Annotated in this window: 106 protein-coding genes and 1 pseudogene (1 of these 107 running past the window's edge); 53 read left to right on the forward strand and 54 right to left on the reverse strand. The window is 67.9% G+C overall.

The features are described 5' to 3' along the window. Window positions 1-42: 42 nt before the first annotated feature. Window positions 43-1,620: a pectate lyase family protein gene (locus Rhe02_RS17910; RefSeq protein WP_203909389.1), complete on the reverse strand. Its 1,578-nt coding sequence runs from the start codon at window positions 1,618-1,620 to the stop codon at window positions 43-45. A 322-nt stretch (window positions 1,621-1,942) separates the two neighbouring features. Here Rhe02_RS17910 and htpG point away from each other — a divergent pair, with 322 nt between their 5' ends. Beyond that, complete coding sequence (htpG, locus tag Rhe02_RS17915; RefSeq protein ID WP_203909390.1) at window positions 1,943-3,811, forward strand: molecular chaperone HtpG; 1,869 nt, start codon at window positions 1,943-1,945, stop codon at window positions 3,809-3,811. A gap of 21 nt (window positions 3,812-3,832) precedes the next feature. Here htpG and Rhe02_RS17920 read toward each other — a convergent pair whose 3' ends face one another. From Rhe02_RS17920 to Rhe02_RS17930, 3 genes are read right to left on the reverse strand one after another with little or no spacing between them, the layout of a single operon-like run. After that, window positions 3,833-4,741, reverse strand: coding sequence for a hypothetical protein (locus Rhe02_RS17920; RefSeq protein WP_203909391.1), 909 nt, complete (start codon window positions 4,739-4,741; stop codon window positions 3,833-3,835). Continuing rightward, a complete protein-coding gene (locus Rhe02_RS17925) occupies window positions 4,738-5,055 on the reverse strand; it encodes a PadR family transcriptional regulator (protein WP_203909392.1) in 318 nt (105 codons plus the stop codon). Before Rhe02_RS17925 ends, Rhe02_RS17920 begins: the two co-directional genes overlap by 4 nt. 50 nt (window positions 5,056-5,105) lie before the next feature. After that, on the reverse strand, window positions 5,106-5,528 hold the full coding sequence (locus Rhe02_RS17930) for a hypothetical protein (protein ID WP_203909393.1): 423 nt from the start codon (window positions 5,526-5,528) through the stop codon (window positions 5,106-5,108). 161 nt (window positions 5,529-5,689) lie between these two features. Here Rhe02_RS17930 and Rhe02_RS17935 point away from each other — a divergent pair, with 161 nt between their 5' ends. The 6 genes from Rhe02_RS17935 (at window position 5,690) to glgB (ending at window position 15,227) form a co-directional block, all read left to right on the forward strand. Then, window positions 5,690-7,150: an amidase family protein gene (locus Rhe02_RS17935; RefSeq protein WP_203909394.1), complete on the forward strand. Its 1,461-nt coding sequence runs from the start codon at window positions 5,690-5,692 to the stop codon at window positions 7,148-7,150. A gap of 13 nt (window positions 7,151-7,163) precedes the next feature. Further along, complete coding sequence (locus tag Rhe02_RS17940; RefSeq protein ID WP_203909395.1) at window positions 7,164-8,057, forward strand: J domain-containing protein; 894 nt, start codon at window positions 7,164-7,166, stop codon at window positions 8,055-8,057. Window positions 8,058-8,135: 78 nt separating this feature from the next. Continuing rightward, window positions 8,136-10,085, forward strand: a complete 1,950-nt coding sequence (locus Rhe02_RS17945) for an alpha-1,4-glucan--maltose-1-phosphate maltosyltransferase (protein ID WP_203909396.1) — start codon at window positions 8,136-8,138, stop codon at window positions 10,083-10,085. Then, the gene (gene treS, locus Rhe02_RS17950) at window positions 10,078-11,796 is read left to right on the forward strand and encodes a maltose alpha-D-glucosyltransferase (protein WP_203909397.1); all 1,719 of its coding nucleotides are present in this window, start codon (window positions 10,078-10,080) and stop codon (window positions 11,794-11,796) included. Before Rhe02_RS17945 ends, treS begins: the two co-directional genes overlap by 8 nt. Beyond that, entirely contained in the window at window positions 11,793-13,118 is a 1,326-nt protein-coding gene (locus Rhe02_RS17955) for a maltokinase N-terminal cap-like domain-containing protein (RefSeq protein ID WP_203909398.1), read from the forward strand. The genes treS and Rhe02_RS17955 overlap by 4 nt, the downstream gene beginning before the upstream one ends. Window positions 13,119-13,121: 3 nt before the next feature. Next, a complete protein-coding gene (gene glgB / locus Rhe02_RS17960; protein ID WP_203909399.1) occupies window positions 13,122-15,227 on the forward strand; it encodes a 1,4-alpha-glucan branching protein GlgB in 2,106 nt (701 codons plus the stop codon). Here the strand turns inward: glgB and Rhe02_RS17965 are convergent. Further along, a complete protein-coding gene (locus Rhe02_RS17965; protein WP_203909400.1) occupies window positions 15,224-16,216 on the reverse strand; it encodes an NADP-dependent oxidoreductase in 993 nt (330 codons plus the stop codon). The two genes, glgB and Rhe02_RS17965, sit on opposite strands and share 4 nt — an antisense overlap. An 84-nt stretch (window positions 16,217-16,300) precedes the next feature. On the opposite strand from Rhe02_RS17965, the gene Rhe02_RS17970 reads away from it, so the two are divergent. From Rhe02_RS17970 to Rhe02_RS18010, 9 genes are all read left to right on the forward strand, one after another. After that, the gene (locus Rhe02_RS17970; protein WP_203909401.1) at window positions 16,301-16,801 is read left to right on the forward strand and encodes a GNAT family N-acetyltransferase; all 501 of its coding nucleotides are present in this window, start codon (window positions 16,301-16,303) and stop codon (window positions 16,799-16,801) included. 89 nt (window positions 16,802-16,890) lie between these two features. Continuing rightward, a complete protein-coding gene (locus Rhe02_RS17975) occupies window positions 16,891-18,135 on the forward strand; it encodes an SGNH/GDSL hydrolase family protein (protein ID WP_203909402.1) in 1,245 nt (414 codons plus the stop codon). A gap of 116 nt (window positions 18,136-18,251) precedes the next feature. Continuing rightward, a complete protein-coding gene (locus tag Rhe02_RS17980) occupies window positions 18,252-18,818 on the forward strand; it encodes a SigE family RNA polymerase sigma factor (protein WP_239123891.1) in 567 nt (188 codons plus the stop codon). Next, the gene (locus Rhe02_RS17985) at window positions 18,811-19,581 is read left to right on the forward strand and encodes a hypothetical protein (RefSeq protein ID WP_203909403.1); all 771 of its coding nucleotides are present in this window, start codon (window positions 18,811-18,813) and stop codon (window positions 19,579-19,581) included. The genes Rhe02_RS17980 and Rhe02_RS17985 overlap by 8 nt, the downstream gene beginning before the upstream one ends. A gap of 40 nt (window positions 19,582-19,621) precedes the next feature. Further along, window positions 19,622-20,020 carry a DUF6234 family protein gene (locus Rhe02_RS17990; RefSeq protein ID WP_203909404.1) on the forward strand — a complete coding sequence of 133 codons (399 nt, stop codon included), beginning with the start codon at window positions 19,622-19,624 and terminating at the stop codon, window positions 20,018-20,020. 101 nt (window positions 20,021-20,121) lie between these two features. Further along, entirely contained in the window at window positions 20,122-21,108 is a 987-nt protein-coding gene (locus tag Rhe02_RS17995; RefSeq protein WP_203909405.1) for an arabinan endo-1,5-alpha-L-arabinosidase, read from the forward strand. A gap of 82 nt (window positions 21,109-21,190) precedes the next feature. Further along, the gene (locus Rhe02_RS18000) at window positions 21,191-21,913 is read left to right on the forward strand and encodes a hypothetical protein (RefSeq protein ID WP_203909406.1); all 723 of its coding nucleotides are present in this window, start codon (window positions 21,191-21,193) and stop codon (window positions 21,911-21,913) included. Between the two features lie 28 nt (window positions 21,914-21,941). Continuing rightward, a complete protein-coding gene (locus tag Rhe02_RS18005; protein ID WP_203909407.1) occupies window positions 21,942-22,448 on the forward strand; it encodes a hypothetical protein in 507 nt (168 codons plus the stop codon). Window positions 22,449-22,572: 124 nt separating this feature from the next. Further along, window positions 22,573-23,001, forward strand: a complete 429-nt coding sequence (locus tag Rhe02_RS18010; protein ID WP_203909408.1) for a hypothetical protein — start codon at window positions 22,573-22,575, stop codon at window positions 22,999-23,001. Here the strand turns inward: Rhe02_RS18010 and Rhe02_RS18015 are convergent. After that, window positions 22,973-25,741 carry an AfsR/SARP family transcriptional regulator gene (locus tag Rhe02_RS18015; protein ID WP_203909409.1) on the reverse strand — a complete coding sequence of 923 codons (2,769 nt, stop codon included), beginning with the start codon at window positions 25,739-25,741 and terminating at the stop codon, window positions 22,973-22,975. The two genes, Rhe02_RS18010 and Rhe02_RS18015, sit on opposite strands and share 29 nt — an antisense overlap. A 294-nt stretch (window positions 25,742-26,035) precedes the next feature. Continuing rightward, window positions 26,036-26,230, reverse strand: coding sequence for an AfsR/SARP family transcriptional regulator (locus Rhe02_RS18020; protein ID WP_203909410.1), 195 nt, complete (start codon window positions 26,228-26,230; stop codon window positions 26,036-26,038). Between the two features lie 189 nt (window positions 26,231-26,419). On the opposite strand from Rhe02_RS18020, the gene Rhe02_RS18025 reads away from it, so the two are divergent. Next, window positions 26,420-27,976, forward strand: a complete 1,557-nt coding sequence (locus Rhe02_RS18025; RefSeq protein ID WP_203909411.1) for a sigma-70 family RNA polymerase sigma factor — start codon at window positions 26,420-26,422, stop codon at window positions 27,974-27,976. Between the two features lie 2 nt (window positions 27,977-27,978). Here the strand turns inward: Rhe02_RS18025 and Rhe02_RS18030 are convergent, their stop codons facing one another. Beyond that, a complete protein-coding gene (locus Rhe02_RS18030) occupies window positions 27,979-28,239 on the reverse strand; it encodes a hypothetical protein (protein WP_203909412.1) in 261 nt (86 codons plus the stop codon). A gap of 172 nt (window positions 28,240-28,411) precedes the next feature. Between Rhe02_RS18030 and Rhe02_RS18035 the strand changes: the two genes are divergently transcribed. After that, a complete protein-coding gene (locus tag Rhe02_RS18035) occupies window positions 28,412-31,516 on the forward strand; it encodes an endo-1,4-beta-xylanase (protein WP_203909413.1) in 3,105 nt (1,034 codons plus the stop codon). Window positions 31,517-31,534: 18 nt separating this feature from the next. After that, a complete protein-coding gene (locus Rhe02_RS18040; protein WP_203909414.1) occupies window positions 31,535-32,530 on the forward strand; it encodes an aldo/keto reductase in 996 nt (331 codons plus the stop codon). Here Rhe02_RS18040 and Rhe02_RS18045 read toward each other — a convergent pair. Both Rhe02_RS18045 and Rhe02_RS18050 read right to left on the reverse strand, forming a co-directional pair. Beyond that, window positions 32,460-33,164 (reverse strand): cysteine hydrolase family protein, encoded by a 705-nt coding sequence (locus Rhe02_RS18045; RefSeq protein ID WP_203909415.1) that lies wholly within the window; start codon window positions 33,162-33,164, stop codon window positions 32,460-32,462. The genes Rhe02_RS18040 and Rhe02_RS18045 overlap by 71 nt on opposite strands. Before the next feature lie 52 nt (window positions 33,165-33,216). Beyond that, on the reverse strand, window positions 33,217-34,818 hold the full coding sequence (locus Rhe02_RS18050; RefSeq protein ID WP_239123892.1) for an amidase: 1,602 nt from the start codon (window positions 34,816-34,818) through the stop codon (window positions 33,217-33,219). Window positions 34,819-34,978: 160 nt separating this feature from the next. On the opposite strand from Rhe02_RS18050, the gene Rhe02_RS18055 reads away from it, so the two are divergent. Then, the gene (locus Rhe02_RS18055) at window positions 34,979-36,283 is read left to right on the forward strand and encodes a GAF domain-containing protein (RefSeq protein ID WP_203909416.1); all 1,305 of its coding nucleotides are present in this window, start codon (window positions 34,979-34,981) and stop codon (window positions 36,281-36,283) included. Window positions 36,284-36,331: 48 nt separating this feature from the next. Here the strand turns inward: Rhe02_RS18055 and Rhe02_RS18060 are convergent, their stop codons facing one another. After that, window positions 36,332-36,868 carry a hypothetical protein gene (locus Rhe02_RS18060; protein WP_203909417.1) on the reverse strand — a complete coding sequence of 179 codons (537 nt, stop codon included), beginning with the start codon at window positions 36,866-36,868 and terminating at the stop codon, window positions 36,332-36,334. Between the two features lie 206 nt (window positions 36,869-37,074). On the opposite strand from Rhe02_RS18060, the gene Rhe02_RS18065 reads away from it, so the two are divergent. Continuing rightward, on the forward strand, window positions 37,075-39,678 hold the full coding sequence (locus Rhe02_RS18065; protein ID WP_203909418.1) for a tetratricopeptide repeat protein: 2,604 nt from the start codon (window positions 37,075-37,077) through the stop codon (window positions 39,676-39,678). A 15-nt stretch (window positions 39,679-39,693) separates the two neighbouring features. Here Rhe02_RS18065 and Rhe02_RS18070 read toward each other — a convergent pair whose 3' ends face one another. Then, complete coding sequence (locus Rhe02_RS18070; protein WP_203909419.1) at window positions 39,694-41,277, reverse strand: amidohydrolase; 1,584 nt, start codon at window positions 41,275-41,277, stop codon at window positions 39,694-39,696. A gap of 38 nt (window positions 41,278-41,315) precedes the next feature. After that, window positions 41,316-41,684 carry a S26 family signal peptidase gene (locus Rhe02_RS18075; RefSeq protein ID WP_203909420.1) on the reverse strand — a complete coding sequence of 123 codons (369 nt, stop codon included), beginning with the start codon at window positions 41,682-41,684 and terminating at the stop codon, window positions 41,316-41,318. Between the two features lie 37 nt (window positions 41,685-41,721). Here Rhe02_RS18075 and Rhe02_RS18080 point away from each other — a divergent pair, with 37 nt between their 5' ends. From Rhe02_RS18080 to Rhe02_RS18095, 4 genes are all read left to right on the forward strand, one after another. Then, window positions 41,722-42,606, forward strand: coding sequence for a LuxR C-terminal-related transcriptional regulator (locus Rhe02_RS18080; protein ID WP_203909421.1), 885 nt, complete (start codon window positions 41,722-41,724; stop codon window positions 42,604-42,606). Window positions 42,607-42,691: 85 nt separating this feature from the next. Then, window positions 42,692-42,895, forward strand: coding sequence for a hypothetical protein (locus tag Rhe02_RS18085; RefSeq protein WP_203909422.1), 204 nt, complete (start codon window positions 42,692-42,694; stop codon window positions 42,893-42,895). A gap of 69 nt (window positions 42,896-42,964) precedes the next feature. After that, window positions 42,965-43,504 (forward strand): TlpA family protein disulfide reductase, encoded by a 540-nt coding sequence (locus tag Rhe02_RS18090; RefSeq protein ID WP_203909423.1) that lies wholly within the window; start codon window positions 42,965-42,967, stop codon window positions 43,502-43,504. 15 nt (window positions 43,505-43,519) lie between these two features. After that, a complete protein-coding gene (locus tag Rhe02_RS18095) occupies window positions 43,520-45,304 on the forward strand; it encodes an ABC transporter ATP-binding protein (protein WP_203909424.1) in 1,785 nt (594 codons plus the stop codon). Between the two features lie 63 nt (window positions 45,305-45,367). Here the strand turns inward: Rhe02_RS18095 and Rhe02_RS18100 are convergent, their stop codons facing one another. Then, entirely contained in the window at window positions 45,368-46,255 is an 888-nt protein-coding gene (locus tag Rhe02_RS18100; RefSeq protein ID WP_203909425.1) for a hypothetical protein, read from the reverse strand. Between the two features lie 365 nt (window positions 46,256-46,620). On the opposite strand from Rhe02_RS18100, the gene nagA reads away from it, so the two are divergent. Together nagA and Rhe02_RS18110 are read left to right on the forward strand one after the other, a co-directional pair. After that, window positions 46,621-47,730 (forward strand): N-acetylglucosamine-6-phosphate deacetylase, encoded by a 1,110-nt coding sequence (gene nagA / locus Rhe02_RS18105; protein ID WP_203909426.1) that lies wholly within the window; start codon window positions 46,621-46,623, stop codon window positions 47,728-47,730. Window positions 47,731-47,848: 118 nt separating this feature from the next. Further along, window positions 47,849-48,781 carry a MurR/RpiR family transcriptional regulator gene (locus tag Rhe02_RS18110; RefSeq protein WP_203909427.1) on the forward strand — a complete coding sequence of 311 codons (933 nt, stop codon included), beginning with the start codon at window positions 47,849-47,851 and terminating at the stop codon, window positions 48,779-48,781. Window positions 48,782-48,808: 27 nt separating this feature from the next. Here Rhe02_RS18110 and Rhe02_RS18115 read toward each other — a convergent pair whose 3' ends face one another. Then, entirely contained in the window at window positions 48,809-49,396 is a 588-nt protein-coding gene (locus Rhe02_RS18115; RefSeq protein ID WP_203909428.1) for a hypothetical protein, read from the reverse strand. A 97-nt stretch (window positions 49,397-49,493) separates the two neighbouring features. After that, window positions 49,494-50,315, reverse strand: a complete 822-nt coding sequence (locus tag Rhe02_RS18120; RefSeq protein ID WP_239123893.1) for a GNAT family N-acetyltransferase — start codon at window positions 50,313-50,315, stop codon at window positions 49,494-49,496. A 181-nt stretch (window positions 50,316-50,496) separates the two neighbouring features. Here Rhe02_RS18120 and Rhe02_RS18125 point away from each other — a divergent pair, with 181 nt between their 5' ends. Further along, the gene (locus Rhe02_RS18125; RefSeq protein ID WP_203909430.1) at window positions 50,497-51,387 is read left to right on the forward strand and encodes an acetyltransferase; all 891 of its coding nucleotides are present in this window, start codon (window positions 50,497-50,499) and stop codon (window positions 51,385-51,387) included. A gap of 226 nt (window positions 51,388-51,613) precedes the next feature. After that, window positions 51,614-52,249, forward strand: a complete 636-nt coding sequence (locus Rhe02_RS18130) for a dienelactone hydrolase family protein (RefSeq protein ID WP_203909431.1) — start codon at window positions 51,614-51,616, stop codon at window positions 52,247-52,249. A 150-nt stretch (window positions 52,250-52,399) separates the two neighbouring features. Here Rhe02_RS18130 and Rhe02_RS18135 read toward each other — a convergent pair whose 3' ends face one another. Next, on the reverse strand, window positions 52,400-53,326 hold the full coding sequence (locus tag Rhe02_RS18135; protein WP_203909432.1) for an extracellular catalytic domain type 1 short-chain-length polyhydroxyalkanoate depolymerase: 927 nt from the start codon (window positions 53,324-53,326) through the stop codon (window positions 52,400-52,402). Window positions 53,327-53,443: 117 nt separating this feature from the next. Here Rhe02_RS18135 and Rhe02_RS18140 point away from each other — a divergent pair, with 117 nt between their 5' ends. Next, window positions 53,444-54,121 carry a TetR/AcrR family transcriptional regulator gene (locus Rhe02_RS18140; protein WP_203909433.1) on the forward strand — a complete coding sequence of 226 codons (678 nt, stop codon included), beginning with the start codon at window positions 53,444-53,446 and terminating at the stop codon, window positions 54,119-54,121. 138 nt (window positions 54,122-54,259) lie between these two features. Beyond that, window positions 54,260-56,317, forward strand: coding sequence for a serine/threonine-protein kinase (locus Rhe02_RS18145; RefSeq protein WP_203909434.1), 2,058 nt, complete (start codon window positions 54,260-54,262; stop codon window positions 56,315-56,317). Between the two features lie 11 nt (window positions 56,318-56,328). Here Rhe02_RS18145 and Rhe02_RS18150 read toward each other — a convergent pair whose 3' ends face one another. The 8 genes from Rhe02_RS18150 to Rhe02_RS50540 all read right to left on the reverse strand — a co-directional run bounded on the left by Rhe02_RS18150 (window position 56,329) and on the right by Rhe02_RS50540 (window position 63,477). Next, window positions 56,329-57,465: a hypothetical protein gene (locus Rhe02_RS18150; RefSeq protein WP_203909435.1), complete on the reverse strand. Its 1,137-nt coding sequence runs from the start codon at window positions 57,463-57,465 to the stop codon at window positions 56,329-56,331. Next, window positions 57,458-57,997, reverse strand: coding sequence for a SigE family RNA polymerase sigma factor (locus Rhe02_RS18155; RefSeq protein ID WP_203909436.1), 540 nt, complete (start codon window positions 57,995-57,997; stop codon window positions 57,458-57,460). Before Rhe02_RS18155 ends, Rhe02_RS18150 begins: the two co-directional genes overlap by 8 nt. An 85-nt stretch (window positions 57,998-58,082) precedes the next feature. After that, a complete protein-coding gene (locus Rhe02_RS18160; RefSeq protein ID WP_203909437.1) occupies window positions 58,083-59,522 on the reverse strand; it encodes a BNR repeat-containing protein in 1,440 nt (479 codons plus the stop codon). A gap of 39 nt (window positions 59,523-59,561) precedes the next feature. Next, on the reverse strand, window positions 59,562-60,665 hold the full coding sequence (locus Rhe02_RS18165) for a sulfite oxidase (protein WP_239123894.1): 1,104 nt from the start codon (window positions 60,663-60,665) through the stop codon (window positions 59,562-59,564). Between the two features lie 113 nt (window positions 60,666-60,778). Then, on the reverse strand, window positions 60,779-61,195 hold the full coding sequence (locus tag Rhe02_RS18170) for a hypothetical protein (RefSeq protein WP_203909438.1): 417 nt from the start codon (window positions 61,193-61,195) through the stop codon (window positions 60,779-60,781). Window positions 61,196-61,222: 27 nt separating this feature from the next. Further along, entirely contained in the window at window positions 61,223-61,873 is a 651-nt protein-coding gene (locus Rhe02_RS18175; protein ID WP_239123895.1) for a response regulator transcription factor, read from the reverse strand. Then, window positions 61,861-63,000: a sensor histidine kinase gene (locus Rhe02_RS18180; protein WP_203909439.1), complete on the reverse strand. Its 1,140-nt coding sequence runs from the start codon at window positions 62,998-63,000 to the stop codon at window positions 61,861-61,863. The genes Rhe02_RS18175 and Rhe02_RS18180 overlap by 13 nt, the downstream gene beginning before the upstream one ends. A gap of 354 nt (window positions 63,001-63,354) precedes the next feature. After that, a complete protein-coding gene (locus Rhe02_RS50540; RefSeq protein WP_275412623.1) occupies window positions 63,355-63,477 on the reverse strand; it encodes a hypothetical protein in 123 nt (40 codons plus the stop codon). A 281-nt stretch (window positions 63,478-63,758) separates the two neighbouring features. Between Rhe02_RS50540 and Rhe02_RS18185 the strand changes: the two genes are divergently transcribed. Then, window positions 63,759-65,378 (forward strand): pectate lyase family protein, encoded by a 1,620-nt coding sequence (locus Rhe02_RS18185; RefSeq protein ID WP_239123896.1) that lies wholly within the window; start codon window positions 63,759-63,761, stop codon window positions 65,376-65,378. 297 nt (window positions 65,379-65,675) lie between these two features. Here the strand turns inward: Rhe02_RS18185 and Rhe02_RS18190 are convergent, their stop codons facing one another. The 4 genes from Rhe02_RS18190 to Rhe02_RS18205 all read right to left on the reverse strand — a co-directional run bounded on the left by Rhe02_RS18190 (window position 65,676) and on the right by Rhe02_RS18205 (window position 68,243). Further along, entirely contained in the window at window positions 65,676-66,074 is a 399-nt protein-coding gene (locus Rhe02_RS18190) for a hypothetical protein (protein ID WP_203909440.1), read from the reverse strand. Window positions 66,075-66,408: 334 nt separating this feature from the next. Further along, window positions 66,409-66,822: a hypothetical protein gene (locus Rhe02_RS18195; RefSeq protein ID WP_203909441.1), complete on the reverse strand. Its 414-nt coding sequence runs from the start codon at window positions 66,820-66,822 to the stop codon at window positions 66,409-66,411. Window positions 66,823-66,977: 155 nt separating this feature from the next. Then, window positions 66,978-67,496: a hypothetical protein gene (locus Rhe02_RS18200; protein ID WP_203909442.1), complete on the reverse strand. Its 519-nt coding sequence runs from the start codon at window positions 67,494-67,496 to the stop codon at window positions 66,978-66,980. A gap of 6 nt (window positions 67,497-67,502) precedes the next feature. Then, window positions 67,503-68,243, reverse strand: coding sequence for a polymorphic toxin-type HINT domain-containing protein (locus Rhe02_RS18205; protein WP_203909443.1), 741 nt, complete (start codon window positions 68,241-68,243; stop codon window positions 67,503-67,505). Between the two features lie 3 nt (window positions 68,244-68,246). Between Rhe02_RS18205 and Rhe02_RS18210 the strand changes: the two genes are divergently transcribed. Further along, window positions 68,247-68,855 carry a class I SAM-dependent methyltransferase gene (locus tag Rhe02_RS18210; protein WP_203909444.1) on the forward strand — a complete coding sequence of 203 codons (609 nt, stop codon included), beginning with the start codon at window positions 68,247-68,249 and terminating at the stop codon, window positions 68,853-68,855. Here Rhe02_RS18210 and Rhe02_RS18215 read toward each other — a convergent pair. From Rhe02_RS18215 to Rhe02_RS18225, 3 genes are read right to left on the reverse strand one after another with little or no spacing between them, the layout of a single operon-like run. After that, the gene (locus Rhe02_RS18215) at window positions 68,852-69,976 is read right to left on the reverse strand and encodes a metallophosphoesterase (RefSeq protein WP_239123897.1); all 1,125 of its coding nucleotides are present in this window, start codon (window positions 69,974-69,976) and stop codon (window positions 68,852-68,854) included. The genes Rhe02_RS18210 and Rhe02_RS18215 overlap by 4 nt on opposite strands. 9 nt (window positions 69,977-69,985) lie before the next feature. Then, window positions 69,986-70,945, reverse strand: coding sequence for a DUF1152 domain-containing protein (locus tag Rhe02_RS18220; RefSeq protein ID WP_203909445.1), 960 nt, complete (start codon window positions 70,943-70,945; stop codon window positions 69,986-69,988). A 23-nt stretch (window positions 70,946-70,968) separates the two neighbouring features. Beyond that, window positions 70,969-71,589, reverse strand: a complete 621-nt coding sequence (locus Rhe02_RS18225) for a pentapeptide repeat-containing protein (RefSeq protein WP_203909446.1) — start codon at window positions 71,587-71,589, stop codon at window positions 70,969-70,971. 55 nt (window positions 71,590-71,644) lie between these two features. On the opposite strand from Rhe02_RS18225, the gene Rhe02_RS18230 reads away from it, so the two are divergent. Continuing rightward, window positions 71,645-72,229, forward strand: coding sequence for a TIGR03086 family metal-binding protein (locus Rhe02_RS18230; RefSeq protein WP_203909447.1), 585 nt, complete (start codon window positions 71,645-71,647; stop codon window positions 72,227-72,229). Here the strand turns inward: Rhe02_RS18230 and Rhe02_RS18235 are convergent. From Rhe02_RS18235 to Rhe02_RS18260, 6 genes are read right to left on the reverse strand one after another with little or no spacing between them, the layout of a single operon-like run. After that, window positions 72,226-73,164: a hypothetical protein gene (locus Rhe02_RS18235; RefSeq protein ID WP_203909448.1), complete on the reverse strand. Its 939-nt coding sequence runs from the start codon at window positions 73,162-73,164 to the stop codon at window positions 72,226-72,228. The two genes, Rhe02_RS18230 and Rhe02_RS18235, sit on opposite strands and share 4 nt — an antisense overlap. Window positions 73,165-73,188: 24 nt before the next feature. Then, window positions 73,189-74,445, reverse strand: a complete 1,257-nt coding sequence (locus Rhe02_RS18240) for a phenylacetate--CoA ligase family protein (RefSeq protein WP_203909449.1) — start codon at window positions 74,443-74,445, stop codon at window positions 73,189-73,191. 12 nt (window positions 74,446-74,457) lie between these two features. Beyond that, on the reverse strand, window positions 74,458-75,309 hold the full coding sequence (locus Rhe02_RS18245; RefSeq protein ID WP_203909450.1) for an SDR family NAD(P)-dependent oxidoreductase: 852 nt from the start codon (window positions 75,307-75,309) through the stop codon (window positions 74,458-74,460). Beyond that, window positions 75,306-76,592, reverse strand: coding sequence for an MFS transporter (locus Rhe02_RS18250; RefSeq protein ID WP_203909451.1), 1,287 nt, complete (start codon window positions 76,590-76,592; stop codon window positions 75,306-75,308). The genes Rhe02_RS18245 and Rhe02_RS18250 overlap by 4 nt, the downstream gene beginning before the upstream one ends. Then, window positions 76,589-77,815, reverse strand: coding sequence for an AMP-binding protein (locus tag Rhe02_RS18255; protein WP_203909452.1), 1,227 nt, complete (start codon window positions 77,813-77,815; stop codon window positions 76,589-76,591). Before Rhe02_RS18255 ends, Rhe02_RS18250 begins: the two co-directional genes overlap by 4 nt. 18 nt (window positions 77,816-77,833) lie before the next feature. Then, on the reverse strand, window positions 77,834-78,841 hold the full coding sequence (locus Rhe02_RS18260) for an ATP-grasp domain-containing protein (protein WP_203909453.1): 1,008 nt from the start codon (window positions 78,839-78,841) through the stop codon (window positions 77,834-77,836). Between the two features lie 126 nt (window positions 78,842-78,967). Here Rhe02_RS18260 and Rhe02_RS18265 point away from each other — a divergent pair, with 126 nt between their 5' ends. From Rhe02_RS18265 to Rhe02_RS18275, 3 genes are all read left to right on the forward strand, one after another. After that, window positions 78,968-79,711: a DinB family protein gene (locus tag Rhe02_RS18265; protein WP_203909454.1), complete on the forward strand. Its 744-nt coding sequence runs from the start codon at window positions 78,968-78,970 to the stop codon at window positions 79,709-79,711. Between the two features lie 5 nt (window positions 79,712-79,716). Continuing rightward, the gene (locus Rhe02_RS18270; protein ID WP_203909455.1) at window positions 79,717-80,190 is read left to right on the forward strand and encodes a hypothetical protein; all 474 of its coding nucleotides are present in this window, start codon (window positions 79,717-79,719) and stop codon (window positions 80,188-80,190) included. Between the two features lie 104 nt (window positions 80,191-80,294). Continuing rightward, entirely contained in the window at window positions 80,295-81,158 is an 864-nt protein-coding gene (locus tag Rhe02_RS18275; protein WP_203909456.1) for a hypothetical protein, read from the forward strand. A gap of 46 nt (window positions 81,159-81,204) precedes the next feature. On the opposite strand, the gene Rhe02_RS18280 is transcribed toward Rhe02_RS18275, so the two are convergent. Beyond that, complete coding sequence (locus tag Rhe02_RS18280; RefSeq protein WP_203909519.1) at window positions 81,205-82,659, reverse strand: SDR family oxidoreductase; 1,455 nt, start codon at window positions 82,657-82,659, stop codon at window positions 81,205-81,207. A gap of 144 nt (window positions 82,660-82,803) precedes the next feature. Here Rhe02_RS18280 and Rhe02_RS18285 point away from each other — a divergent pair, with 144 nt between their 5' ends. Then, window positions 82,804-83,625, forward strand: a complete 822-nt coding sequence (locus Rhe02_RS18285) for a DUF1206 domain-containing protein (RefSeq protein WP_203909457.1) — start codon at window positions 82,804-82,806, stop codon at window positions 83,623-83,625. Here the strand turns inward: Rhe02_RS18285 and Rhe02_RS18290 are convergent. Genes Rhe02_RS18290 through Rhe02_RS18300 form a run of 3 tightly spaced genes read right to left on the reverse strand, consistent with a single transcriptional unit; the run spans window position 83,622 to window position 84,523 of the window. Then, window positions 83,622-83,954, reverse strand: a complete 333-nt coding sequence (locus tag Rhe02_RS18290; protein WP_203909458.1) for a hypothetical protein — start codon at window positions 83,952-83,954, stop codon at window positions 83,622-83,624. The two genes, Rhe02_RS18285 and Rhe02_RS18290, sit on opposite strands and share 4 nt — an antisense overlap. Window positions 83,955-83,993: 39 nt before the next feature. Next, the gene (locus tag Rhe02_RS18295) at window positions 83,994-84,260 is read right to left on the reverse strand and encodes a hypothetical protein (protein ID WP_203909459.1); all 267 of its coding nucleotides are present in this window, start codon (window positions 84,258-84,260) and stop codon (window positions 83,994-83,996) included. 17 nt (window positions 84,261-84,277) lie between these two features. Next, window positions 84,278-84,523 (reverse strand): DUF2630 family protein, encoded by a 246-nt coding sequence (locus Rhe02_RS18300; RefSeq protein ID WP_203909460.1) that lies wholly within the window; start codon window positions 84,521-84,523, stop codon window positions 84,278-84,280. Window positions 84,524-84,574: 51 nt separating this feature from the next. Between Rhe02_RS18300 and Rhe02_RS50545 the strand changes: the two genes are divergently transcribed. The 4 genes from Rhe02_RS50545 to Rhe02_RS18315 are packed head-to-tail and all read left to right on the forward strand — an operon-like array spanning window position 84,575 to window position 88,826. After that, entirely contained in the window at window positions 84,575-84,697 is a 123-nt protein-coding gene (locus Rhe02_RS50545) for a hypothetical protein (protein ID WP_275412624.1), read from the forward strand. Window positions 84,698-84,716: 19 nt separating this feature from the next. Further along, complete coding sequence (locus Rhe02_RS18305) at window positions 84,717-85,199, forward strand: hypothetical protein (protein WP_203909461.1); 483 nt, start codon at window positions 84,717-84,719, stop codon at window positions 85,197-85,199. Between the two features lie 29 nt (window positions 85,200-85,228). Further along, window positions 85,229-87,049 carry an ABC transporter ATP-binding protein gene (locus Rhe02_RS18310; protein WP_203909462.1) on the forward strand — a complete coding sequence of 607 codons (1,821 nt, stop codon included), beginning with the start codon at window positions 85,229-85,231 and terminating at the stop codon, window positions 87,047-87,049. After that, on the forward strand, window positions 87,033-88,826 hold the full coding sequence (locus Rhe02_RS18315) for an ABC transporter ATP-binding protein (protein WP_203909463.1): 1,794 nt from the start codon (window positions 87,033-87,035) through the stop codon (window positions 88,824-88,826). The genes Rhe02_RS18310 and Rhe02_RS18315 overlap by 17 nt, the downstream gene beginning before the upstream one ends. 351 nt (window positions 88,827-89,177) lie before the next feature. Here the strand turns inward: Rhe02_RS18315 and Rhe02_RS18320 are convergent, their stop codons facing one another. After that, window positions 89,178-91,730 (reverse strand): CHAT domain-containing protein, encoded by a 2,553-nt coding sequence (locus tag Rhe02_RS18320; RefSeq protein WP_203909464.1) that lies wholly within the window; start codon window positions 91,728-91,730, stop codon window positions 89,178-89,180. A 37-nt stretch (window positions 91,731-91,767) separates the two neighbouring features. Between Rhe02_RS18320 and Rhe02_RS18325 the strand changes: the two genes are divergently transcribed. From Rhe02_RS18325 to Rhe02_RS18340, 4 genes are all read left to right on the forward strand, one after another. Beyond that, a complete protein-coding gene (locus Rhe02_RS18325) occupies window positions 91,768-93,135 on the forward strand; it encodes a S8 family peptidase (protein WP_203909465.1) in 1,368 nt (455 codons plus the stop codon). Then, the gene (locus Rhe02_RS18330; protein ID WP_203909466.1) at window positions 93,125-93,724 is read left to right on the forward strand and encodes an RNA polymerase sigma factor; all 600 of its coding nucleotides are present in this window, start codon (window positions 93,125-93,127) and stop codon (window positions 93,722-93,724) included. Before Rhe02_RS18325 ends, Rhe02_RS18330 begins: the two co-directional genes overlap by 11 nt. A gap of 29 nt (window positions 93,725-93,753) precedes the next feature. After that, window positions 93,754-94,212, forward strand: a complete 459-nt coding sequence (locus tag Rhe02_RS18335; protein WP_203909467.1) for a hypothetical protein — start codon at window positions 93,754-93,756, stop codon at window positions 94,210-94,212. Window positions 94,213-94,301: 89 nt separating this feature from the next. Next, window positions 94,302-96,332 carry a putative bifunctional diguanylate cyclase/phosphodiesterase gene (locus Rhe02_RS18340; protein WP_239123898.1) on the forward strand — a complete coding sequence of 677 codons (2,031 nt, stop codon included), beginning with the start codon at window positions 94,302-94,304 and terminating at the stop codon, window positions 96,330-96,332. A gap of 13 nt (window positions 96,333-96,345) precedes the next feature. On the opposite strand, the gene Rhe02_RS18345 is transcribed toward Rhe02_RS18340, so the two are convergent. Beyond that, a complete protein-coding gene (locus Rhe02_RS18345) occupies window positions 96,346-96,939 on the reverse strand; it encodes a hypothetical protein (protein WP_203909468.1) in 594 nt (197 codons plus the stop codon). A gap of 73 nt (window positions 96,940-97,012) precedes the next feature. Further along, complete coding sequence (locus Rhe02_RS50770; RefSeq protein WP_203909469.1) at window positions 97,013-98,686, reverse strand: SigE family RNA polymerase sigma factor; 1,674 nt, start codon at window positions 98,684-98,686, stop codon at window positions 97,013-97,015. A gap of 150 nt (window positions 98,687-98,836) precedes the next feature. Between Rhe02_RS50770 and Rhe02_RS49865 the strand changes: the two are divergent. Beyond that, a pseudogene (locus Rhe02_RS49865) lies at window positions 98,837-99,536 on the forward strand (mechanosensitive ion channel family protein); the annotation flags it as partial. Between the two features lie 489 nt (window positions 99,537-100,025). On the opposite strand, the gene Rhe02_RS18360 reads toward Rhe02_RS49865, so the two are convergent. The 6 genes from Rhe02_RS18360 to Rhe02_RS18385 all read right to left on the reverse strand — a co-directional run bounded on the left by Rhe02_RS18360 (window position 100,026) and on the right by Rhe02_RS18385 (window position 105,586). Beyond that, window positions 100,026-101,477, reverse strand: a complete 1,452-nt coding sequence (locus Rhe02_RS18360; protein ID WP_203909470.1) for a DUF8189 domain-containing protein — start codon at window positions 101,475-101,477, stop codon at window positions 100,026-100,028. A gap of 83 nt (window positions 101,478-101,560) precedes the next feature. Then, complete coding sequence (locus Rhe02_RS18365; RefSeq protein WP_203909471.1) at window positions 101,561-103,060, reverse strand: serine/threonine-protein kinase; 1,500 nt, start codon at window positions 103,058-103,060, stop codon at window positions 101,561-101,563. 29 nt (window positions 103,061-103,089) lie between these two features. Beyond that, entirely contained in the window at window positions 103,090-103,500 is a 411-nt protein-coding gene (locus Rhe02_RS18370) for a hypothetical protein (protein ID WP_203909472.1), read from the reverse strand. Window positions 103,501-103,532: 32 nt separating this feature from the next. Then, window positions 103,533-104,330, reverse strand: a complete 798-nt coding sequence (locus Rhe02_RS18375; RefSeq protein WP_203909522.1) for an SAM-dependent methyltransferase — start codon at window positions 104,328-104,330, stop codon at window positions 103,533-103,535. A gap of 90 nt (window positions 104,331-104,420) precedes the next feature. After that, window positions 104,421-105,305, reverse strand: a complete 885-nt coding sequence (locus Rhe02_RS18380) for a Sco1979 family transcriptional regulator (RefSeq protein WP_373320645.1) — start codon at window positions 105,303-105,305, stop codon at window positions 104,421-104,423. A gap of 65 nt (window positions 105,306-105,370) precedes the next feature. Further along, window positions 105,371-105,586, reverse strand: coding sequence for a DUF397 domain-containing protein (locus tag Rhe02_RS18385; RefSeq protein ID WP_203909524.1), 216 nt, complete (start codon window positions 105,584-105,586; stop codon window positions 105,371-105,373). 233 nt (window positions 105,587-105,819) lie between these two features. Between Rhe02_RS18385 and Rhe02_RS18390 the strand changes: the two genes are divergently transcribed. From Rhe02_RS18390 to Rhe02_RS18400, 3 genes are read left to right on the forward strand one after another with little or no spacing between them, the layout of a single operon-like run. Then, a complete protein-coding gene (locus Rhe02_RS18390; protein WP_203909473.1) occupies window positions 105,820-106,563 on the forward strand; it encodes a GGDEF domain-containing protein in 744 nt (247 codons plus the stop codon). A gap of 36 nt (window positions 106,564-106,599) precedes the next feature. After that, window positions 106,600-106,941: a PCC domain-containing protein gene (locus Rhe02_RS18395; RefSeq protein ID WP_203909474.1), complete on the forward strand. Its 342-nt coding sequence runs from the start codon at window positions 106,600-106,602 to the stop codon at window positions 106,939-106,941. Between the two features lie 44 nt (window positions 106,942-106,985). Then, on the forward strand, window positions 106,986-107,756 hold the full coding sequence (locus Rhe02_RS18400) for a class I SAM-dependent methyltransferase (RefSeq protein ID WP_203909475.1): 771 nt from the start codon (window positions 106,986-106,988) through the stop codon (window positions 107,754-107,756). A gap of 10 nt (window positions 107,757-107,766) precedes the next feature. Here Rhe02_RS18400 and Rhe02_RS18405 read toward each other — a convergent pair whose 3' ends face one another. The 3 genes from Rhe02_RS18405 to Rhe02_RS18415 form a co-directional block, all read right to left on the reverse strand. Next, window positions 107,767-108,651 (reverse strand): hypothetical protein, encoded by an 885-nt coding sequence (locus tag Rhe02_RS18405; RefSeq protein WP_203909476.1) that lies wholly within the window; start codon window positions 108,649-108,651, stop codon window positions 107,767-107,769. A 62-nt stretch (window positions 108,652-108,713) separates the two neighbouring features. Continuing rightward, window positions 108,714-110,510 carry a glycoside hydrolase family 3 protein gene (locus Rhe02_RS18410; protein WP_203909477.1) on the reverse strand — a complete coding sequence of 599 codons (1,797 nt, stop codon included), beginning with the start codon at window positions 110,508-110,510 and terminating at the stop codon, window positions 108,714-108,716. After that, window positions 110,507-111,616: a hypothetical protein gene (locus Rhe02_RS18415; RefSeq protein ID WP_203909478.1), complete on the reverse strand. Its 1,110-nt coding sequence runs from the start codon at window positions 111,614-111,616 to the stop codon at window positions 110,507-110,509. The genes Rhe02_RS18410 and Rhe02_RS18415 overlap by 4 nt, the downstream gene beginning before the upstream one ends. A gap of 49 nt (window positions 111,617-111,665) precedes the next feature. On the opposite strand from Rhe02_RS18415, the gene Rhe02_RS18420 reads away from it, so the two are divergent. The 3 genes from Rhe02_RS18420 to Rhe02_RS18430 form a co-directional block, all read left to right on the forward strand. Next, the gene (locus Rhe02_RS18420; RefSeq protein WP_203909479.1) at window positions 111,666-112,658 is read left to right on the forward strand and encodes a LacI family DNA-binding transcriptional regulator; all 993 of its coding nucleotides are present in this window, start codon (window positions 111,666-111,668) and stop codon (window positions 112,656-112,658) included. A 120-nt stretch (window positions 112,659-112,778) separates the two neighbouring features. Then, window positions 112,779-114,137 (forward strand): ABC transporter substrate-binding protein, encoded by a 1,359-nt coding sequence (locus tag Rhe02_RS18425; RefSeq protein ID WP_203909480.1) that lies wholly within the window; start codon window positions 112,779-112,781, stop codon window positions 114,135-114,137. Then, window positions 114,137-114,674 carry the 5' portion of a carbohydrate ABC transporter permease gene (locus Rhe02_RS18430; protein ID WP_203909481.1) on the forward strand. 371 nt of this gene lie beyond the right edge of the window, so only the first 538 of its 909 coding nucleotides appear in the window; its start codon is at window positions 114,137-114,139; its stop codon lies beyond the right edge, outside the window. The genes Rhe02_RS18425 and Rhe02_RS18430 overlap by 1 nt, the downstream gene beginning before the upstream one ends.

Genomic DNA, 114,674 nt, shown 5'->3' on the forward strand with positions numbered 1-114,674 from the left:
GGGACCACCACAACCGGTGGTCCCCGCCTCATTCACCAAAGGCTATCCGGCGTAGGTTTCGAACTCGCCAACCCTTGGCACAGCAGAAGAACTGGTAATCCTGAAGGTGACCTTCGTCAGCGAGGTCGCACCGAAGGTGATGGTGCCCGCCCCGCTGCCCGACTTCAGCACCGCGCCGGTGTCGGCGTTGATGACCTGCCACGAACCGATGGCGCCGACCGCACCCGAAGCCTCACGGATGATGATGCGCGCTATCGACTTGGCCGTACTCCACTTGATCGAGATGTCGCCGGTCGAGCCGCTGGGCGACCAGTAGGTCGTCATGTTGGCGTCGCGCACGTTGCCGTAGCTGGTCCCGTCGGCCTTGCTCGAGCCGTCGGAACCGGCCCCGATGCTCAGGTTGGGCCCGCTGGGCGACGAGGTGGCCGACGGCGTCGGGCTCGTCGGCGGCGTCGGGCTGGTGGACGGCCGCGGGCTCGATGGTGACGCCGACGGCGACTGCGGCGGTGTCTGCGGCGAGCAGTTGCCGTTGGACACCTGCAGCCCCTTGTTCGCCCCGGCCGTCAGCGCGACGATGTTCGGCACGCAGCTGGCGCCGTCCAGGGTGTACGAGTAAGGGATGCTCACGGTGGTGTTGGACGGCATGCTCGGCCCGGCCGGGTTGGTGTCGCTGCCGGGGCTCGACCAGGTCACGTTGTCCAGGATGTTGCCGCTGGCCTGCCAGAAGCCGGCCTCGCTGGTGTAGTAGGTGCCCAGCACGTCCTTGGAGTTCTTGAAATAGTTGTTCTCCACCTTCGCGCGGGCCCCGGCCCGGGAGTTGATGCCGGACTCGTTGAGGCTCACGTAGGAGTTGTTGTAGACGTGGGCGATGCCGCCACGCAGCAGCGGCGTGCGCGAGTCGATGTTCTGGTAGAGGTTGTGGTGGAACGTGATGAAGCCGTTGGACCGGTCGCTCTCGCTGGACCCGATCAGGCCGCCGCGGCCGGAGTTGCGCAGGATGCTGTAGGACAGGGTCACGTACTGGGTGTTGTCCTTCATGTCGAACAGGCCGTCGAACCCTTCCGCCTCCCCGCCCGAAGCCTCCAGCGTGACGTGATCGACCCAGATGTTGCGCACGGTGCTCTCCATGCCGATGGCGTCGCCGCCGTTGGACAGCGGTGAGCCCGACTTCTTGACGTTCCGCACGGTCACGTTCTGGATGATGATGTTGCTGGCGTCACGAATGTGAATGCCCAGCTGATCGAAGACGGCGCCGCCGCCGACCCCGATGATCGTGATGTTGCTGATCTCCTTGAGCTCGATCTTGTCGGCGGCCGTGTTGCAGCTGCTGCCGGAGACCTTGGTGGTGTTGCCGTGGTTGATGGTGCCCTCAACCTGGATGATGATCGGGGTGCTGCTGCTGGCACGGCCGCACAGCGCCGCATGGATCGCGGTTCCCGTGGTGGCCCGTACCGTCTGCCCGCCCGCACCGCCGGTGGTCCCACCGTGTTGGGTCGCGAAGCCGGTGACACCGCCAGTGGCTGCCGAAGCTTCGGGCACCGACAGTGCCATCCCGACTGCGGCCGCAACCGCCATCGTGGCGAGCCCTGCCTTGAGTCGCAACGCGACTGGTCGTCTCATTCTCGTCTCACCTTCATCAACGCATCGATGATGCGCAGTAGGGGGTAGTGCCTCCGCCCGGCATTAGGAAAGCGCATTCCTTTACAAAGGTGGAGACCAAACGAGTAGATGTCAATGGATCCCCGTTTGCAGGATTGTTGCAGTCCCCAACCAACTACGCCCGATTCGAGGCTCAACCAGGGATCGAAGCCTGTATTACGTGCCGATAACAGGAACGCGCTTTCCTAATTTCAAACGTCTGCGCCGTGGCCCAGATGCGCACGCCGATCGATCATTGAGATACTTGCGTAGGTAGTCTCAGTGATGGAGGTAGGCAGGCCCGATGGAGACGTTCGAATTCCAGGCGGAGGTACGTCAGCTGCTGCAGCTGATGATCCACTCGATCTATTCCACGAAGGACATCTTCCTTCGTGAACTGATCTCGAATTCGTCCGATGCGCTCGACAAGCTGCGCATCGCCAGCTTCCGCGACAAAGACCTCGAGGCCGATCTCACCGACCTGCACATCGAGATCTCCGCCGACCCGCAGCAGCGCACGCTGACGGTGCGCGACAACGGGATCGGCATGTCGCGCGACGAGGTGGTGGAGCTCATCGGGACGATCGCCCGCTCCGGAACCGCCGAGCTGCTCAAAGCCGTGCAGGACAACACGGATGTGCGGGCGCTGATCGGCAGGTTCGGGGTCGGCTTCTACTCGACCTTCATGGTGGCCGACCGGGTCACGCTGATCACCCGCAAGGCGGGCGAGCCGGCCGGGGTGCGCTGGGAGTCCGACGGCCAGGGCAGCTACACCATCGACACCGTCGACGGCCTGCCCCTGGGCACCGCGGTGACCCTGCACCTCAAGCCCGAGGACACCCAGGACAACCTGCACGACTACACCTCGGAGTTCCGGATCCGGGAGACGGTCAAGAAGTACTCCGACTTCATCTCGTGGCCGATCCGCATGAGCGTCAAGCGCGACGGCGACAGTGGCGAGGCCAGCGAGGTCACCGAGACCCTCAACTCGATGAAGGCGCTGTGGGCGCGAGCGCCCGAAGAGGTCAAACCCGAGGAGTACCAAGAGCTTTACCGGCACCTCACCCACGACTGGCGGGCGCCGCTGGAGACCGTCCACATGCGCGGCGAGGGCACCTTCACCTTCGAGGCGGTGCTTTTCCTTCCGGCGCAAGCCCCGGCGGACATATTTATGCGCGGGTCCAGCTCCGGCATCCACCTGTATGTCAACCGGGTGTTCATCATGGACGACTGCGACGCGCTGATGCCCAGCTTCCTGCGCTTCGTCAAAGGGGTGGTCGACGCGGGTGACCTGTCGCTCAACGTCTCCCGGGAGATCCTGCAGCAGGATCGCCAGATCAAGGCGATGCGCCGCCGCCTGGTGCGCAAGGTGCTCGCCTCGCTCGGCGAGATGCGTGCCAAGGACGCGGAGCGTTTCGCCGGGTTCTGGTCCGAGCTCGGCCGGGTGGTCAAGGAGGGCTTGGTCACCGACCCCGACCACCGCGACCCGATTCTGGACATCGCCTCCTTCGCGTCCACTCACGACAGTGACAGCACGACCACGCTGGCCGAGTATGTGGCACGCATGCCCGAGGGCCAGGAGAAGATCTACTACCTCACCGGCAGCTCGCTGCCGGTGCTCAAGCAGTCGCCCCATCTGGAAGGCTTCGTGGGCAAGGGTTACGAGGTGCTGCTGCTGTGCGATCCGATCGACGAGATGTGGGTCGAGCGCTCCGACTTCGGCGGGAAACAGTTGCAGTCCATCGCCAAAGGCCAGGCTGATCTGGGTACCCAGTCAGAAATTGAGAATCAAGAGGTCTTCACCGCGTTGGTGGCGTGGCTGTCCGAGCAGCTGGCCGACGAGGTTCGCGAGGTCCGGCTCACCTCACGCCTGACCGAGTCACCGGCCTGCCTGGTGGGTGAGGAGTTCGACATCACCCCGATGCTTCAGCAGTACCTGCGCGCCGCCGGGCAGGGCTTCCCGGAGAGCAAACGCATTCTTGAGATCAACCCGGCGCATCCGCTCGTCGGCGCGCTGCGCGAAAAGCACGCGGCCGGTCCCGACGCCGACCTGGCCGAAACGGCACGCCTGCTGCTGGCCCTGGCCCAGATCGCCGAAGGCATGCAGCCCAACGATCCGGCCGCGTTCACCCGCGCGATGGCGGGCCGCCTCACCCAGCTGATGACCCGATAACCGCCTATCGTCCTGGCCCGCCTAGGTCGTCGTGGCGACCGCCGCCTTGGCCGCTGCCTTCGAGGCGCGGATGGCGGCGGTCGCATACGACAGCGCGTAGGCGGCCAGGACGATGAGGAAATGTGGCGTGAAGACAGAGTCGTCACGGATCGAGACCATTTCCTCCGGGTTGACCAGGCCGAGGGGTTCGTAGGCCAGGGCCGCCAGAAACCACATCGGCGCATGCACCTTGACGAACATGTAGCCCCCCGGCGCATGCACATCGGCACCGATCGAATGCCAGAACTGGACCATGATGACGACGTCGAGAACCACGAGCCACGCCGGCACGACGACGAGCATGACCCGGCCGCCCCACCCCCGTTGCGCCGCCCTGGCCACGAGATACACCATCACAAACAAGGCCGGAACCCACACCCGGCTCAAGCGCAGCTGCTCCGAGAACTCTCTATAGCTGTTAATAGCCCGATGCATCATGAGGAACGACGCGCTGACCGAAAGCCCGAGGCCCACCGCCAGCGCCGCCGGGCCGGCCAGGACGCTGCGAGCGCCCCACCAGCGGCCGATGACAATGCTGGCTAATAGGCTCATAGCAGCGAATCCCCAGAGCCACCGAGATAACTCGATGGGACCGATGATCGGCGACAGCCGGCTCACGGCAATCATCGCAGTGAGGCAAACGACCCCCAGCATGAACGGGCCGGCCAGCAGGAACAGCACGGTACCGGCGGTGCGCCAGGTGAAGCCGATCGCGGGTGCGTGAGCGGGGCGCGCGAAGACCAGACCGAACGCGTAGGACAGGCAGCGCAGCGCTCCTCGTTGCCTGGCAAGGAAATCCAGCTCCGCCAGCCACTCGCGGCGCGTCTGGGACTCATCGGGCCACCGTCGGGCCGCCGCCTTGATCAGCGCTCGGCTCAGCATCAGCATCATGCGGGCCGCACCACCCTCGCGGTGGATGGTGCGGTCATGGTGCTGCGGTGCAGCTCGGCAAGCTTGTGCCGGGCCTGCTCCGCCCCATCGGGCGTCAGCAGGTAGTAGCGGCGGACGGGACGGCCCAGCGCGGCCGGGTCGCCCTCCTCCCACGACGAGCTGACCCATCCGGCCGCCTGAAGCTTCTGCAGGATCGGATAGATCGTGCCGCTGCCCAGGCCGGAGTGTTCCATCAGGTCGACGCCGTAGCGGGCGGCCTCCACATCGGAGAGGAAGACCGACAGCACTTTCGCCATCGGGATCGTCAGTCGCATGCGAGCACTCTATCGTTTCTCGACATAGGGTCAACCCCTGATCGAAACGGCTAGAGCACTTCGAGATTGTCGTCGGTGCCGTTGCGCAGGATGCACTGCCAGGTCAGGATCGCGCCGGCGGCGAGCAGCGCCTGCCCGGCCGAGGCGCACTGGCTGCCGAAGTGGCTGTGGCTCGGCGGGTAGGTGCTGTGGTAACGCCAAGGGCCGGGCAGGGTGTAGAGCTTGGTCTGCCCCGAGATGAGCAGGCATTGCCACACCACAGCGGTGCCGTTGGCCATCATCGCCTGGGCGGCCGCGACGCACTGGTCGTCGAAGGGGAACCCGCCGGGTGGAAAACTGCCCTGGAAGATCCATCCGGCCGGTGGCGTGATGGTGGTGGTCGTGGTCGCCGCCGTCACCGGCGTCGCCGAGGCTGCCAGCGCGGCAACGATGGCGGCGATGGCGGCGATGGCCATGGCGCTTCGTCGAAGCATGATCGCGAACTCCTCGATGTCAGTGGATGCGCATCTACGCATCCGGTTTTATCAATGCATGAGCGCGCGTACACCTTGGCTATGCCGATTGCGCCCTGGTCCACATAGGACATTGATGCTGGCGGCCTGACGGGGTGCCGGATGGCTGGTAGGTTCCAGCGGTGACCATTCCCGACCTCGCCGGTGTCACCGTCGCGCAGCTGCGTGCCCTGCTGGAAACCGGAAAGGTGACCAGCCAAACCCTCGTCGAAGCGCACCTGGCGCAGATCAGCCGCTACGATGCCGCGTTCGGGGCGATCCGCTGCCTGGCATCGAGCGCCTTCGACGAAGCCGCGCAAAGCGACCGGACCCGCCGCGAGCTCGGCCCGCGCAGCCCGATCGAGGGCATCCCGGTCCTGGTCAAGGACAACATCGACGTCGCCGGGCTGCCCACGACCGCCGGCGCGCTCGCCCTTGAGCACAACATGCCCACCACGGACGCACCGATCATTACCGCGCTGCGCGAAGCGGGCGCGATCATCCTGGGCAAGACGAACCTCTCCGAGATGGCCAACTTCCTCACCGAGGAGATGCCGTCGGGCTACTCCTCGCTGGGCGGGCAGGTGCTCAACCCCTACGACACGTCAATCACGCCCAGCGGATCCAGCAGCGGCTGCGGGGCCGCCGCGGCGCTGGGCTTCGCGCCGCTGACCGTCGGCACCGAAACCGACGGCTCCATCACCAGCCCGGCCGCACAGCAGAGCATCGTCGGCATGAAACCCACCCTCGGCCTGGTCAGCCGCACCGGGATCGTGCCCATCGCGCCCAGCCAGGACACGGCCGGCCCGATGACCCGCACCGTGGCCGACGCGGCCCAGCTGCTGGCGGCGATCGCCGGACCCGATCCCGCGGACCCGGCCACCAATGACGCCCAAGCGGTCGCCGCCGCGCTGCGCGAGCTGGTCCTGGACGCTCAGGCGCTGCACGGCACCCGGATAGGTGTCGTGCGGCAGGACCCCGAGCCCGACGACAAGCCCGATCCGGCCGCCGACAAGGTCCATGACGCGGCGCTCACCGCGCTACGCGACGCGGGCGCGCACCTGGTCGAGGTCAGCCTGCCCAGCTGGAGCCGCGACGACGAAATAACGGTGCTGCACTACGAATTCGCCCCCAGCGTCGAGCGCTACCTCGCCGGGGTCGGCCCGCACGCGCAGATGCGCAGCCTGGCCGACATCCAGGCATGGAACAACGCCAACGCCGGCAAGGCGCTCAAATTCCGTCAGGTGCATGTGGACATCGCCGTGGCCGTCGACCACGACCGCGATCGTGACGCCTACCAGCAGGCGCGCGAGCGCGATCTGAAGTTCGCCAACGACAATCTGCTCGCGGCGCTGGGCGACACCCTGGACTGCCTTGTCTTTCCCGGCGCCTCCGGTTGCAGCTGGGCGGCCCGCGCCGGCTGGCCCAGCATCGTGGTCCCGGCCGGTTACCGCGCCGACAACCGGCGGCCGGTGGGCATCATGCTGGTGAGCCGGCCCTGGACCGACGCCCGTCTGCTGCAGCTGGCATACGCCTTGGAGCAAGCACATCCGTTACGCCGCACGCCGTTCGAGATCAACCCCGCCGCGATGCGCCGACTCTAGGAGCCTGACCGAAATGGAACTTGGCGAGGCCGAGTCGCGCCTGGTGCTGGGAGTCGATTCGAGCGCGACCCGGCCCGAAATCCGGGCCAGATATCAGATTCTGCTGCAGCTGTTCCATCCCGACCGGCTGCAGGACGCCCCCGAGACCGTACGCGAGGAGGCGCAACGGCAAGTCAGGCAACTGAATGCCGCCTATGCCCACCTCACGTCGGATTCTCCGCTCATGCCAGCGGCTGTCGATGACGGCTCCACACCCGACACCACCATCGTCAACCCCCACAACGGGCCGCTGGCGCTGCTTCGCCCGCCGGTGCGCACTCCGCATACCGCCGACTTCTGGCAGCGGGTGGGCCTTGAACCGATCATCATCCGGGTCTACGAGGGCACCGGCCTGACTTTGTGCACACCATCGCTGCGCGACAACGACACCCGTGCCCAGTTCCTGTCAGACGATCGTCATCTGCACCTGGCCCGCAGCCCCGAAGGCTTGGTGGGCCTCGTCGAAGAGCTGACCGAGCACGATCTGCTTCAGCTGGATGCCTGGCCCGATCTGGTGGAGTCCATACACACCAAGCAGATCGCCGTCCTGCCGGCTCATCGGTACGACATTCCCGCCGCCTTGGACAACCTGACCCGCGGAACAGAACTGTGGGATCCGAAACTGTTGACAGCGGTCTACGACATCGTCTACGAACTGGCGATCTCGCTTGATCTGGCGGACATCTACGAGGCGCTCATGCCTGGATCGCCGCTTCATCGGCTCTACGAACTCGTGCACGAGCTGGACGGCGCGCTGCTGTCACGGCGGCGGGTGCAGCGCGAGGTGGAGAGGTTTGACCTGGTGAGCGTCTACGACGCGTGGACCGACATCTCCTCCATCGTCGCAGAACATCTCCAATGGCACTAGCAGCGGACAGCACATCGACGAGTACGCAAGTATCGCTATTGGGGCCGACGCCTGCCCGGGGTGGATACGCTCGATAGCATGATCGGACGCTTGCCGATCGAAGAGGTCAGTCCCCAAATCGCCTGCGGCCAGTTCCCGGCGAAAGCAGTTGTCGGAGAGCGGGTGCCCATAGCGGCCCGCTGCTACCGCGAGGGTCACGAGGCCTTGGGGTGCGACGTTTCTTGGACCGGCCCGGACGGCGTGACACGGCCCTTCGTGCGAATGCACCCGGGCGCGCCAGGCCTTGACCTGTGGCACGCCAGCATCCAGCCCGACACGGTCGGGATGTGGACGTTCACCGTCGAAGCATTCGACGATCCCTATCTGAGCTGGCGGCACGCGGTCACCAAGAAGATCGAAGCCGGGCAGGACGCTGCCGACCTCGGCAACGAACTGGCCGAGGGGGCCGCCATGTTCGAGCAGGCGGCCGAGTTCGTGCCCGCCAAGTCCCAGGCCTGGGTGCTCAGCGCCGCGGCGGCGTTGCGTGACGACGGGCGGCCACTGTTCGCGCGGGTCAGCAGCGCCATGGAACTTGGCGAGCTGCTGTGGGAGTTCCCGTTGCGGCACCTGGTCACCGCCTCGCCCACCCATGAGCTATGGGTCGACCGCCAGCGCGGGCTCTACTCGGCCTGGTACGAGATCTTCCCCCGCTCGGAGAGCGAAAAACCCGGCGTCCACGGGACTTTCGCCACCGCCGCACACTGCCTGCCCGAAGTGGCGCAGATGGGCTTCGATGTGCTTTACCTGACCCCAATCCACCCAATCGGCCGGATCAGCCGCAAGGGGCGCAACAACGCACTGGTCGCCGCAGACGGCGATGTCGGCTCACCGTACGCGATCGGCGCCGCCGAAGGCGGACACGACGCGATCCATCCGCAACTGGGCACCATGGAGGATTTCCGCGAGTTCGTCGTCAGCGCCAACCGGGCCGGGCTCGAGGTGGCCCTCGATCTGGCCCTGCAGTGCGCGCCCGACCACCCGTGGGTCAGCGAACATCCGGAATGGTTCACCACCCGGGCCGACGGGCACATCGCCTACGCGGAGAACCCGCCGAAGAAGTATCAGGACATCTATCCGCTCAACTTCGACAACGATCCGCAGGGACTGCAAGAGGAAGTGCTGCGCATCGTCCTGCACTGGGTGCGGCAGGGGGTCAAGATCTTCCGGGTGGACAACCCGCACACCAAGCCGGTCTCCATGTGGCACTGGCTGATCTGGCAGGTGAAGCAGACCGATCCGGACGTGCTGTTCCTGGCCGAGGCGTTCACCACACCGGCGATGATGCACGGTCTGGCCAAGGCCGGGTTCACCCAGTCCTACACCTATTTCACCTGGCGCACCAACGCCGCCGACATGCGCCGCTACTGCGAGGAACTGCTCGGCGCCGCCGAATACATGCGGCCCAACTTCTGGCCGACGACCCACGACATCCTCACCCCCGACCTTCAGTTCGGCGGGCCGCCCATGTTCAAAATCCGGGCCGTGCTCGCCGGCATGCTCTCGCCCTCCTACGGCATCTACGCCGGGTACGAGCTGTTCGAGCACGTGGCACGGGCCGGAGTGGAGGAGTATGTCGACAACGAGAAGTACGAGCTGAAGTCGCGCGACCGGAAAGCGGCCCGCACCGCCGGGGAGTCGCTGGCACCGTTTTTGAGCAAGCTCAACGAAATCCGCCGGCTCAACCCCGCCCTGCATTGGCTGCGCAACCTGCGCTTCCACGACGTCGACAACGGCGCGCTGCTGATCTGGTCCAAACGCGACCCCGACTCCGACAACACCGTGCTCGTCGCCTGTTCCTTCGACCCGAACCACGAGCAGTGGGGAAACGTCACGCTGGACATGGCGGCGCTGGGCTTCGAGGCGCACCACCGGTTCACGGTGCGCGACGAGCTGACCGGCGCCGAATATCAATGGGGACAACACAACGTCGTTGGCCTCAACCCGCACATCGAGCCCGCCCACATCTTCACGGTGCATCGCCATGACTGACACACTTGTGCCCCACCCGTCCGCCGACGACTTCGAGCACGCGCGCAACCTGCCCGAGGACAGAACCTGGTTCCAGCGGGCCGTGTTCTACGAGGCGCTGGTAAGGGCCTTCTACGACGACAACAGCGACGGCTGCGGGGACATGCAGGGCCTCATCGGGCAGCTGGACTACCTGCAATGGCTCGGGGTGGACTGTCTTTGGCTGCCACCGTTCTACGACTCACCGCTGCGCGACGGCGGGTACGACATCCGCGACTTCTACAAGGTGCTGCCCGAATTCGGCACGGTCGACGATTTCGTCGAACTGGTCGACGCGGCGCACCGCCGCGGCATCCGGGTCATCACCGACCTGGTGATCAACCACACCTCCGACAGCCACGCCTGGTTCCAGGAGTCGCGCCGCAACCCCGACGGGCCCTACGGCGACTACTACGTGTGGAGCGACACCGATCAGGCCTACCCGGACGCGCGGGTCATCTTCGTGGACACCGAAGAGTCGAACTGGACCTTCGATCCGGTGCGCCGGCAGTTCTTCTGGCACCGGTTCTTCTCCCATCAGCCCGACCTCAACTTCGAGAACCCTGCCGTGCAACGCGAGATTCTCGACGTCATCCGGTTCTGGCTGGATCTGGGCATCGACGGGTTCCGGCTCGACGCCGTGCCGTACCTGTTCGAAAAAGAGGGAACCAACTGCGAGAACCTGCCCGAGACCCACGAGTTCCTCAAACGCCTGCGCAAGGTCGTCGACGACGAGCACCCGGGACGGGTGCTGCTGGCCGAGGCCAACCAGTGGCCGGCCGACGTCGTGGAATACTTCGGCGACGCCTCGGTCGGCGGCGACGAATGCCATATGGCGTTTCACTTCCCGCTCATGCCGCGCATCTTCATGGCGGTGCGCCGCGAGTCGCGGCTGCCGATCTCGGAGATCCTCGACCAGACCCCGCCGATCCCCAGCAACTGCCAGTGGGGCATCTTCCTGCGCAACCACGACGAGCTGACGCTGGAGATGGTGACCGACGAGGAACGCGACTACATGTACAGCGAGTACGCCAAGGATCCGCGGATGCGGGCCAACGTCGGCATCCGGCGGCGCCTGTCGTCGCTTTTGGACAATGACCGCAACCAGTTCGAGTTGTTCACCGCGCTGCTGCTGTCGCTGCCCGGCTCGCCGGTGCTTTACTACGGCGACGAGATAGGCATGGGCGACAACATCTGGCTGGGCGACCGCGACAGCGTGCGCACCCCGATGCAGTGGACGCCTGACCGCAACGCGGGCTTCTCCAAGGCCCACCCCGGACGCATCTACCTTCCAGTCAACCAGGACGCCGTCTACGGGTACCAGGCGATAAATGTGGAATCCCAACGCGACAGCTCGGCCACCCTGCTCAACTGGACCCGCACCATGCTGGCGGTGCGCCGCAGGCATGAGGCTTTCGCCGTCGGCACGTTCCAGGACCTCGGCGGGTCAAACCCTTCGGTGCTCGCGTTCCTGCGCCAGACCGAAAACGACGCCGTGCTGTGCGTGAACAATCTGTCCCGCTTCCCGCAGCCCATCGAGCTGAGCCTGGCCGACTGGGCCGGATACCAGCCGACCGAGCTGACCGGGCGGGTGCCCTTCCCGCGCATCGGCCATCTTCCCTATCTGCTGACTCTGCCCGGGCACGGGTTCTACTGGTTCCGGCTGAGCCCACCGGAGGAGGAGCCGTCATGAAGCTTCCGTTTGCCCAGTGGCTGCCCCACCAACGCTGGTATGCCGGGCGGCATCGCACCATCGCGGCCGCCGAACCGGTTGCGGTGACACCGTTGCGCGACGATCTGGATCACGTGATCCTCGACGTGTCCTTCACCGACGGTGGCAGCAATCAGATGTACCAGGTCATCGTCGGCTGGAACCACACGCCGGTGGACGAGTTCGAGGCGGTGGCGACCATCGGCGCGGACGGTGGGCGCACCGCGTTCGACGCGCTCTTCGACGAGGAGGCCGCGCAGTTTCTGCTCAAGCTGGTCGCCGACGGTGCCCGGGTGGGCGATCTGCGTTTCGTCCCGGAACCCGATGCCCTGCTGCCCGCCGACATCCCGGCCCGGGTCGCCGACGCCGAGCAGAGCAACACCAGCGTGATCTTCAGCCGGTCCGCCATCTTCAAGCTCTACCGCCGTGTCCGCCCGGGGATCAACCCGGACCTGGAACTCAACCGGGTGCTCGGCCGGGCGGGCAACCCGCATGTGGCCAAACTGCTTGGGGCGATTGAAGGTATCCAGGACGGGCAGACCATGTCGCTGGGCATGGTGACCTCGTTCGCCGACAACGCCGCCGACGGGTGGGAAATGGCCATGGCCAGCGCCCGCGACCTGTTCGCCGAGGGCGATCTGCATCCCGACGAGGTGGGCGGCGACTTTGCCAGCGAGTCACATCGCCTGGGCGAAGCGGTGGCGTCCGTGCACCAGACCCTCGCCCAGGAGCTGGGCATGACGGCGCAACCGGCGCCCACCCAGGCCATGACGCAACGGCTTACCGCGGCCACCGAGGTCGTGCCGGAGCTGGCCGAGGTGGCCGGCGCGGTGCGCGACCGGTATGAGGCGGCCGCCGCCACCGCGGTGTCCGTGCAGCGTGTCCACGGCGACCTGCACCTGGGTCAGGCGTTGCGCACCCCGGAGAACTGGCTGCTGATCGACTTCGAGGGCGAGCCGGGGCAGCCGATGCCGGCCCGCCGCCGCCCCGACTCCGTGCTGCGCGACGTGGCCAGCGTGCTTCGCTCCTACGAGTACGCCGCCTACCAGCCGCTGGCCGGCGAACAACTCGACGAGCAGCTGACAAGCAGGGCACGGGAGTGGATCGACCGCAACGAGGATGCCTTCTGCGCCGGGTACGCCGACGCGGCCGGGTTCGATCCTCGCGACCAGATGCCGTTGCTGGCCGCCTACGAGCTGGACAAAGCGGTCTACGAGGCGGCCTATGAGGCGCAGCACCGCCCGAGCTGGTCGTGGATTCCCCGCCACTCGATCGAGCGGCTGCTCACTATGTCACGGGGGTGACCCATGCTCGGCCTGATCACCGGGGATACGCACGACCCGCACGCGGTTCTGGGCGCCCATCCCGGGCGTGGCTCCACGGTCATCCGGACCCTGCGCCGAGGCGCCGGCGACGTGGCGGTGCTCACCGCATCCGGGCGCTATCCGATGAGCCTGGTGCAGCCGGAGGGCGTTTTCGAGGCCATCGTTCCCGGCGAGGTGCTCGACTACCGCCTCGACGTCGACGGGGTCACCCACGACGACCCCTACCGCCACCCACCCACGCTCGGTGAGCTGGACCTGCACCTGATCGCCGAGGGCCGGCACGAGTCGCTGTGGACGGCGCTGGGCGCGCATCCGCACCTCGACGGCGGGGTGGCCTTCGCCGTGTGGGCGCCCAACGCCCGCGGGCTGCGGGTCGTCGGCGACTTCACCGGGTGGGGGCCGCACGACGGGTGGCCGATGCGATCGATGGGCGCCAGCGGGGTGTGGGAGATCCTGGTACCGGATGCCCTGCCCGGCCAGCGATACAAGTTCCGCATCCTGGGCCGCGACGGGCACTGGCGGGACAAGGCCGATCCGCTCGCCGCGCACACCGAGACGCCGCCGCTGACCGCTTCGGTGATTTTCCAGTCCCACTACGGCTGGAAGGACGACGACTGGCTGCATCAGCGGGCCGGCGCCCAGCCGCACCGCGAACCCATGTCCGTCTACGAGGTGCACCTGGGCTCGTGGCGGCCCGGACTGTCCTATGTGGAGATAGCCGACGAGCTCGCCGAATATGCCACCGAGCTCGGGTTCACCCATGTGGAGTTCATGCCCGTGATGGAGCACCCCTTCGGCGGCTCCTGGGGCTATCAGGTGACCGGCTACTACGCGCCCACCGCCCGCTTCGGTGACCCGGACCAGTTCCGGTTCCTCGTCGACCGGCTGCATCAGGCGGGCATAGGGGTGTTGCTCGACTGGGTGCCCGCGCACTTCCCCACCGACGAGTGGGCGCTGGCCCGATTCGACGGCGAACCCCTCTACGAGTACGCCGACCCACGACGCGGCGCCCACCCGGACTGGGGCACCCTGATCTTCGACTTCGGCCGCCCGGAGGTGCGCAACTTCCTGGTCGCCAACGCGCTTTACTGGTGCGACGAGTTCCATGTGGACGGTCTGCGCGTCGACGCGGTCAGCTCGATGCTCTACCTCGACTACTCCCGCGAGGCCGGGCAATGGATCCCCAACGTGCACGGCGGAAGGGAAAACCTTGACGCGATCGGGTTCCTGCAGGAGATGAACGCCACCGTCTACAAGCACCATCCGGGAGTGGTCACCGTCGCCGAGGAATCCACCGCGTGGCCCGGGGTGACCCGGCCCACCGACGCCGACGGGCTGGGTTTCGGCTTCAAGTGGAACATGGGCTGGATGCACGACACCCTCGAATACCTTGCCCGGGAGCCGATCCACCGGCAGTGGCACCACAACGAGGTGACCTTCTCCCTGATGTACGCGTGGACGGAGAACTTCGTGCTGCCGATCAGCCACGACGAAGTGGTGCACGGCAAGGGTTCGCTGGCTGCCAAGATGCCCGGCGACACCTGGCGGCGGCTGGCCAACACGCGTGCGCTGCTGGCATTCATGTGGGCCCATCCGGGTAAACAGCTGCTGTTCATGGGAAGCGAGCTCGCCGAGGGCCGGGAGTGGAGCGACTCGCGCGGCCTGGACTGGGATCTGATGCGCGATCCGGCCCACGCCGGGGTGCAGCGGCTGGTCCGCGATCTCAACCGGGTCTATCGCGGCAGCGAGGCGCTGTGGTCACAGGACACCACGCCGGAGGGGTTCCGGTGGATCGCCGACGACGCCTCCCACAACACGTTGGCCTTCCTCAGGCGGGGCGCCGGCGGATCCACCCTGGTGTGCGTGGTGAACTTCGCCGCCACGCCGCACGAGGACTACCGGGTCGGGCTGCCGTCGGGCGGGCCGTGGCGCGAGGTGCTCAACACCGACGCGGAGGTATACGGCGGCTCCAACGTCGGCAACCTCGGCACCGTCCGCGCCGAAGACGAGCCGTACCAAGGACAGCCCGCCTCGGCACGGCTGCGGGTGCCACCGCTGGGCGCGCTCTGGCTCGCCCAGGAAAGCTAGAGCCGCACCACCATCTTGCCGGTGTTCTCCCCGCGGAACAGGCCCAGCAGCGCGTCGGGCGCGTTGGCCAGGCCCTCGACGAAGGTGGACGCGAACTTGATGTGCCCGCTGGCGATCGCCGGGGCGACCTCGGCCAGGAAATCGGGCATCCGGCGGGAGTGGTCGGTGACGATGAAACCGCGCAGGCTCAACCGTTTGGGAACAATCAGCGTCATGTTTCGCGGGCCGGGCGAAGGTGTCTCGCTGTTGTAGTCGGCGATGGCCCCGCACAGCGCGGCCCGCCCGAATGGCTTGAGCGCGCCGATCGCGGCCTCGAGATGCTCGCCGCCCACATTGTCGAAGTACACGTCGATGCCTTCGGGCGCGGCGGATTTGAGCTGCGAACGCACCGGGGCGTCGCGGTAGTTGAACGCGGCGTCGAAACCGAGCTCGTTGACGAGCCAGTCCACCTTGGCCGCGGTGCCGGCGCTGCCGATGACGCGGGCCGCGCCGCGCAGCTTGGCGATCTGGCCGGCGATGCTGCCGACGGCTCCAGCCGCGCCGGAGACGAAGACCGTGTCTCCCTCGCGCAGCTCGGCTATGTCGACCAGACCGACATAGCCGGTCAGGCCCGGCATGCCAAGCGCGCCTAGGTAAGCCGAGATGTCGGGCAGCGCCTCGACCTTGCGGAAGCCCTTGGCGTCGCCGACCGCGTGGTCGCGCCAGCCCAGGCCGTGCAGCACCAGATCACCCGGGCTGAGCTGGTCGGACTGCGACTGCACGACCTCGCCGACCGCGCCGCCGTCGAGGGCCTGGCCGACCTGAAACGGTGGAACATAGGACTTCACATCGTTCATCCGGCCGCGCATGTAGGGGTCGACCGACATCACGAGATTGCGCACCAGCACCTGGCCCGGACCGGGCTGCGGCATCGGCGTCTCCACCAGCTCGAAATTGTCCAGCGTCGGCATGCCGGTCGGCCGCGACACAAGCCGGATCTCCCGATTCATCAACCACACCCACGATCTTTCAGCGCGGCATCGACATTGCCACGGGCTGGGTCGGAGTATAGGCAGACCGGATACCCTTGCCCAATGCCCGAAATCACGCTGCGCACGGCCCGGGTGGACGACGGCAGCGTGGTGGCCCGCATCCAGCTCGCGGCCTGGCGTGCCACCTATGGCGAGCTGAATCCCGCCATGGTCGATGGCCTTGACCTCGAGCGCACCAGCGACAACTGGGCCTTGGCCGCCCTCGACGGCACCCATCGGCTGCGGCTGGCGGTGTGCGACGGGATGACCGTCGGCTATGCCCTCAGCGGCCCGCAAGAGGCCGAACCCGGCAGCGTCGGCGAACTTGACGCGGTGTACCTGCTGCCCTCCGCGCAGGGTCTGGGCATCGGGCGGCTTCTGGTCCAGGACGCCCTGGCCGCCATGGCGCAGGCCGGATTCGCCGAATGCCTGCTGTGGGTGGTCGACGCCAACGCCCACGCCCGCGGCTTCTACCAGCATCTCGGCTTTCGCGCCGACGGCGGCCGCGATGTCTGGCGCGGATTGCCGGTCGTGCGCTACCGCGTGGCGCTGCCCACCCACTGAGACACGGCAGGCTTGGTCTTCCGATCGGCGCATCTCCCGCCGCTAAGATATCTTTGTTTGTCGATTCATCAATCTAATGGGGAGTGGACATGCGCCGCCCATTCATTGCCAGTATTGCCCTTGCCGTGGTGCTTGCCGCCGCCTCCTCGGCGTCCGCCGGCGCAACCGCGGGCACCGACGACCGGGCCCGGCCCGACAACTGGGTGACCGCCTGGGCCGCCAGCCCCGTGGTCGGAGTCTTCATCCCGTTCAACCCGGGCTGCCCGGCCGGGACAGGCCTGACCGACCAGACCGTGCGCAACGTCGCCTTCGTCAGCGCCGGCGGGGACAGGGTAAGGATCCGGCTGACCAACACGTTCGGGCAGCGCTCGATGCGGGTCGGCCACGCGACGGTGGCGGTGCAGGCCGCCAACGCCGACGTGGTGGCCGGAACCCTGCGGTCACTGACCTTCGGCGGCCGTCGCGAAGTCACCCTCGCGGCCGGCGGGCACGCGCTCAGCGACCCGGTCCAGCTCAGCGTGGCAGCGCTGTCCACCCTCCTGGTCAGCGTCTACGTCCCCGGTCCCACCGGCCCAGTGACGATGCATCCCTTCACCGCACAGGGCAACTTCATCGCCACCGGCGACGCGGCAGCCTCCCCGACCGGCAGCGGCTTCACCGACCTGCCGTGCTGGCTGCTCATCGACGGCATCGAAGTGCGGGCGCCCGCCCGGGTCTCCGGTACCGTCATCGCGCTGGGCGACTCCATCACCGACACCTCGGCCACCACCGGCAACGCCAACCGGCGCTGGCCCGACGACCTGGCCCGACGGCTCAACGCCCGGCCCGGGCGCACCCTGTCGGTCGGCAACGCGGGCCTGGGCGGAAACCGTGTCCTGGAACCCCGCCCGGACGGGGACTTCTGGGGGGTACCGGCACTGGCGCGACTCGAACGCGACGTGTTCTCCCAGACCGGGGTGCAGTCGGTCATCCTGCTGGAGGGCGTCAACGACATCGGGTTCGATGCCGGCGCTGCCGAGCTCATCGCCGGGTACCAACAGATAATCGCCCAAACACACGCGCGTGGCCTGCAAATCTTCGGCGCCACCCTGACCCCCTTCGGCGGGTCGTTCGTGGACACCCCGCAGCGGCGGGCCACCTGGAGCGCGGTCAACGAATGGATCCGCACCAGCCGCCAGTTCGACGGCGTGTTCGACTTCGCCGCCGCCACCGCGATGCCGGCCGACCCGTTCACGCTGCTGCCCGCCTACGACAGCGGCGACCACCTGCACCCCAACGACGCCGGTTGCCAAGCCATGGCCGACGCCGTCAACCTGCGCCAGCTCCTGCCCTGACGCGATCGCCGCACACCCGCCCGGCCCCTGGTGCAAAAATCCTCGGACCGGGCGGGAACCTTCATCCCCGCTGAGCGTGTTACCGGTGGATTGTTCACGGCGGGCAAAGGGGACTTGTGGCGGCACAGGCCGGGCTTGGTGCGGGGCCAGAGACGGTTGTCGTTGCGGCGGAAGGCGGCGCCCAGGACTTCGCCGACTTCTACGCGACCACGTTCAGGCCGCTTTGCGTGCAGCTTTACGTTCACACCGGTGACATGGCCGAGGCGCAGGATCTGGTGCAAGAGGCGTTCTGCCGGGCGTTTCCGCGGTGGTCGAAACTGGTCCACTATGACGACCCGGCCGCGTGGGTGCGCAAGGTGGCCTGGAATCTGGCCACCAGCCGGTGGCGCCGATTGCAGCGCCTCACCGACTTCACCAGCCACCGCGGCATCGAGCCGATCCCGGGCCCGGACCCCGAGCGGGTGGAGTTGCGCCGCGCGCTGGCCGATCTGCCGCCGTTTCAGCGGCAGGTACTTGTTCTGCACTATGTCGCCGGAGCTTCGGTGACCGAGATAGCCGGCATAGCCGGGGTTGCCGAGGGCACCGTGAAGTCGCGACTACACCGCGCACGAGCGGCCCTGGCCGGCCGCCTCGGCCGCGACCTGTCCACCGGGGAACAGACCGGAGGTCTGGGCGATGTCTGACCAGCAGGACTGGATAGCGCGGGCCATGTCGGGCCTGGCCAACGACGACCTGCCATCGATCGCACCGCCGGGCGTGGCCGCGGTGAGCCGCTCGGTGGCGCGCCGCAAGCGGTTGCGGGCCGGTCTCGTGGCAGCTGTGGTGATGCTTGGTTTGCTGACCCTGGTCCCCTTCGTGTCGGCTCGCGATGGCGCCGGCCCGGTCGCGCCACCAACGACGCCGGCCGCGACGCCCACTGCCCCATCCCCCTCGCCATCGGTCAGCGCGGTGGCCACACCCGACGCCACCCCGACTCCCGGCCTCTCGGCCGCGGCGCAGCCGGGCAACGGGCAGAAGAGCAAAGCACCGCCGCAGCCGACCTGCGCGGTGGACGGGCGGGTGACACTCACGGACGTCAGCTATTCGGCGGCCACCGCCTATCTGGCGACGAATGCCTCCGCGGATCAGATTCTCTGTCCCGGCGGGCAGGCCAGAGTCTTCTGGGCCACCTACACCGTCGACGCCAATCAGATAATCCACCTTTATCGATGGAAGGAGTATTTTCTGACCTGGGAGAATCCGGAAGTCCGGATGCAGGTGGAGAGTCCGCCGCTCGAGCCCTGTGTGGGAACTGCCTACTACTACGTGGCCGGCCGCCAGCCGATCGTCACCAGCGTCAAGGTCACCGATCCCGGCAATCCGGCCGTTCAGCCCTACCCGGTCGCCGGGCCCGGAACGGGCAAGATGGTCAACAACCTGACCCCCGCCTGTCCCCCCAGCCCATAACCTCATGCCGCGGCGCTGCCACGTTGGCTAGTGTCCTGGCGTGCCTTACAAACGGGGATTGTTCTGCCTCACCATTGTCGCCTGGATTGTCGCGTTACTGGCGCTCTGCTGGCAATTTTGGGGTTATATGTGGGAGCATTGGGCCGCTTCCTACGACGGTGGCAGCCTCAAGGAGGTGGAAAGGCGCGGAGCGCAGATCTGGCTCAACATGGCGATCGCACTCGTCGTGGGTCCCGCGCTGATCGCCGTCGCGGCGGCATTTGCCCGCCTGAAGCGCACCGCGGTGACCTTCGCGGTGGTGGCCGCGTTGCTGCTGATCCCGGGGGCCGCGCTGGCTCGCGAAAGCTATCGGGATCTGCATCCCGCCAAGCCTTCCGACCCGCCGCGATACACCGGTTGCGTCCCGATCAGCGGCGGGCGGCAGTGTCCCGGCGGCTGAACCCGCGTCGCTGCATATAGATCACAGTCCATGCTAGAGTACCGGCAAATGCGCCTTCCGGGCTGGCGACAACACGCGATTGGTGTCGATAGGAGCCCCTCATGCTCAAACAGCTGGGGAGTGCGCTGGCCGGCTTGGCTTTAGCCTTGACGATGGCCTCGGGCGCCTCCGCCGCCTACCCCAATCCCGGCCTGGTCACCGGTGACACGGTTGGGGTGCACGACCCGACGATGATGAAGGCGCCCGACGGGACCTACATCCTCATCTCCACCGGAAACTGGCTTGAGATCCGCACCTCGGCCGACCGCACCGCTTTCCGGCGGATCGGTTCGGTCTGGGCGCCGGGCCAGCCGACGTGGACCTACCCGTATACGTTGCCGGACAACCGCTCCTACCTGTGGGCGCCGGACCTGTCCTACCGCAACGGGTTGTACTACCTCTACTACGCGGCGTCCTCGTTCGGCTCGCAGCGCTCGGCCATCTTCCTGGCCACCAGCCCGACCGCGATGCCGGGCAGCTGGACCCACCGCGGGCTGGTGTTCGAAACCTCCAGCGCCAACAACTTCAACGCCATCGACCCCAACCTCATCGTGGACACCTCCGGGCGCTGGTGGCTGTCGCTGGGCTCGTTCTGGACCGGCATCAAGCTGATCCGCCTGGAACCGTCCACCGGCTTGCGCCACGCCACCGACCGCACAGTCAACAACCTTGCCCGCCGCACCGTCAACAGCGGATCGGTGGAGGCGCCGGTCATCTTCCGCCATGGCTCGTTCTACTACCTGTTCGTGTCCTTCGACTTCTGCTGCCGCGGCGCGTCGAGCACCTACCGCACGATGGTCGGCCGGTCGACATCGATCACCGGGCCCTACACCGACCGCAACGGCGTGAACATGTACAACGGTGGCGGCACGGAAATCCTCGCCACCCACGGAACCGTATACGGCCCAGGGCATCCCAGCGTGTTCCAAGATGCCGACGCGACAGTGCTCACCTACCACTACTACTGGAGCAACAGCCAACCCACCAGCGGCAAGCTCGGCATCAACCTCATCGGCTGGGACGCCGCGGGCTGGCCCTTCGTGTACTGAGCTTTCAGCGCGGTTTCAGAACGCTGCCAGTGCGCACCGCCACGCTGCACGCATCAAGATTCCCCAAGGAATGGAGCGTGTGATGAGGCGCATGGCGCATCGATTGACAGCACTGGGCGTGGTCAGCGGTTTGGCGCTGGCCATGCCCGCCGCGGCGGTGGCCCGTACCGGCGAGCCGCTTGCGGGCAGCGGCGAATGTGTGGTCCAGCAAACAGACCTGCGCGGCCGGGTCACCGGCACCACCGTCGAGCGGGAAGGCGCGGTCTACGGCCAATTCCGTTGTGCCGGTGGGCAATGGGTCTTCACCTGGGCGCCGTTCGGCCGCGACGACATCGTCACCGCCAGCGAGATCCAGGTCGATCCTACCGGCACCGTGCTGGCCCGGCGGCTGACCGGCCCGGCGCTGAGCCGAGACCTCACCATGGCCGACATGGCGGCCATCGCCGAAGCCACCACCGGCAGCGGGCGAGCGGTCGTCGAGCGCGCGGTGGTGGTGGCCGACGACGGAAGGCAACGCACCCCGGCCGAGATCGAGGCGCTGCTGGCCGGCCGGGACACCACCGGCGCGCGGGTGCTGGACGTCATCGACCGGCCCGACGCGGCAATGTCCACAAACGACCTCGTCGGCGGGGCCGGCGGCACGCCGGGCTCGACCGTCGTCTACTTCAGCATCTGGGGCGCCATCAAAGGCTTCTTCCAGTGGATCGCCGACAAGCTCAACGACCTGGGCAGCTGGCTCAAGGAGCACTGCGACATCGGCCCGTCCTGGGACGGTCAGTCCATCGAAGTCACCTGCCAGATCTAGCCAACCGGACCTAGGAGATGAGGAACGCATGAAAGCCATGTGGGGCAACGCCTTGCGCGCCGCACTCGTCACCGCGGTGACAGCGGCCGGGGTGGCACTGCCATACCTACCAGCACAAGCCGACGACAGCGCGTTTGCGGTGACCATCACCGATCGGCGCGGTGCACCCGAAGACCTGCTGCAGCGGCTGGAAAGACAGACCGGCCAGCCGGTCGGCGCGCTGGACACCGTGATCGCCGTCGACACCGCGGGCCAGCGCCTGACGATCGACCAGTTCGCGGCTCTCGTCGCCGGCCAGGAGGTCGCCGGCGCACGGGTGCTCGGAGTGATGCCCGGCCGCGAGATCGCCGGCGCGACCATGGCCGACCTCGCCGACGGCACTTACGACGGCCGCGGCGGCGCCACGGCCACCTCCACCATCGTCTTCGCCTCCTCCATTCCGGAATCCCGCGAATGGTGCCTGACGATGTGCATGGCCAGCGGCAAGACGGTGTGGGAGTGCATCCTGGCCCGCCTTGGCCGCAGCGAGTGGTAGCCGGCCATCCCGCCCGCGAAGGGCTCCCCACCAGGGAGCCCTTCGCCGTTTCAGCGCCGCATCAGCGCCGGATGCCATCGTTGGCCATCGCCCGCGCACGTCACCTACGAAGGAGGACATCACGGTGAAACTGAGCAGGCTGCTTGCCGCATTGGCGCTGATCGCCGCCGCCGCGCTGGCCATCGCCGCCCCCGCGTCCGCTGAGCCGACGATCGTCCGGCCAGTCCCAGCGGAGACCCTGAACGCCATGTGCACGATTTTCCGCGGCACCTTCATCCCGGACCGGACATCGTCTGTCTGCCAGGTCAGGGAGGGCAATGTCGTCTGTGCCGAACGCTGCCAGTTTCAGGCCACCGTCGAGCGTCTTTCCCGGCCCCCGCTGATGGAATCGTGCGAGCTGGGCCGCGGCTCGTTCTTCAACGTCAGAGACACCGACTTCGCCTGCGACCTCGTCGACGGCGACTTCACGGTGGCGTGCCCGGGCAGCTGGCTGCTGGGCATAGTCCAGTGCGATGTCGTCCTGGTCATGGACTCGGAGCAGCCGATGACGTGAGCTTGGCCCGTACCTGGGCGGCGTCGGGATGCCCGAGCAGGTCGAGCAGTTCCAGGGCCTGCGCCCAGGCGGCACCCGCAGCGCTGTCGTCACCGGCGGCGTGATGGGTGTCGCCGAGGTGCTTGAGGGTGTCGGCCTCGTAGTAGCGGTCGTCGAGCTCGCGGAAGAGCTCCAGCGCCCGCTGGTAGTAGGCGATGGCCAGGTCGAAGTCGCCCAGATGGTGGTAGATGTAACCGAGGCTGTCGGAGGTGCCGGCCTGAAAGGTGAGGTCGCCCAGCTCGCGCATCTGAGCCAGGGCCAGCTCGCATCTGGGGCGGGCCCGGGCGAAGTCGCCGCTGAGCGCGTACCCCCAGCCGAGCGAGTTCAGGGTGCGCGCGGCCATCATCGGCTGCCCGGCAAGCCGGTACAGCCGCAGCGCCTGCCGGGCATGGCCCACCGCCTGCGCGTGCTCGCCCTGCCGGTTGGACAGCCACCCCATCTGATACTCCGCCTTCGCCTGACCGCCGCAATCACCAAGCGAGGCATACAGGTCAAGGGCGTGCCCGAGATGAGACTGCGCCTGGGCGTAGCGCGCCATCCGCGCGTAGGCGGTGGACAGGCTGCAATGGGCGTGGGCCTGCGCAGCGCGATCGCCAAGCTGTTTCGTACTCTGGATCGCCGCCTGCTGGTTGAGCACCTGATCCCCCCAGTGGCCGCAGCGGTCCAGATGATCCTGCGCGGCCCAGGCCAGCCGCCACACGTAGTCGTCGAATCCTTGCTGCGCAGCCCGTTTGACCATACCGAGCAGCACCGCTCGCTCGGCGGTGAACCACGACGCGGCTTGCTCCCGGGTGGACAGCCGTTCCGGCGCGATGCCGGGCATCGGGGCCGGCACGGCTAGCGGCTCGCGATGCGAGTTGAGCAGCAGGGCGGCCGACAGCGCAGTGTGCAGGTAGTGATCGAGCAGGCGCGGGAAGCCTTCCTCGGCCCGGCCCAGATCGGCGGCGTATGTCCAAAGCAGATCGTGCAGGCTGTACCGGCCGGGTTTGGGCTGCGTCAACAGGTTCGCCCGTGCCAGCTCGGCCAGCTTGGCCCGCAGGTCGGCCGGGGCCATGCCGGTCAGGCTGGCCGCCGCCTCGGCGCTGAACTCGGGCCCGGGATGCGCGCCCAGCAGACGGAAAACCCTTGCCGCGTCAGGGCTCAACGCGTGATAGGACCACGAGAAGACGGAGCGGATGTCGGTGCCGGAGTCCACACTTTGCAAGGCCTCCAGAGCGCCCAACGATTGGCGCAGCTCCTCTGCCACCCCGCCCACCGGCAGATCGGGCCGGGTGACGCAGCTCGCGGCGGCCAGCGCCAGCGCCAGCGGCAGCCGGGCGCAGCGGGTGATGATCTCCTGGACGGCGGCCTCCTGCCCGGCCACCCGATCCTTGCCTATCCGGCGCACCAGCACCTCGCGCGCCTCATCGTCGGTGAGCAGCTCCAGCATCACCGGATGCGCCCCCTCGACCGTCACCAAAGCCGTGAGCTGGTAGCGGCTGGTCACCAGCACCGCGCAGCCCGGCGTGCCCGGCAGCAGCGGCCGGACCTGTTCGGCGTCGCGGGCGTTGTCGAGCACGACCAGCACCCTTTTGCCGGCCAGGACGCTGCGGTAAAGCGCGGCCTGAGCGTCAATGTCGGCCGGGATCTTTTCGACGGGTACCCCGAAAGCGTCAAGAAAAGCGCGAAGCACCGCGGCCGGGTCGGCGACCGAGCCACCACGGTCGAATCCGCGCAGATCAGCGTAGAGCTGACCGTCCGGAAACGACTGACGTGCCCGGTGTGCCCAATGCACGGCCAAGGTGGTCTTGCCGACCCCGGCTGTCCCCGACACCACCGCCAGGCACACGTTCTCGCTGTGCTCGGCCATCACCGCGTCGAGCCGTGCGATCTCCTTGGCGCGCGCCGCGAAAGCCGCTGTGGCAAGGGGCAGCTGCGCCGGAGCGCGCACCGCCGGCACCGGGGCCACGGTCACCGGCGAGCCGGGCGCATCCAGCGCGCTGTCCTGGCGCAGGATGGCCGCCTCCAGGTCGCGCAGGGCCTGGCCCGGATCTATCCCCAGCTCGTCGGCGAGGGTCCGCTTGAGCCGCTGATAGTGCGCCAGCGACTCGGCCTGCTGACCGGCCCTATACAGCGCGAGCATCAGCTGGCGGTGCAGGTCCTCGTCGAAAGGCCGCGCGGTGACCAGCTGCTGCAGCTCCGGCACCAGCAGGGCGTGCTCGCCCAGCGCCAGCCGGCAGTCGATGAGCGCGCGGATCGCCTCGAATTCGGTGTGGCTCAACCGCCGCGCCTGCTCGCCGAGCCACCGCAGCTCGGCGACGTCGGCCAGCGCGCGGCCACGCCACAGCGCCAGCGCGGCCCGCAGATGCCTGACCGCCTCGTGCGGGCTGGAAGCCTGCCTGCCTTGACTGATAAGCCTTTCCGCCTGCTCGACGTCGGTGGCCTCACCGCCGATGTCGAGCAGGTAACCGGCGGGCTTGGCCACGATGGCGTCCTTCGACCCGAGCAGCTCGCGAAGGTAGGAAATGTTTCGCTGCAACGTGTTGGTCGCGGTGGCTGGCGGCCGGTCGTCCCAGACCGCGTCGATGAGCTGGTCGCTGCTCACCGCCCGGCCCGGATGCAGGCCGAGCACGGCCAGCAGGGCGCGACGGCGCAGCCCGGGCACCGCCGTCACCAGACCGCCGGACACCACCTCGACCGGGCCGAGAAGCCTCACCTGCATCGCCCCAGTGTGGGGCACCCCACCCTCGCCACCCATCGCGACTGTGGAAATCAGACACAACCGCGCACACCAGGCCGGGGCGATGCATCGATGATGCAACCGCGATGCACGCCGACACGACGCTGCTTGCCGAGGCCGCCCGCACGGCGGCACCGACAAGAGGAGCAGATGCCACCTACATCATCAGCGGGATCACCAGCTCGGTGGTGGTGGACGAGATCGTTCCCAACGGCAGCACCACCACCGCGCCGACGTCGGTGCGGATCGAGGCCTACGAATCGGATCCGCTGGAAGTCAGTTGCGGACCTGACGCCGCGCGGTCGCCGGGGGCCGGTCCTCCCAGAGCGCGTCGACCAGGCTGTCGACCGAAACCACCCGATGCGCGTTGGCGAGCAGGATCGCGAACACCATGCGCTGGCGGTGACCGGCAAGCCGGACCGGTCCGTCGGCCGTGGCGGCTTCGGGCGGCCCGAGGATGCGAAACTCCACGCGCCGCACGCTAGGGCCGCAACGCCTACGGCGACTACGTCATAGTGCACACAAAGCCGAGCCCCGAAAATTGTTATGCGGCGGCCGGTTCGGTAGTCGCACCCCGAATTTCCGCAGGTGTCTTGACTGGGCACGCCTGAATCCGTCAGAGTCACCACCGCGATTCCACTGACGACTGCGATACGGACCATGCCACCCACCAGATCGAATGAGACCGCGCTCGTCATCGCCGCGCAGGCCGGCGACCGTCGGGCGCTCGACGACCTCATCGAGGCCTACCTGCCGTTCGTCTACACGATCGTGCGCAGAACGCTCGCCGACGATGCCGATGTAGACGACGTGGTACAGGAATCCATGGTGCGAGCCGTGCGGGAGCTGCGCGACCTGCGCACCCCGCAAAGCTTCCGGGCTTGGCTGGGCGCCATCACCGTCCGGCAGGTCAGCACCCATCTGCGCCGACGGCGTGCCGCCGAGAGGCTCATCGGTCCGCTGGCCGACACCGCGGACGCCCACGCGCCCTTCGAAGGGCTGACGCTGTGGCGGATGAGCCTTGCCCTGCAACGGCGCCAGGCCGCTCGCGCGGCGGATTGGCTCAAACACGAGGACCGGATGCTGCTGTCGCTGTGGTGGCTGGAGGTCGCCGGTCACCTCACCCGCGCCGAGCTGGCCACGGCCGCCGGGCTGAGCCTCGCCCATGCCGCAGTGCGCATCCAGCGCCTGCGCCAGCAGTTCGATCAGTGCCGCGGGTTGGTCGCCGCCCTGGAGACGCGGCCACGCTGCGCCGATCTTGACCTGCTGGTGGCGGGCTGGGACGGCGTCCCGGGCTCCTCCTGGCGCAAGCGGATCGCGCGGCACCTCCGGGCTTGCCACGCCTGCGGTGTGGCCGCCGACGAGCTGCTGCCCGCTGAAAGGCTGCTCGTCGGGCTCGCGCTGCTGCCGGTTCCCCTCGCGCTGGCCGCCACCGTGATCGCCAAAAGCGCGTGGCCAACCGCCGCCACCTCAGCATCCGTAGCGGCCTCCGCCACCTCGGGATCCGCGGCCACCTCCGCCAATTCGGCCACCGCCGCAACGTCGGCCGGCTCCGGCAAGTCGGCCGCCGCCGCAACGTCGGCCACCGCAGGCAAGTCGGCAATCACCGGCCTGTTTGCCAAAAGCGTTGCGGCCTCACCGATCGCGGCCATCGCCGTGGCCGGCTGTCTGCTCGTGGGCGCCACCCTCGCCGTGAACACCTGGCCCGCGGCCACACCCGGCCCCGGCTCGGTCCGTGGCTCCGCGGTGCCCAGCCCGACCCGAAGCCCGGCGCCTGTGGTGGCGCTTGGCCCGACCTCGCTGGAGGCGGGCGCCGGATCCGGGCTGTTCGTCACCACCACCGCAGCGCTCGGAATCCTGGCGCCGTTGTCGACCACCAGCAGCACCCCGGCCCGTGAGCAGGCCACCTTCGACGTCGTGCCCGGCCTGGCCGACCCGAAGTGCTACTCGTTTCGCAGCCGCGACGGCCGCTACCTGCGCCACGCCTCATGGCGGCTGCGGCTCAACGCCAATGAGGGCACCAGGTTGTTCCAGGCTGACGCCACCTTCTGTGTACGGCCAGGGGACACGGCCGCTTCCGTCCACCTTGAATCGTCGAACTACCCGGGCTGGTTACTGCATCGGCGGGGCAACGAACTGTGGGTCGACCGGTCCGACGGCAGCACCGCGTTTCACGCCGACAGCTCGTTTCGGATCCGGCCACCGCTGGCCAGGTAGCCCTACTCGTACCAGTGCCGGCGCCAGGTGGGCGGGCCGAGGATGGGCAGCCGCCCGAGCCGTTGTTGCAGGCGCTCCAGCTCGGGCGCGGCCAGCGCGGTGCGGGCGAGGCGCTCGGCAGCCAGGTCTGCCGCGGTGATCATGTCGGCCACGTACCTGGCCCGGCGAGCCAGGCAGATCGCCTGGATGCGGCGGGCGGCCTGGGTGCGTCTGGCACGGCGCGAGCGGCGGATCACCCGGGCGTGTCGAATGTGGAGACTCACCGGGGCGTCGTACCCACAGCGTGGACGGTCTAAACGTGCCAACCGTGCCTATCTAAAGTTTCGAAAGTTTCGATGGTTGACCGGGTCATCGGCGCCGCCTATTGTCCGGCTGATACCCCGAAACACTTCCGAAACTTTCGGCTTTCTCCAAAGCGTTATGAAGGCGGCGAGCATGAGTCGCAACAGGGTGTGGATGGCTGCTGTCACAGCGGTGTGCGTGGTGGCCTCGATGGTGGCGGCGACGCCGATGGCGCAGGCGGTCGACCCGGTGGTGGTGATGGCCAGCGACTTCGAGGACGGCACCAGCCAGGGCTGGTTCGGGCGCGGGTCGGCGGTGCTGGCGGCCACCCTCGACGCGGCGCACACCGGCACCCAGAGCATGCGCGCCACCGGACGCACGGCGACCTGGAACGGGCCGGGCCGCAACGTGCTTGGCATCGTGCAGAAAAGCGCCACCTACGTGATCGAGGCCTACGTGCGGATGGTGGCGGCGCAGCCGTCGGCCGCGATCCACATGACGATGCAGCGCACCCCGGAGGGCGGCTCGACCGCGTTCGAGCGGGTGAGCAGCGCGGCGGTGACCGACGCCGGCTGGGTGCTGCTGCGCGGCGAGTACTCCTACCAGGTCGACTCGACCGAGCTGCAGCTGTACCTGGAAAGCGACAACGCGACCGTGGCCTTCTACACCGACGACGTGAAGATCACGATGATCGCGCCCGCGCCGGGCGGCCCGCCGGACGAGACCGGAATCGTCACCGGCTTCGAGGGCGGCACCCGCCAGGGGTGGAGCCCGCGCATCGGGTCCGAGACGCTGACGGTCACCGAAGCCGACGCGCACAGCGGCCGGTTCAGCCTGCTGACCACGACCCGCACCCAGACCTACGCGGGCCCGGCCCTCAACGTCTTCGGCCGCATCGGCAAGGGCAAGGTCTACACGTTCTCGTTGTGGCTCAAGCTCGCCCCCGGCCAGGCGCCCGCGCAGCTGCGCTTCAGCATCGAGCGAAGGCTGGCCGGGACACCGAACTATGTCACCCTGGTGGGCAACAAGACCGTCACCGCCGACGCCTGGGTGCAGTTCACCGGGCAGTACACGCTGGCCTACGACGTGGACTTCCTGTCGGTCTATGCGGAGTCCAACTCGGGCACGCCGTCGTTCTATCTCGACGACTTCGAGATGGTTTTCGTGCCGCCGATCCCGATCCAGCGCGATATCCCGCGGCTGCGCGACGTTTTCGCCGCCGACTTCCCGATCGGCACCGCGGTCGACCGTACCGACACCGTCGGGGTGCCCGCGGAGCTTGCAGTGCAGCATTTCGGCCAGATCACCCCCGGCAACGCGATGAAGTGGGATGCCACCGAACCCGCGGCGGGCCAGTTCACCTTCGCCGAAGCCGACGCGCTGGTCAGTTTCGCCACCGCCAACGGGATGCGGGTGCACGGGCACACCCTGGTCTGGCACAACCAGACCCCGGCCTGGGTCTTCCAGGACGCCGCGGGCCAACCGCTGACCAACTCCCCGGAGCACAAAGCCCTTCTGCTGCAACGCCTGGAGAGCCACATCCGGGCGGTGGCCGGGCGCTACGCGGCTCAGATCTACGCCTGGGACGTGGCCAACGAGGTGATCGACGAGTACCAGCCCGACGGGCTGCGGCGCAGCCGCTGGTTCGAGGTCACCGGCCTGGACTATCTGCGCACGGCGTTCAGGGTGGCGCACGAGGTGGCCCCCAACGCGGTGCTCTACATCAACGACTACAACACCCATCTGCCGCGCAAGCGCGAGTTCCTGTTCAGCCTGGTGCAGCAGCTGCGCGCGGAAGGTGTTCCGGTGCAAGGCGTCGGGCACCAGACCCACATCAACGTGGAACGCCCGCCGGTGGCCCAGGTCGAACAGTCGATCCTGCGCTTCGCCAACATCGGGCTGCAGCAGGAGATCACCGAGCTGGACATGAGTGTCTACGGCAACGCCGTCGACTCCTATGCCACGGTGCCGCCGGAGATCATCACCGCGCAGGGCTACCGCTACCGCGACCTGTTCGATGTGTTGCGCCGCAACAAACAGCACCTGTCGGCGGTCACCATGTGGGGTTCGTCGGACGCCAACACGTGGTTGAAGAACTTCCCGATCCCCCGCCTGGACCTGCCGCTGTTCTTCGACGAGCAGCTGCAGGCCAAGCCCGCCTACTGGGGCGTGGTCGACCCGTCGCGGCTGCCGCTGCTCACCCGCACGCTGACCGTCCCGGCCGGCAAGCCGCAGATCGACGGCAAGACCGAGCTGCAGTGGGATCAGCTGCCGATGACCCGCATCGAGTCCGCGACCGGCCCGGCCACCGGGTTCCAGCTGCGCTGGGACAGCCGTTTCCTCTACGTGCTGGCGCAGGTCTCCGACGACACCAGGGACAAGGCCGACTCCGTCGAGATCTTCGTCGACGACAACAACGGCAAAACCCCGACCTACCAGGGTGACGACACCCGCCATGTGTTGCGCCGAGGGGGCAAAGACGTCCGCGAAATCCTTGGCGGGTACCAGGTGGAGGCGGCCATAGCGCTGCGCTCCCCCGGCACGACCAGCCGGCGCATCGGGCTGGATGTGCGGGTCAAGGACACCGCCCGCCCGGCCGAAACGGTGTCGTGGAACGACAGCGAGCTGCACGGGCAGGACACCGACACCTCGCGCTGGGGAACCGTCACGCTCATCCCCGCGGTCGGCCAGGCCGACGCGCCCGAGGCCACCACGGCGCCCATCGTGGACGGCGTGGCCGACCCGATCTGGGCGCAGGCCCGCCAGATCACCACCGCCATCCCCGTGATCGGCTCCGGCGGCGCCACCGCGACCGCAAAGCTGTTGTGGGACAACGGCTATCTCTATGTGCTCGTCAACGTCACCGACGCGGTGCTCGACCAGTCCAGCGCGAACCTCTACGAGCAGGACTCGGTGGAGATCTTCGTGGACCCGGACAACGGCAAGACCACCGGGTTCGACGACGACGACGGCCAGTACCGGATCAGCTTCTCCAACCGGCAGAGCGTCGGCGGCGGGTTCGCCGCGGCCGACAATCTGACCAGCGCCACGGCCGTCGTGCCCGGCGGCTACCTGGTGGAGGCGCGCATCCAGCTCGACACCATCCGCCCGCACGAAGACAGCCTGCTCGGGCTGGAGCTGCAGGTCAACGACGCCACCGGCGGACGCCGCACGGCGGCCACCACCTGGCACGACCCCACCGGGGTGTCCTATGTGAACACTTCGCGCTGGGGGGTGCTGCAGCTGACCAAGCACTAAGGCGTGTAGAAAGAGCCTGTGCGCTATGTCAGGCTTGCCGACACCGATCTCGCCGTGTCACGCATCGCACTGGGATGCGGCAACTTCGGCGGGATCGGTTCGGCGCCAGAGCTTTTCGGGCGCGGTGACGACGAGCAGGCCGCGTTCGCGTTGATGGACGCGGCGCGCGAGCAGGGCATCACCCTGTTCGACACCGCCAACTCCTACGGCGGCGGCCGTTCCGAGGAATGGATCGGCCGCTGGCTGGCCAGCCGCCGGGCCCGCGACGAGATCGTGCTGACCACGAAGGTGCGCAACAGGGTGGGGCCGGGCCCGTGCGACGAGGGCCTGTCCGCCGCGCACATCAGAACCCAGATCGAGGCGAGCCTGCGCCGGCTGGGCACCGATCGGGTCGACCTTTATCTGGCCCATGAGCCCGATCCCTCGGTACCCATATCGGAAACCCTGAAAGCATTCGACGATCTGATCCGGGCCGGGAAGGTGCGCCACTACGGCCTGAGCAACTTCACCGGCGCGCAGCTCACCGACGCCTGCGACGCGGCCGCTCAGCTGGGCGCGGCGGCGCCGGTGAACCTGCAGTCCGAATACAGCCTGCTGAGCCGTTCGGCGGCCACAGACGCGTTTGCCGTGTGCGCGCAGCGGCGGGTCGCCTTCACCGCGTTCAGCCCGCTGGCCGGCGGCTGGCTAACCGGCAAGTATCGCGACCCGGGTGTCTACCCGCCGGGCTCGCGGATGACACTACGGCCGGAGCCCTACGCGGGTTGGACCAACGACCTTACCCTGCAACGCATCCAGGCGGTCAGCGAGCTCGCCTCGCAGCGCGGCGTCGAGCTGGCCGAGCTCGCGCTGCGCTGGGCGCTCAGCGATCCGGGCGTAACCGCCATCGTCGTCGGCCCCCGCCGGCCCGAGCAGCTGGCCCCGGCCATCGCCGCCACCCGGTCGGCTATGCCTGCCGAGCTTCGCGAAGAGCTGGTGCGGCTGGTGTCCGGGCCTGACCCGACTCGATCAGCGTGAGCACCTCCGCGGTGGTGCGCACATCGCCGAAGGTGCGATAGACGGTGTAGAGCGTGGCGTTATGGTCCTGGTCGCGCCGGGCCGAGTTGGCGTCGGCCACCATGATGACCCGGTAGCCGCGGGTGTGCGCGTCGCGCGCCGACGACTCGCAGCACACGTTGGTGACGGTGCCGGTGATCAACACGGTGGTGATGCCGCGCGAGGCAAGCATCTCCGGCAGGTCGCAGCGGCCGGGAAAGAACGCGCTCGCCGCCGTCTTCTCTACCAGAATGTCGCCGCCGTGCACCTCGAACTCGTGCCAAAGCCGTTGCGCCAGCGGGCCTTCGCCGCCACTGCGGCGAAACATCTCGGCGATGTCCGCTCCGAGGAACTCGTCCATGACTTCCGTGCGCTCGCCCGCGCCGGGAAGCACCCACGCCACTGTGCCGCCGGCCTGGCGCAGCGCATCGGCGATCAGGCCAATGTTGGGCACGATGGCGCGGCTGTAGCCGTTCTCGTTGAGGAAGAAGGGAACCATGTCGACCACCACCAGCGCGGTCTGCGCCGGATCGAGATGTTCGTAAGCATGGCGTCTGCCGCGGCGCGACTCCTGCCGAGCGTACTCACGTTCCTCGATGTGCCAGTCGTGAACCATGCCCCACGCTAGCGCGCCGCCCCCGGCCCCGATGCCGGGGGCGGCGCACCCCTCAGGGCAGGGTGGGCAGATAGCTGGGCGGCACCCGCACCTTGGTGGCCTGTTCGAAGGCGTAGCCAAGGGAGATCAGCGTCGGCTCGCTGAACCGGCCGCCGAAGAACGACATCCCGATCGGCAGCACGCCGCGGGCGTAGCCGGCCGGGACGGTCAGGTTCGGGTACCCGGAAATAGCCGCCGGGCCGGAAGCGGCAACGAAATCGGTGAAGTCGTCCCCGGTCTCGTGATTGGTCACCCAAGCCGGGCCGTTGGTCGGCGCGATGATCGCGTCGAGGCGGTGGGTGGCGATAGCGCTGTCGATGGCATGGCGCGCCGCGGTGGTGGCGGTGGTGCGCTGGGCGACATAGGTGGGGTCGGTCAGGTCGCCCGTGGTCGCCTGGGCCAGCTCGAAGATCTCCTGCTGGAAGAAGGGCATCTCCTGCGCGGCGTGCGCCCGGTTGAACGCGATCAACCCGGCCAGATCGACCGGATGCTGGCCGCCAAGCGTGCTCAGATAGGCGTTGATGTCGTGTTTGAACTCGGTGAGCAGAGCCGGCAGCTCGTTGTTGAAGGCGTCGTCCAGGCCGGGCAGGTCCACATTGTCCACCACGGTGGCGCCGAGGCTGCGCAGCTTGGCGATGGTGGCATCGGTGACCGCGTTGACCACCGGGACATCGCCGCCGCCGCGGAACACCCCGATCCGCTTGCCGCGCAACGCATCCGGCCGCAACGCTCGCAGGTAGTCGCGCCGCACGAAGGGCCGCGCGTCGGCGGTGGCCGGGTCGGCGGGGTCGACGCCCTGGATGACTGAGAGCACCGCCGCCGCATCGGTCATGTTGCGGGTCATCGGCCCGGCCGTGTCCTGCTGCGCCGAGAGCGGGATGACGCCGCCGCGGCTGACCAGGCCGAGGGTGGGCTTGATCCCCACCACGTTGTTCGCGCCCGACGGGCAGACGATCGAGCCGTCGGTCTCGGTACCGATGGTGACCGTGGCCAGGTTCGCCGCCGCCGCCGCGCCCGAGCCGCTGCTGGAGCCGCACGGGTTGCGATCAAGCACATAAGGGTTGTTGGTCTGGCCTCCCCGCGCCGACCAGCCGCTCGACGAGGTCGTCGACCGGAAGTTGGCCCACTCGGACAGGCTGGCCTTGCCCAGGATCACCGCTCCAGCGGCCCTGAGCCGGGCCACCAGGAACGCGTCGCTGGCCGGACGGGCCGCGGCCAGCGCCAGCGATCCGGCCGTGGTGTGCTGGCGGTCGGCGGTGCCGATGTTGTCCTTGAGCAGCACCGGGATTCCGTCCAGCGGGCCGCGTGCGCCGTGGCGGGCGCGGTGCAGATCGCTGGCCAGCGCCTCACGCACCGCGTCGGGATTGGTCTCGATCACCGCGTTGAGCTTCGGGTTGAGCCGGTCGATGCGGCGCAGGTAAAAGGCGGTCAGCGCCACCGAGCTGAGCCGGTGTCCCTGCATCGCCTTCTGCAGATCGAGCACCGTGGCCTGTTCCAGGTCGATGCCGCCAACCGTCAGCTCGGGCGCCGCCACCGGCGCGCCCGCGGCGGCTGGCGCCGCCGCGCCGACCAGCACAGCAATCAGACCTGCTATGTACCAAGGCATTTTCCGCATGATCCACCTCCATGGTGGTTGCGAAGGAAAATCCGGATATCGCCTTCTGTCTATTCCATGGCGATCCGTCTGGCAAGTGATGAGTAGGTCGATTGCGTGGGGTAGCCGGCACAGCGCAGAATGTGGCTCTGGGTTCCCAGACGCACCGGAAGGGTTCGAGGTGAGCGACGCTGCCCGGCTGGAGTTCGATCAGCTCCTCGAACAGCTGGTCGGCCAGGCCCGAGAGGTGCAGGAGAGCCAGAGCCGGCTGCGCGGGCTGTTGCAGGCATACCGGCAGGTCACCCAGGCGGTCGACCTGGAAGAGGTGCTGGGCCACCTGGTGCAGGCCGCCCGAGATCTGGTCAGCGCCCGCTACGCGGCCCTGGGCGTGGTGCGCGACAACCAGCTGGTCCGCTTCCTGCACACCGGTTTGGACCCCGCCACCGTGGCCGCCATCGGCGATCTGCCCCAGGGCAAGGGCGTGCTTGGCCAGCTGGTGAGCGACCCGCAGCCGATGCGCCTGGCCAACATCGGCGACCATCAGGCCTCGGTCGGCTTCCCCGCCAACCACCCGCCCATGCGCTCGTTCCTCGGCGTGCCGGTGCGCGTCGGTGATCGCGTCTTCGGCAACCTCTACCTTGCCGACAAGCAGGATGCGGCCGAATTCACCAGCGACGACGAAGAGCTGGTCACCGCGCTGGCGGCGGTCGCCGGCACCGCGATCGAAAACGCCACCCTCTTCGACGAGCTGCGCCGCCGCCAATCCTGGCAAGCCACCATGGTGTCGATCACCACCGGGCTGCTGGCCGGGGGCGACCCGGCCGACGCGCTGCGCGAACTCGTCCGCCACACCTGTCAAACCCTTGCCGCACAAGGCGCCGGGGTCAACGTACCGGTCGACGACGGCGCGATGTGGCGGGTGGCCGTCACCGAAGGCTCGTTCACCCGCTGGCAGGGCCTGCTCATCCCGCCACACGGGACGATCACGGCGACGGCGGTGCAGGCGGGAGATCTGGTGGTGGTGCCCGACCCCACCACCGACGAGCGCACCACCGCCACCGCGCAGGAGGCGGTCGGCCAGGTCGGGGAAAGCCTCGCCGTGCCGCTGCGCGGCGACCGCGGCATCACCGGCGTGCTGGTGGCCTCCCGCCGTCCGGGCGAACACGGTTTCGACCAGATCGACCGTGAGATCATCCGCGCCATCGCCGCCCACGCCGGGCTCGCTCTCGAGCTGGCCCAGGTGCGCCAGGAAAACGAAGACCTGCGCCTGCTCGAAGACCGGGCGCAGATTGCCGAAGACCTGCGCCAGAAGGTCATCCAGCCCATGTTCGACCTGGGGCTGGCGCTGCAGGGCGCGGTGGCCCGGGTGGGCAAACCCGAGCTGCGCGAAGCGATCCAGGAACAGGTCAACGCCGCCGACCGGATCATCAAGGACATCCGGGCCGCGGTGTTCCGCCTCAACCCGTCCCCACCGGCCGATGCTTAAGACCGGTGACACCGCCGACGGCGTCACCGGTCCGATCTCTTGTGTCGGCTAGAAGTTCTGGAGGAATTGGTCCGAGTCGAAGGCCACGGTTGACTGACCGGTTTGCAGGAGTTCGATCCTGGCGAACACCTTGGAGAAGGGAATCGTCACGCCGAACCAGTCAAGGTCCCGGTTGAGCTCGGCCGCAGTTTTCCTGATCTCGAAGTCGCCGCTGAGCCCCGACTCCTCGGAGGCGCCGAGGTTGGTCAGTGGCACGTCGAACATCGCCTGGTTGCCCCAAGGCCACGGCGCGACACCGAATATCCGTACCCGGTAAGGATCGCCGGGCTGGTCGATGATGGCCTGAGCCCGCTGCCGGCCGATGCGATAGTCGATACCGACGTGAACCACGTACTCACCCGGGGTGGTCGGCCAGATGGATAGGCAGACGTTGGTGATGGATCCGCCCGTGCACTTCTGCCCGGACTCGGCGTGAGCCGGCGTCGCCCCCAGGACGACCGTGCTGATGAGGGCTGCCGTCATGACGGCGAGGCCGCGCATCACAGATCGCTTTTTGCGATCGGCGGATTGGCTGGTGGTAGTCATACTGCTCCTCATTTCGTGGCGACGCGGCTCGCGTCGCCGGTGGGTTTGCTTGGGCCATCTGTGACTTTGCGGCGCGGGCGGTACAGGTGCCTCAAATCCGAACGATTCCGGATGGACGCTGCGGGCGGCACGCCCGGCAGAGTCGCGGCGACTGTCGGTACTGTGGGCACAGGCCAGACATTTGACCTCAACCTGTGAGGTGAGCCATGCCTTCGCCGCAATCGCTGGAGGGGTTCCGGGCGCCAGCCGATCCTGGGCAGGCCGAGACGATTGAGGAGCTCGTCGAACGCCTGCGGCTGCTGAAGATCTGGGCAGGTGACCCGTCCTACGAGTGGATCAAAGACCGGGTGAACGCGGCCTGGACAGCCGCCGGACGCCCCGCTGGAGAGCTTGCCGGCAAGACGATTGTCGCGGACTGTTTCCGGCTAGGCCGGCGGCGGCTGAACACCGATCTGGTGACAGCCATTGTGCAGGCGCTGCATCCGGATGTGGGATACGTGACGCAATGGCGGCAGGCACTTCAAGTGGTCACCGGCAGGGCTCAGGCGGCGGCGCAGGTTCGGGTGCGCGACAGCCTGCCGCCCGTCTTGGCTGGATTCACGGGCCGCGTCGCCGAGCTGGCCGAGGCTCACCGTGCGCTGCATGACCGTGAAGACGATGCCGCAGCGGTGGTTTCCATCACCGGAATGGCCGGGGTGGGCAAGACCGAGTTAGCCGTCCACCTTGGAGACAGGCTCGCTCGCCAGCAGAAGTTCGACCGGATCTTTTTCGTCAATCTGCGCGGATTTCACCCCGACGCCGCCCAGCCGCCGGCAAACCCAGCCGCCGTACTGGAAGGATTCCTTCGCCTGCTTGGGGTTCCTGGCCAGCAGATCCCGCATAGCCTGCCGGCCCGCGCCGCGGCCTACCGCAGCCGCCTGGCCGGCACCCGGGTCCTGATAGTGCTGGACAACGCCGCCGACGAGGCACAGGTGCAGTCCCTGCTGCCACAAACCGCCGGCTGCCTCACCCTGATCACCAGCCGGCGCAGCCTCACCGACCTCAAAGACGCCACCCACCTGAAGATCGAGGTGTTCAGCGCCGAAGAGGCCAAGGCCTTCCTGGCCCGGTCCACCCCGCAGACCCCGATCGGACGCGACCCTGCGGCCGCGGGCCGCATCGTCCTGCGCTGCGGCCGCCTTCCGCTCGCTCTCGGGCTCGTCATCGGGCACATCCGCACTAAGCCTGGCTGGACGTTGACCGATCATGCCGATCGGCTCGACCAGCGGCACCGGGATCGGCGTATGGACACCGAGATGGAGCTCGCTTTCGATCTGTCCTACCGACACCAGCCGGCCGGCCGGCAACGCCTGCTGCGGCTGGCCGCGCTGCACCCGGGTGATGACATGGACGCCTACGCCGTGGCCGCCCTGACCGGCGGCAGCCTCGACGTCGCCGAGTCGGACCTGCGTCGGTTGCACGACGATCACCTGATGCAGCAAAGCATCCCTGGCCGGTACAGCTTCCACGATCTGGTCCGCGCCTATGCCACCGGTGTAGGCGCCGATGAAGACGCCCCGTCCGAACGCCGTAGCGCTCTGACCCGGCTGTTCGACCACTACCTGGCCACCACCGCTGCCGCCATGAACACGCTGCATCCCGTGGAGATGCAACGATGGCCGCAGGTATCGTCACCGGTCACCGCCACGCCAGACCTGACCGCCTTCGGCGCAGCCGTCGCCTGGCTGGACACCGAACGTCCCACCCTGGTGGCCGTCGCTGCTTACACCGCCGGCCACGGCTGGCTGACGCACACCATCCGGCTGGCCAACATCTTGTTTCGTTACCTCAACGGCGGCTACCCGGCCGACGCCCTCATCGTCCACGGCCACGCCCGCGAGGCGGCCCACCACTGCGGCGATGTCGCCGCCCAGGCCCATGCGCTGACCAGCCTTGGCGCTACCCATTTGCAGCTGAGCAACTATGGCCCCGCAGCCGAGGACCTGCAGCAGGCGGTCGAGCTTTTCCGGCAGGTCGGCGATCATTCCGGGCTGGCTCGCGCGCTGTGCAATCTCGGCCATGTGGAAACGTGGATGGGTCGCTATCAGCCGGCCACCGATCATTTCGTGGAGGCGATGGCGCTGGGCCGCCAGACAAACGACCCACGAGTCCATGCGCGCGCTCTGATCAATCTGGGCGGGCTGGAGGCCCGGCTGGGCCAGTTTGAGGCGGCTGTTGATCACCACGCCGCGGCTTTGGCGCTGTGCCGCGAGACGGGCGATCGCGCCTCCGAAGCCACTGCGCTGCAAAGCCTCGGCCACGCTGAAGTTCGGCTGGGCCAATACGGCTCAGCTGCTGTTCACCTGCGGGAAGCTCTCGTCCACTATCGACACTTTGGCAGTCGCAGCGGTGAAGCGTGGACGCTCAATGTTCTCGGCCTGGCGCATACCCGCCTCCAGCAGCACGCCCAAGCCATCGAGTACCATCAGCGTGCGCTGGCGATCTTCCAGGAGACCGCCGACCGAGACAGCGAAGCCTCAGCGATCAACGGTTTGGGTGAAGCGGCCTACGCCGCGGGCAGGATAGCCACCGCATTGGCACACCACAGCGCCGCTTATGCCCTCTGCCTCGAGGCGGACATCCCCAAGGAGCAGGCCCGCGCCCACCTGGGCATCGGTCATGTCCACCGAAACCTCGTCAACCCCACCCGCGCCCGCTGGCACTACGAACGCGCCCTTGCCATCTACACCGAACTGGGCACATTTGAGGCCGACCGGGTGCGCGCAGACCTGGCCGCCATCGACACCGACCACCCGGCTGCCGATGGGTGAAAAGCGCCGACGTTCTCAGCGCTGCCAGCGGATCACGCCGCCGACCACGGTGAGGTCGACCTCGATGTCCCGTAGTGCAGCCGGATCGGCGGTGAAGGGATCGGTGGACACCGCGATGAAGTCGGCCAGCATTCCCCGGCGAAGCACCCCTTTGCTGCCCTCCTCCCCCGACGCGTAGGCGGGAGTCACCGTGTAGGCCCGCACCGCCTGCGCGATGGTGAGCCGCTCGTGCGGCTGGAAACCGCCCTGCGGCGTGCCTTCCGCACGCTGGCGGGTGACCGCGGCATGCAAGCCGTGGAACGGATTGGGGTCCTCCACCGGAGCGTCGGAGCCGAACACCACCGTGGCGCCGGCGGCCAGCAGCGAGCGCCACGGATACGACGCCACCTCGTGCCCGGCAAGCAGGGTCTCCACCAGGTCGATGTCGCTGGTGCAGTGGATGGGCTGCATCGAGGCGATGACGCCGAGGCGGGCGAAGCGGGCGATGTCGGCCGGGCGCTGATGCTGCGCGTGCTCGATGCGGTGCCGCAGCCCGGGCGCGCATCCGGTCGCCTGCCAGCGCTCGAAAGCGTCCAGCACCATGGCGTTGGCCGCGTCGCCGATGGCGTGCGCGGCGATCGCGATGCCGCCGGTGGCCGCCCGCGCGAGCAGATCGTAGGCCTCCTGCGCTCCGGTGACGGCGATGCCGTGATTGCCGGGGCTGTCCGCCAGGGCCTTGGTGGTCAGGCAGGTGTGCGAGCCGAGCGCGCCGTCCATGAAAATCTTCATCGCGCCGGTACGAAGCCAGCTGTCGCCATCGCCGGTGGCCCGGCCGCGCTCCAGCGCCTCGTCCAGGGCCGTCACCGGAATCAGCTTGTGCACGCGCAAGGCCAGATCTCCTTGCGCGTAAAGGGTTTCATAGGCCATCCGGCAGTCGACGCCGTCGATGTCGTGGATGCTGGTCAGCCCCACCGACAGCAGCCTGCGCTGTGCCACGGCCAGCTGCCCGGCCAGGTCTGCCGCCCCCACCTCCTGCTGCACCTGCCGCACCCCGGCCGCGGCGGCTTCACGCAGGATTCCGGTGGGCAGCCCGTCGGCGTCGCGCACTATCTGCCCGCCCGGCATCTCCGGCGTGCCGGCATCGATGTTCAGCAGGCGCAGGGCAAGCGTGTTCACCCAGGTGGTATGCCCGTCGATGCTGGGCAGCGCCACCGGCCGATGCGCGCACACCACGTCGAGGTCGTGGCGGGTGGGCTGCACCGGATTATCCCAGCGGTTGAAGTCCCAGCCGCCGCCCAGCAGCCAATCATCCGATGTGGACACTGCGGCCGCTGCCGCAATCCGCTCCAGGCATTGGGCCAGGCTCGTGGCGCCACGCAGATCGACCTGATGCAGCCGGCGGGCGTAGGAGGCCGAATGGATGTGCGCGTCGGTGAAACCGGGCAGCACGATCAGGCCCGCCAGGTCGACCCGGGCCGCCCCGGCACCGGCGGCCGCCCGGCAAGACGCGACGTCGCCCGTGGCCACAATCCGCTCTCCGCGCACCGCGATCGCCTCCGCCACCGGCAGGCCGGGGTCAAGGGTGTGGATGTGGCCATTCTCGTACACGGTCGCGGGCATGGCGCCCATGGTATGCGCGCGCCAGGTGCCGGTGGGGGCTACAGCCGCAGGTGGGCTATCACCCGGCCGACGACGTGACCGGCCGCGATCGGGCCGAACTGTCTGGAGTCGTAGCTGTGCGGGCCGTCACCGACGAGGAAGACCTGATCGCTGTCCACCTCCCGGATCCGCTTGATGACCAGCGAATCCGGGCCGCGAGCGGCGGGCGGCAACCGGCACACCACGATGTCGCCAGGGCGCAGCCGCTTGCCCAGCCCTCGCCGCACCGCCAGCACCGCGTCACCGTGCTCGAAGGTCGGCAGCATGCTGGGGCCGCTGACCCGGACCACCAGCAGAACCCGGCGGGCGAGCAGCAACACCAACGCTGCCAAGCCTATTAGCACGACAACATATGCCCAGCCCGACATGGCGACGAGTCTACGTGTGTAAGTATGTTGGTGTCTCATGGAGTTGCTCTCGGCTGCGGCCGGTGACCTGCTGGCTCGGCTCATGGCCAGCGTCGGCGCACCGGTCGGATACGGGCCAGGCGAGGTCTGCCTAAACGACCCGGCACTACAGGAGCTTTGCCAGTACGGCCTGGCAGCTGTCTTCGGGCAGCGCGCGATGCCGATCGCCCCCGCGACGGCGCTGACGAATCTGTTGGCGCGCAGGCAACAAGCCCTCATGGACAGTCACCGCGAGCTGCTGGCCGATTACGAAAGGCTGATCGGGCAGAGCGTCAGCCCGGCCTCCGCGCAGCTGGAGGTGCTCACCTGCGAGACCGAGGTGCTGGCCGCGCTGCGCGGGCTGCAGGCGCAGTCCTCGTGCGATTACTGCGCCGTCGACCTGCTGCCGCTGGTGGCCGTCACCAGGCCGCGCGCGCCGCATCGGCAGATCTACACCAAGAACCTGCTGTCCAGCAGCGGCTTGGTGTTCCTGGCCGGGTGGCAGTACAAGCTGATCGGCGAGCTGCCGCTGCGGATGGCGCTGTGCGACGGGGTGGCCGTGGTCATGCTCTCCCCCGCCGGGTACGAGATGGCCGCCGTGATCCGGGTGCCGACCGTGATCACCGCGCTGCGGCACTATTTCGACCTGCTGTGGCGCCAGGCCACACCGCTGGACGGCGAGGAGGGCAGGCAGCTGACCAGGACCCAGCGCCTGATCGTGGGCATGCTGCTGTCCGGGCTGGGCGACGAGACGATCGCCAGATCGCTTGGTGTCAGCACCCGATCGGTGCGCCGTCACGTCGCCTCGCTGGAGCTGCTCGCCGGTGTCTCCAGCCGTTTCGCCCTGGGCGCGGCATCGGTGCGTTTGGGCTGGCTGGACGGCCGCGGCGACGTTGTCCGCTAGAGGACAGTGGCCGCTTTGCTCTTGGGAAAGACGGCGTTCAATGGTCGACTCCAATCAACGTCGATGTCATCGTCAAGGAGGATGGATGCTTCGCAGAATTGGCAAGGCCGGAAGCGCTCTGATCGACGCGCTGCTGCCCGGCACCAAGGCCGAGGCCTGCACGGATTCCTGGTGCGAGAAGCGATCCGGGGTCAACCAGCACCGCTGCTGCAAGCTTTGCACCGGCGGCGTCAAGGCCTGCACCAGCTGGACCAGCGGAAGCTGCGCCGGCGTGGTCTGCCCGCGCTGAGCCCCAACTGTTTGGGTGCCGGGCGATCCAGCTCGGCACCATTCCTTCCGACCCGAAACGGAGTTGCCAATGGCCGCGCTGTGGGCCGCATTCGTTCTGTCGACGTTGGTGGCCGTATTCTCGCTGACCCTCACGCTGGCCCTGGCCCGGCGGGTCAGAGTGCTTGTCACCCAGGTCAATCGGTTCCTTCCGGTTTCGGAGGGCGACGGGCTGCCCGATCCTGGCACGCCCCTGCCCGAGTTCACGGTGAAAAGCAGTGACGGCACGGTAATCAGCCGGCAAAGCTTCGCCGGGCCGCAGCGGCTGTTCATCTTCCTCACCACCGGCTGCTCCTCGTGCACGGATCAGATTCCGGTGATCCAGCAGCTGCGCCTGCCCGAGCAACCGGTCGTCGTGGTCATCGGTGACGAACAGCAACGCTTCGCGATGGCCGCGCAGCTGGCCGACGCGGCGCAGGTGGTGCAGGAGGAAGACGAAGGCCCGCTCGCCACGGCTTTGGAGTTGCGCGAGTTCCCGGCGGTCCTTGTGCTCGGCGAGGCCGTGGTCACCGCCGCCACCCACAGCGTGAAGTCCGCGCTGGCCAAGCTGGCCACACCGGTCGGCGTCTGAGGCTGACCCTCGCCGATGCGACACAGCCTGCGCCGCGCGATCGCTGCGGGAAAGCTGGCCTGGGCCGCTTCGCCGGCCACGCTGCTGGCGGTCGCGGCGATGACGGTTGCCCAGGGCATGGTGCCGGTCGGGCTGGCCTGGATCACCAAGGTTCTGCTCGATGAGCTGACCCAACCCCCTTTCTCGACGGGTACGCTGCTCGCCTGCATCGCCGGCCTGGCCGCGCTCGGGCTGGCCGCCGACGCCCTGTCCGCATTCGAGGAGTATCTGCGCACAGGGCTGCACCGGCAGGTGCGGGTGATCGTCCAAACACGACTGTTCGCGCGGCTGAACCGGTACCCCTCAATAGCGGTCTTTGAATCCCCGCAGCTGCTGGACAGGGTGCGGCTGGCCGAGCACGCCGGTGACCACGCGCCCGAGGAGGCGGTGGGCACCGGGCTGCAGCTGCTGCAAGCCACGGTCACCGCGGCCGGTTTCGCCGTCACGCTGCTGGTGCTCTGGGCACCGATGGCCGCGATCGTGGTGGTCATCGCCGTTCCGGCCGCGCTGGCACAGCTGAGGCTGGGAAGGCTGCGCGCCGACATGACCCACGAGGTGACCCCGTTGCAGCGACGGCAGATGTTCTTCCGGCTGCTGCTGACCGATGTCAAGGCGGCCAAGGAGGTCCGCCTGTTCGGGCTGGGCCGGTTCCTGCTGGGCCGGATGCTGCGGGACCTGAGCGCGGCCAACAACGCCGAAATGCGCGTCGATCGCTTCAGCGCCTGGGCGCAGGTGCGCATCGGCACGCTCACCGGTCTGCTCACCGTCATCGGCCTGACCGCGGCCGTGGTGCTGGCCAGCCGCGGCCGCCTGAGCATTGGCGAGGTAACGGTTTTCCTGGCGGCGATCGCCGCCCTGCACACCACCATCGGCTCGGCCGCCGCCGGCTGCGCCCGCGCCTACGCGGCGCTGCTGCTCTTCGAGCACTACCTGGCGGTGGTGGACGACCCGGTCACCGGTGCGGGAAGCCTTCCCGCACCACGGCTGAGCCGCGGCATCGAGTTTCACGACGTGTGGTTCCGTTACGCCGACGAGCTCGGCTGGGTGCTGCGCGGCACGAACCTGCGGCTGCCCAGCCAGGGCGCGATCGGCCTGGTGGGCCTCAACGGCGCGGGCAAGAGCACCATCGTCAAGCTGCTGACCCGCCTCTACGAGCCCACCCGTGGCCGGATCACCTGGGACGGCATCGATCTGGCCGAGCTGGACCCGGCCACCCTGCGCGCCCGGATCAGCGCGGTCTTCCAGGACTTCATGGCTTACGACCTCACCGCGGCCGAGAACATCGGCGTGGGCGAGCTTTCCAAGCTCGAGGATCTGCCCCGGATCCGGGCCGCGGCCGCGATGGCCGACGTCGACACCGTCATTTCCCCACTGCCACAGGGCTACCAGACGTTGCTGAGCCGCATCTTCAACGGCGAGACCAACGCTTCACTGTCCGGCGGGCAATGGCAGCGGGTCGCCCTGGCCCGCGCGTTCCTGCGCGAGGAAGCCGATCTGCTCATCCTCGACGAACCCTCGTCGGGGCTCGACGCCGTCACCGAACACGCCCTGCACCATCGGCTGGGGCAGCTGCGGGCCGGCCGGCTCAGCCTGCTCATCTCCCACCGCCTCAACGCTTTGCGCGACGCCGACCACATCCTGGTCCTGGAGGAGGGGGTCGTCGTCGAGCAGGGCGACCACGACCACCTGATGCGCGCCCGAGGCCGCTACGCCGAGCTCTTCTCGCTGCAGGCACAGGGTTACGCCGCCACCGTCGAATGACTTCCGTCCACTATGGACCGAGCGCTGCCGGCCGCGATCGCGCGGCCGGCAGCTCACCGCGGCTTACGCCGTCGGCGGGATCAGGCCGTTCTTGGCCATCGGCAGGCCGAGCTGGAAGGCCTGCTGGATGACGACCGTCTCGGGCGGAAGCTGGCCCAGCGACGGGTTGATGTGGCGGATCTGCAAGGTGAACGGATTCGCCAGCGGCGCGGTCTGGATGTCGAACATCTCCAGATCGACCCAGCGAATGATGTTGAGCGTCGCCGCCGGGATGGGCTGGTTGTTCTTCTGCACCGGCACGCACAGCTGGCGGTTGAAGGTGATGCCCGCGGCGTGCGGGGCGAGCCCGCCCAGCACCGGGTTGAGGTGGGTCAGCTGGACACCGATGTTCAACGGGGCCTGCGGCGTCTCGAAGTAGCACTTGAGGTCGATGTAGCGGACCAGGTTCAGGATCTCCGCCGGCGGAACCAGCCCGTTCTTGATGACCGGCACGCACAGATGCTGCGGATACTGGATGACCACGTTTCGGGGCGGCAGGGTTTGGAACAGCGGGTTGAGGTGACGCAGGTTCAGCGGGAAACCGACCGTCGTACCGGTGATGCGGTAGCAGGACAGGTCGACGAAGCGCACGAACTCGAGCACCCCGGCCGGCGGGATCATGTTGTTCTTGGCTACCGGCACGCACAGCTTCTCACGCAGGCCGAGGGTGTGCGCCTCCTGCGGAAGATTGGCCAGGACCGGGTTGAGGTGCCGGGTGACGACGGTGGTCGTCGGCGGCATGTAGGGGTTGGTGCGGAAGCACTCCAGGTCGAGGCTGGAGGTGAACCGCAATGGCGAGGGAAGCGCTTGGATGGACGGTTGCGCCGAAGCGGGTCCGGCGGAGGCGGTGATGCCGGTGACGAGTGCCAGCAGCAACGCTGCAGCCCAAGCGCCAGGACGGATTCGCGACATGTGATGCCCTTCCACGAGAGTGATCCCCGTCTATCTTGAGCGGAAGCAGCGTCACATATGTCAACCAAGATTACTGTCAGAAATCAGTCGACTCCGCACCGGAGTTTGGTCTTTCGTCGGTCCACAATAGACCTCTCTCGTCTCAGGTTTACGTAACCATGGCCCTAACGAATGGTCTTATGGTATATCTAGGACCGCGTTCGACGGGATCTTGGCCAGTGGATCGTCTTGTTCGTGCGCCGGCAACCGCATCGGCTTCCCTCGATCTGCAGTTAGGTGTCGTGGAGGAGGCGGCGGCGACCGCTCGGCTCGGCGTGTATCGGTGCGGCGACTTTGACGATAGATCTGGTGGAGAGGATCACCGAATGAATGTCATAGCTGGCACGCTTGTCCTACCCGACGCTGTCACCGAGGGCTGGGTGCAGGTCAGCGACGGTCTCATCACGCAGGTCGGCACCGGAGCCGCGCCGCAACCGCCCACCCTGGTCACCGATGGGTACGTGATGCCTGGCCTGGTGGACATGCATTGCCACGGTGGCGGCGGCAGCTCGTTCGACCGGGGCGCCGAGGCGGCCGAGGCGGTCGCCCGCTTCCACCTGGCCCACGGCACCACCTCCATCATGGCCAGCCTGAGCACCACCACCCGGGAAAGGTTGCTGTCCCAGGTCAAGGCGCTGGCGCCCATCGTCGGGCAGTCGACCCTGGTGGGTATGCACCTGGAGGGGCCGTTCCTTAGCGAGCTGCGGTGCGGCGCTCACCCCCCGCACCTGCTGCGCGACCCCGATTGGGAGGAGATCGCCGAGGTGCTGGCCGCCGGCGAGGGCGCGGTCAGGATGCTCACGATCGCCCCGGAACTGCCCTACGCCCTTGAGGTTGTCGACTGGCTCACCCGCGAACAGGTCATTGTGGCGATTGGACACACCGACGCCACCTTCGCCGAGACCCAGGCCGCCATCGGCGCCGGCGCGACCGTCGCCACCCACCTGTTCAACGGGATGCGCCCCATCCACCACCGTGAAGGCGGGCCGGTCACGGCGCTGCTCGGCGACGAGCGGGTGTGGTGCGAGCTGATCTGCGACGGCCACCATCTCAGCCCCGAAGTCTGCCGCCTGGCGTTCCGGGCCGCCGGAAACCACCGGGCCGTGCTCATCACCGACGCCTGCACCGCGGCCGGAATGCCTGACGGTCCATACGTTCTGGGCGGCGAGAGCATCGTGCTGGCCCACGGCGCCGTGCACACCGCCGACGGCAGATCATTGGCGGGCAGTGCGCTGACCCTGCTGGCCGCGGTGCGTTTCGCCGTCTCCTGCGGCATCCCCCTGCCCGACGCGGTCCGGGCCGCCTCGGCCAACCCGGCCGACGCCCTCGGCCTGCCCGACCGTGGCCGCCTGGCCCCGGGCCTGCGCGCCGACCTTCTGCTCACCGACCGCACCCTGCACCCCACCCAGGTGATGCGCGGCGGCATCTTGCAGTAACCCCAACGGATTGCGGCCTCATCTCCCTATCGACCCCAGCGCCACAGTTTCCGCAACTCGGACGCGGGTACCATCGATCGGCCGCCAAGGTCTCATTAGGACCGCAGGGAGATGCAGGATGAAGCAGAACACCGGCTCGGAGCTTGCCCCGGCGTCGTTGTCGATGCCGCCGCGGGAGAGCCTGGCCGCTCGTTCCGCCGCGGCGCTGAAGCGCTATCTCCTGGCCGAAGGGCTGGAACCGGGCGACAAGCTGCCACCCGAGCGCAGGCTCGCCGAGGCGCTCAACGTCAGCCGCACCGTGCTGCGTGAGGCGGTCAACCAGCTCGTCGGCGAAGGCCTGGTACGCCGTGAACCCTCCCGCTCCCCCACCGTCACCGACTTCGACCGGGCTGCCCTGGCACACCTGCTCGACGAACCGGAGCCGGAGCCGGGCTCCGGCGCATCCCAGACGCCGCAAGGCATTCGAGCTCACGGGATAGGCGCCGGGAACCAGACGCTCAGCGAGCAGCGCGGCCAGCAGCGCGACGACCTGGAGAGCCTCTATACGAGCGTGAATACCTTGCAGCTCAACAGAATCTGCGACGCTCTGGAGCGCGCGCGGCGGGTGGTCGTCTTCGGCGACGGCGCGGCCGCCTCGCTGAGCGGTGTGCTCGCCAGGCTGCTGCGCCATGTGGGGGTGCGCGCGGAGGTTCTGCCCAGCGGGCCGGTCGAGCGGGTGCTGGACATGCACGGCCTCGGCCCCGGCGACGTCGTCATCGGCATCACGCTGTGGCTGCCCTTCCGCGGGTCCGTCGACGTCATGCGGCTGGCCGGTGAGGCCGGGTGCCACACGGTGGCGCTGACCGCGTCGGCCGACAGCCCGATCACACGCCATTCCAGCGAGGTCGCCATCGTCCCGGCCCAGGGCGGGGTGCTGCCCTTCTCCGTGCTGCCCACCATCGCGCTTTTCGAAAACCTGGCCTCGGCGCTGGCCGTGCGGCGCCCGCAGCTGGTGGCCGAGGTGCAACGGGCGCTGCACGACCAGTACGTGCGCGAGGGCTATCTGCGCTAGCCCTCGCGTACTGGCCGTGGCGGCAGCCTAGTTGTTGACCTCCACGTGCAAGGTCCAGTCGTCAATGGTGCCGGTGAGGGCCTGCAACATCGGCTGGTCCACGATCAGGTACTCCACGGTCACCAGGTGTGCGACGTTCATGTTCACCGCCGGCATCCGCTTGCAGGTCTCCATGGCGTTCGCGTGACCGGTATCGGTCGTGAAGGTCATGTCGCTGACCGGGTTCATCTGCACGCCGTCGAGCATGACCCGGATCTGGATGAAGTCGGTCGGCACGGCGTAGGTCAGCAGCTGGTTGAGCAGCCTGGCCTCCGCAGTGAAGGTCACCACCAGCTGATCGGCGTCGTTGGCCGGGGTGTTCACGGTGATGGCCGCGAACGGCAGCGGGGTGAAGACCCCGGCGGTCTCGACGATATTGGTTGGCGCGTCGTTGGTGACGACCAGAGACTGCTCCTGAACGCCGCCGTTGCAGACCACGACGCCGTTGCCGACCGTGTCGATGGCCTTGTCCTCATCGAGCACGACATTGCGCGCCGAGGCACCGGAGGCGGTGGCGACGATGCCGACCAGCAGCAGCGCGGGGACGATCAGCAATTTCCTCTTACGAGTGAACACTTTCGGCTCCTCTTCCACCGAGGGGATGCGCCACTTTCTGTGGCGGGCCGACAATCCCAACCTCCTGTCATAGCGGCATCACGGCGGCATCAGGGCGTCAGCCCAGCTCCAAACTGGTGATCCCGTAAAGGCCGGAGGCCTCGATCGAGGGGACCGGGCCGGTGTACATGCGCGCCGTCTCGAACTCGGGCTTGAGGTTGAGCTGCTCGGCCAGGGCGACGGCGGCCGGGTTGAGGTCGGGCACGTCGATGAAGATGGGGCCGGCGGCAGGTGTCGCCAGAGCGCTGATCAGAGCCGCGGCCACGTCCGGCGACTGCGCGTAGAGCGGGCCGATGCGGCTGCCGAGGTGGCTGGGCCGCAGCACACCCAGGCCGGCGAGGTGACCGTCGCGCATCGCGGCGAGCGTGGTGTGGCCCGGCAACCCAAGCCAGCACGCGAGAAAGGCCTCGCGCTCGGCCGGGAAGAACCGCCGGTCGTAGCCGGTGATGAGGTTGAAGGGCAGCGTACGGCCGTCGATCAGATCCACCTGCGGGGGCGGGGACGCCTGCGCAGGCGTGCCGCTGTAGCGCAGGTTGGTCCAGGCCCGGGCGAAACCCGAGGCGCGGTAGCTGTCCTGCTGGTCCACCACGCCGTCGAGCCCGACGTTGCGCCCGGCCAGCCGCCGCATTCCGGCGTGCCAGGTGGACAGGCCGTATCCCTTGCCGCGGAACGGAATCCGGGCGATGTAGAAACCGAGGAAGCCGAAACCGTCGCCGTAACGGACCACCGAGATGCAGGTGGCGGGCTGGCCTTCGACCCGTCCGATCAGGAAGGCCTGCGGGTCGGCGCTGGCGAACGCGATGCTGTCCACGGCACCGGGATTCCACCCCTCGTCTGCGGCCCATCGGGCCATCATGCGCAGGTCGTCGGTACTCGCCACTGAGATATCCATAAAAGAGACATATCATGCGGCGTTGCGGGCTCGGCATGAGGTTGCGTACTCTGTCCGAGCGCCGTCGAGCTGGAAGGAGGTCAGAACAATGTCCGATGTTCTGCGCCCCCTCCGCAGCCAGGCGTCCACGCGGATCTGACCGGGGCGCTGCCTGCCTGGAGGATCCGCTATGACCGATCTTGTGGTGCGCCCGCTCGTCGCGGGCGAAGAGAACGTGTTCGACTCGATGCCTGACCCGCTGCCGCAGTTGCGTCAGCCCAGTTACGCCAGCGGGCTTGCCAGCGGCGGCTTTCATCCCGACCGGACCTGGATCGCCTTGCGCGGCGGGCAGGTGGTGGGACGGGCGGCCTGGCTTCTGCCGCCGGGCGCTGTCGGCGAGCCCTGGCTGGAACGCTTCGATCTGGCCGCCGAACCCGAAGTGGGCCAAGCGCTGCTGCACGCCGCCCATGCGGCCCTGGGAGGCGCGAAGCCTTACTACGCCACGATGCCGCCGCGCTGGCGCGACCGTCCCGACGTGCTCGCCGCGGTGGAGGCCCCGATGGCCGCGGCCCGGCTGGCGGGCCTGGTCGAGCGCGCAGAGCGGATCCGGTTCGCTTGGGCCGCAAGCACTCCCACGCCAACGGCATCGGGCCGGCTGGAATTCCGCCCCGCAAGCGCAGCCGAGGAAATCAACGCCCTGGTCGCCGGGATCGACGAGCCCGTGCTGGTGACCGGCGTCGAAGCCGCGCGGCTGGTTCGCGGAGTCGATCTGGCGAGGAAGCCGCTGGACTGGCTGACCGGCCCGCCGCAGGACTGGCGCATCGCCCTGCGCGGCGGCGAGCCGGTCGGGCTTGCCGCAGCCGCTGGAGACGCCTGCTATCCGATGATCGCCTATCTGGGTGTGCTCGGCGAAGGCGTTCTCGGCGAGCTGCTTGCCGACTCCGCCCGCGCCCTGGCCGCCAACGGTGCGCTGGAGGTGGTCGCCGACGTGGACGCCGACCGGCCGTCGGTGATAGCCGAAGTGGAGCGGATCGGCTTCGTCGCGGTGCGATCGCGGCTTCTTTTCGACCCGAGCCAATGACAGCGCAGGGCCGGTGACAGCGCAGGGCCAATGACAGTGCCGGGCCGGTGACAGTGCCGGGCCAATGACAGTGCCGGGCCGGTGACAGTGCCGGGCCAATGACAGTGCCGGGCCGGTGACAGTGCCGGGCCAATGACCGAGCCAGCCGGGTGACCAAGCCGGATGCGGTGGCCAGGGTGGCCACCGCATCCGGCCCGGCATAGGCTGGAGGCCGGAAGCAGGCGACATGACCAGCACAGCCCACCTCGACGCCGCAGGCGCGAGGCTTGATGCCGACATCGACATCCCCGATGGCGCAAGGGGTGTGGTGCTCTTCGCCCATGGCAGCGGCAGCTCCCGGCACAGCCCGCGCAACCGGATGGTGGCGGCGCGGTTGCGCGAGGCCAGTTTCGGCACCGTGCTGGCCGATCTGCTGACGGCACAGGAGGAACGGGTAGACCAGCGCACCGCCGAGCTGCGATTCGACATCGAGCTGCTGGCGCTCAGGCTGACCGCGATCGCCGACATCCTCGCCGCCAGGCAACTGCCGCTGGGGCTGTTCGGTGCGAGCACCGGTGCGGCCGCCGCCCTGATCACCGCCGCGCACCGCAGCGACACGGTCAGGGCGGTGGTCTCCCGTGGCGGCCGGCCCGATCTGGCCGGCGCGCAGCTGCCCCTGGTGAGCGCGCCCGTGCTGCTCATCGTCGGCGGCAACGACGAGCCGGTCATTCAGCTCAACAACGGTGCGGCCGGCATGCTCGGCGGGCCCTGCCAGATCCGGGTGGTCGCCGGCGCCACCCACCTGTTCGCCGAACCTGGCGCGCTGGAACAGGTCGCCGACCTTGCCGCCCAATGGTTTACCCGCCATCTGCCGTCTGGCTAGAGCCGGTCGTGCGACCGCGGCGAGCACAGTGCTCGCCGCGGTCGCCGTGCCGTGTCAGGCGTTTGCCAAGCCGCTCAAGGTTCGGCGCGGGCGTCAGGGTTCGGCGCGGGCGTCAGGGTTCGGCGTGGGCGTCAGGGTTTGGCGTGGGCGTCAGGGTTTGGCGTGGGCCAGGAAGAAGTCCCAGCTCAGGTTGCTGGCATCCGGTCCGGCCGGGTCGCCGTAAAGGCTGCAGGGGCAGCCGCCCGGATACTGATGACCGGCGCCGTCGATCATGTATTGATCGATCAGCGTCTGGCCGCCCGCTGACCGGTGAACCAGCCGGGTGTAGGTGCGCCCACCCGGTACCCGGCCGGAGATGACCGAATCAGGCACGGTGTCGATGCCGTCGACGTAGGCCCACTGCCCGGCGATGCGATACGCCGTGCTCGGCTGCACCACGATGTCGGCGGTGCCCTGAAACACGATCGCCGGGACCGGTCGGGCCCGGCTTCCCATCTCCTGCAACGCTTTGCGGCCGGACTCGGCGGCCGGCTGCAGCTGCAGCGGGTCGCAGTCGTATTCGCAGCCGGCCATGATGCTCACCGCCGCGAACAGATCCGGGTAGGCCACGGCCATGATGTTGGCCATCACGCCCCCGGCCGAGACGCCGGTGGTGAAGATGCGCCGCGAGTCCACTGTGTACTGGGAGCGGATCCGGCCGGTGATGCCGGCGATGATGGCCGGTTCTCCCCAGCCACGGTGCTGATTTGTTTCCAGGTACCAGTTCCAGCAGCCGGCCGGGTTGGCCAGGTTGCTCTGATCGGGGAACACCACGATGAACCCGCGCTGTTCGGCCACGGCGCTCCAGCGCGACAGCACGTCGAAACCGACGTCGTTCTCGGTGCATCCGTGCAGAGCCACCAGCAGCGGCATCGGTGTGCCCGGCCGGTAGGACGACGGCACGTAGCCGTGATAGTCACGCGCGCCGTAGATGCTGGCGTAGACGCCGGAGAAGTAGTTGCCGGCGGCGTGGGCGGGGGTGGCATTGGTGGTCAGGAGCATGGCGGCGATGAGGGCGACGATCAACCGGGGGCGCATGACCAAGTCCCTTCTACGAGATCCAATCAATCGATTGGTTGGACGGATTGGTTTGTTACTATGCATCGAGAAAGGTGCACGTGTCAACCGATCGTTCGATGAGAGGACCGCGCCGACGTGACCACGCCACGCTGGGATCCGCGCCGCCTCAACGCAGTCGCCGCGGACCTGCCCGAAGGAGTCACCCCGCCGGGAACCCGTGGCCGCATCCTGGTCGCCGCGTTGTCACTTTTCGCCGAATACGGCTTCCACGGCACCTCGATCCGCGACATCGCCGCCGGCATCGGCATCAACTCCGCGACCCTCTACGGGCACTACCCGTCCAAGGAGCACATCCTCGCCGCGCTCGTCCTCATTGGACACGAGGAGCTGCACCATCGCATGCAGCAGGCCGTCGTCGACACCGACGCCGACCCGGTGGCCCAGGTCGCCGCACTGGTAAGGGCACAGGTCTTGGCGCACACCGACTTCCCGCTGCTGGCCCTCGTCGCCAACCAGGAGCTGCACGCGCTGTCGCCCGAGCGCGCCGCGCCCGCGCTGGCGCTGCGCGAACAGTCACGCGACCTGGCCCTGCGCGTGCTGCGCCGCGGCGTGCAGCTGCAGGTGTTCGACGTCGCCGACATCACCCTGGCCGCGATCGCGATCAGCAGCATGGGGGTGCGCGTGGCCAACTGGTTCGGCCCGGACCAGCCCTACACCCGAGACCAGGTCGCCGACGCCTTCGCCGACTTCGCCCTGCGCCTGACCGGCGCCACCCTTCCCGCGCGGCGGCGCGACCCCGGCGAACCCCGATAGGCCGAGCGAACCGGCCTTTCGCCGGTAATTTCTGTCCTTCCCGGCGCGGGACGCGACTCGGGGTTCAAGGATAGATTCGTGTCGTCATGTCAACGGTGAGTCGTACTGTCTCGTCACCTCGAACCAAAAGGACGTCACGTGACGGGTTTGCTCACTGACCTGCCGCCCGGCTATAGCGACGCCAAGCACCTCGGCTCGGGCGGGTGGGCCGAAGTCTATCGATGCCTCGAGGTGTCCAGCGGGCAGCAGGCCGCGGTGAAGCTCTTCCACCAGCGCCTCGAAGATCCGACCGTGGACGCCGAGCAGTTCCGTCACGAGTGCCGCACCGCCGCCCTGCTCAGCGGGCACCCGGGCGTCGTCAAGGTGCGCGCCGCCGGTGTCACCGCCTCGGCCCGCCCTTGGCTGGCCATGGATCTGGCCACCGGTGGCACCCTGGCCAGAGGGATCCGCGCCGCCGGTGGCCGGCTGCCCCTGGCGGTGGCCCTCGACCTGACCACCCGGCTGGCCGACACGCTGTCCTGGGCCCACACCTTGGCCTCGCCGGTCATCCACGGCGACATCAAAGCCGCCAACGTGCTGCTCGACGAGAAGGGGCGGCCGCTGCTCAGCGACTTCGGCGTGGCCACCCACCTGGGCAGCCGGCACTCGGTGACGGTGGCCCAGTTCACCCAGACCCATGCCGCGCCGGAAGTGCTCGGCGACGGCCGCGCCTCGGTCTCCTCGGATGTCTGGGCATTGACCATCACGCTTTTCGAGATGCTCACCGGCGCTCCGCCGTTCGTGGTGCGGGCCGGAGAAGGCCCTGGCGCCTTCATCAAACGCGTCGAGCAGGGCCTGCCGGCCGACGCTGTCCCCGATTCGATACCGGCGCCGGTCGCCGAGGTCATCCGGGCCGGGCTGCTCGTCGATCGCCAGCAGCGCACCGCGGGCATGGCCGAGCTGGCCGAGTCCCTGCGCTCGGCGCAGCGGGCCCTGCGCCTGCCGGTCACCCCGGCCTGGCCGGCCGTCCCGCCCGAGCCGGTGCGCGAGCTGCCCTTCGTCGGCTACGCCGAGGCGCTTGCCGTAGCTGGGGTTCGTGACCAACCGACCGCCGAAATGCCCACGGTGGCCGTGACGCCCGCGGTGCCCAAGCCGGCGCGCGGCCGCAAGCCCGCCCTCGTGGCCGGGGTCATCGCCGCCCTTGTCCTGGCGGGCGCCGCCTTCGCCGCCACCCGTGGCGGGGAGCCGTCGGCGGCCGACCCCCAGCCCTCGATCACCTCACCGGCCCAGTCGCCGCCGGAGAGCCCACAGACCTCGCCTACGCCTTCGGTTTCTAGCACCGCCAGCCAGCTGCCGTCACCGGCCGGCAAACCCGTGGCCAAACCGGGCGTGGTGACCACCTTCGCCGTCCTGGACCACAACGGGGGCACCGGCCTGGATCGCCGCCTTTCGTTCTCGCTGACAGCGCCACCCAGCCCGCTGGCCATCGTCAGGTACGAATTCGACTACACCGGTGACGGGACACCCGACGCCACCTCGACGGCGACCACCGGTTTCCTCACCGATCTGGTCAACGGCACGGCCTATGCCGTCCGGCTGCGCGCCTGCGCCAGTCAGGTGTGCGGGGACTGGTCGGCGGCCAGCCCCCCACAACAACCCTTCGGACCCGTCCCGAAGCCCGCCGCGGGCGCGGCGAAGTCCGGGGCGACCCAGATCAACCTCACCTGGAGCTCGGCCGGCAGCAACGGCCGGCCGCTGGCGCGCCTGGAGATCCGCGTCGACGGCGGCGGCTGGGAGAGCGTGGGCACCTCCAACGGAAACCGCTTGGTGGGCAACGGTTACAACCAGACGCACAGCATCGAGGTGCGCGCCGTCGACACCATGAACCAGGTCAGCTCCAGCGCCTCGGCGAGCGCCACCACCAACCCCGCGCCGCAGGTAACCGTGACCACCGGCACTATCGCGCCGAGCCGTACCGGCTGCAGCGGCTCGGCCTGCCGCTACATCGTGGTGACCGTGAACAACTTCGCCCCCAACACCGGCTACAGCTGCACCTTCAACTCCAGCAGCGGCTCCGGTGGCTTCAGCACTTACAACTTCACCACCAACAGCTCGGGCCACTTCTCCGGCCAGACGCTCAACTCCTTCGGCGTCTCCAGCGGCTGGGTCAGCGCCACCTGTAACGGTGTCACCGGCACCCGCAACCCGTGGCTGTAGCGTGCTTCGCATCAGCAGCCGGTGATCGTGAAGGCCGAGTTGGGGACTCCGTAGACCACCGGGTCGAAAGGCACGTAGGTCACGGTCGTCGGCGGCGCGAAGCCGTTGGCGAGGCAGCTGAGGATCTTGAAGTAGATCTCGACGGTCACCGTGGCGCCGACGGCGAGGTTCTCCACCCGGCACCCTGAGGTCACCTGCCCCGGCTGGCAGTTCGGGCTCATGCCGACCACCTCGCCCCCGGCCCACGAACTGGCCTGCACCTCGAAGTAGGTGCCGGTGCGCGGGCCACGGTTGGAAATCTCGAACTTCAACGCAACGGTGTCCCCGACCTTCCCGGTCCCCGCCGACGCCTTGGCCGTGAAGTCCGTCGCCTCGTCTTCGAAGCGGACCGAGACCTTTCCGTGGGTGACCTTGCTGTGCCAGCTCGGCTCGCTGCCCGACGCGGTCAGCGTGACCTGCCCGGCATCGCCCAGCGCCGCGCCGGACCGGGCGCGCAGGGAGAGCGACTCGGTATGGGTGCCCGTGGCCAGAGTGCCGAAGTCGCACTGGACGCTGGACCCGGACAGCACGCACGGGCCGGTGACCCCCACTATGTCCACTTTGGACGCGATCTGCGACAGGTCCACCGCCAGCTTGGCGTTGGTGACCGGGCCGACCTTGCTCGAGTTGCGGCTCCACACCTTGATGCCGATCGGGACCGAGATCGCGTGGCTCTGCGGCAGCTCGACTCGGATGCCGTCCAGCGGTCCCGCGTACCAGATGGCGGTGTAGGCCAGGTTCTGGTTGCCGCTCGAGCCGGTGGACCCGGCCGCCGACTCGGTGTGGGCCGGGCTGGGCGAGGCCGACGGTTCGGCCGAGGGCTCTGCCGACGGGCTGGGAAGCTCGAACTGGGAAGGAGAACTGCTGCCCGCGCTGGCGTTCGGCAACGGCCGCGCGACATCGGGAACGGTATTGGCCAAGGTGGCCACGGGCACGACGATGAGCGCCACCACCGCGGCGGCCAGCGTGGCCAAACGTGCCTGCCTGCGCCGCGAAGCGGTGGCCCGGGCCGCGGCGATTCCCGGCGGCCGGACATGACCGCCCGCGTCGCTGCGCAGCTGCGCGAAGGCCGAGTTCAGCGATTCGAGGTCGTACTGGTCCTCAGCCACGGGCCTGCTCCTTCTGCTGCGCGACCGGCTTGGCCACAGTGGTTTCGGTGAACTGGGCGCCCAGCGCGGCGCGGCCCCGGTGCAGCCACACCCGCACGGTTCCCTCCGGCACCCCTTCGGATTGGGCGATTTCGGCGATCGGAACGTCGGCCAGGTGGTGCAGGACGACGGCACGGCGATGATTGTGGGGCAAGGTCTTCAGGGCGGCGATGAGGGCGACCCGGTCCGGACCGGGTCCGGCGACGTGCTCGTCGCGCTGGCGGCGCAGGAAAGCCAGCGCTGTGCGGCCGCGCCGCCAACGGCTGATGGCCAGGTTGAAGGCCACCTTGCGGACCCAGGCCAACGGGTCGTCGTATTGCACCAGCTTCGCCCAGCGCGGGATGGCTCGGCAGAACGCTTCCTGGACCAGCTCTTGCGCCAGGTGGAAGTCTCCCGTGTACGCGTACAGCGTGACGGTCAGGTTCTGGAAATGTGCCGCGTAGAACTCTTCTATGTCGCTAAACGGCTTTTCCACGATATGCCAGGCTGTCACAGCGCTCCTTCCGTGTCTCGTTTCCAAAGACACGCTCTAGATCGCTGCGACGTTACAGACCAATTTTGAGGGTACGGGGCCCGCCTCAGCCCAGCCGGAAGTCGGCGACCCTGATCGGCGACGGCGTGGTCCCGCTGGAACGCTGCTGGTAAAGCAGGGACAGCACGCCTTCGCCGAGGCGGCTGCGGTCCACCACCACCTCGCCGAAGGCGTTGAGGCCGGCCCCATCAAAGCGCAGCGTCCAGTCCGTCCAGCCGCTGGCCTTGCTCGCGGTGACGATGCGCCCGAACGGCAGCACCACATAGGCGTTGTCGGCCGCGTCCAGAACCAGCTGCGAACGCCCGAAAGCGTTGAGCGCCACCGGAATCTCCACCTTGCGCCACCCGCCCTGGGCATCGCGGCGCAGATGGAACGCGCGCCCGAAGCTGGTGCGCTGTGCCACGACATTGGACACGCACTGCGTGAACCGGCCCGGAACATAGCTGATCACGACATGGGGGTTGCCGGTCGAGTCGAAAGCCTGGCTCTCCTGGTTGATCAGGCCGTGGTCGACCGTGAGCGGGTCGACGACGTGACCGGGCGTGCCCACCGCGACCAGGGTGCCCGAACCGGTGGTGGCCACCGCCTGGCCGGCGTTGTTGCGCCAGGTGCGCCCGTTGTCGTCGCTGTAGACGTAACCGGTGTCGTGGTTGGCCAGCCCGCCGGAGTTGCACAGCACCGCCGTGTTGCCCTCGCGCCAGGTGAACGAGGCGTGCAGCCGGCCGCCGGCCGAGTAGCCCAGGCCGTGCAGGTAAAGGTTGCGGGTGCTGCTGGTGACACCGCGGGCCGAGTAAGGCCCGGTCGCCGACGACCAGCGGCCCAGCGTGCGCCACGTCCCGTCGTACTCGGCCAGCTCCATCGTGCCGTTGCCCGAGCCGCCGGTGCGGTAGCTGAACTGCAGCCGTTGCTGCGGGGTGACCAGAAAACGGGGATAGGTGATCGAGCCCAGCTCGACCCCGTCGAACGTGCGCTGCACCGCACCGAACCGGCTGAGCACCCAGGACCGGGTGCCCGGGTTGGCGACCAGCCCGGCCTCGGACTTCACATAGAAGACCCGGCTGTTGTGGGTGTCCATCGCCACGTGCAGCCGCCCGTCGGCAGGTGACACGCCCAGCGAGATCGAGTTGTGGGAGTCGTTGGTGCTCAGCGCATGCGGCAGCTCCACCTTCTGCCACGCGCCGCCGGGCAGCTGGCGGCGGGCGATCACCGCGTTGCGATTGGCGGTGTACCAGGCCGCGTACTGGTAGCCGGCGTAGCTGACGATCGCGTCCTGCTGGTAGGACGCATTGTTGACCAGCCCGTCATAGGAGACGAAATACAGCGCGGCCGAATCGAGCAGCGTGTCGCCCAGCCGGGTCACCCCGGGCGCGGCCGCAGACGCGCCCGGCGCCGTCACCACCTGCCAGCCCAGGCCCGCGCCGATCAGAACCGCCAGCACACCCACCCGGGCCGTCCACGCGGCCCACCCTCTGGAAAGCGCTTTCACGAAATCGATTATTACATTTCGATATATCACCAACAAGGGCTAGTCGACGACCACGCATTCGACCTGTTGCACGCCGTTGTTGGCGAAGCCGCCCCTGTTCCACTCCGCTTGCACCGGCTGAACGCGGCCGGTCTCATCGGTGGCCCGCGCCCCCAGCACTGCCCGGCCCGGCGCGGCCTCCCAGCGCCAGCTCCAGCCACGCCACGCGTAAGGCCCGGCCACCGGGCCCAGCTGCGCCGGATGCCAGCTGCCGCCGCCGTCGGCGGTGACCTCCACCGCGGTGACCGCGCCGAAGCCGGACCAGGCCCGTCCCTCCACAGTGGACACTCCCGCCTTGACCACCCTGGTGCGGCTCATGAAGTCGGGAAAACCCGGCGGGCGAACCAGTGCCCGCGGTTGCATCCGGGTCACCGGCACGCCCGGGTCTTCCGCGTCGCCGCGCAGCCGGTAGGCCACCGCGTTCTGATAGCCGTCGAACTCGCGGTCGAGCACGGTGACGTTGGTGAGCCACTTGACCTGAGCCATCCCGTACCAGCCGGGAACGATAAGGCGCAACGGAGCGCCATGTTGCGGCAGCAGGGGTTGCCCGTTCATCTCGTAGGCCACGATGACGTCCTCGCGCATGGCTTCGGCCAGCGGCAGCCCGCGCTGGTAGTCCTGCTCCACGCCGCGTTCGATGCCGTGGTCGGCGCCGGTGAAGACCACGTCGTGGGCGCCGGGCGCCACCCCGGCCTCGTCCAGCAGCGCCGCCAGCGAAGTGCCCGTCCACTCGGCGGTGCCGACCGCCTCCGACAGCCAGGGCTGGCTGACCGGCCGCGGCTGCAGCAGGGCACGCCCGTTGCCCGCGCACTCCAGCGTGACCCGGTGGGTCTGGCGCGGCCGGCCGCGCAGCTGCGCCAGATCGACACTCAGCGGCCGCCGCACCAGCCCGTCGATGCTCAGCGTGTGCGTGGACTCGTCGAGGTAGGGGATATCGAAGTGGATCAGCAGATAGTGCAGACCCGCCGGGGTCACGTCATAGCGCAGCGCCTCCAGCGGCATGGCATGGTTGCGCGCCGCCAGCTGCAGCTCCTCGGCGCTGATCCCCTCGCCGGGCGCAGCCAGCCGGGCGGCCCCGCTCGCCTCCCGCGCTGTCGTTCCCACCCCTTGATTATCGCCCTGAGCAGGAACGGCGAACCCGGAAACCCGACAGACAGCAGCAAACGGGGTCGCCCGGCACCCTACGGGTGGTGCCGGGCGGGCTCATAACGTTGAACTCAAGAGCAGTAGTACTGGATGGTCCACCGGGGCGACTGCTGCTTCTGCTGGTAGCTGCCGTTCACCTTCACCCGGGTCTCGACGAAGTAGCTGTACCAGGAACCCGGTGTATACATGCAGAACGCGCCCACCTCCATGAACGCGGAGGTGACGTTGTAGCGGATGTCGGCGCTCACCTCGCGGTCCGGCGACCACGAAATGTCCTCACGCAGATGCAGTTCCGCCTGAATCGGCTGGGTGCAGTAGTCCACCGCTCCCCAGCTGTAGATCCAGCCGCTCGGCTGGGCGGCGGTCAGATAGCAATAGTTGGCGGCATGCGCCGCGGTGGGAACGGCAATGGCAGCCGCGAATGGCAGCAGGAACGCCAGCACACGGGCGGTGAATCTCTTGCGTCGGCTCGTAGTGGTTGTGGTCATGCGGCTCAGGCTAGGAGGGCATCGACGTCAGCGCATGTCCCCAAAATCGGGGGACAAGCCGTCCTCGCGGATGCGGCTGGCCAGCTCATGTTTGGTATGGGTGGGACGCCCCAGCGCCTGATACTTGGCCTTGACCCGATCCAGATAGGTCTTGGCTGTCTCCGGGCGCACCCCGACATGCCTTGCCGCAGCGGTCATCGTCATGCCCGAGGCGTAAGCCAGCAGCACCTCACGCTCGCGTGTGGACAGTCGTGGCCGTTCCGGCCTCGGATCGTTCAAACAGGCAAAGGCAAGCTCGGGCGAATACACCGTCCCGCCCGCGGCCACCACCCGCGCCGCCGACGCCAGCGCACCCAGATCGTGATCCTTGGTCAGGTAGCCGCGCGCCCCGGCCGAGAACGTCGCGGCCACCTGAGAAGGGTTGGGCCACACGCTGATCACGACCACGTTGAGGCCGAGCGCCACGAGGCGTGCCACGTTCTCCACCGCCGTCGACCCATCGCGCAACACCAGATCCAGCAAGACCACGTCCACACAAAGGTTTCCAGCCACCAGCTCGTCGACAGTCGAGTAGGTGCCGGACAGCCTCAGGCCCGGCTCATCGGCGAGCCAGCGCGCCAGCCCGTCGAGCAGCATGCGGTCGTCGTCCACCGCCGCCAGCGTGATCACCCCGGCCACAGCAGCTCCACACAGGTGCCGTCACCGGGCGCGCTGGACACCCGCACATCGCCCCCGGCCGAACGCATCCGCTGCGCCACCGAACCGGCCAGCCCCGAGCCGCCAACCTCGCCGCCGACGCGAAACCCGGCCCCGCGATCCACAATCCGCACACTCAGCGCCTCGCCGACCGTGGTGGCCGTGACCCAGGCGCGACGAGTCTCACCGTGCAGCAGCACATTGTTCAGCGCCTCCTGCGTCGCCCCGGCAACCGCCTTTGCTACGTCATCATTTATGTCTGGTACCGAATCAAGCTGAAAATGCACCGTCAAGCCCAGCGCCTGCGCGCCGTCGACCACCTCGGACAGCCGCTGTGTCAACGTTTCCTGGCCGGAATCGCCGTCCACCGACATCAGCCGGCGCACCAGATCGGCCTCCCGCGCGCACCTCTCCCGCACCTGCTCCGGGTTGTGCTCCAGCCCACCCCGCCCGATCACGGTCAGGGTGGCCAGCACCGTGTCGTGCAGCACGCGGAAATGCTCCAGCCGGGCCTGCGCCGCGGCCTGCTTGGCTTGCGCGGCAACACGTTCCGCCGTCAGCCGATCCACCAGCCCGCCCTGGCGGCGCAGATAGCGCACGGCGAAGCCTATGATGATGGCGAACCAGGCGATCCCGTTGAGGCAGCCCAGACACGCCAGCCACGCCTCCCCCGCCAGCACATCCGCCCACACGTGCGCCACGAGCAACACCCCGACCGCCCCCGCCGCCCAGGCGATCCTCGGGATGGCCGCCCCGGCGAGCGCCGCCGCAGCCTGGGCCATGCGCCCCGACCAGTTCACCGATGAGTCGTCGTGGGCCACCCCGCTGTTGGCGGAAACCACCATCGTGAGCATCGCCGCCCACCCCACATCGGCCCAGGCCATCCACTCGGTGAACCAGCCCGCCCGGGCCACCGCCACGAACATCGCCACGTTGCCGGCGATCGTGAGCACGACGAGCGCCGCGTTGAGCCCGCCCATACGATACGAGGCGGAGCCGAGGGTCAACAACGCCGGCAGCAGGTAGCTAAGCCGTTGCAGCCCAAGCAGAATCACGATGAACCGGTTCGCCCGCTCCGCACCGGGCGCGGCAGCCACCGCCACTGACACGCCCGTCACGATAGTCGATGCGTGCCCCGCCCGCGACGCGACAGCAACCCCACCCGCCACCAGCCAATCCACCCGCCCCGCGCAGCCACCCGCTCCCGCCCCCGACCCACGACATGGCGGCCACATCAGGCGGCATCAGCAAAGCCGCCTGCTCCCGCCACCGGCCCGCGACCAGACCGCAACGCCGGCCGGCACCAGCGAAACCAACCCGCCACCCAGCCCACGATCTGACCGCAACAGGCGGCACCAGCAAAACCGCCCGCCCCTGGCACCCAGCTCGCGACCTGACTGCAACACCAGCCGGCTTCAGCAAACCACCCGCTCCCGGCGCTTAGCCCGCGACACCAGGAGGCATTAGCGAAGCGAGCTGCTCCAGGCCCATCCGATCGCGGACAACAGCGCCGAGGCGATCGTGGCGCGCTGAACGGTGCCGGCGTGCAGGCGGTGGCCGAAGTGGACCAAGGCGCTGAATGTCATCAGGGGTCACCGCCGTTCCTCACCCGGCCCCGGGAGCACATGGCACTGCCAATTGGAAAGCGCTTGCCTTAACATACCGGCAATACTGCAAATCCCGCGGGTGCTCCGGGTGCGGCAAAACACCCAAATAGCGGTCATAGCCGGGCCGGCAGACGGACGGCCCGCTGCGGTTGCCTTATTTCGCCGCAAATAATCTGCAAATCGCTCTTATTGACTCATCTGAGGCTATCTATTTAGCTGGACTGGAAAGCGCATTCCCGCCCCCAGAAGGAGGTTGCGAAGTGCACAAATCCAGAGCTCTCCTCGCCGCAGCGATCAGCGCGATGCTCGCCTTGCTGGTCTTCGGCATCACGTCGGTGGCTCGCGCCGACACCCTGTTCTCGGACAACTTCGAAGACGGCAACTCCACCGGATGGACCAGCTCCGGCGGAAGCTGGGCGGTGGCCAGTGACGGCTCGCAGGTCTACCGACAATCCGGCACAAGCAGCGACGCGCGAAGCCGGTCCGGCTCGTCAAGCTGGTCGAACTACGCCGTGCAAGCCCGGGTCAAGCCCACCGCCTTCAACGGCAGCAACCGATTCGTCGCCTTGCTCGCCCGCGCGCAGAGCAACACCAGCTATTACTACCTCGCGTTGCGCAGCAACAACACCGTCGAGCTGAAGAAGCTCGTGAGTGGATCGTCCACCACGCTCGGCTCACGGGCACAGACCGTCACGCTCAACACCTGGTACACACTAAAACTTGATGTGTCCGGCTCGACGCTGCGCGGATATGTCGACGGCACGCTGGTTGCCACGGCCACCGACACCCAATTCGCGGCCGGAAACATCGGGCTGGCCACCTTCAACGCCAGCGCCTCCTTCGACGACGTCGACGTGTCCACCGGCACCACCACCCCGCCGACGGGCTCACCCACCGCATCGCCGACCAACTCCCCGCCCGGCCCGAGCCCGACGCCCTGCACCACCTGCCAGTTCGCCGACGGCTTTGCCTCGGTCAACGCGATGGGCCAGAACGGCACCCGCGGCGGCCTCGGCGGCCCCGTCGTCGACGTCAGCACCGCCTCCGCCTTCCTCGCCCAGATCGCCATGCTGGGCCCGAGAATCATCCGGGTCAACGGCACCATCGCCCTTCCCGGCCCGATGCACGACGTCACCTCCGACAAGACCATCGTCGGCATGGGCGCCAACTCCGGCTTCACCGGAGGCGGGCTCAACATCGGCCTGCCGATCGACGACGGCATCACCTCACCCCCGGCCAACGCGGTGAAGAACATCATCATCCGCAACCTGAACTTCAACTCGTGGCCCGACGACGCGATCAACGTGCAGATGTTCTCCCACCACGTCTGGATCGACCACAACCATTGGGGCACCGGCACTGACGGCGGCGTCGACATCAAACGCGGCTCGTCCTATGTAACCGTATCGTGGAACCACGCCGACGGTACCAACAAAAACATGCTCCTCGGCCGCGACGATGGCGACTCGGCCCAGGACAGCGGACGGCTCAAGGTGACCTACCACCACAACTGGTTCGACGCCACCACCCAGCGCAACCCGCGCGTTCGCTTCGGCGACCCGGTGCACGTGTACAACAACTACTACAACGACACCGGCAACTACGGCGTCGCGTCCACCATGAACGCCGGTGTACTCGTGGAACGCAACTACTTCGAAAACGTCGACGACCCGTTCCACCTCGGCGAAGCAAGCTCACCCGCCGGACGCCTGGTGGCCGTGGACAACTGCCTGGTCAACTCCGGCCCCGGCCAGAGCGGCGGCAGCGTGGCCCCGATCCCTTATGCCTACACCGTCACGGCGGCCTGCAGCGTGAAAACCGCTGTGCTGGCTTGGGTCGGCACTGGGCGGGTCGGGATTCCGGGCGCTGAGCCCAGCTGATTAACGGGCTGCGCGCGGCCTGGTTCGCGCGCAGCTCCACCACCTTCGACCTCAATCGACTCGGGCGCTCGGGTATGACCTGATGGAGCCTGCCGCGCGGGCTCGGCCAAAAATGAACATGCTGGCCAGGCTGCAACAATGTTCGGAGGATTTGTCGCCACCTGGATGCCAACGCGAGCTGGGTCGGTGCGAGCGCCAAGCCCATTCGGTCGAACACGAGGCAGCGCCTCAGTACACGGGCACAGTTCACGCTGTCAGCTCAGCCTCGATCCGTGCTCCCATTTCTCATGGCCAGGTTCAAACCGTCGCAAACCAGAGGTCGTGAGCTGAAAAACCATTGAGGTCAATTGAGTCTAATCGCGAGGACTCACCGAACGCATCGCTAAGTGTTTCCCTGCAGGCGCACAGACACGGACTGTCCATATCCGGCACGCCTATTGTTGTCGCGAATTCATTGCGGACATCTGTGTTGCTGAAATTCGTTTCTACAAACGCCACCGGAATGACTGTCGATATTAGAGCGATCACCCGCCCTTGATCTATGATGCGAATCCAGGTTTCGCCTGCACCGCTGTCGAAATCCAACGTCGCTGCGGTACTGCGCTTAAGGTCACGTGATACCTCCAATGCGGCACTCACAGTCCACGACTTTGCGTGAGCCTGGGCGACTCGTAATGCGACATTGGCGTCTATCATGGTGAATTCCCCGTGGGCCGTGAACGAAATCCATTACTGTTCCTACGGATGTTGAACCAGGTAGTCGGCGTTCCGCCGCCCATAAGGCCAGCGATCCCCTTGATCGGAATCTTGACGTTGCTGCTCACCCACAGGCCGTTGACGGCGCTGGCTGCACCCTCCAGCAAAGCCTTCGCGCAGTTGACGTAGAATCCAAATAGACTGTTGCCTGGAGTGTCGTCGACGTCTTCTACCATACCCTGGTCATCCAATGTGTGGGCGCGTTGGTAAGTCTGCCATGGCGATCAATCGTAGTCGCGAGTGGTCAGCTGAAAGCTCATAGCAGGTATAACTGTCAGCTGGCTCCGACATGGCTAAAGGTGATGGTTGGTCCATAGCCAATTGGATCGTCTGCTGTCGTCACTTCGAATTCCTCGCCTGGGAATGATCCACCTAGTTTCGCCTTCCACATCGCGCCAATCCTCTCGGCAAGCGAAACGAATGCAACGTGTTCGGCTGGACTCTTAGGTTCAAAGGTTTCCCAGAGATGCACGCGGTTCACCATTATCTCAACTGCCGCCACATCTCCATCCAATTCCTCTAACCAGTGGTCAACAGCGCCAGCACTGAACTTCCATTCAACCAGCGTGCAGCCGCGGTAGCGGACGAAACTTGGCCAAAAGATCATCGAGAGGGTCCACGCCTCAGCAATCGTCGAATTCTCGAGGAGAAAATTCTGCGGCCGCCACGACGCTATGCGCCACGCCACTGGACCATCTCGCCGAACGATCATCGGACAGGCAACATCCACCGATTCGCATGCATGCAAACTATCCAACAGTAACGCAGGTGACAACCAAGCCCTCAGCACAGCGGAGTGCCGCCCATAACGAACAGCAACCGCACCACTCGGTCGCCAATACGTCACAAAACCGGTATGTCCAAAGTCCCGGTCGTCCTGGAATTTTGCTCGATGTATTCCCGATCCCAGGCGCCGCCTATTCGAATTCCGGTGGTCCAAAATGGATCTAGGACGATCATTCGACCATCATCAATCGAAAGTACCGCCGCGCGAAATAGGCAGGACTCCACATCGGAATCCTTGTCTAAATATAGGGAAATTTCAACAACGCTATTGACGCGATCGGTATCGAGAAAGACAGACGTTAGATTCAAGAGTCTCGGCTCGACAGATGGTTCGGCAGTCAACTCTGTTGGCAATTCGAGGGTCTGTTGTTCGCCAAGCCGCAGCTGGCCCGTTTCCGTGTCGATATGAAATACGAGATATTTGCTTCGTGAGCGTGTTCCAATGGCAACGAAGCGCGTGTACGGCCGGACCTCACCAGCAGGATCATCTAGATCAACAATCGCAGGCACCCACAGTCTGTCCATAATAGAGAATTCCCGGAACAGACCGACCAGTTTCGCGTTGCTTGAATTCATTTCATATCACCCGAGCGTATTAGGCAGCATACGAATTGCAGCATCCATACCCTCACCAATTTTTAGTAGAGTCCAGAATTCGCCGCTCCGCGTCGTCACTAGAGTCAAGCCCTGTCCTCTGTAGATCATTGCCGCAGGCTGCCCCGCCTTAAGTGTTCCATATCCCTCGAACACGAGATCGCCTCTGTTCACCATATCAGACAAGTCCTGGAGGAATTCTGGACCATTCTCCGCGAGCTTGCTGTACTTCTTTCCTGTAACAGATCCAAGCAATGCCTTTTTCCTAAGGAAGTGGTCCTTAAAGTTATCGCCCGCCGTCAAACAAGTATCCGAGTTGTGGACGAGGGCCGACGTGTTACCCGTTATCACATAGTAGGTGTGGATGCCTGCAACGGTGAGGTTGTAGGCGGGAACAGTGAAGTTGTAGGCGGGACGAGGGCTGTCGAGTTTGTTGAGGATTCCACGGACGACGATCTTGCGCCCGTCGTCGGCCAGGACGGTGTCGCCGGTGTCGAACCTGTCGACTCGCTGCCACTGTTTGTCGGTGTCGTTCCAGAACGGATGGTCCTCGGTGGTTTCGACGATGTTTCCATCAATGTCAAACCGCACGATGTGGTCTTGGTGGACCCAGACGGCCTCTACCGCACGTGGTCCTTGCTCTCCTGTTTCCGGATCAGCCGGTGAAGCTGCAGAAGCGGGAATATGTTGCGTAGACTCCAGCGACGATCTGGAAAGGACTACGTTCATCTGATGACCTGGTTGAACGACACCCGCAACTCTTACGACGCCATCGCCGAAAGCTACGCCGACGAGACACGCGACCTGCTCGACCGGCTGCTCCACGTTCGCGCCGGCGTGGTGCTGTTCTCCGAGCTGGTTCGCGCGATCGGCGGCGGGCCTGTCGCCGACATCGGCTGCGGGCCGGGACACACCACCGCGCTGCTGCAAGAGCTGGGCACCGACGCGTTCGGCATCGATCTATCGCCAGCAATGATTGAGATTGCCCGCCGCGAGCACCCGGGCGCACGATTCGAGGTCGGGTCGATGACCGACCTTGATCTCGCCGACGAATCGCTCGCCGGAGTGCTCGCGTGGTGGTCTCTGATTCACATCCCCGACGAGGCGATGCCGGGTGTGCTCGAACAGTTTCATCGCATCCTGCAACCAGGTGGGGTGCTGGCCGTGGGCTTCCACGTCGGTGAAAAGTCAAGCAGCGAAACGTACCACCGCCTGCCGTCGCAGGTGGCCGGCTGGATCCGGGCGGCAGGTTTCGCCATGGACGCCCAACACCTGTTGCGTCCGGACGATCCAACCCCCGGGGCGATTCTGTTCGCCCACCGGCCAACAGCGGACGGCTAGGTCGCGCGCAGCTCGACGAGCGTGATGTCGTTGGGGGCGCCGACGCGCACCGGTGGGCCCCAGAAGCCGGCGCCGTTGGTGACATAGACTTTGGTGCCGTCGATCTCGGCCAGGCCAGAAAGAAGCGGCTGCTGGCTGGCGACGACGAAGTGGAACGGGAAGATCTGCCCGCCGTGGGTGTGACCGGACAGCTGCAGGTCGACGCCGTACTTGGCGGCCTGGGTGACGGCCACGGGCTGATGTGCCAGCAGGACAACGGGTTTGGCCGGGTCTCGGCCGGAAAGCGCGGCGGCGTAGTCGGGGGCGGCCCCGTAGTCGTCGACGCCGGCCAGGTCGAGGCCGCGGATTTCCAGGCGCTCGTTGCGAAGCGGACGCATGCCCAGCTCCACGATCTCGCGCAGCCACTCGTCGACGCCGGAATAGTATTCGTGGTTGCCGGTCACGAAGAATACACCGTCCTTACTGGACAGATCCCGCAGCGGCAGCGCCTGGTCCCTCAGCTCGGCCACCGGGCCATCGACAAGGTCCCCGACGACGGCGATGAGGTCGGCGTTGAGGGAGTTGACCGCCTCGACGATGCGCCGGGTGCGGCCGACCCCGGTCAACGGTCCCATGTGGATGTCGGAGACCAGGCCTATCCTGTACCCGTCAAGGCTTCGGGGAAGTTTCGCCAGCGGAATCTGGATTCGTTTGAGTGCGGGAGTGCGGTATGCCGACGCCACGCCATATCCCACGGTCGAGCCGGCGGCCAGGCCCGCCACTATGGCGGTGCTGCGCGCGATGAGCAGGCGGCGGCCCTCATCGACCGGTTCGCTCTTGCGCACCGCGACCCGCCGCGGAATTTCCAGCAGCAGCAAGGAGAACACGAGATACACCAGCAGCGCCAGCCACACATATCCCACCAGCATCAGGGTGAGCCGGGCCGGGCCGGGCGGCACGAAGTCACGCACCCGCCTGCTGAAGGCGAACAGCACACACCCGGCAAACCCGGTCAGGGCAACGATTCCCGCCAGCCGCAGCCGGCCCGGCCGGCTGGGATCGGAAACCATGCGCCGGTACACATACCAATGACACGGGCCGAGCACCACGAAAAGCAACGCAAGGAACAGCAGGCTCGACACGGGCTCTCCTCAGTGCGGCAGCGCACGCCGCGGTCGGGTGTCGACGGTCTGCCGGAACCCCTCGATGGCCAACCCGACCTGCAGCCGGGTTTCGGTCTGTTCCAGTGTGTTTCGGTAATGCAAATGGCGGTATACGCCCATCAGCTCGAAACTGAAGTACATCGCCATCAGCGGGTTGATGAACAGCTCGCTGCCGCCGGTGCGGGTGGTGAAGTGCTTGTCGCCGAAGTCACCGCGGATGGCCGAGGCGATCTGCCCGTTGACGATGCTCTGGTTGCCCGGCGTGTGCTGTGCCGCATGCTCGACCGCGTCGAGGTAGGCCGCGCCTTCCGGGCTCTGCCAAGGAATCGACACCGCCCCCAGGTATGCCCCCGCGCGGTCCAGCGCGGCGATGTTCTCCAGCACATGCGCATGGCACACGCCGTGAAACGCGTCGATGCCGAACCCGGCGCTGACCACCAGCCGCACCGGCAGCTCTATCCCGGCGACCGCCACCAGGCTTGCCATGTCTTCTTCCGGGGTACCAAGCCCAGCCTCGTCCCCGCGCATGAGAATGTCTGTCCCGCCGTCGACGAGCACCACCGCGTCCACATCGAGCAGCTCGACCAGCCGGCGGTAGGCCGCCCGCAGCGGTTTGACCCCCATCCGCTGGAAGGCGTAGACCACCGGCGCCAGGTGTTGCCCGTCGCCCAGCCAGCGGGCCAGCGTGCGCTCGGGGAAATAGTTCGACGCGCCCTTGGCTTCGGGCGTGATCCTGGCCAGCCCGGCCGAAACCCAGTCCTCAAGATCTAGCAGGTCGAGGTAGGTGAAAGACAGATTGGCCAGGTGCACCTGTTTACCCGCCGCCGTCAGCGCGAAGGCAAGCGGCAGGCCGCAATAGACGTCAAATCCACCGCCCGCGCCCGCGATCAGCACCCGCTGCGCCGGCTCCAGGGCGGTGAACAGCGCAGGCTTGCCCAATGACCACACGGCGGAACTATAGCCACCGCGCGCTACTCGGCCCGCACATCCAGGCCCAGGCCGGCCGCGATGACGCCTGCCTGATGCTGATCGATGATGGCGCCTTTGAGCTGGACCGTGAGCGGATCCAATGCGCTCAGATCACTGCCGCGCAGGTCGCAGCGCGACAGGTCGGCCTTGGCCAGCCACGCGCCGGACAGGTCGACCCCGCGCAGCACCGAACCCTCCAGCCGCGCCCCGGTCAGGTCGGCCTCGCGCATCCGCAGGTTCTCAAAGCGGGCCTTGCGAAGGTCGGCCCCGGGCATCCCGACGAACGACCAGTCCCCTCCCATCGCCTTGACCAGGTCGAAGCCGGTGCCGTCGAACATGGTGCCGACCATCTTGCAGTTGGTGAACGACGCGTCGAAAAGGTGACTGCGGGTGAAGGTGCAGTTGATGAACGCGGCGTCCTCATGCGACGAGGCGTTGAAGCGCACGCCCTGGAAGGTGCACTCGGTGAAGACCGCGCCCTGGTTCACCGCCTCGGTCATGTCGACCTCGATGAAGGCCACCCGGACGTGTTCCTGCCCGCTCAGATCGACGCCGTACCAGTCCTGCGAGCGGATGGCCGACTCGGTGGGCGGCGGCTGGTGTCCATGCTTTCGGTCGGCCATGCCACGAACCTAACGCATTTGTGAGCCGGACATCCGGGGGCTAACGTCACCTTTCATGATTGAGCAGCACTGTCTGGCCATGCGGCACAGCGTCAAGCTCGTGGAGCTGATCCACGACGATCAGTGGGGGTTGCCGACGCCATGCGCGCAGTGGGACCTGCGCCAGCTCGTCGAGCACATGATCCTGGAGAACCGCGGGTTCGCCGCCGCCGCGCGCGGCGAGACCGAGGACAAGACGGCGTGGACCGAGCGCAGCTTCGGCGACCTGCGCAGCGACTACGCCGAGTCGGCGCAGCGGGTGATGGCCGCCTTCGGCGAACCCGAGGTGCTGCAAGGCGAGTTCTGGCTGCCGCTGATCGCGCCGGACAGGCGTTTCCCGGCCCGCCAGGCGATCAGCTTCCACCTGCTCGACTACGTGGTGCACGGCTGGGATGTGGCGGCCACCCTGCGCCAGCCCGTCGACTATCCCGATGATCTGGTCGAGCTGGTCCGGGAGATCGCCGATCGCGAGGTGCCCGACGGGCCGCGGCGGCTGCGGCCGGGCGCCTCGTTCCAGCCCGCGATCGCTTGGCAGGAAGGCGATTCGGCGCTCGACGGCCTGCTCGCCGTGCTCGGCCGCTCGCCGCGCTGGCCCAACTAGCTTCCGTTCTGCCACCAGTCGAGCACCCGCAGCGCGCGCAAGGTGTTCCAGCGGCTGGGCTCCCCCACGCCGCCCTCGAGGACAAAGTGGACGCGGCCGGGATGGACGCGCTCGAGCAGCCAGCGCCCGTCGGGTTGCCGCTTGGAACTCACCACCTCCACTGCTTGCGCCATCCGCGGATCGGGCTTGACGCCACAGCGGCGGAAGTAATCGAGTGCGCGCAGCACGTCGTAGTGCCGGTAATACGGGAAGGCCAGGTCGAGGTATCCCGGCTTCACCGGCTCGCCAGTGCTCTTGCGGCGGAACAGGCCCCGTTCGAGCAGATACTCCTCGCCGCCCCGGCGCGCCTGCGCCACCGCTTCCGACCCGCCGGTGACGCGCTCGAACTCGGCCAGCCCCTCGAGCACGATGATGGTGGTGTCGAAAGAGGAGCGCACGGAGCCGTTCTCTGCCTCACAGTTCCATCCGCCGTCGGCCAACCGCTCGCCGAGAATCCGCTCCACTATCGGCCTGACATCCACTCCGAAGTAGGCGCCGGCTTCGATCGTCCTGCCGTTGAGGCACGGCTCGACCTCGCCGTCGAAATATCGCTGCCCGTCGTGCTCCCAGCGCACGTGCTCGGCCACCAGGGCGATCGCGCGGCGGGCCGCCTGGCCAGCTGGGTCGAGGCCGAAGATCTGCAGGGTCTGCAGCGTGTGCACGGTCGGTGTCCAGGGCTGGCCCGGCTCGTTTCCGGTGTAGCCGGCCGGGAACAGGGCACCTCCGTCCCACGGCCCGCCTGCGTCCTGCAGCTCCAGCAGCCGGGCGCCCCAGCCTTCATGCTCCACGCGGGAACGTTCGGCGGCGATCTCGCCGGGTGAGGCGTCGGTGAGATCGCGCAACGTCTGCCAGCGGATGGCCGGATCGGCGTCCAGCAGCCAATCGATCACGTTCACCGCGGCAGTTTAACGCCCTTCGGGTCACGACGGGGGGCGCTCGTCGACCACCTGGACGAGCTTGCCCGTGCGCGGGTTGGTCACCAAACCCTCGCGGGGCACCCATTCCACGCTGAGATGGTGGATCGCGCCCAGCTCGACCTCGGCGGGATACAGCGGGCGCGCGGCGTACACCGCGGCGATCAGGTGAGCGGCCAGATCGCCGGGAGGGGTCTGCGCGCACGACAGGCGAAGGATGAGCCCGTCCTTGCCGTCCCAGCGGCGTTGCACCATCTGCATCCCGGTGATGTGCCCGGCCGGGTCGGCGGCGATGAGGACCGCGCGGATGTCCTCGGTCGGCATCGCCACCGTCCCCACCCGGGCGCCTTCCAGCGACCGGCCCACCAGCCGGAAACGCTGCCGCTCGGGATCGACCCACTCGGCGCGATCGCCTACCGGGTACCGGATAATAGGCATCAGCGTGCGAAAGAGGTTGGTGACCACCAAACGGCCGGGCACGCCGATCGCCGTGATCGGTTCCCCGGTCACGTCGTCGACCAGCTCCACCAGAGTCCGGTTGGGAAACGCCTCGTGCACCCGCACGTCGTCGCCGGGCACCGGCGCGCCGACCAGGCCCGCATCGACCGAGGCGTAACCCAGCGAGGAAATGGCGGCCTTCGGGAAGGCACGGATCAGCATCGGGCGCAGGTCGTTGAAGAGGATGTCACCGGCAAACAGGACCAGCTCGATCGAATCGGCGGACTGTCCGCGCTGCACCACGCATTCGGCCACCGCGGCCAGCTTCATCGGCTCGCCCGCCAGCACGTGCACACCGAAACTGGCGATCAGGTCGGCGATGTACTCGTTGGGCGCGGCACAGCCCACGGGAAGGCGCACATTGTCCACCGGGGCGTGGTGCAGCGCGCCTTCGATGTAAAGGAAACCGCCGTAAAGCTCGCCGGCGCAGAACAGGTTCGCCACCCGCTGCCCGGGTTTGAGCCCCGCCTGCACCATGCCCGCACCAAAGGCCGACACCGAGTCGGCGTGTTCGGTGCGCGTCCACGGCGAGAACTTCGGAGCGCCGGTCGTGCCACCGCTTTTGTACACTCCCGCATCGGTCAGCGGCCCGGTCAGCAACCTGTTGTCCGGCCACGTGTTCGCGGCCCAGAACGCGGCTTGATCGATGATCGGCAGCTGGGTGATGTGCGAGATGGTCTGCGGCACGTCGCTGTACGCCTGCGCGTAGAACGGCGAATGACGCCGGGCAAAGTCCACCAGGTCCTGTAACGACTTCGCGGGCATGTTCCGCTCCTTCTAACGAGACGCCCCGATCCACGTGCGGGCAAGGGATTGAATGGCCGAGCCGTCCCGGTCGGCCAGCTTGTGGTCCAGATACTTTGCAGCCCAATCGTTTGCGGGAACCCGAAACGGCGGCCGAGCCTCACCGAGGGTGCGCACCACCACCTCGGCCACCTCCTGTGCCTTCTGCCCGGCCGACTCCCAGCCCTGCCCGATGACCCAGTCGATGTAGGCGGCAAACGTTGGCGCATAAGGACCTGAGGCGGCCTGGATGGTCACCCGGTTGATGTCTGGGAACACCCCGAAGTTGGTGTCCGGCACGAACCCCGGCACCACGATCGACACCCGCACCCCGTGCGCCTCGGCGACCGGGGCCAGGCTCTCCATGAAGCCCTCGACGGCGAACTTGGCCGCGCAGTAGGCCTCGTTGAACGGCTGGCCCACCACCCCGTGCACACTGCCGATCGTCAGCAGGCGCCCACGGCTGGCCCGCAGCAACGGCATCGCCGCCCGGCTCACCGCTATCACCCCGAAAAAATTTACCTCCATATTGGTACGCAACGCCTCCGCGGTGGACATCTCCATAGTCGGATCGAAGTTGGAGATGCCCGCGTTGTTGACCACCGCGTCCAACCCGCCATAGGTGTCCTGCACGCCTTGCACACATTCGGCGATCGACCCGGCGTCGGTCACGTCGAGGCGGCGCACGTCCACGGTGACACCGGCATTCTCGGCCGCCTCCCGCAATGCTGTCGCCCGGCCCGGGTCGCGCATGGTCGCCACCACCGCCCACCCGGCGCGCGCCGCGGTGACCGCGGTGGCCAGGCCGATGCCCGAGGAGGTTCCCGTTATCAAAACCGTGCTCATGGCGCGCTTTCGGCCAGCTGCGGCTCGGCCGCGGCGGCCGCTTCCCGCTCCCGTTTGGACTGATCCATCAGCGGCTGGATGCGCACCGCGGACACGAACGAGAACGCCGCCAGGATGGTGCCGCCGGCCATGGTCACCAGGGCCGCGTCCCGGATGCCCAGCGATGCGGTCAGCAGGGTGACCGCGAGGCCACCTACCAAGGCCGCCAACGGAATCACGCCCCACGTCACCGTCCGGAAGGCGGCGTGCATCACGCCCTGGTTCTCCGCCGACATCCGCGACTGGCGCACCGGCGCACTGCACACATTGATGCACGACATGAAGAAGCCATAGCACCCCATCGTCACCGCGATCACCAGCCCGGGCGGCAGCACGGGCGTGGCGAGTACACCGAGGCCGACCAGGCAATGCAGCAACAGGGCGTAGGCCATGGTACGGCCGGTACCGAGCCTTTCCGCGATCTTCGGCGCGATCAGCGCGCCGACGACGGCGCCCGCTGCGGCGACCGACATCGCGGCGCCGAACGCGCCCACCGACAGCCCGAGGCCTTGGTAGGCAAGGATAGGCAGCACCGTGACGAAGATGGGGCCGCCGGAGTTCAGGGTGACCGCGGCCACCACCACCCGCCGCAGCACGGGATCGGCCCAGTTGAGCCGGAACCCGACGGACAGCCGCGACCACACCGACCCGGTCTGGACGGTCCTTTCCCCCCACGGCCGCATGTACTTGAAGCACGCCGCCGAAATCAGATAGCTGGCCGCGTCCACGAGCAGCGCGGCCACCCCCAGCGCGTGGTAGAGACCCGCGCCGATGGAGGGACCGGCCACTTCGGACACCGAGCCCGTGCCCTCCAGCCGGGAGTAGGCGCGCACCAGCTGCTTTTCGGGCACGGTGGCCGGCACCGCGACCAGATAGCCGACGTTGAAGAAGATGGTGGCGCCGCTGATGAGCGCGACGCACACGAACAGCAGCGGTGTGCTCAGCACGCCGCCCCAGTAGGCCAGCGGGATGGCGGCCACCGCCACCAGGCGGATCAGGTCGCACGCCAGCATGGTCAAACGGTTGTCCCACCGGTCGACCAGCATTCCGGCCACCGGCCCGAGCAGCGGGATGCCCAGATATTGCGCCATCGCCACCACACCCACCTCGAACGCCGAAGCGTCGAGCAGGAAGATCATCACGGTGGGCACCACGAAGATGGTGACCCGGTCACCGATATTGCTTACCGCCTGACCGGCCCAGAACAGGTTGAACTCGCGCCCAAGCGACACCGGCAGTTTCACGGCTGTTCCCGCACCACGAAGTTCGAGGTCTTGCCGGTACGCTCATTGGCGACGAGCGAGTCCACCACCTTGACCTGGAACGAATCGGGGTCGTGCTGGAAGGCCGTGCTGATGGTGAAGGTCGCCGATATCAGGTCCTTGCGCAGCCGTGAGGCCAGATCGGGGGTGGCGTCGGGGCCGGTCATCAGCAGCACGTCCACTTTGGACACTCTTCCGTTCTGTTCGGTGATCAGGATCTGCGCCCGCGACACGCCCGGCTCCCGCTCCACCTGCTCGATGATGTCGTCGACGTGCAGGCCGAGGCCACGTACCTGCACCACGCTGTCGCGGCGGCCCAGCACCTGCATCGCCCTGTCCGGCCGGCCGCAGGCGCAGGCGACGAACCGGCCCGCGTCGCCGGTCTGGTAGCGCAGCACCGGATTGAGCATGTCCGGGTTGAGGGTGGTGAAGTCCAGCAGCTCCTCGGAATCCACATGCACCAGCTGTTCGGGCAGCGTGTGGAAGACGTCCGCCGGGCACTGCGGGGTGTTGGTGCCCACCACCCAGGTTTCGGTGCTGCCGAACATTCCCCAGCGCTGCGCGTTCGGGGCTACGGCGGCCATGTCCTCGTCGATCTGCGAGTGCCACGCCTCGCCTAGCCACAACACCTTGCGCAGGGCGGGAAGCGCGATCCCGGCGGCGCGGGCGTGGGCGAACCACAACCGAAGCACGCTGGGTGTTCCGCCGATGGCGCTCACCTCACGGGAGACGAAAAGCGACAGCCAGTCGGTGTACTCGTCCTTGGTCACCGAACCCAGCGCGATGACCTGACACCCCGACAGATCGGCGAACGCGGCGGCCAGGAAATGCGCGCCCCACATGCGGCCGGCGCCCCAGGCGTTGACGAAGACGTCGTCGCGATCCAGGGGGCGCCATTGCTCGTACACGCCGGTCATGTAGAAACCGGTGGGGGCATAGCCGACCTTGGGCGCGCCGGTGCTGCCCCCGCTCTGGAACAGCCAGGTGGCACCGCGCTCGGCCTTGGGCTGCAGATGGGCCAGCGCCACATTGAGATCGTCCTTGACCAGCGGCGCGAGCCCGGCGATGTCGTCGAGTGTGAGCACCTTGTCCTGCTCGGTGTAGCGGGCGGCCAGCTGCGGCACGGTTTTGAGCCGCTTGAGCGATCGCTGCGCGACATGCAGATACGGCTCGGCCGCTTCTGGCGTAAGCGAAAATGAGGTCATGTCGTCACCAATTCTGCTTCAGGAGAGCACGGTAGGAGCGGCGGGCCTGGCCAGCCAGCGTGCGTGGCCGTCGCGGTAGGCGGTCCAGCGGGCGCGGGTGATGTCGCGCTGGATCACGCGCTGCGGGTCGTCGAAGTCCGGCGCGATCACGCCGTCGGGTTCCAGCTCGGAGAACCAGAACCGTTCGCCGTCGAAGAGGAAGTCTATGCAGTAGAACGGGATCGGCAGCCGAGAAGCGAAATAGGCGGTCGCCTCCACCAGCTCCGGCGGGGTGTGCGGGAAGTCCATAATGCCGCCGCGGCTGGCGTTGGACACCGGCGAGCCCGGGTGCGGGGTGCGCCGCAGCACATGCGGATGCGCCACTCCGTCGATGACGTAAACGCGGTAGTCGACCGTCCCCTCGCCAAGGTACGGCTGAGCCACCAGGGTGGTGTCGCCGCCCTGGGCCAGCGTGGCCAGGCCGCGGACGTCCTCGGAGCTGTGTGCCACGTTCACGCCGCCCCCGCCGCACCACCCGGCCGGTTTGACGATGGCCGGATAGGTCAGGTTCTCCAGCGCCACCTCGTAGCCGTGCTTGCCCACGTCACGCCCGATGCCGATGCGGATGGTCGGGATGACCGGCACCGGCGAGTCGCCGAAATACAGCAGCGTGGCCAGCTTGTCGTTGGCGATCGGCGACAGGCTCGGCGGGAACGGAAGGTAGAAGCCGAGCTGCTCCAGCACCGCGTAGAGCGCGTACTGATTGAAAATATCCATCGACTGGTACGGCAGCGAGTAAAGCGCCGTGATGAACAGCGTGTCCTCGGGTGTGACCAGCTCGTCGTCGACATAGACCCGCGGCTTGCCGCGTTCCAGATTGTCGATCGTCACCGCGTCGGGCGAGTGCATGGTCCAGCTCAGCCCCAGCTCCTGCGCGACCTCGGCATAGTGATCCCAGAAGAACGGATGCCACATCGCCTTGGCCCGGGTCGACTCCCGATCGGGAAACACCCAGCACATGCGGCGCAACGTGCCGGTGACAGTCATCGCGACCTCCATCAAAACTCGCCAGGCGGCAGCTGGATTCTCGCAATGGCCACCATAAATCCGCTTCAGATCCGATGCGAATCCACAGGGACAGCGGGGGCTTGACATCTCGACCATGATTGACCCGTGGCGAACTACACCAACTCTGACGATTTCAGCGGCTCACTGTTCCTCGATACGAACATGTCGGGATCGGTCTTCCGGGAGGCCGACCTGTCCGGCGTGAAAATGCACGGCGTCCTTCTCATCGGCGCCGACATCGACGGCGCCATCGAGGGGCTGCGGGTCAACGGGGTCGAGGTGGCACCGCTGATCGAGGCCGAGCTCAACCGCCGCCAGCCGGAGCGTGCCCTGTTGCGCTCACGCACGCCGCAGGAGCTGCGCGAGGGCTGGGCTTGGATGCAGGGCATCTGGGCGGCCACGATGAAGCGCGCCGAAGCGCTGCCCCCGGCCGATCTCGACCGCAGCGTCAACGACGAATGGTCTTTTGCGCAGACCCTGCGGCACCTGATCTTCGTGACCGATTCGTGGCTGAGCCATGCCGTGCTGGCGGAGTCGCGGCCGTTCCACCGGCTGGCGCTGCCGGCCGGGTTCATCGACGATGGGCACACCTACGGCATCGACAACGTGAAGTCCGCGCCGTTCGAGGAGGTCGCCGCCGCCCGCGCCGACCGGATGGCCAAGGTCCAATCCTTTTTGGACGAAGTGACGCAGGAGGAGCTCGAACGGGTCCGCGAGCCCAACCCGGCGCCCGGCTGGCCGTCGCCGGCCGCGCGCACCGCCCTTTACTGCGTGCACGTGGTCCTCAACGAGGAATGGGCACACCACGAGTTCGCGGTGAGAGACCTGGCCATCATCGAGGCGGGCTAAACGTCGTGCCGAAGTGGTCCAGGGTGTACCAGCGCGACCAGGACAAGTGGTACCCGTTGATATACCTCGTCACCGCGGTGATGTCCGTGGGGGGCCTGTTTCCGTTGTGGGGCTTCGCCATGGGCGAGGTCGACCCGGTCTTCGCGCCCGTCATCGTGCTGTTCGTGCTGATCTGGGAGATCTTGATCTGGCGAATAGTGCTGGTCGGGGTCTACGTCGGCGACGCCGGTGTCAAGATCCGCATGGTGCTGCGCAGCCACGTCGTCCCCTGGCCGCGGCTGGCCCGCGCCTGGGCCGGCCAGGCCGCCCACTACGACGCGTGGCAGATCTGGATTTCCACCCGTGATCCCGAGCGCGACCTCCAGACGCCGATATGGCGAAAGGGTTCGCGGGCGCGCCACAAGAACCGCATCCTCCTGTCGCCGCATGAGTTCGGGGCCGTACTGGACGAGCTGAACAGACCTCGCACGCCGAAATAACCAAGGCACGTCACCATCCTATGTGGACCGAAACGTCGCCCGGAACCTGAAGATCACCGGCGCGGCGTTTCGAGTTTTCGCAGGTCAGAGGGCACGATTCGGTTATGAAGCTGAATCTTGTGAGGAACAGACCGGTTCGGATTGCGGCAGCCGGTGTCGTGCTCGCCGCGATGGCCGGAGCCGCGGCGGGGCCGGTGAAGCCGGTTGGCCTGGCGGCGGCCCCCGGGGTCTCCACCAGGCTTGCGACCGAGTATCAGACTGTGAGCAGCGATTTCGTAAGGATCGAGCCGGGCCCCGACGAGTTGTCCGCACTGGCGCAGTGTCCGGCCGGAACGCTTCCGATCTCGGGAGGGCCGAACATCAGCAGCGACGACGTCGTCCTGGTCTCGTCCTTCCCCAACGGCAACTCATGGCAGGTCACCCTCCGCAACGACGGTTCCACCGACGCCACCTTCTTCTCGTTTGCCGTCTGCGCGACGGAGATCCCCGGCTACGAAGTGTTGTCGGCAAACGCCACTCACGTCCCGCCAGGCGGTGTCGGCTCATCCCGGCGACCCTGCCCGGCCGGAAAGATGGCGATCGGCGGAGGCCCGTTCGTGTCTGGGGCCAGCCACAAAGCGTCCGTGACCTCAACGTCGACATTTCTGCGATTGGAATGGGCGGCGGAGATCCGCAACGACGGCGACACGAGTATGGATCTGGTCGCCTACGCCGTCTGCGTTCCCGACTCGCCCGCGTACCAAATAATCAGCACCGATTGGATCAACATCGCCGGCAGCGAGATCCGGTACATCCACCTCCTATGCCCCGAGGGCATGATCGCGGCAAGCGCGGGAGTCTTCGTTCGCGACGAACGAGTGGTGATCAGCAATTTCTCCCCGATAACCGAACGCGAATGGCATCTGACCCTCAAGAACGTCACCACCACCGCCGACCAGTACCACACCTCGATAACCTGCACCACCTGACATCGACCCACGGACTTGGCCCAGCCACACCACGTGGCTGGGCCGCTCAGGGAAGGCGTTCGGCGGCGCGGGCCATGTTGCGGGCCATGCCGCCGAAGACCAGCGCGTGGAAAGGCGCCACCGACCACCAGTAAAGGTGCCCGGCAAGGCCTTTGGGCACGAAGATCGCCCGCTGCTCATAGCGGCTGCCGGCCGGGCTGTCCGCCACTTTGAGCTCCAGCCAGGCGACGCCCGGCAGGCGCATCTCGGCCCGCAGCCGCAGCAGTTTACTGTGCTCGATCTCTTCGACCCGCCAGAAGTCCAGCGCCTCGCCCACATACAGCTCGGCGGGGTCGCGCCGGCCCCGGCGCAGCCCCACCCCGCCCACGAGCCGGTCGACCCAGCCGCGTAAGGCCCACGCCAGCGGGAAGGAGTACCAGCCGGTCTGGCCGCCGATGCGGGTCACCACCCGCCACAGCGCCTCGGGCGAGGCCTGCACGTCGCGATGGCGAAGGTCCTCGTAGACGCTGCCGCCGGACCAGTCCGGGTCGGTGGGCAGTGGGTCGGCCGGTGCGCCCGTCCAGGCGGCGTTGGCCCATCGGGTCTCCACTTCGGAATCGCGTATCTTGCTCAGGGCCAGCCGCACCGATTCCTCGAAGCCCTTCAGACCGCCCGGCGGATCGGGTACGAAGTCGGCGATGTCGTGCTCGCGGCACACCGCCTCGTGGATCAGGCTTAGCACCAACGGTTTCGCGATGCGGCCCGGGACAGGCGTGACCAAGCCCACCCAATGCGAGGAAAGCCAGGGCGACAGCGTGCGCACTGGGAAGATCACGCGCCGGCGCAGGTGGGCCACTCGGGCGTAGCGGTGCATCATCTCGGCATAGGTGAGCACGTCGGCGCCGCCGATGTCGAAGCCGCGGCTCACCTCGTCCGGCACGCTGGCCCAGGCCAGCAGGTAGTAAAGAACGTCGCGCACCGCGATGGGCTGGATGCGGTTGTGCACCCAGCTGGGCGCCACCATGACCGGCAGCCGCTCGGTCAGGTAGCGCAGCATCTCGAACGAGGCCGAGCCGGACCCGATGATGACGGCCGCGCGCAGGGTCACCGTCGGCACGCCGGAAGCGGCGAGGATCTCGGCAACCTCGTCGCGGGAGCGCAGATGCGGCGAGGTCGCCGTGCCGCTGGGCTCGGGCCCGCCGAGGTAGACGATGCGTTTGACGCCGGCTTCAGCCGCGGCGCAGGCGAAATTGTGGGCCGCCTGCCGGTCGGTCTTCTCGAAATCGGGCGAGCCGAGCGAATGGGCAAGATAGTAGGCAACGTCAATGTCCTGCAGCGCGCGGCGGATCGCCGACGGCGAGAGCAGGTCGGCCTCGACGATCTCGGCCCGCCCCGCCCACGGCACGTCGCGCAGCTTGAGCGCGGACCGGGAGGTGCAGCGCACCACGTGACCGGCTTGGATCAGCCGGGGCGCGAGCCGCCCGCCGATGTAACCGGTCGCCCCGGTGACCAGGCAACGCACCGCCATGTGCCGAGCCTACGTGGCCCCGCACGGCGCTGACCGGCAAATGCGCCCGCTCCAGTTGCCTGGTTGCAGGCCTGCCCTGCGCCGACCGCCGAATGCGGCTGCGGTTTGCGGCTCGGCCGCAACGGGCATCTCCCCTGCATGTCACTGACCCGTGAGGCCGAACAGCAGGCCAGGGCCGTAGCGCGCCATCCGGTGCTCGAACACCTGACCCGCGCCGGATTCCTCGGCTATGGGCTGACCCATCTGCTGCTGGCCTGGGTGGCGCTGCAGATCGCCCTGCAGAAGCCGACCACCGACGTCGACCAGTCCGGCGCGCTGCGGGTGCTGGCCTCCGCCGGGGCTGGGCGGATCCTGGTGCTGCTGATCGCTTTCGGGTTCGCCGCCATGACCGTGTGGCAGGTGCTTTCCGCGGCCGTGGGGCATCTGGAATTCTCCGGCGGCAGAAGGGTTTTCGAGCGCGTGGCGTCCGCCGGACGGGCGATCCTCTACGCCTACCTCGGGTGGACCGCGTGGAAGGTCTTCAAAGGGGCCTCCGCCGGCGGCGACCAGCAACAGCAAAGCGTGTCCGACCTGCTCACCCGCCCGAATGGGCAGACCATCGTGTTGCTGGCCGGGTTCGCGCTGGCGATCTTCGGCATCGCCCTGGTGATCTACGGCTTTCAGAAACAATTCATGCATCATCTGCGTACCGGCAAAATGTCGGCGGATCTGAAGAGAACCATGCGCTGGCTGGGCATCGCGGGTTATGTGGCCAAAGGTGTCGCCTACGGCGTGGCCGGGGCGCTGCTCATGGTCGCCGCACGCTCCTTCGACCCGGCCAAAGCGCGGGGCCTCGATGCCGCGCTGCGCACCCTGGCCGCCCAGCCCTACGGCCGCCTCCTGCTCGCCGTCATCGCCGCCGGCCTAGCCGCCTTCGGCGTCTTCTGCCTGCTCCAGTCCCGCTACCGCAAGGTCACCTAGCCCTCCAACGACCGCGTAGGCCGGCCGGTCTGGAAGTCGACCGGGCCGCCAGGATGATCGTCTGGGCGGCGGCCTGGACGGTCGGCGGCTTGGCGCAGCCGCGCAGCCTGGATGGCACGGTGATGACGCTCGGCGGCCTGGCTCCAGGAACGGGTTTTCGGCCCGCCCAGGGCGAACCGGATGGCGGCCTCGAACTCGGCGGTCGCCAGCGCGTACCCGGCGGCAAATCCGTCGTGATAGGACAGATCGCACTCCCACTCGCTCAGCTCGTGAAGCCGGTCGAGAAAACCGCGCAGGATCTGGTCGGGCCGAGGGTCGGGAACAGCCATACCCCATACGATTCCCGCACCGGGCTTCGATGACCAGGCCTATGGCCGCCCTAAGCGCATGCCGTCGGGAGTCTTGACCGGGCCGCGCCGCCAGGCGCCGCGCTGGGCATCCTTGAACAGCTTGCCGCCCACCGATTCCCAGACAATGATCAGGCCCGTCGCCCAGACCCCGGCGCTCAGCGCCGCACCGGCGTCGAGCCAGCCACGCGGGTGACGCCATCCAAACCAGATCACCGCCGCAGCGGCCAACGCGAGCACGGCTGCGGCAGCGTAGTCACGCCCTCGGCCCGCCGGGTCGCCAGCCATGGCCGCGTCTGTAACGCCTACTGCAGATACTTTTCGACCTGCGATTTGCTCGGGGAGTTGACGTCGTCGGGATCGGTGCCCATGTCGCGGGCCGCCCGCCGCCGGCGCAACAGGTCCCAGCACTGGTCGAGGGCCTCTTCCAGGTCGCGCAGGCGTGAGGTCTCCTCCGCCGAGCTCAGCTCACCCTCCAGCCGCCGGCTGCGCAGCTGGTGCTCCTCGTCGACCAGACTCGTGATGCGCTGCAGAATCTGTTTGTCTTCCACACCATCGAGCCTGCCACAGTTAACCGCCCGCCGACGGGGTAAGAAAGGGCTATGCGGATCGGGAATACACAGGTGCGCCCGCTCGGCGGCGCGTGGGGTTGTCTGGCGATGATTGCCATCTCGGTGATGCTCTCGGTGCTGTGTACGGTCGGGCTCAACCTCATCAGCCGCTGAGCGTGCGATGATCCAGCGCGTGAATCTGCGTTCCCTGCCACCGGCGGCGCGAGCCGTGGCCACCGCCCTGCACAGCGCGGTGAGCGCCGCGAGCCGAGGCGAGGCCGAGGAGCTGCGCGAGGCCGCCGGGGAACTGGCCGGACTGGACTCCGAGCAGACCGGCACGGTGCAGGGCATGGTGAGCCGGATGCTGCTGGAGGAACAGCACCCCGACGGGCTCGACGGCGACGACATCCGCGCCGTGCTCGAGGGGTGCACCCGGTGGGCCGCCTCCTGGCTGCCCGAGACCGACCCGCACGTCCTGCTGATCGTGCTGGCCGGCGCGCTGGGCATCCATCCCGAGGAACACGAGGGCGTGCCGCGGCCCACCCCGTCCGCCCTGGCCGTGCACGCTCCGATCCTCATCGCCCACCTGCTGAGCGCGCCCGCCCGCGAGCTCGATCCCTACCTGACCGCGGTCTTCGCCGAGCTCGCCCGCAACCAGACCATGGAGGCCCCGTGAATGTCACAGGCCGCCTTTAGACTGCGCCGATGATCGCTAGGTTGCGTGAGCGGCAAGAGTGGCAGTTCTTCTCCGTGTTGCACCGCGCCGACCTACCCCTGGCCGCCGCCTGGTGGTCGGTCCTGACGCTGCGGGGCCTGCTGCCGGCCGGGTTCGCCATCGCCATGGGTGCGCTGGTCAGCGCGGTGGAAAACGGCCAGCCGCTGACCACACCGCTGACCGCCACCGGCGCGATCTTTGCCGCCCTTCAGGTTCTCACCCCACTGCACGCGGCCATCAGCGCCAACCTCGGTGATCGCACCTCGGCCTGGCTCTACGACCGGCTCACCGAAGCCTGTGTGCAGCCGCCGGGCATGGGCCACCTGGAGGATCCGAAGCTGGCCCGCGACATGACCACCGCCCGCGACTTCGACCTGGGCATGACCGGCCCGCCGCTGTCGCTGTCGCTCGACTTCATCGCCGGTGGCCTGGTCGAGCTGCTGGCCGGGCTGGCCTCGGCCGTGGTGCTGTTCGGGTTCGCGTGGTGGGCGCCGCTGGTGCTGGGCGGCGCATGGCTGGCCACGCACTGGCTGCTGCGCGAAAGCGGCGTGTGGAAAGACCGGCGCACCGATGAGGTACAGGCCGCCCAGCAGCAGGCCGACTACGCCTACCGGCTGGCCGTCGACGCCCCCGCGGCCAAGGAGATCCGCATGTTCGGGCTGGTCGGCTGGGTCATCGACCGGTTCGCGGCGCATCGGGTCACCCTGCACGAGCTGCAATACAAGGCAACCCGGCTGCGGGAGCGTTCCGTTCTGGCGAGCCTTGCGGTGGTGCTGGGGGCCAACATCGCCGTGTTCTGGGCGCTGGGCAGCCAGGTCATCGGCGGCGGCATCGACCTCGGGGCGCTGGTCACCTTCGCCCAGGCCGCCATCGGCACCTCGCTGATCGCCTTCGGTGGCCTCAACTGGGCCCTCGACGGCTCGGCCGCCCCCGTCGCCGCCGTGCTACGGCTGGGCAAGCAGACCGGCGAGCGCGGCGCGCTGGCCACCACCGGCGAGCAGCCCGCGCAGCAGCGCCCCGCCAAGGAGATCCGCTTCCGCAACGTGAGCTTCACCTACCCAGGCGAGGAGGCCAGGCCGATCCTGCAAGGCTTCGACCTCACCATCCCGGCCGGGTCGTCCTTGGCCATCGTGGGCCGCAACGGCGCGGGCAAAACCACCCTCGCCAAGCTGATCTGCCGCCTCTACGACCCCGGCGACGGCGTGGTCGAGGCCGACGGCGTCGACATCCGGGCACTGGGCATCGACTCGTGGCGGCAGCGCATCACCGCGGTCTTCCAAGACTTCATCCGTTTCGATCTGTCGCTGCGCGACAACGTGGCCCCGCGCGGGGCGCCCGACGAGGTGATCGAGGAGGCGTTGCGCGAGGCGGGTGCCGCCGGCCTGGCCGAGCTGGACACCGTACTGGCCAAGGGTTATCCGGGCGGCACCGACCTGTCCGGCGGGCAGTGGCAGCGCATCGCCCTGGCGCGGGCGCTGTGCGCGGTCAAGCAGGGCGCGGGCGTGGTGCTGCTCGACGAACCCACGGCACAGCTCGACGTGCGCGGCGAGGCCGAGATCTTCGAGCGGCTGCTCACCGCCACCGCGCACTGCACCACGATCCTCATCTCCCACCGGTTCTCCACCGTGCGCCAGGCCGACCGCATCTGCGTGCTGGAGCAGGGGCGGGTGGTGGAGCTGGGCACCCACGACGAGCTGATGCACCTGGGCGGCCGCTACCGCACCATGTTCGACCTACAGGCGCAACGATTCGCCGCCGGGCTGCCGGAGGAAGACGCCGAGGAGGAGATGACCTATGACGTCCTCAGCTGACCAGATGCCTCCCGCACTGTCGTCGATGTGGCGGCTGTGCAAGCTCGGCTTCCGTTACGAGCCAAGGCTGATGTCGATCGCGTTCGGGCTGTCGGTCCTGGCCGCTCTGCCCGACGCGCTGCTGGCGCTGTGGCTCAAGTTCCTGGGTGACGGCGTGATCGGCGGCAACGACCGCCTCATCTACGTGTCGCTGTTCGGCCTGGCCGCTTCCGCTTGCGGCACCTGGTTTCTGCGCACCATCTCCACCCGGGTGCAGCGCCGCTTCCGCGACCGGGTGACCATCGCCCTCGAGTCGCACGTGGCCCGGCTGCAGGCCTCGGTGGTCACCGTCGCCCACCACGAACGCCCCGACTACCTCGACCGGCTTTCGGTGCTGCGCGACCAGGTGTTCGTGCTCGACCACATGTACATGTCGGTCTTCTCGACCTTCGGCTGGATCGTGCGCCTGACCATCACCATCGGGCTGCTCATGTCCATCAACCCGCTGCTGGCCCTGCTCGCCCTGTTCGCCCTGCCCACCGTGCTCACCTCGTCGTGGCGCCCGGCCGTGGAGCGACAGGTCGAGGAGCGCGGCGCTGCCTCCGCCCGGCTGGCCCGCCACCTGTTCGTCCTGGCCACCACCGCGCCGCCCGGCAAGGAGGTGCGGGTCACCGGCATCGCCGACCGGCTGGTTGGCCTGCGCCGCCAGGCATGGGAGCGCTGGCACCGGCCGATGGCCGCCACCCGCTGGGTTTCCGCGCTGTGGCACAGCCTGGGCTGGGCCTTCTTCGCCGCCGGATACATCGGCGCGATCGTCTACGTCTCCTCCAGCCCCACCACCACCCCCGGCGACGTGCTGCTGGTCCTCGCGGCAGGGGCACGGCTGTCGGCCTACATCGGGGCGACAGTCGGCGAGATCGGCTTCCTGCGCGGCATCTGGATGGACGGCTCCCGGCGGCTGGCGTGGCTGGAAGACTATGCGGCGGCACAGGTTTCGGCGACCGACTCGCCCGCCCCGGCCACCCTGACCGAGGGCATCCGGCTCGACAACATCAGCTTCGCCTATCCGGGCACCGATCGCCTTGTCCTGCAAAAGGTCACGCTCAGCCTTCCCGCGGGCGCCATCGTCGCCGTGGTCGGCGAGAACGGCGCGGGCAAGAGCACCCTGGTCAAGCTGCTGTCCAAGTTCTACGAGCCCACCTCCGGCCGTGTTCTTGTCGACGGCGTCGACCTGGCCCGCATCCACTCCGACCAGTGGCGGTCGCGGCTTTCCGGTGCCTACCAAGACTTCTACCGGTTCGAGCTGGCCGCGCGCCACTCGGTCGGCGTCGGCGACCTGCCCCGTCTCGATTCCGAGCCGGCCGTCGTCACAGCCGTCGGCCGCGCCGGTGCCGAGGATGTGGTGACCCAGCTGGCTTCCGGCCTGCACACCCAGCTCGGGCCCGCCTGGCCGCATGGCGTCGAGGTGTCCTTCGGGCAGTGGCAAAAGCTTGCCCTGGCAAGGGGTTTCATGCGCGACGAGCCGCTGCTGCTGGTGCTCGACGAGCCCACTGCCGCGCTCGACTCCGAGACCGAGCACGCGCTCTTCGAGCGCTACGCCGAAGGCGCCCGGCGCGACACCGGGTCCGGGCGCATCACCGTGCTGGTGTCACACCGCTTCAGCACGGTGCGCATGGCCGACCTCATCGTCGTGCTCGACGGCGCGCGGCTAGTGGAAGTCGGCTCCCACGACGAGCTGATGGCCAAAGGCGGCCAATACGCCGACCTCTACACCATCCAAGCAGCCGCCTACCGCTAGGCCTGCGCGCACAGCAACACCGCCAGCGCTGCGCCTCCGCGCGACGCGCTAGGGCACTGATCCAAATTGGCTCTAGCGACCTAGTTAATACATCGCTATGCTTCCTGAGCCCTCCGGAATGCGGAGTCCCGGGGGGTCCAGCGGTTGGCGACCATGTTCGGCATAGATGGTTCGTCGCTGGAGTTTCGCATCAATGGCTAGTCGTAGCCGGTTGGCAAGTCGTGGTGGAAGCAAGCCGTCTGTCCAACGGCTGTACGCACGGGCGACTTCAAGCGCGTGGCGTACCCGGCGCTCCATCGGCACGCACCGTCAGCGCTCGCCCAAGGTGGGCCTGCTCTCGCGGCGGCGCCGTCAGCCGGCGCCGATGGCGATGAACGAGGCGGCGGTGGCCTGGCTGACCGGGTCGGCGGGCATGCTGCGGCGCGCGGTGAGCAGGGCGTGCGCCAGGGAGGTGGACCCGGCGCGCAAGGCGTCGTGTAGGGCCAGCATCAGCGCGCCGGTGGCCTCGTCGTTGACCGGGTCGGCGGTGGCGACCATCGCGGCGGTGCCGCGTGGCAGAAGGGCGGCGGCCAGCCCCAGCAGCTCGTCGGAACCGGCTGGGGTCAGCGCGGCCGACTCGCAGCTGGGCAGGATCAGCCGGTGTGGGGCGTGGCGAAGCCGCGCGACGTCGTGGACAGTCATCGGCCCGTCGGCCAGCCGCAGGTGGGAGAAGAGCGGGTTGTCGGCACGGACCGCGCCGTGCGCGGCCACGTGGGCCAGCGAGCTGCCGTCGATCGCGTCGAGGACCCGCGCCACCGTGGCGTCGTCGCCGTGCAGGACTGTCGCGTATGGATAGCCGCCGGCGAGCTTGTCCATCTCCGCGCCGCGGGCCAGGCCTGGGCCGCGCACCAGGGCGACCCGCTCGGGTGGGGCGACGGCCTGCCGGGCGCGGACCCACGCCGAGACCGACGGCGCGATGCTCAGGACGCGTTTGCCCAGGCCTTCCAGAAGCGCCCACGGCACGCCGTGCAGCGTCGCGGGCGGGACGATGATCAGCGCGCCGGCGCCGAAGCGTTGTGCCGTCTGTCCAATCAAGAATGCGGAAAGCCGTTGCCCTGCAACGGTGAGAATGGAGGGATCCTTCGCGCGCCCATAGGCGAACCGGCGCAGCGCTGATCGGGCGAAGAGCACCTCTGCGGCCAGATCGCCTGCGGCATCGGGGGTGTAGCGGCGCACCCGGCCGCGGCCGCACAGCACGTGGTGCAGCCGTCCGTCGATCTCCACGATCTGCAGCAGCTGATCGTCGCCGAGCAGCTCTAGCAGCAGGTCGACTGTCCACTGTGGCCGGTTGGGCGCTCTGTTCGGGTCTGCGGAACTCTGCCGAACCCGTTCGCGGATCTGCGATTCCAGATGCTGCTGACGTCCCGGCGACGCGGTGGCCGATCGGTACGCGGCGAGCAGGCCCACCAGCACAGGATCATCACGTTGCGGCATCGGCGGCACAGCCAGCGTCACCGAACGCCACCGATCGCTGGCCACGAGCAGGTCGCGGGCGCTGCCATCGGTCAGGCAGCTGCGCTGCGCAAGCAATGCAAGCTCGGCGCCGAGCCCGGTGGCCAGCGCCCTCAGCTCGGCGGCACCCAGCAGAAGCTGGTAGTCATCAAGCACCTGAAGCCCACGGCCACATGAACGTCGCAGCCCCCGCAGATCACCAACGGCCTGCGCCCGCAGCGCGGACGCGACCCACGCGGCAACCCTGGCCTCCACCGGCCCCCGTTGCCGATGCCGAGCCGCCGCAAGCAAATGCCCCTCCGCCAACCGGCCGGCCGCCCCGTCGCCGCGGGTCAGGGTGAGGCGGGCGGCTAGGAGGTGGGCTTGGGGGACGTCGGCGGAGCCGGTGGCGGCTAGGGCGAGCGCCACGCGGTTTGCTTGCGTGGCAAGGGTTTTCGACGCGTGGCCGGCTGCCCAAAGGGCGGTGAGCTCCTGTAGGTGGGCGTGCTGGGTCCACCATTGGCGATGCTGGCGGGTGAACATGCGCCGGGCCGAACGGGCGTAGCCGGCCGACTTCAGGGGATCACCGGCGGCGAGCGCCGCCCGGGCGGCGAGCAGGAGCAGCTCGGCCCGTTTGGTGGCCTGCCCGCGGGGAAGCTCGCGAAGCGCGGCGTCGGCCTCCCGGACCGCGTCGTCGGCGAGGTTGGCCGCGAGCAGCACCTCGCATCGGGCCAGCATCAGGCTGTAGGTGGGCGCGCCCAGCGCCCGAATGCGTTCGTCTGCTATGGACAGATGGGCCAGCGCGGCGGGCTGGTCGCCCGCGGCGAAGGCTACGGCGGCCCGGTTCTGGCGGGCCACCGCGGAGTCGTGCCGGTGGTCGATCGTGGAGAACATCTGCTCGGCCTGGGCGAAGTCGGCCTCGGCCCGGCCGGTGGCCCCGGCGGTGAGGTGGAGCAGCGCACGCAGGGTCAGCGCCCGCGCCGCCCACAGCGTGTCACCGGATTTGCGTAACGGCGGCAACGCTTTGGCCACCTGGACCATGGCCTCGTCGTGGCGGCCGAGGATCCGCAACACCCCGGCCAGACGGAAGCGCACCTTGGCGCGAACCTCCCCGCGGGATAGCTCGATAGCGTGAGTCAGCTCGGCCAGACCTTGACGCGCCCGGCCCGCCTGGACTAAAGCCACTCCTAATGTCGCGCAGACATCCGCAACCCGTGGGGTGGAGCCGGCGCGACGGGCAAGATCCCTAGCGCGGCGCAGGTGCGACACCGCCTCGGCGTAATTCCCGCGCTCACGGTGAACTATGCCGATAGCCTGATGTGCCAGAGAGGCGTCGTAAGGCGTCGGGCCGCTGTCCAACAGCGACTGCGCACCGGCAAGGGCGGCCTGCGGCGCGGAGAAGACCATCGAAACAAGCCCATGCGGGTCGCCCATCAGATAATGCTAAGAGCCGCCGCCCCGAGGAGTCCCAATGCAGGTCTTGGAAGACCCCTACGACCGGTACCGCCGCCAGTTCCAGCGAATCCAGCGCGAGCTGCGCATCGCGGCCTATCCCGACGACGAGCCCGTCGAGCTGGACTGCGACGACCTGACTCGGCCAACGATTTCCTACCAGCGTGATCATGTCATCGCCTATACCGGGTCAGACAATGTGGACTTCCTCGAAGCCCACTTCGACGCGGCCAGGGTGGGCGAGGCACGATCCGGTACCCAGCTGATGAAGGTCAATGGCGATGCGCGCGAGATCGTGGAGCGGGCGCGCGCGGGCAGAGGCAGACAGTCCTACTCGCTGAACCACCTGATCGCCGTCGCGGTGGGCGACGTGAACCTGTGTCCCTGCGATGAGCCGATGCTTCCCCCTTCCGACGCCTTCATGTATCCCGATCCGAGCCGCGCGGACCCCGAAGCGGGCCGGGGGGTCATGGTCGATGTCATCGACACCGGACTGATCCGGACCTACGCCGAGCACCGCCACCTCGACGGGGTCGAGGCATTGGGCTTCAGAAACCAGCTCGGCGAAGGGGAATTCGTCCCCCTCGACTACGGGCACGGCACCTTCGTCACGGGTGTGCTGCGCAGTGTGGCCCCCGCCGTCGATGTCCGGGTCAGCCGTCTGCTGCGCCGCGGCGGCGCGACCACCGAGTTCACGTTGCGCGACGAGCTGGAGGCGGTCCTGCACCGCGACCCGCCGCCCGACATCGTCAGCCTTTCCGCCGGGAACACCAGCAGCGACGGCCACACGATGATGGCGCTGGAGCCCGTCGTCGACCGCCTGCACGCGGCAGGCATCGTCCTGGTGGCGGCCGCGGGCAACAACGGCAACGACGTCAAGTTCTTCCCGGCCGCCTTCAAAAACGTGATCGGCGTCGGAGCGACGCGGCGCGGGGCCCGCGGGCGCGCCTGTTTCAGCAACTACGGCCCATGGGTTTCGGTTTACGCGCCGGGGGAACGGCTGGTCAATGCGTTCGTCACCGAGGGTCGATATAGGACGGTGCACGAGGGCCGTGAGACCTGTCGTTTCCGCGGGCGCCGGGAGGAGGGCTGGTACGGCAACTGCACCTGCATCGACACCCTGGAGCAGGGCGACATCACGACTTTCCCGAGCAATCTGGCCCGCTGGAGCGGCACCTCGTTCGCGACGCCGATCGTCGCGGGCCTGATCGCCGCGAGGCTGGCCCTGGCGCGCCGGGACCACCCGGACACCACGCCGCGCCAGGCCGCCGACTGGCTGCTGCGCCACGCCGATCGCGGGGCCGGCGCGACGGGGCCGCTGGTGGAGCCGGGACAGCAGCTGGTCAGCCGATGCGGCAACGATCCCGACTGCGCAGGTGACTGCTGAAGTGGTGACCCAGGAGGCCGCCGCGTTGCTGCGCGCGGCGGCCAACGGAGACGCCCAGGCCTGGTCGGGTCTGGTGCGCCGGTTCAGCGGGCTGGTCTGGTCGGTGGCCCGCGGGCACGGCCTGAGCCAGGCCGATGCCGAGGACGTGTACCAAACGACCTGGCTGCGCCTGACCCAGCATCTGGAGCGCATCAAGGAGCCGGACAGGATCGCGGGCTGGCTGGCGGCCACGGCGCGCAACGAGTCGCTGCGCGTGATCCGCTCCGGGTTGCGGGTCTCTCCGGTGGAGAACCTGGAACCGGCCCTGGAACCGCAGGGTTCGCCCGAGGAAGAGGCGGTGCAGGCCGAGTCCGCGCGACAGGCCCGGTGGCGCGCAGCGCGGCTGTGGGAGGCGTTTGAGGAGCTGTCGGAAAGGTGCAAGCAGTTGTTGCGGGTGCTCAGCGCGCCCACCCCGCCGAGCTATGCGGAGGTGGCCGAGGTGTTCGACATGCCCGTCGGCAGCATCGGGCCCACCCGGGCCCGTTGCCTGGCGCGATTGCGTGCCTTGTTGGCCGATCGGGGTATCACGAGCGGCAGTGAGCGCTCATGACTGTGCGACCTGCCGATGGAGGCCCACCCGTGGACGACGATGACGACGAGCTGATCGGTGAGCTCAGCCAGGCTGCCGAGCTGGCCGACCCGGTCCCGCCCTATCTCGTCGACGCCGGCATCGCCGCCTACACGTTTCGCACCATCGACGCCGAGCTGGCCGCGCTGGTTTTCGACTCGGCCGCGGCGGGCAGCGATCAGCTGGTGCGAAGCGAGCGCCCGGCTCGGATGCTCAGCTTCGAGACCGCCGATCTCAGCATCGAGCTGGAGATAATCCCGCAGGGAGAGATCATTCACCTGGTCGGCCAGATTCTGCCGCCGGCCGTGGTGCAGATCGATGTCCGCCAGCCGGATCTGGTGAGCACGGGCAGCACGGACGGCCTGGGCCGGTTCAGCTTGATCCTTCCCACACCCGGCCCTTTTCAGCTCAGCCTGCCCTATGCCGCAGCGCACGGCGGCGCCATGGTGACCGAATGGATTTCCGTGTAGTTACAGCACTACTGCGAGGTTTTGGCTATTTGGCTGAATTGCGGCATCAGCTAGGCTTGGTCTCCCTTGCGCAATGAGTGGAGGCGATTGTGGTTGCGCTGACCTTGCGTGCGACGCGTTCCTCGCGGCCGCCGTGGATGGCGATTTACTCCGGGCTGGTAGGTCTGGTCGCAGTGGTGATGTTCATCGCCACCGCCGAACAGATCCCGCACACCGTCAGCCTTCCCGCCTTCTGGCTCATGACCGGCCTTGCCCTGGTCGCTGCGGCGCTTGCCTTTGTGACCACCGACATCCGAGGCGCCTCGGTGGTGCTCTGCCCGGTGCTGTGTTTCAGCTTCGCCACCGTCCTGTGCTGGGGGCTGGCTCCCGCCATCCTGATGCAGACCCTCGCCACAGCCGTGGTGGGCCTGCGGCTGCGAGACTCGGCCAAGCACATCGGTTTCATCGCGGCCCAATACGCCGTGGCTTTCACGGCCGCCTATGTAGTGGTGCAGATCGGCGACCCGAAGCCCTTCGCCACCACCACCGTGGTCGAGAGGCTGTCCGACACCGCCACGGTAATCCTTGCCGCCGCAGCCTTTCTCGCCGTCTTTTTGGCGCAGACCATCATCACGGCCCGGCTGACCTCCCCGGGCTTCCAGTGGCAAAAAGTGCGAGCATCGCTGGCCCACCAGGCGCTGTTCCTGGCTTCCTTGCTTTTGCTCAGCCCGGTACTGGCCGTGGCCGCCCACGTCAACGTCTTCTTCGTGTTACTGATCATCTTGCCGCTCTACGCCGTGCAGAAGATGGCCCGGCTCTCGGCCGAACGCGACCGGGCCGCCTGGGCGGATCCGTTGACAGGGCTGGCAAACCGGCGCGGCCTGCAGGCCCGCTTCGACGACCTGCGGGCCGGAAAACCGATGGCCCTGCTCATGCTGGACCTCGACCGGTTCAAACACGTCAACGATGCGCTCGGCCACGATGTCGGCGACCGGCTGCTGGTTGCCATCGCGCAGCGCCTCACCCGGCAGACGCCTGCCGGCGGCACGGTGGGACGCCTGGGCGGCGACGAGTTCGCCATCCTCGTACCGGGGGTGCGCGACGCAGAGGAGGCCCATGAGGTGGCCCGCACTGTGCTTGCCGCGCTTGCCCAGCCGGTACGCCTCGACGAGCTGGACATCGACGTGACCGCCTCGGCCGGCGTGGCCGTACACCCGGATCAGGGCACCGACTTCGCCACCCTGATGCGCCATGCCGACGTGGCACTGTATGAGGCCAAGCGCCGCGGCGACAGCGCCGCGAGCTACGACCCTTGTGTGGACCTCAACAGCCCGCAACGCCTCGGGTTGCTCGCCGACTTCCGCCGCGCGCTGGAATCGCCCGGCGACGAGATCGCCCTGCACTACCAGCCGCAGGTGGCCCTGGACAGCGGCGAGCTGGTCGGGGTGGAGGCGCTGCTGCGCTGGACGCACCCGACCCGGGGCCTGATCAGTACCCCGGAAGTGCTTCAGGTCGCCGAGCACACCTCGGTCATGCACCTGCTGACCGTCCGGGTCATCGACGACGTCGTGGCCCAGCTCGCCGCCTGGCGTGCGCAGAACCTGCGCCTGCGGGTGTCCATCAACATCAGCGCTCGTGACCTCTACAGCGGTGAGGTGGTGGAACACCTCGCCACCCGCCTGCGCGAATATGACGTGCCACCGGATCAGATCCAGGTGGAGATCACCGAGAGCGCGCTGATGGGCGACCCGGTGCGCGCCTACAGCACCGTCATGAAGATCGTGGGGATAGGTGTTGCCGTCTCTCTCGACGATTTCGGTACCGGTTACTCCTCGCTGCAACACCTGAGGAAACTGCCCCTGGCCGAAATCAAGGTGGACCGCTCCTTCGTCGCCGGGATGGCTGACAACTCCGACGACGCGGCCATCGTTCGCTCCACAGTGGAGCTTGCCGCGTCTCTCGGCCTGCGTTCGGTGGCCGAGGGGGTCGAGAACGAGTACACCTGGGGCATGCTGGCGCAGACCCACTGCTCGCTGGCACAGGGATGGTCGGTGGCCAGGCCGATGCCGGGCGCGGAACTGGCCCGCTGGCACACCAACCGCTTGCACGCCAGGGCAAGCCAGGCACAGCTCACCCTCTGAAGCGCCGGGTGCGTCAGCAGAAGTCGGTGCCGCCGAGGAAACTCGACTTGAGGTAGGCGGCGTCACCGGCCACCATGGCGATGACCTTCTTGCTGGCGTCCAGGTCGAACATGATGCCGCGCCCGGAGGTCGTGGTCACCAGGTAGGCCATCCCGCCGCCCTTGGTGAGCTCCTCGCCGAGCGAGCCGTAGATCGACTGAAGGGCGGCCAAGGTGTTGCCCAGATACGCCCCGGACGGGGTCGGGATGGCCGTCGATCGATTGATCAGCACGTAGAGGGTGCCGTCCGGCTTGAAGCTCATCCGGACGTCCTTCCACCTGTCCTTGCCCCGGGCCGTCGTGTTCTGCGCACACGTCTCCCCGCCCGTCTTCACCTCGTCGAGCTGCCCCGCGCCCTGAAGCGCGGAAAGCTTGGCGCCCAACAGGTAGGGCCCGCTGCCGTCAACGCTGAAGGCGAGCTCCATCGTGCCGGCCGTGGCGGTCGGGCCGGGGGTGGCGCTGGCGGCCGGAGTCGGCGAGGCGGTAGTGGCTTCCGGCGCCGCGGTCGGCGCGGGTGCCGGATCCTTGGAACAACCAGCGGCGGCGAAGAGCACAACAAGCACGGACAAGCCAATTCGCACCATGTCCCAAGTGGACCTCAAAACCGTTGCCGATCGCAATCCATTGTCCGACAATCCCTGGTCACGGTTCGATCAGTATCCACTCCCGCTGCTGCCCCGCGCCGGTGCCGATGACGTAGCCGGGCGAGATTCGCAACACGATCGTGCCGTCGCTGAGCACCTGAACGCCGGACGGATCCGCCACACCGATCGGTGTTTCCACACCATCTCGGTAGTACGAGGCCGCGTGCGGGCGCAGCAACACCACCGTCCCGTCGCCTATCGGCATCCAGCCGGTAACCGTGGCGAAGTCCGGCACGCCCATCGTGGTCCAGGTCGCGCCCACCAGCTTGATGAGGTTGCCCTTCGCGGGCATCCACAGCTCCTTGCCGTCGGGCGAGAGGCGAACCTCCGACGGATCGTCGCCAACTTGCACGCCGATCGGCAAGTCGACCTCCTGCCACGTCCGGGCCTTGTCCTGGCTGCGATACAGGTTCGGGCTTTGGCTCGCCAGCCACAGGCGGCCGTCCCCGCCGTTGATCACGCGCGTGGTCCCGTCGTGTACCGGCAGGCTGGTAGTGACCTCACCCGCACCGGCCCGGTAGAGCTTGGCATTCGCGCACTCGACTTTCGCGGACTCAAATCCGGTGGCCCCCGGGCAAAGCGTGTAGTACTCGCCCAGCAGCGCATACAGCGACTGGGTCGGCGGGGTCGCTTGCGAGGTGTATGTCGCACCACCATTCGTGGTCAGGTAATACGTCTTCGGCGGCGTCAAGTCGTGCACGGCGAAGACCTGCTGGTTGAAGATGTACAGGTCCACGATCGACCCCTTGAGAGCGGGAAGCTTGATGTTGCGCCAGCTGAGGCCACGGTCGGTGGTGTAGTCCAGGGCGTACTGACACGCCAGCTCCTGCCGCACGTTCGCGACGCACGACACGAAGAGCGCCCAGATGTTGTTGCTGCCCAAAAAGTACAGCCTGGGCTGCTCGGCGAAGGCACGTCCGTGCGACGGCAGCGTGCGGGACTCAGGGGACAGCGGATGAACGGTCGCCGAAGGCGTGGGCGTCGGGTTCACCGGCGCTGACGTCGGGCCGATTACCGGCGGAACCTTGGCGTCCTGCCGAAGGGCGATGGCCAGCGGGATCACCAGCAGCGCCAGGACAATCGCGGCCACGGCGGCCCGCCGGGCGTTGCGCCGCTTGCGAACCCCCGCCACGGTCTGTGCCACGCCGGGGGCCTGGATGGCGCTGGCGGTGGCCCTTTCCCAGACCGGCGCCTGCTTCTCCACAAAGTACTCGGCCAGCTGGGACCGGCCCCGCGACAGCCACGACCGCACGGTGCCTTCGGCAACCCCTTGCTGCTCAGCGATTTCGGCCGTCGACAGGTGAGCCAGATGGTGCAACACGACGGCGAGCCGGTGGTTGGGCGGCAGGGTGGCCAGCGCTCGCGACAGCGCGACACGTTCCGGCCCCGGCCCCTCGACATGCTCTATCCGCTCCCGCTTCAGGTGGCGCATCGCGACCTGCAAGTGGCGCAGCCGGCTGGTGGCCAGGTTCCAGGCCACCCTGCGCACCCAGCCCGCGGCATCGCCGTAGGCGCTGACCTTGTTCCAGTGATCCAGCGCGCGGCAGAACGCTTCCTGGGTAAGGTCCTGCGCCTCGGCGTGATCGTCCAGATATGCCGAGAGTTGTCCCGCTATGCGGTGAAAGTGCGTCGAGTAGAACTCGGCGAACTCGCCCGTATCCACCTGCGTCATGCCTTCTCCTGTCGCGTGTCCGAACTGGCACGCGCTCGGGCCGGCCTTTGTTGCATCGGTTGAGCCTGTAGTTTGCCGAGCCATCGCTTAGCGATCAAGCCCCGCGGGGTACCGCCCTAAATGAACACGCCCTCGACATAGGAGGAAGCAATGGACATAGGTGCCGCCGTGGCCGACATGTGGCGCACAGTGATCGTCTTCATTCCCAAGGCGGTCGCTTTTGTAGCGATTCTTGTCATCGGGTGGCTGGTGGCCAGATTCCTGCGCAAGTGGGTCGACCGGCTCCTGGAACGGGTGGGCTTCGACCGGGCCGTGCAACGCGGCGGCCTTCGGCGCTGGCTTGCCGGCGGAAAGTACGACGCGTCAGGCATCGTCGCCACCCTCGTCTACTACGCCGTCCTGCTTTTCACCCTCCAGCTGGCCTTCGGGCTGTGGGGCCCCAACCCGGTGTCCGACCTCATTCAAGGCGTGATCGCCTGGCTGCCCAAGGCATTGGTCGCGATCGTCATCATCGTGGTCGCCGCGGCGCTCGCGTCGGCGGTCAAGGACGTGGTCAGCTCCGCACTGGCCGGGCTGTCCTACGGTCGGTTGCTGGCCAGCCTGGCCAGCTTCTTCATCATCGGCCTCGGCATCATCGCGGCGCTCAACCAGGTCGGCATCGCCACCACGGTCACCATGCCGGTGCTGATCGCCGTCCTGGCCACCGTCGCCGGAATCCTCATCGTCGGCGTGGGTGGCGGCATGATCCGCCCGATGCAGCAGCGCTGGGAGCGGTGGCTGGGCCGCGCCGAGCAGGAATCGGAAAACCTCAAGGAGCACATCCAGGCCCACGCCGCCGGCCGCCGCGACGCCATCGCCGCCGCGGAAGCGCAAGCGCAGGCGGAAGCGGCCCGTGTCCGGGCCGAGTCGGCCAGCGCCGACGAGACCCAGCTGGTCCCGGTGGCAGCGGTCACCGGCACAGCCCGCCCGGTCAACAGCAGCGTCCAAACCCAGAAGCTGCCCCGAATCACCGACCAGTCCGCACCTTCACAACCCGCGCAAGCGGTCCAGGCATCGCCACCGGTCCGGCCCGCGCAGCCACCGCAACCCGCGCAGCCACCGAAAGCAGCCCAGCCGCCGCAAGCTGCGCAGCCGGTCCAAGCCTCCCAACCGGTGCGGCCCGCGCAGCCGCCGCAAGCTACGGAGCCGACACAGGCTACGCAGCCGGCTCCGTCGGAGCGCCCGACCGAGCGAACCCGGGCACCGAAACAGGTCGAGCCCGCCGATCCCGGCAACGACCAATAACAGCAACCGATCCAGCGCGGCCGGGCATGCCTGCCCGGCCGCGTTGAGGTGATGACTAGCGGCCGACCAGGACTAGCTGGGTGGAGTTGTCGGGCAGACCGGCCAGGGCGACTCGGCTGCCTCGGGCGGGGGTGGTGGTGCCCTGGCCGGGCAGGCTGTTGAATTCGGTCCACGAGCCGTTGCCGGCCCGTACCCGGTGGTAGATGGCGTCGTCGGCACCGACGATGACCACCTGGGCGGTGCCGTTGGGCAGGCCGGCGATGGTGACGTCCTTGGCGACCGCGGGGCTTGTCGTGCCGACGCCGTTGAGCGGGGCGAACGGGGTCCAGCTGCCGGAGGCCAGGCGCACGCGGTGGTGCAGCTGCCCGCCCCCGCCCGCGATGACGACTTGGGCGGAACCGTCGGGCAGGGCGGCGATCGCCACGGCGCTGCCCTGTGCGGTGGCGCCGGTGCCGTTGCCGTTGAGGGGCTGGAATTCGGTCCAGACCCCGCTGGTCTGCCGGAGCCGGTGGTAGATGCCGTTGTCCATGCCGACGATGAGCACCTGCGCGGTGTTGTCGGGCTGGCCGCTGATGGCGACGTCCCTGGCGCCGGCCGGCGTGGTGGTGCCGAAACCGTTGAGGCGGCCGAATTCTGTCCAGGCGCCGTTGGCTTGGCGGACGCGGTGGTAGACGGTGTCGTCCGCGCCGACCAAGACCAGCTGGGCCGAGCCGTTGGGCAGTCCGCAGATGGCCACCCGCTTGCCCTGGGCCGGGGAGGTGGTGCCCATGCCGTTGAGCGGCTGGAATTCTGTCCAGGTGCCGTTGGCTTGGCGGACCCGGTGGTAGAGGCGATCGTCGGCGCCGATGATGGCGACCTGGGCGGAGCCGTCGGGCAACCCGGCCACGGCCATGTCTTTAGCGTTGCCGGGCAACGAGGTCTGGAAACCGTTCAGCGGCCGGAAACCTGTCCAGCTGCCGGAGGCGGCGCGCAGCTGGTGGTACATCGGGCCGGAGGTTCCGGCGGGCGGAGCCGGGTTGTTCGCGATGTACTCCAGCGGATTGATCCGCACCCCGGCGGGATTAATCATGTGCCAGTGCACGTGCGGGCCGGTCGAGCTGCCCGAGCCGGGTGCGCCGGCGGCCCCGCCGGAGAGCCCGACGATGGCGCCCGCCCCGACGCCGGTTCCGTTGGCGAGCAAGAACTGTGACAGGTGAAGGTATTGACTGCGGTATCCCTCGGCGTGGCTGATGGTGACGGTGTGCCCGCCCGTGCCGTTGAACGGGGTGTTGGTCACGGTGCCCGCCCCGCACGCGGGCAGCCCGGTGCCTACCGGCATCGCGAAGTCGATGCCGCCCAGCGAGCCGCGGGCCAGGTGTTCCTGCCACCCATCGGTGATCGGGTACCCGGCGAATGGGTTGTAGATGGCGGGCCCGGCAAACGCTGGGGCGGGCAGCAGAAGGCCGCCGGCGGACAGACCGGTGACCGCCGCCGCGCCACGGATGAGGGTTCTCCTGGTGACTGGCATGCGTGCACGGTAGGGGCGGCGAACCCGCAGATACAACTACGCATTTCTACGTATCGACGAATGCATCGTCATGGTGTAGGGAGTCAGCTTCTGGCCGGAATGAAGCCGTCCAGGATGATCTGGAGCTCGTCGCGGTCGGCGTCCCACGTCGCGGCCGGGGTGCGCCAGTAGATCGAATAGGCCTGGTCCGGCGCGGTGATGAAGCCCCGGTTGAGCACGTGCACCGGGGTGTTGCCAAGGGTGTAGGTGAACTCCCAATCCGCGGCTTTGTCCCAATAGGACACAGGCTCCAGTCGGATGCGCTGGTAGTTGCGATATCCGTTGCGCCGCGCGGCCTCGTTGTTGCGCCAGTCCTGCACCGGGTCCGGCTTCGGGGTGCGGGACTGCTCGATGAGCAGCAGCCGCCCGGTCGCCTTGTCCTGCCATTGGGCTCGCCCGTCGCCGTCCCGGCTGAACTGCCAGCCGTCGGGAACGGGCACCTTGAAGCCGTTCCCGTCGTCGCGCCATTGCCAGCCGGCCGGGAGCTGGAAGCCGGTGGGTGCGGGCTTGACCGACGGCTGCACCGATTGGTTGGCCGAGGGCTGGGCCGACGGCGACGATGCCGCGCCCTGGTCGCGTGACGAGGAGCGGTCCAGCAGGAACAGCACCACAGCACCCAGCGCCAGCAACAAAACCAAGGCCCACAACCATTTTCGGCTGGTACCAGGCGAAGCCCGCCGCGGCGGCGAGGTGGGCAGCGCCCGGGTGGCTTTCGCCCTGGGCGGCGCCATCGCCTCGCGCAGCATCCGCTGCGCCGTGGCCGAGTCCAGACGCCGGCCCGGATTCTTCTCCAGCAGCCCCATCAACACCGGTGTCAGCGGCCCGGACCGGCGCGGCGGCGGGATCGGCTCGGTGGCCAGCGCGGTCAGCGTCTCCATCGTCGAGGCCCGGCCGAACGGCGGCTTGCCTTCCGTTGCCGCGTAAAGGGTGGCGCCCAGCGACCACAGGTCGGAGGCTTTGCTGGTCTTGCCGTCGCGCGCGCGTTCCGGGGCGAGGTAGGCCGGTGACCCGATCAGCAAACCTGTCCGGGTCACGAACGGGTCGCCGGGCATGGTGGCGATGCCGAAGTCGGTCAGCACCGCCCGGCCGTCCTGGGTCAGCAAAACGTTGCCGGGCTTGACATCGCGGTGCACCACGCCCACCTCGTGCGCGGCGCTGAGCGCCTGCAGGATCTCCAGCCCGATCCCCGCCACCCGCTGCGGGGACAGGTCGTCGCCGTCGGACATGGCTTCATGCAACGACTTGCCCGGCAGGTACTCCATCACGATCCACGGATCGCCCTTGCCCACCTCGACCACGTCGAAGACCCTTACCACATGGGGGTGGTTCAGCTGGGCCACCGCCCGCGCCTCGCGCATCGAGCGGGCCTGCATCTCGCCGCGTTCCGCCGTGGTCAGGCCCGGCGGCGGCACGAGTTCCTTGATGGCCACATCACGGTTGAGCACCTCGTCGCGGGCACGCCAGACCCGCCCCATGCCCCCCTGACCCAGCGGGTGCAGCAGGCGGTAACGGTCGGCGACGAGCAGCGACTGTGCCGTGGACACGATTATCGGGTACCCAAAGAAGCCAAAGCTCACACAGCGCGGTGCCGGCCGGCCCCGGGCGGCTCGTCGTCATAGGCCTCGACCACCGAGCCGAGCTCCTCATCGGTGAGTTCGTCGCGTTCCTCACCTATGGCCAGGCGCATGTTCTCGATCTCCTCTTCGGCGGAGGGAAGCCGCCACTTCGTGGGCCACGGGTTGGGCAGGTGACCCTCCCGAATCGCCTGCCGCGCTTGACGTGTGTTGCGGTACGACAGCGGGATGGTGCTGAACGGCAGGCGCTGACCCGTGCTACGGGAACGGACCCGGCCCGGCCGCACGAACGGCCTCGGGCCAGGCCCGTTTTCGATCCACCAGCGCAAGGTCACCTCGAGGTTGCCGAACGGATGCATGATCACGACGAGGATGTCGTCCAGATCAAGGCCTTCCGCCGGTGATGGCATGGCCCCCAATATAGGCGAACTTCGCTGGCTGTCTAGCGCTTGATGCCCACGCCACCAAACTCGGTGACGATGGTGGTGTCATTGCCGTCCGGCCGCCATTGCGAAACCGTCACCACGCCGGGCTCCTGCAGCTCGGTGCCTTCGAAGAAGCGGCCGATCTCCTTGGGGCTGCGGGCGGTGATCGGTGCCGAGCCGCCTTCGTTCCACATGCGCATAGCCTGTGCCACGGCTTCGGCGTGAACTTCCATGGTGGGATGGGAGATCACGAGGTAGCTGCCGGCGGGAACGGCTTGCACGAGCTGGCGCACGATTGCCTGCGCCTGCTCGTCGTCGGTGACGAAGTTCATGATGCCGAGCAGCATGATGGCTACTGGCTGGCCGAAGTCGAGGGTGCGGGCGGCAGCCTCGAGAATCGCGCCAGGGTCGCGGACGTCGGCGTCGATGTAGTCGGTGGCGCCCAGCGCGGTGCTTGTCAGCAGGGCACGGGCGTGGACGAGCACCATCGGGTCGTTGTCCACATATACGATCCGGGCGGCCGGATTGGCCGCCTGAGCGACCTCATGGGTGTTGTTCGCGGTGGGTAGTCCGGTGCCGATGTCGAGGAACTGGCCGATGCCACTGGCACCGGCAAGATGGCGCACGACGCGGCCCAGAAATTCGCGGTTGTAACGAGCCGACTGGACCAGCTCTGGCATGAAGGTGAGCACCTGTTGTGCCGCTTCACGATCGACCGCGAAGTTGTCCTTGCCCCCGAGAAGGTAGTTCCACAGCCGGGCCGAATGGGCCACTGTGGTGTCCAAACGCGATAGAGGATCGCTCGCGCCGGGCATCGTGTCGTTCACGAATGCACCTCGCATTTACGGTGGGTGGGAGTTGGACCAACCTAGGGTAATGGTCGGTTCGAGGGATGGGAATGGTTGTCACTCGTTGAGCTCAGAGGCGATCCGGCGCAGAAGCGCTTCGGTCTGCTCCGGTTGAGCGGCCTCGATACACAGTGTCTCCATGGCCACTGCATATTGATCGATATCGTCTCGCTTGTCGAGGTAGAGCGCGCTGGTGAGCTGTTCGACGTAGACCACGTCGGGCAGCTCCGGCTCGGCGAATCGCAGGATGCTGAAGGCACCGCCGACCGCGGCGTGCCCGCCGACCCGAAAGGGCACGACCTGGATGGTGATGTTGGGCTGAGCAGCCGACTCCACCAGGAACTCGATCTGCTCACGCATCACGGCGGGCCCGCCCATCGGCCGGCGCAACGCCGCCTCGTCGATGACCACCCACAGCTGCGGCGCACTGGGCTGGGTCAGCACCTTCTTACGCGCCATGCGTACGTCGACACGCCGCTCGACCTCCTCATCGGAGGCCCGCGTGTGTCCGTGCCGCACCAGGGTGCGGGCATAGGCGGGGGTCTGCAACAGGCCGGGGACGAATTGGACCTCGTAGTTTCGGATGAGCGAGGCCGCCGCTTCCAGGCCTATATATGGCTGAAACCACGACGGCAGCACGTCGCTGTAGCGGTGCCACCAGCCGGGGGCATTAGCGCTGCGGGCCAGAGCCAGCAGCCGGTCGCGCTCTTCGCCGCCCTCCAGCCCGTAGAGGGTGAGCAGGTCTTCGACGTCGCGTTCCTTGAACCCGACCCGGCCCAGCTCCATCCGGCTGATCTTCGACTCCGAGGCCCGGATCTGCCACCCGGCGTCCTCCCGGGTGACGCCGCGCGACTCCCGCAGACGCCGCAGGTGCGCGCCGAGCACAATGCGCAACACCGTTGGCCCGCCGGTCATCCCGGCTTCTCCGGGCGTCGAAGTCACCCCGTTACCCCCTTTTGATTGCCAAGCATGCCATGATCGGCGCCCGACCGTCCTTATCGGACGGCTTAGATGACCATGTCATCAAACTCGCCGGCCCGTACCCCGAGGACGAACGCCATGATCTCGTCGCGGGTGAACACCAGGGCAGGACCTTCCGGGTCGCGCGAATTGCGCAGCGCGACACCACCCTCGGGCAACTGTGCCAATTCCACGCAGTTCCCGCTCGCATTGCTGCGCCCACTCTTGCGCCAGAGCAGGTCTGACAACGCTGTACCTAGCATGTGCGCCGCCACTTGACCCGTCTCCTTCGTCCTTGACCAGCCATCTGCACGTGCATCCGCGCTTGCATTTGCATCGTGCAGGAGGCATCATAACGCATGTGCATTGGCTGCCCCGTCGTCATTTGGCGGCGCCTTGCCAGCCGACCAGATGATCGGCCGCAGTAGGACCGAGGCTCCACCTCAACCGAATAGCCACCGGTGCCACGGGGCTACAGCGCGGAAAGGGGGAAACAATGGACCCATTCACGATCGCGGCCGGGGCAGCCACCACAGCGTCCATGGTTGCCACCTTCTGGTTCCGAAGCCGGGCCCGGCGCTGCCAGGCCGAATCTGCCTTGCAGCGCAAGGAAAACCAGGCGGAAAGGAACGCGGCTCACCACGACCCGCTGACCGGACTGCTCAACCGGCGCACGTTCTACCAATTCGCCACGGCACAACTGGCCGATCCCCCCGCTCGGTCCTTGGTTGCCGTGCTGGTGAACATGGACGGTTTCACCCGCATCAACACCGCGTATGGGCACCGCGTGGGAGACCAGTTACTGACCTCCCTCGCACGGCGATTCGCCGACTACATCACGGGAAACCTCGTCGCGCGCGTCGACGGGGATGAGTTCGCGGCTCTGCTGCCCTGCTCCGCCGCGCCGGGAGGGGGCGTCTATCCGGACGCCCGCTCCCTGTCCCGGCTCATGGCCGCCCCCATCTGGGCCGGGGGACATTATCTGCAGGTCACCGCCTCCGTGGGCCTTGCCACGGTGACCGGCCCGGCCGACGTCGATGACGTCATGTGCCGGGCCGCGGTGGCCATGCGGAGCGCGAAAGCCGCTGCCCGCACCAGACCTGCCCCACCGACCATGACGATTCATGGAACCAGCTTCCGGTACCCGGCGCCGAGCCGAGTCAATGCGCACATCCTCCCCAGGCGCCGCCGGCGCCGGGTCCGGAGCTTCCGCGTCCGCCTCTCCGCCGGCAGAACCTAAGGCGGGCAGGGTCTTCCTTCACCCTAGGGAGGAACCGTGATCCTACTTTCCGTCGCCTCAGGCGAAGAGGTCATGGAGACCATCAGCCGCAAGCTCGAGGAACTCGACATCCTCGACGGCGCGATCGTCTCTCTCATCGGCGCTGTGGAGGGATGCGCCATCAGCACGATGGCCATGGACGACGCCACCAGCGACATCATCATCGAGTACCCGCAGCCGCTGGAGTTCTCCGGCACCGGAGAGATCGTCGACGGCAAGGTGCACCTGCACGTGGTGTGCGGGGCCGAGGGCAACCAGACCGTCTCCGGTCACCTGCACTGGGCCAACGTCAAGAACTTCTACGTCAACGCCTACGTGCTGCCGCTGACACATAGGTAACTTGCCCGATGTGCTAAGCGGCCATCACCGGCAGGCTCGAGCGCATGAGCACCTATGAGCTGTCCACACGGGCCGCGGAGTTCTACGAGTCCACCTTTGTCCCGGCGCTGTTTCGGCGATGGGCCGAACACCTTGTCGCGCAAGCGGATCCGGCGCAGGGCGACAACGTGCTCGACGTCGCCTGCGGCACCGGGATCGTGGCCCGCACGGCCGCCGCGGGTGGCGCGTCGGCAACCGGAGTGGACCTCAATCCGGCCATGCTGAGCGTGGCCAAGCGCCTTGCCCCGAGCCTGAACTGGGTTCAAGGCGACGCGGCCGCGCTGCCTTTTGCCGAGGATTCCTTTGACTTGGTACTGAGTCAAGCCGCCATGATGTTCTTCCCCGACCGCGTCGGCGCCCTGGCCCAGATGCGCCGGGTGGCCAAGCCCGGCGCGCGGGTGCTGATCCAGGTCCCGGGCAGGCTCACGCACAGCCCCGGCTACGCCGCGCTCGCCGACGTGGTGAGCCGGCACGCCGGTCCCGAGGCGGTGGAGCTGATCGCCTCCTACTTCGCCGCGGGCGACCCCGATCAGCTGACCGCACAGGCCGAACAGGCCGGGCTGACCGTCACCGGCGCGGGCAACTGGATGAGCGCCACCCGCCTGCCCGGCCTGCAAAGCTTCCTCGACGTCGAGCTGCTGCCGATCGCCGAGCGCGTCGACGATGACGTGCGGGCGCGGATAGTGGAGGACTGCCGAATCTCCTTGGCGCCCTTCATCTCCGGCGAAGGCATCGCCGCCCCGATCGAGGTGCTGCTGCTGACCGCGCGGGCGTGAGCCGAGGTGATCAGCTGGTCAGCGTCGCCGTGGCCGATCCGCCGAAGTTGCTGCGCACGGTGATGACCTGTGGATTGGTCACCCAGCCGCGCTGGTCGGAATAGCGCCCACCGCCGTTGTTGGTCAGGGTGAACATGAACCCGCCCGACTGGGTGAACACGGACAGGATCGCGTTCGGGTTGGTGCTGGTGGCTTCGATGGTGAGCAGGCCCCGCTTCCACCTGGCCTTCGTGATCGCCACCCGGTCCGCGGGGGCCGGCGCCCCGGGGGTCAAGGTGATCGTCGTGGTGCGCGTGATGGCGAACCAGCTGGCGGTGATCGAAACCGTGGTGTTCGCGGCTACCGCGGCGGTGGTCACCGGGAACGCGCCGGTGGACGCGCCGCCGTTGACAACGGTCTCCGACGGGACCCCGACCAGGGCCGGGTTGCTGGACGAAAGCTGAACGACCGCACCGTTGGTGGCGCCGGTGAAGGTCACCGTGCCGGTCGCCGCGCTGCCGCCGGTGAGGGTCGACGGGGTCACCGACACCGCCGACAGCGATGGTCCCGGCGGCGTCGCCGCGTTGACGGAAAGATTGGCCTGGCGCGGAACATTCTGGATGGCGGCGGTGATCTGCACGATGGTCGGCGGCGCGGCGGCGTTCGTCGTGATCGTGAACGTGACGGTCCCCTGCCCGGCGGGCGCGACGACCGACGGCGGCACCGAGGCGACACCGGGATCGCTGCTGAAGAGCAGAACCGTGGTGGGGGTCGCATCCAGCGGGATCAGCGTGACCGTCCCGAGCGCGGAGGCGCCGTCGCGGACCTGTGACGGCGAGACGGACAGGGCCGAAATGATGCCCTGGGCCTGGGCACCGGCCGGGGCCAGGAAGACTGCGGCCAAGGTCGATACCATGGCGAGAACGGCAACGCGTCGCATAAAACTGCCCACGAAGGAAAGCCGGGAACGGTTCAGACCTAATAGGTCAGCCCGAACCCGAGAGGGAACAGCACCGCTTTGCCGTCGCCGGTGTTGGCCGGCTGCCCGCCGTCGACGGGCCAGGCCACCGGCAGCTTGCCGGTCGGGGAGACGCGTCCGAACAGCACATCGGCGACACCGGCGCCCTCCGAGCCGGGCAGCCATCCGGCCACCAGCGCGTCCCAGCCGGGCAGGTGGGCGGCCACGTCCATGGGCCTCCCGGAGATGAGCACCACGATCACCGGTACCCCGGAAGCCTTCAGCGAAGCCAGAACAGCGACATCGCCCGGGTCGAGCCGGACACCTTCCGGGCGGTCGCCCTGATATTCGGCGTAGGGCAACTCGCCGATCACCGCGATCGCGGCACTGTAGCTGCGGTCTATACCGGCACCGTCGGCGGCGAAGGTGATCTGCGCGCCGGGGCCGGCCACCTCGCGGATGCCTTGCAGCACACTGGTCGCGCCCGGCACCGGGCCCGGCCCGCCCTGCCAGGAAAGCGTCCAGCCGCCGCTGGAGTTGCCCGTGTTGTCGGCGCTGCGCCCGGCGACGAAAAGCTTGCCCGCGCGCGGCTTGAGCGGCAGCACGCCGGAGTTCTTGAGCAGCACCTGCGATTTGGCGACGGCTTCGCGGGCCAGCGCGCGATGCGCGGCGCCACCGAAGGTGTCGGTGTTACGCCCGGTCTTGACCTGCTCGAAAAGCTGGTACTCGATCTTCTTGGTGAGGATGCGCCGGTTGGCGTCGTCGATGCGGGCCATCGTCACCCGTCCCGCGTCGACCTCCTCCTTGAGCAGGCGCAGGAATTCGCCCCACTGCTGCGGCACCATCGCCATGTCGATGCCGGCATTGATCGCCGTGCGCACGTCCACAGCGGACAGTCCCTTCACCCCGTCGATCTGATCCATCCCGTTCCAGTCCGAGACCACGAACCCGCCGAACTTGAGCTCGTCCTTGAGCACCTTGGTGATCAGCTGCTCGCTGCCGTGCACCTTGTCGCCGTTCCAGCTGGAGAACGAGACCATCACCGAGGCGACATCGCGTTTGACGGCCGCCTCGAACGGCGGCAGGTGGATCGCGCGCAGCTGCTCCAGGCTCAGCTGCGTGTCGCCCTGATCCTTGCCGCCGGTCGTTCCGCCGTCGCCCAGGTAGTGCTTCGCCGTCGCCATCACCTGCTGGCTCTGGATTCCGGTGATGATGCCCGACATCGACGCCACCACCGCCGGGTCTTCGCTGAACGACTCGTAGGTGCGCCCCCACCGGTCGTCGCGGGCCACGCACAGGCACGGCGCGAAGGTCCAGTGCACACCGGTTTCGGCGACCTCCTGCGCGACGGCCTGGCCTATCCGGATCACCAGGTCGGCGTCGCGGGTCGCGCCCAGCCCGATGTTGTGCGGGAACACGGTCGCCCCGGCGACGTTGTTGTGCCCGTGCACCGCGTCGGCGCCATAAAGGAACGGGATTCCCAGCGGGGTCGCCAGCGCCGCCCGCTGATAGGCGTCGACCATCGCCACCCAGCCGCCGCGGTCGTTGGGCCGGGGCACCGAACCGCCGCCGGACAGCACCGACCCGATCCGGAACTCGGTGACCTCGGAAGGGGTGATCGAACCCCGCTCGGCCTGGGTCATCTGGCCCAGCTTGTCGGCCAGGCTCATCCTCGACATCAGGTCTGCCACGCGCTGGGCCACCGGAAGCGACGCGTCGCGGTAGGGCGCTTGCGCCGTGTCCTGCGGCGGCTGGTCGTCACACGACGCCGCGGCGGTGAACAGCAGGACCAGTACCAGCAAGTATTTCGATATCATGGGCACGTCCATACGTCGAAGCCCAGTTTGACACCGGGAGTTTTCGTCATCCATCGACTCTTCCCAATGCCAACGACACTCGGTGGTGTGCCGTCCGGGTAGTGAATTGGCCCACGGGCTTGCAGCGTGTCGACGTCGACGAGCCAGTGTTCCACTTCGGTCGCGCGGATGCCGCTGATGCTGGCGATGCCGGTGGCCACGACGATGGTGCGCTCGTCGACCGCCCCGATCTCCTTGGCCTCCCAGCGAACGACGTCCTTGTCCTCGTGTGCGGAGTGCTGCATGGCCAGCAGCGTGCCGATGACCTTCGTGTCGTCGAACCGGTGCAGGCTCAGCTCTTCTTCGGCGCTGTGACCGATGGTGGCGTAGGTGCGCCCGGACGGGAGGATGCCGATGAGCATCTCGTCGTCCTGCCCGATGTGTTCGGCCTGCAGCCGGCCGTCTTTGAGCTGTCCTAACCAGATCACCGACCCGTCCTGACCCTCGCCCACGTTGAGCGCCATCCGCGACGGGTCCGGGTGCGGAAACTGAAATGACCCACCCGCATCGGTATCGGTGGCGATCCGGCCGAGCACACCTGCGTCGGCGGCATCCACGACAAGCCATTGCTCGTGACCGCCCCACGGGTCGTGATCGGAGGGCAGCTCATCGCCGGGCAAAGGACCTCGCAAATGCAGCCAGACCGTCCGGCCATCGCCGGACACCCGGGCCGAGCCGCTCTCCGGATGCCGATGATCACGGTCGTCGGCATATTCCGCATAGCTGCCGTGCTGCGCCAGGCACGACCCTTCCCAGCAGGAGTGCCTTACCTCCCAACGCATCCCGCCGCCGGCGTCGACGGCTTGCACCGCATGCACGCCGCTGAAGACGGCGAAGCTCAAGTCGGGGCTGGCCGAGCTGGTGCCCACCCGCCACGGCCACGGCGCCGCAAACACCGTGGCGTCGGTCTCACCGTCGATGGCCCGGTCGAGGTCATAGGCGAACAGCTGCGTGTCGGTGCGGGCCAGCACCAGAACACGATCTGGCCAGCACTGCACCGAAAGCCGAACATCCTCGTCAGGCGGGGCAAGGGCGACCGAGGCGAGGAGGCGGGCCGGGGTGCTCACCCGAGCATGGTCTCATGTGGGCGGTCTTCGCGCGGGGTACGATCCGCGGATGCGTTTTCGCGGCGATCGGCCCCGCATCGGCCAGGTGGCGCAGCTCGCCGGGGTCAGCGCCACCACCGTGTCGCACGCGCTCAACGGAAGGCGGCCAGTGTCGGAGGCGACACGGCAGCGCATCCTGGACGCGATCGACCAGCTGGGGTACAGGCCCAACGTGGTCGCCCGGGGGCTGCGCGCGGGGCGCAGCATGACGATCGGGCTGGTGATCCCGGACATCACCAACCCGTTCTATCCGTTGCTGGCGCGCGGGTTGCAGGACGTGCTGGGCCCGGCGGGCTATGACGAGATAATCACGAACACCAATGGCGATCGTGACCTGGAACGCGCCGCGCTGGACAAGATGATTTCGCGCCAGGTCGACGCCGTGGCCTTCGCCGTGTTCGACACCCACGCCGAGGATCTGCAGCCGGTCATCGAGGCGGGGATTCCGGTGCTGCGCTTGGGCGGGCGGCTGGCTCAGCGGGGCGTGGATCTGCTGCACACCGACGATGAGGGCGCCGCGGCCGAGGCAACCCGGTACCTGATCGGGCGCGGCTACCGGCGCATCGCGTTCATCTGCGGGCCCGCCGCGCAGGGCCCGGCTGCGGAAAGGGTGGCCGGATACCGTGTGGCGCTGGGCAAGCCCGGCATCGTCGAGCACACCGAATTCAGCCGGGCCGGTGGCGCGCAGGGCATGCTGCGCCTGCTGGAGCGCAGGCACGTGCCGGATGCGGTGCTCTGCGCCAACGACATGATGGCGATCGGAGCGCTGGACGTGGCCCGGCAGCACGCCATCGAGGTGCCCGATCAGCTGGCCGTGATGGGTTTTGACGACATCGAGGCGGCGAGCCTGATCTCGCCCCAATTGACTACGATGGCCAACCCGGCCCGCGAGATCGGCCGGGCGGCCGGCGGGCTGCTGCTGGATAGGTTGTCGGGCAACGAAACCGGCCCGCCCCGGGAGATCGTGGTCCCGGCCCGGCTGGTGGCCCGTCAGTCTGCTTAGGACAAAGACCGCTCTTGACTTCGGCCCGGTTACGGGTAGATTGCGGGGCACCAAGTCTTAACGATTTGCTAACCCCGAGTCCAGGCCGCTCACTGGGCTGTCGCGAAGGAGAGCAGACCCGTGAACGGACCCAGAGCGCGCGCTATCGCCGTTGCCGCAACGATCGCGCTGGCGCTGAGCACGACCGCCTGTAGCGACGACGACCCGGCGTCAGCGACCCCCACCCTGGAAATGTGGACCTTCAAACGCACCCATGTGGCGGCGCTGCAAGAGGTTGCCACCGCCTTCAAAACCAAGACAGGCATCACCGTAAATATTCAGGCATTCACACCTGATGACGTCTTTACGGCGAAGATTCAGAGCGCGGCACAAACCAAGGACCTACCCGACGTGCTCGAGCTGCACGCCGGCGGCGAGGACATGCGAGTGGGCGGAGCGGGCCTGCTCGCTGACCTTGCCGGCGACTTCGCCGGGCCGGGCCTGGACAGATTCCTCACCACGACCCGGCAGGCCGGCCTGGTCACCGAGGAACGCAAGGCCAAGACCGAGGAACTCAAGGATGCCAAGGTGGGCACGCTCTACAGCGTCCCGTTCACGGCCGGGACCTTCGGCATCGTCTACGGCAACCGGGAAAAGATGCAAGCGGCCGGGCTCAACCCGGACTCCCCGCCCAAGACGTGGGAGCAGTTCCTCAGCTACCTGCAGGCCACCACAAAGGTTGACGCCAAACAGGGCGGGCTTTCGCTGGGGCTCAAGGTGAGCCAGACCGGCTTCAACTGGATCTACGAGCAGCTCGCCTTCGCCTACCTGGGCGAAGCCCGCTTCCAGGCGCTGTTCGCCAAGGACGGCCAGCGGTTCGCCGCCCCCGACGCGGTGAAAACCCTTGAGCTGTATAGCCAGCTGACACCCTATTGGATCCCTGGGGTGTCAGCGCTGGGCATCGACGAGGCGGATGTGGCCTTCGCGCAGGGCAAGTCGGCGTTCAACGTGGGCGGCACCTTCACCATGGCGTTCCTGGCCCAGAACGGCATGACGCCGGAGAAGATGGTCACCTTCCCGATCCCGCCGCCGGCTGGTGGCAAGGTCAGCGACCTTCGCCTGGCCGCGCTCGCGCTCACCGGGCTGTCGGTCACCTCCACCACCAAGGACAAAGCGGCGGCGGTGAAGTGGGTCGACTTCCTCAGCTCGGCCGAGGGCGCGGCGATCTTCGCGAAGTCGTCGCTGGACCTTCCCGCCACCGATCTGGGCGCGCAGGCGCAAGCCCTGCTCGGGCCGAAACTTGCTGCGCTGCAACAGTATTTCACCGGCCCGAAGGAGTCGACCTACGACGCGGCCAACCGCTCGTTCCGGCCACCGGACTACGACGAGGTTCCCGTCGGCACCGCGCTGCTGAAACTGTCCCCACTCAAGGAGGCCGGCGCGGCGGCGACCGGTGCCCAGCTCGACAGCGTCATCGCCGCCATGTGGGTCAAAAAGTAGTGTCTACAAACCAGCGCCGCCGTCAGTGGGTGACCGGCTATGCCTTCGTCGCCCCGGCGGTGGCGCTGTTCCTCGTCATGGGGCTCTACACGATCGGCTACAGCTTCACCTTGAGCTTCGCGAAGTGGAACGGCTTTACCGAGCATTGGCAGTGGGTCGGCCTGGACAACTATCTGGACCTGCTTTTCAGCGACCCGCGGCGCGCCCCGGAGGTGCACAACGCGGCCGGCCACACGGCGGTCACCATGGTCGCCGTGCCGCTGGGCACGGTCGTGGTGGCGCTGCCGCTGGCGGTGCTGCTCAACTCGATCCGCCGCCTGCGGGCAGTGCTGCGCTCCATCTTCTTTCTGCCGTACGTGACCACGGGCATCGCGGTCTATTACGCGTGGCGTTACGTCCTGGAGCCGGACGGCGCGATCAACCTGATGCTTCGCTCGCTCGGGCTGGGCAGCCTGTCGCGGCCGCAGGGCTTTCTGGCCGACCCGGCAACGGCACTGCCCACCCTGCTGGTGATCATGATCTGGGGCAGCGTGCCGA

This window comes from Rhizocola hellebori (assembly GCF_016862955.1).
Taxonomy (GTDB): Bacteria; Actinomycetota; Actinomycetes; order Mycobacteriales; family Micromonosporaceae; genus Rhizocola; species Rhizocola hellebori.

Excerpts from the sequence above, each read along its gene's own strand:
- Rhe02_RS17910 (WP_203909389.1), bottom strand. The coding sequence starts at position 1,620 with ATGAGACGACCAGTCGCGTTGCGACTCAAGGCAGGGCTCGCCACGATG.
- htpG (WP_203909390.1), top strand. The coding sequence starts at position 1,943 with ATGGAGACGTTCGAATTCCAGGCGGAGGTACGTCAGCTGCTGCAGCTG.
- Rhe02_RS17920 (WP_203909391.1), bottom strand. The coding sequence starts at position 4,741 with ATGATGCTGATGCTGAGCCGAGCGCTGATCAAGGCGGCGGCCCGACGG.
- Rhe02_RS17925 (WP_203909392.1), bottom strand. The coding sequence starts at position 5,055 with ATGCGACTGACGATCCCGATGGCGAAAGTGCTGTCGGTCTTCCTCTCC.
- Rhe02_RS17930 (WP_203909393.1), bottom strand. The coding sequence starts at position 5,528 with ATGCTTCGACGAAGCGCCATGGCCATCGCCGCCATCGCCGCCATCGTT.
- Rhe02_RS17940 (WP_203909395.1), top strand. The coding sequence starts at position 7,164 with ATGGAACTTGGCGAGGCCGAGTCGCGCCTGGTGCTGGGAGTCGATTCG.
- Rhe02_RS17945 (WP_203909396.1), top strand. The coding sequence starts at position 8,136 with ATGATCGGACGCTTGCCGATCGAAGAGGTCAGTCCCCAAATCGCCTGC.
- treS (WP_203909397.1), top strand. The coding sequence starts at position 10,078 with ATGACTGACACACTTGTGCCCCACCCGTCCGCCGACGACTTCGAGCAC.
- Rhe02_RS17955 (WP_203909398.1), top strand. The coding sequence starts at position 11,793 with ATGAAGCTTCCGTTTGCCCAGTGGCTGCCCCACCAACGCTGGTATGCC.
- glgB (WP_203909399.1), top strand. The coding sequence starts at position 13,122 with ATGCTCGGCCTGATCACCGGGGATACGCACGACCCGCACGCGGTTCTG.
- Rhe02_RS17965 (WP_203909400.1), bottom strand. The coding sequence starts at position 16,216 with ATGAATCGGGAGATCCGGCTTGTGTCGCGGCCGACCGGCATGCCGACG.
- Rhe02_RS17970 (WP_203909401.1), top strand. The coding sequence starts at position 16,301 with ATGCCCGAAATCACGCTGCGCACGGCCCGGGTGGACGACGGCAGCGTG.
- Rhe02_RS17975 (WP_203909402.1), top strand. The coding sequence starts at position 16,891 with ATGCGCCGCCCATTCATTGCCAGTATTGCCCTTGCCGTGGTGCTTGCC.
- Rhe02_RS17985 (WP_203909403.1), top strand. The coding sequence starts at position 18,811 with ATGTCTGACCAGCAGGACTGGATAGCGCGGGCCATGTCGGGCCTGGCC.
- Rhe02_RS17995 (WP_203909405.1), top strand. The coding sequence starts at position 20,122 with ATGCTCAAACAGCTGGGGAGTGCGCTGGCCGGCTTGGCTTTAGCCTTG.
- Rhe02_RS18000 (WP_203909406.1), top strand. The coding sequence starts at position 21,191 with ATGAGGCGCATGGCGCATCGATTGACAGCACTGGGCGTGGTCAGCGGT.
- Rhe02_RS18005 (WP_203909407.1), top strand. The coding sequence starts at position 21,942 with ATGAAAGCCATGTGGGGCAACGCCTTGCGCGCCGCACTCGTCACCGCG.
- Rhe02_RS18015 (WP_203909409.1), bottom strand. The coding sequence starts at position 25,741 with ATGCAGGTGAGGCTTCTCGGCCCGGTCGAGGTGGTGTCCGGCGGTCTG.
- Rhe02_RS18025 (WP_203909411.1), top strand. The coding sequence starts at position 26,420 with ATGCCACCCACCAGATCGAATGAGACCGCGCTCGTCATCGCCGCGCAG.
- Rhe02_RS18035 (WP_203909413.1), top strand. The coding sequence starts at position 28,412 with ATGAGTCGCAACAGGGTGTGGATGGCTGCTGTCACAGCGGTGTGCGTG.
- Rhe02_RS18045 (WP_203909415.1), bottom strand. The coding sequence starts at position 33,164 with ATGGTTCACGACTGGCACATCGAGGAACGTGAGTACGCTCGGCAGGAG.
- Rhe02_RS18050 (WP_239123892.1), bottom strand. The coding sequence starts at position 34,818 with ATGCGGAAAATGCCTTGGTACATAGCAGGTCTGATTGCTGTGCTGGTC.
- Rhe02_RS18060 (WP_203909417.1), bottom strand. The coding sequence starts at position 36,868 with ATGACTACCACCAGCCAATCCGCCGATCGCAAAAAGCGATCTGTGATG.
- Rhe02_RS18065 (WP_203909418.1), top strand. The coding sequence starts at position 37,075 with ATGCCTTCGCCGCAATCGCTGGAGGGGTTCCGGGCGCCAGCCGATCCT.
- Rhe02_RS18070 (WP_203909419.1), bottom strand. The coding sequence starts at position 41,277 with ATGCCCGCGACCGTGTACGAGAATGGCCACATCCACACCCTTGACCCC.
- Rhe02_RS18075 (WP_203909420.1), bottom strand. The coding sequence starts at position 41,684 with ATGTCGGGCTGGGCATATGTTGTCGTGCTAATAGGCTTGGCAGCGTTG.
- Rhe02_RS18080 (WP_203909421.1), top strand. The coding sequence starts at position 41,722 with ATGGAGTTGCTCTCGGCTGCGGCCGGTGACCTGCTGGCTCGGCTCATG.
- Rhe02_RS18085 (WP_203909422.1), top strand. The coding sequence starts at position 42,692 with ATGCTTCGCAGAATTGGCAAGGCCGGAAGCGCTCTGATCGACGCGCTG.
- Rhe02_RS18090 (WP_203909423.1), top strand. The coding sequence starts at position 42,965 with ATGGCCGCGCTGTGGGCCGCATTCGTTCTGTCGACGTTGGTGGCCGTA.
- Rhe02_RS18095 (WP_203909424.1), top strand. The coding sequence starts at position 43,520 with ATGCGACACAGCCTGCGCCGCGCGATCGCTGCGGGAAAGCTGGCCTGG.
- Rhe02_RS18100 (WP_203909425.1), bottom strand. The coding sequence starts at position 46,255 with ATGTCGCGAATCCGTCCTGGCGCTTGGGCTGCAGCGTTGCTGCTGGCA.
- nagA (WP_203909426.1), top strand. The coding sequence starts at position 46,621 with ATGAATGTCATAGCTGGCACGCTTGTCCTACCCGACGCTGTCACCGAG.
- Rhe02_RS18110 (WP_203909427.1), top strand. The coding sequence starts at position 47,849 with ATGAAGCAGAACACCGGCTCGGAGCTTGCCCCGGCGTCGTTGTCGATG.
- Rhe02_RS18125 (WP_203909430.1), top strand. The coding sequence starts at position 50,497 with ATGACCGATCTTGTGGTGCGCCCGCTCGTCGCGGGCGAAGAGAACGTG.
- Rhe02_RS18130 (WP_203909431.1), top strand. The coding sequence starts at position 51,614 with ATGACCAGCACAGCCCACCTCGACGCCGCAGGCGCGAGGCTTGATGCC.
- Rhe02_RS18135 (WP_203909432.1), bottom strand. The coding sequence starts at position 53,326 with ATGCGCCCCCGGTTGATCGTCGCCCTCATCGCCGCCATGCTCCTGACC.
- Rhe02_RS18170 (WP_203909438.1), bottom strand. The coding sequence starts at position 61,195 with ATGACCACAACCACTACGAGCCGACGCAAGAGATTCACCGCCCGTGTG.
- Rhe02_RS50540 (WP_275412623.1), bottom strand. The coding sequence starts at position 63,477 with ATGACATTCAGCGCCTTGGTCCACTTCGGCCACCGCCTGCACGCCGGC.
- Rhe02_RS18190 (WP_203909440.1), bottom strand. The coding sequence starts at position 66,074 with ATGATAGACGCCAATGTCGCATTACGAGTCGCCCAGGCTCACGCAAAG.
- Rhe02_RS18200 (WP_203909442.1), bottom strand. The coding sequence starts at position 67,496 with ATGAATTCAAGCAACGCGAAACTGGTCGGTCTGTTCCGGGAATTCTCT.
- Rhe02_RS18205 (WP_203909443.1), bottom strand. The coding sequence starts at position 68,243 with ATGAACGTAGTCCTTTCCAGATCGTCGCTGGAGTCTACGCAACATATT.
- Rhe02_RS18210 (WP_203909444.1), top strand. The coding sequence starts at position 68,247 with ATGACCTGGTTGAACGACACCCGCAACTCTTACGACGCCATCGCCGAA.
- Rhe02_RS18225 (WP_203909446.1), bottom strand. The coding sequence starts at position 71,589 with ATGGCCGACCGAAAGCATGGACACCAGCCGCCGCCCACCGAGTCGGCC.
- Rhe02_RS18230 (WP_203909447.1), top strand. The coding sequence starts at position 71,645 with ATGATTGAGCAGCACTGTCTGGCCATGCGGCACAGCGTCAAGCTCGTG.
- Rhe02_RS18240 (WP_203909449.1), bottom strand. The coding sequence starts at position 74,445 with ATGCCCGCGAAGTCGTTACAGGACCTGGTGGACTTTGCCCGGCGTCAT.
- Rhe02_RS18245 (WP_203909450.1), bottom strand. The coding sequence starts at position 75,309 with ATGAGCACGGTTTTGATAACGGGAACCTCCTCGGGCATCGGCCTGGCC.
- Rhe02_RS18255 (WP_203909452.1), bottom strand. The coding sequence starts at position 77,815 with ATGACCTCATTTTCGCTTACGCCAGAAGCGGCCGAGCCGTATCTGCAT.
- Rhe02_RS18260 (WP_203909453.1), bottom strand. The coding sequence starts at position 78,841 with ATGACTGTCACCGGCACGTTGCGCCGCATGTGCTGGGTGTTTCCCGAT.
- Rhe02_RS18275 (WP_203909456.1), top strand. The coding sequence starts at position 80,295 with ATGAAGCTGAATCTTGTGAGGAACAGACCGGTTCGGATTGCGGCAGCC.
- Rhe02_RS18285 (WP_203909457.1), top strand. The coding sequence starts at position 82,804 with ATGTCACTGACCCGTGAGGCCGAACAGCAGGCCAGGGCCGTAGCGCGC.
- Rhe02_RS18290 (WP_203909458.1), bottom strand. The coding sequence starts at position 83,954 with ATGGCTGTTCCCGACCCTCGGCCCGACCAGATCCTGCGCGGTTTTCTC.
- Rhe02_RS18295 (WP_203909459.1), bottom strand. The coding sequence starts at position 84,260 with ATGGCTGGCGACCCGGCGGGCCGAGGGCGTGACTACGCTGCCGCAGCC.
- Rhe02_RS50545 (WP_275412624.1), top strand. The coding sequence starts at position 84,575 with ATGCGGATCGGGAATACACAGGTGCGCCCGCTCGGCGGCGCGTGGGGT.
- Rhe02_RS18310 (WP_203909462.1), top strand. The coding sequence starts at position 85,229 with ATGATCGCTAGGTTGCGTGAGCGGCAAGAGTGGCAGTTCTTCTCCGTG.
- Rhe02_RS18315 (WP_203909463.1), top strand. The coding sequence starts at position 87,033 with ATGACGTCCTCAGCTGACCAGATGCCTCCCGCACTGTCGTCGATGTGG.
- Rhe02_RS18320 (WP_203909464.1), bottom strand. The coding sequence starts at position 91,730 with ATGGGCGACCCGCATGGGCTTGTTTCGATGGTCTTCTCCGCGCCGCAG.
- Rhe02_RS18325 (WP_203909465.1), top strand. The coding sequence starts at position 91,768 with ATGCAGGTCTTGGAAGACCCCTACGACCGGTACCGCCGCCAGTTCCAG.
- Rhe02_RS50770 (WP_203909469.1), bottom strand. The coding sequence starts at position 98,686 with ATGACGCAGGTGGATACGGGCGAGTTCGCCGAGTTCTACTCGACGCAC.
- Rhe02_RS18360 (WP_203909470.1), bottom strand. The coding sequence starts at position 101,477 with ATGCCAGTCACCAGGAGAACCCTCATCCGTGGCGCGGCGGCGGTCACC.
- Rhe02_RS18370 (WP_203909472.1), bottom strand. The coding sequence starts at position 103,500 with ATGCCATCACCGGCGGAAGGCCTTGATCTGGACGACATCCTCGTCGTG.
- Rhe02_RS18375 (WP_203909522.1), bottom strand. The coding sequence starts at position 104,330 with ATGCCCGGCGCGAGCGATCCTCTATCGCGTTTGGACACCACAGTGGCC.
- Rhe02_RS18385 (WP_203909524.1), bottom strand. The coding sequence starts at position 105,586 with ATGCTAGGTACAGCGTTGTCAGACCTGCTCTGGCGCAAGAGTGGGCGC.
- Rhe02_RS18390 (WP_203909473.1), top strand. The coding sequence starts at position 105,820 with ATGGACCCATTCACGATCGCGGCCGGGGCAGCCACCACAGCGTCCATG.
- Rhe02_RS18400 (WP_203909475.1), top strand. The coding sequence starts at position 106,986 with ATGAGCACCTATGAGCTGTCCACACGGGCCGCGGAGTTCTACGAGTCC.
- Rhe02_RS18405 (WP_203909476.1), bottom strand. The coding sequence starts at position 108,651 with ATGGTATCGACCTTGGCCGCAGTCTTCCTGGCCCCGGCCGGTGCCCAG.
- Rhe02_RS18410 (WP_203909477.1), bottom strand. The coding sequence starts at position 110,510 with ATGATATCGAAATACTTGCTGGTACTGGTCCTGCTGTTCACCGCCGCG.
- Rhe02_RS18420 (WP_203909479.1), top strand. The coding sequence starts at position 111,666 with ATGCGTTTTCGCGGCGATCGGCCCCGCATCGGCCAGGTGGCGCAGCTC.